The following is a 112,854-nucleotide window of genomic DNA, read 5'->3' on the forward strand; positions in this document are numbered from 1 at the left end:
GAAGTCACTGAACATCATGGTCGAGAAGCTCCGGCAGATCGTCGCCGAGGCGCTCACCGCCGCCCAGAACGTCTCCGCCGGCAGCCAGGAGCTCTCGGCCAGCGCCGAGCAGCTCTCGCAGGGTGCGACCGAGCAGGCCTCGTCCGCCGAAGAGGCTTCCTCGTCGATGGAAGAGATGGCCTCGAACGTGAAGCAGAACGCCGACAACGCCAACCAGACCGAGAAGATCGCGGCGCAGTCGGCCAAGGATGCCGAGGCCAGCGGCGTCGCCGTCGGTCGCGCCGTCCAGGCGATGCAGACCATCGCTGAGAAGATCACGATCGTGCAGGAGATCGCGCGTCAGACCGACCTGCTTGCCCTGAACGCCGCGGTCGAAGCTGCCCGCGCCGGCGAGCACGGCAAGGGCTTTGCGGTGGTTGCCTCCGAGGTGCGCAAGCTTGCGGAGCGCAGCCAGGCTGCCGCGGCCGACATCGGCACGCTCTCGAGCGAGACCGTGAAGGTTGCGCAGGAAGCCGGCGACATGCTGTCGAAGCTCGTGCCCGACATCAAGAAGACCGCCGAGCTGGTGCAGGAAATCACAGCCGCTTGCCGCGAGCAGGACGTCGGCTCCTCGCAGATCAACCAGGCGATCCAGCAGCTCGACAAGGTCGGCCAGCAGAACGCGAGCGCCTCCGAACAGGTGTCATCGACCTCGGAAGAGCTGGCCTCCCAGGCCGAGCAGCTGCAGTCGACCATCTCCTTCTTCCGCATCGAGCATGCCGGACGCGGCGAAAGCGCCGCGCCCGCGCCGATCGACCGCGCGGTCACCCAGCTCCGCAGCAAGGCGGGGCAGATGCAGGCGGCGGATCGCGGCGCGAAGAAGCCCGTGCCCGCTCGCAAACCGGCGCGCGCGGTGAAGGTCGCCAATAGCGGAGGTTTCGCCTTCGACATGCATGACGGCGGAGACGATCGCGACGCCGAGTTTCAGCGCTGACAACAAGAATCATCTGACCCTGGACTGAGAAATGGCCGCAACCTCGCAATATCTGACGCTCGGGCTCGCCGGCGAGACGTTCGGCATCTCGATCCGCAACGTGCGGGAAATTCTCGACATGCGGCCGATCTCGCGTCTGCCGCATGCGCCGAATTTCCTGCTCGGCATGATCGACGTGCGCGGCGCCGGCTACCCGATCGTGGATCTCCGGACCAAGCTCGGCCTGCCGGCCGTGGTGGCCACTGAAGCGACCCGCATCATCATCCTCGACGTGCCGATGAAGGAGCGCCTCGTCGGCGTCGGCTTCGTCGCCGACTGCGTGTTCGAGGTCACCGACATCGACGAGCATGCGATCGAGCCGATCCCCGAGGTGGGCGGCAAATGGCAGTCCGACTATGCCGCCGGCATCGGCCGCAAGGGCGAGAAATTCGTCGTCATCTTCGATCTCGCCAAGCTGATGGCGAATGATGAGCTACCGGGCGAGGCGCCTCGCGCCGCCTGATCCTAGATTTTTGTGCAGCAAGCGTAATCAACATCAATCCGGAACGACGAGATTACATCATGCGATTTACCGTCAAAGCCAAGCTTGCCAGCGCCTTCGGCGTCGTCATCCTGCTGTCCATGATCGCCGGTGCGGTCGGGTATTTGAAGCTGTCGGATATGGTCGGCACCACCGAGCAGCTGGTCGGCCGCGCGGGCCGGATGGAAAAGGCCGCGGAGCTCAAGGAAGGCGTGCTGTTCCTGGTGCGCGCCGAGAAAAACGCGATCCTCGCGGCGAGCGATGCCGAATACGATCAGTTCGTCGCCGACCTCGCCAAGAACCGCGAAGCGCTCGCTAAATCCAAGGACGAGATCACTGCCGCGGCCAGCGAAAGCGGCAAGAAGCTGATGGAGAATTTCGCCGTCGCGTTCGCCAAGCTGAACGCCTATCAGGACGAGACGGTCCGGCTTGCAAAGACCGACAAGCCGAAGGCGCTGGACCGCTCCATGCATGACGGCCGCAAAGTCGTCGCGGACGCGCTGGAGGCCGCCGACGGCTACATCAAGAACGTCAAGAACAACATGGCAGAGCAGGCCGAGCAGTCCAAGCAGGACGGTGCCCGCGCCGAGATGCTGCTGATGAGCTTGGTGATTGCTTCGCTCCTGATCGCCGTTGTTGCGGCCACCTGGATCGCGCTCAATATCAGCCGCGCACTGGCGCAGGCTGTCGGCCTTGCCGATGCGGTCGCGATCGGCGATCTCAGCCAGAAGATCGAGTCCTCGAGCAACGATGAGATCGGTGACCTCATGAAGTCGCTGAACGCGATGACGGTGAACCTGAACGCCACCGCGGCCCTTGCCAACCAGATCGCGCAGGGCGACCTCACCGTCGAAGCCAAGGCGCTGTCGGACAAGGATACGCTCGGCCTCGCGCTCGAGCGCATGGTGGAAAAGCTCCGTCAGATCGTCTCGGAAGCCCTGACCGCGGCGCAGAACGTCTCCGCCGGCAGCCAGGAACTTTCGGCCAGCGCCGAGCAGCTTTCGCAGGGCGCGACCGAACAGGCCTCGTCCGCCGAGGAAGCCTCCTCCTCGATGGAAGAGATGGCTTCGAACGTGAAGCAGAATGCCGACAACGCCAACCAGACCGAGAAGATCGCCGCGCAGTCGGCCAAGGACGCCGAAGCCAGCGGTGCTGCGGTGGGCCGCGCCGTCAACGCGATGCAGACCATCGCCGAGAAGATCACCATCGTGCAGGAGATCGCGCGTCAGACCGACCTGCTCGCGCTCAATGCGGCGGTCGAGGCGGCGCGCGCGGGCGAGCATGGCAAGGGCTTTGCGGTAGTCGCCTCCGAAGTGCGCAAGCTCGCCGAGCGCAGCCAGGCGGCTGCCGCCGAGATCGGCACGCTGTCGGCCGACACCGTCAAGGTCGCGCAGGAAGCGGGCGCCATGCTGTCCAAGCTCGTTCCTGACATCAAGAAGACCGCAGAGCTCGTCGAGGAGATCACCGCGGCCTGCCGCGAGCAGGACGTCGGCTCGGCCCAGATCAACCAGGCGATCCAGCAGCTCGACAAGGTCGGCCAGCAGAACGCCAGCGCTTCCGAGCAGGTGTCCTCGACCTCGGAAGAGCTCGCCTCGCAGGCCGAGCAGCTCCAGTCGACGATCGCCTATTTTCGCATCGAGCATGGCGGCAAGAGCCCGGCACCGGCGCCGATCGACCGGGCGGTCAGTCAGCTCCGCGCCAAGGCCGCGACCATGGCGACGGCCGAGCGTCCCGCCAAGAAGCCGCAGGCCAGGCCGGCGCGCGCCATGAAGGTCGCGGGCAGCGGCGGTTTTGCTTTCGACATGAACGATGGTGAGGATGATCGGGACGCCGATTTTCAGCGCTGAGATTTCCGGGGATAGGTCCGCCCGCCCATTGGGCGGACCTATCCTCTTCTGTTGTGCCTGACTGCGTAGGAATCAAAATGGCCCGGTTGGCCCGACAATCATTGCATGCGGGCCTTCAGGGCCAAGGCTGGCGGCCATGATGCCCGCTTTGCAGGACACGGCCGTGCATCTGTCGGACCGTCATTTCCGGACCATTGCCGAACTGATCGAAGGCCAAGTCGGCATCAAACTGCCGCAGGGCAAGCGGCTAATGCTGGAGGGGCGCCTGCACAAGCGCGTGCGCGCGCTGAATTTCTCCGACCTGAACGAATATGTCGACAACCTGTTCGAGGCCGAGCATTTCGACACCGAGCTCACCCATCTGATCGATGTGGTGACGACCAACAAGACCGACTTCTTCCGTGAGCCGCAGCATTTCACCTTCATGCGGGACATTGCCATCCCGGCGCTGCTCAAGTCGCACGGCCGCAAGAACGCAAACCTGAAATTCTGGAGCTCGGCGAGCTCAACCGGCATGGAAGCCTACACCACCGCGATGGTGCTGGACGACATGACGCGGAACGGATCGCGGTTTCAGTACCGCATCCTCGGAACCGACATCTCGACCGCAGTGTTGCGCCTCGCCAAGACCGCGATCTACACCCGCGACGTGCTGGCGCCGGTGCCGGAGCCCTTTTTGAAGCGATATTTCCTGTCGTCGCGGGATCGCTCCCGTGGCGAGGTTCGCGTGGTGCCGGAGCTTCGGCGCATGACGCATTTCATGCGGATGAATCTCATGGACGCCTCCTACCCCGTGGATCGCGACGTCGACATCATCTTTTGTCGCAATGTGTTGATCTATTTCGACAAGCCGACCCAGCGCAAAGTCGTTCAACAGCTCTGCAGCCATTTGCGGCCTGGGGGATATTTGCTGGTTGGCCATTCGGAATCGATGATTCACAGTTCCGTTCCGGGTTTGAAGCAGGTTCAGCCCACGATTTTTCAGGTCTGATTGGAGCGCTGCCGAATATGCCGAAGGAGAAAGTTCGCGTACTGATCGTGGACGATTCGGCGTCGGTGCGCCAAATCCTTCAGACGATTCTCAACGATGATCCCGACATCGAGGTGATGGCAACGGCGTCCGATCCGTTCGTGGCGGCCCGGCGTCTCCAGGACGAGCTCCCCGACGTCATGATCCTCGACCTCGAGATGCCGCGCATGGACGGCATGACGTTCCTGCGCAAGATCATGGCGCAACGCCCGATCCCGGTGATCATCTGTTCCTCGCTCACCGAGGAAGGCTCGAACGTGATGTTCGAGGCGTTCGAGGCCGGCGCTGTCGATATCGTACCCAAGCCGAAGATCGACACGCGGCAGGCATTGCTGGAGTGCTCCACGCGGCTGCGTGAATCCGTGAAGTCGGCGGCGCGTGCGCGCGTGCGGCCGCGCACGGAGCGGCGTGTGATCGAGAGGAAGCTGACGGCCGACGCCATCATCCCGCCGCCGGTGCAGGGCAAAGTCCGGCCGACGACCGAGCGTATCGTGTGCATCGGTGCCTCGACGGGCGGGACGGAAGCGCTCAACGACGTGCTGGAGATGCTGCCGGCGAACTGTCCTCCCATCCTGATCGTCCAGCACATGCCGGCGGGCTTCACCGCGGCCTTCGCCAGGCGCCTCGACGGCGTCTGCCAGATCCGCGTCAAGGAGGCGGAGGACGGCGAGCCGGTGCTGCCGGGCTGGGCCTATATCGCGCCGGGCGCCCGCCACATGCTGCTCCAGCGCATCGGCCTGCGCTACCAGGTCGCGATCAAGGATGGGCCGCCGGTATCGCGGCATCGTCCCTCGGTCGACGTGCTGTTTCGCTCCGCGGCCCAGCATGCCGGCGCCAACGCGCTCGGTGTCATCATGACCGGCATGGGTGATGACGGCGCACGCGGCATGCTGGAAATGCGCAAGCTCGGCGCCTCGACCCGCGCGCAGGATGAAGAGAGCTGTGTGGTGTTCGGCATGCCCAAGGAAGCGATCGCCCATGGCGGGGTCGAGAAGGTGGTTTCGCTGAATCACATCCCGCGCGAGATCATGCACTGGTACCAGGCCGGGCACGCGGCGGCGGCGGGTTGATCGCGATGTCCGTGCTTCCGGCCAACTCGCTGACTGATGAGATCGCTGCGGTCGAGGACGTCTCGTCGCGCATCGAAGACGTGTTTGCCCGGGTCGGCAACGAGCTAGGTCGTGGCCACATCATCTTCAAGGAACTGAATCAGGGGCTCGCGTCTCTTTCCGAAGAGCTCTCCGGTGCCGAAATCGAGGGCGCCGCGACCGCGTTGCAGGAGATCGCGGCGCGGCTGAGCGAGCTCGCGCGAGCGCTCCCGGCCGAGAGCGCGCTGCTCGCGACGATCGGTGAGAGCACGACCGAGGCGTCTGCGCTGTTGAAGCCGCTGTTCAAGCACATCCAGATGATCACCATCATCGCGCGCAGCGCGAGGATCGAGGCGGCGTCGCTCGATGGCGATCGCGAGGGCTTTCTCGCCTTCACGCAGGAGGCCTACGATCTCGGCAAGGCGGTGCAGGGTTCGATCGAGGGATGCGCGCGAGACCAGCAGCGTCTGTCGGAAGCGGTCGCGACCGCATCAGGCCGGCAGAAGGAGTTCGAGAGAAGCTACGGCGATCAGCTGGTCACGGAGAGCGCCGAACTCGGTGCTGCCTATTCCGGCCTGCGCGATCAACGTAGCAAGAGCAGCGATCTCGCCGATCTCGCCAGCGGCAGCACGCGGAAGATCGCCGAGGCGGTCGGTGGCGCGATCATTTCCTTGCAGGCTGGCGACAGCACGCGGCAGCGCCTCGAACATGTTTGCCAAGGCTTACGCCTCTCGTCCGGCATCGCGCCGAGCCTCGTTCCGGAACCGGTCGCAAGCGATGACGGCGCGCATGCGATCCGCCGGCTGCAGGCGGCCCAGCTCAGGGACGCGCAGCGCGAGTTCGGCGGCGATATCGGCCAGATCATCCGCGCGCTGTCGGCGATCCTGAACGATGCAAGTGGCATCGTCGGTCACGGCCGCTCGCTGTTCGGTGGCGAGAACGGTTCTTCCGCCTCGTTCCTGACCCGCATCAAGCAGACGCTGGCACAGGCCTCGACCCTGATCGGCACTTGCGAGAACGCCGGACGCTCGGTCGACGAGGCGCTCGCGGTCGTCGAGGATACCCTGGCGAAATTCCGCCAGGCCATTGCAGGGCTGGCGGAAGCCACGATCGACATCACGCTGATCGGCATGAACGCGGGTCTCAAAGCGAGCCATCTCGGCAGCCGCGGCAGCGCCTTCGTCGTCATCGCCAACGAGCTCAAGGCGACAGCCGACCAGGTCTCGGCCGGCGCAGGGCGCTTGCGGCCCGTGCTCGACGGCATCGAGCGTTCCGCCAACGAATTGAAGGAGCTCCGCGTTCAGGGCGATCCGACGCAGCTCGCCAATCTGGAGCCGCAGATTCTCCAGGCGCTGCGCGAGGTCGAAGTCGGCAACGAACGGCTCGGCAAGCTGATGAGCCGGCTCGTCGACGAAGGGGCCGAGTTCGAAGGCCTGATGAATTCCGCGCAGCACCTGATGAGCTCGCTCGGCGAGAGCTCTGCGAGGCTGCCCACTGTCGCTGCGCGCCTGGAGACGGCAAGCGCGGGCGCGCACCGGCCGTCGCCGAAGGACGAGGCGCTGCTCGACGATCTCTTCGCGCGCTACACGATGGAGCGCGAGCGCGACGTCCACCGGGAATTTTTGCAAGCCCTCGGGCTGTCGTCGAGCGCCGCCGCCCGCCGGGGCGAGGCGGTCGAGCCTGCGGATGACGGCATCGAACTGTTTTGAGTTGCGGCCGGCGTCGCGCATGCGGCACCGGCAATTTGACGGATTGGTTTTGCAGGGCGTTAACCGTGGCGGAATACGCGCCGTATCGGTCATTGTCGCGCCCCAGAGTTAGTCGCAAATACATTTGATACTACGACGGATGTTTTTCATGCTGAGAGACGGCAAATACGCAGCCTGGTTCAGAACCCCGCGCGGCCAGGGCACAGGCCTTGTTGAATTGATCGAAGGGCGGATCTCGGGCCGCGACAGCTTTTTCACCTATGGCGGCTCCTATCAGGTCGATCAGCAGCGTTTCACGGCTGTCCTGACCGTGAAGCGCCATGCCGAGGGCAGTCCGAGCGTGTTTGGTCCTGATGAGGTCGAGGTCAATCTGACCGGCCTCTGCAGCGGCGCAATGGCGACGTGCTCGGGCACAGCGCGAGAGGCGCCCGAGGTCAGGTTCGAGTGCACGCTGATCTACAGCCAGGAAGAAGCGCTGCCAGCCGACGCCAAATGCGCTGTCCTTAAGCTCAATCCCGACAAATTGCCCAAGGGGCTCGACAACCGGTCGCGGCCGCAGCCGCCGCTTACGCCCTCCAGGCCCCCCGCATCCTGATGTGTGCCTTGCGCCTTAGCTTTGCGTTGACGCTGTTCGCGCGAAAGCGCCTGATGACCGCACCTCGGCAAGAGTGCTTTTAGATGTGAAATCTAGGTTGAGGCCCATAACAAAAGGCGGACAGGGATATGCCTCAGATCTGGATGACTTATGACGAACTCGCGACGCTCAGCGGCTGCAGTGCCACTGAAGCCAGGGTGCTGGCGCTGCATCTGTCGCTCGATCGCCGCAAGAGCCGCGACGGAAACACCCGCGTCAAGCTGGACTTCGCGTTGATGACTCGGTTCTTCGAGACCATTCGCGAGGGCGAATTCGGGCTCGATGACGCGATCACGGCGCTGCGGGAGACCCACCGGCAGATGTCCGGTGGCTTCGACTCCGATCAAGACAGCTTCAGGCACGGCGTGGCGTAAGTCCGCCGCTCCGGCAGCAGTCGGCTCTGTTCGAATCAGGCCAGCCGGAATTTGGCGCGACCTCTGGTGTTTGACACCGGAACAGGTCGAAGCCAACATGGCGGGTGCGCTGGTTTTTGCGCTCCCGCCTCTTCACCCTCACCGAGACACAGGCTGCCGATCTCTTGGCCGGCAAATGGCATGCGAACATCCATACCCGCGGCCAATCCAGGCGGTGAGCTGCGCGGCCAGATGGCAAAATAATCTATCGGAGCAAGCTGCACATCGCGCTCGGGATGCGAACTGGCGCGGCTCGCGTCAGGACGGCGGTCTGGGCAGGAAAGCCAGAATGGTCTGGGCGAGACTGACGCCGAGAATGCCGCCGGCCGCCTTTTGCAGCACGTCGATGAACCGCGGATCGCGGTCCGGCACCATTGCCTGCAAAATCTCGAGCCCGGCGGCGACGGCGATCACGAATGCGCAAGCCAGCCTGAAGCGTCCCGGCAGCAGGAAGGACAGCAGGAAGCCCAGCAGGCAATAGGCGCTGAAGCGCTCGATGACGACGACCCAATAGGCCTCGGCATGGCCGATCAGCACCGGCCTGCCCGCAAGCGTAGCCAGCGTGGCATAGACGATCAGCGCAAGGCAGATGGCCGCGGCTGCGATGAGATGATTTCGGCGCATTGAAGCATCATAGCCGGTTGACCGGCGTGCCGCTCTCGAAAGCGGAAAATATCGTTAAGGGGCGTAAGTCGTCGGCGCGGCATTCAACGCCGATTGTAGGACCAGCCCTTGTCGACATCGGTCGGGTAGCGGGCCGCGAAGTAAGGATTCTTGAGGCAGTTACGCGCGGGATCATAGATCCGATCCGCACATTCGTGGAAATTCAGAAATCGGCAATCGAAGCCAAACGCACACCAGGGGGCCCCCTTCGGGAATCCGAACCCCACGGGAACTTGCGCCGACACCACGGAAGGCAGAGCCAGGAGCAAAGCGATGGCGAGTGCGCGGGACAACATGGTGCAATCCTCCAACAGATGATCGATCGGATGCCGAGGCCGTCGAGCAAATGCCTCGGCGACAAAAAGCCGACGCTTGGTTGGGGAGTCTAACATCCGCGCGCAGAGAGATCGAGAGCGCCGCGGCGTCTGGAATGCGTCGTTTTGCGAGTTGCACTCCGCCGGAGCCGACGGCAATGGCCCGCATCCACGAATTGTCGCTCGCGCGGCATACGCCCGCTAGCTCTTCTTGGCGGCCTTTGACTTGAGTGCCAGGCCGAGACGCAAGGCCATGCGCTTGATCGCGTCGGGCGATCGCCCGAGCTGCCTCGCTGCCTCCTCCAACGACGTCGAAGATTTGGCCAGCTCCATGAGCCGGCGGTCTTCCTTGAACGACCAGGGCTTCCGCGCCATAACCGAAATCATCCTCTTGCATCGACAGAACGACAAAGCCGCCAAGCGGACCCATGACGCTCGACGGCTTTGCTTGGGTGGGGCCGGGCTCTTGGGGGAAGCCCGGTGCGAAAATGGATATGCGATCGGTGAGACTTCGCAACAAACAACGGGGATTAAGCTAACCCCTCAACCTTACCGCGCGAAAATCGGCGCCTGGCGCTCCGTACAACTCCGGGGTTTTCCTCGTCTGGCGCCGATCAGCGACGGTCGCACCCATCCGGCCTGACGTCCCGCGACCACGTCCGGTTGCCGCCGGACCGGTCTCTGCTCTGCCCACAAGGCCGCGCTCTGCCCACAAGGTCGCCTGCGAAGTTTTCACATGCAGCCGGACGATCTCGCGTGAAAGTTGCAAATCCTTGATTCGCTCAAATTCTACCCAGACGAGCCATCGAAAAATTGTTCCGTCGCTCGATGCTGCGCGCCGTATCGATTCAAAATTCGTTGAAGATCGATGTCGTGCAGGAGTCCACGCGCGCATCAACTGCTTCTGTCCGCATCCGTCACGAGATCGTCGAATTCGTTCGGCTATGATCGTGCGAGCGATACAAATAAAAAGAAGATCGAGATGATTCAAAAAACGCTATCCGCGAAGCCTCTAGCGAAGATGAGAGAGCGAGCATTCGAAGGTGCCTTTCTCGGCATTGCGCTGATCGCAATGGCGGGGTGGACCTATTTCATCGTCCTGCTCTCGGTGAAATTCTTCTTCTGGCTGGTTGGTTGATGCGAACGGCGAGGAAGCAAGCACGCTGCTGCCCAAAAATTCCCGCCTGTGACGACAAAATCAGCGACAGTGATCACGATCTCGACACAACTCGAAGATGAGAATGTTCCATCGCCGAATAGAGGCGGCGGACCTGCGGCTAAAGTGAGAGACCTCCGGATGAGCTGGGTTTCGATTCTGATTTCGACCTTCGTTGGCTTCTGCGTCGGCTATGCGATGCGCGCGCGGCGGGCGCACAGGGAACATCGACCGGTCCATGCTGCCTGGGAGCGCCAGCAGGTGTCGTTTGCCAGGGCGCGCCGTGCGTTCTGAGTGGATTCGGCCGAAACCACTCCGCGCGAAGCTAACCATGCGAGGCATGTGACCAAGTTTGGGAAGCCGGCACGGATGGTCCGGCAATTTGCCCTTGCGCGTTCGGACTTGCGGGCATTGTCCTGTTGGTCTGAGCGGCCCGTGGATCGCGAAAGAGGTGCGCCATGACGAGCGTCAGGAACAGCAATGCGCCGCGGCGATATTTTGTCGATGCGGTCGGCAGGCGCGTTCTGATCGGGCTGACGCTCGAGGAGACTTTTGAGTTCGAGCGGCTCGACAGCGAGCCGGATGGCGGTCGAACCGGAGCAATCTGGATCGAGCGGAGCTCTCAGCCTGCTCCCGGCGAGCAGCGCTGGCTGGAGCTCTATGCCAAGCATGAAGACGCATGGAAGGTCTGGATGGCGCAGAGCCGCGTCGATCGGGCTTACGTCTAGTCTCACAGGCCAGAATTCAGGTCGCAGTCAGCCTGCCGTTACATCTTGCGCGACGGCAGCTGCCACGAAGGGGGGCGATCCGCTAGCCGAGGCCGATGCGCTTCTGCTGATAGCCGCGATCGAGAATGGCCTGCCACCAGATGCGGTTGTCGAAGAACCAGCGAACCGTCTTGGCAAGGCCGCTTTCGAAATTCTCGTCAGCGCGCCATCCGAGCTCGCGCTCGAGCTTCGAAGCATCGATCGCGTAGCGGCGGTCGTGACCGGGGCGGTCGGCGACGAACGAAATGAGGCCGCGCCGGGGGCCTGCTGTGCGCGGCGACATTTCGTCCAGCATGTCGCAAATGCTTTCCACGACGTGCAAATTGGTGCGCTCGTTTCGGCCGCCGACATTGTAGGTCTCGCCGACCGCGCCGCGCTCGAGCACGAGCGTGAGCGCCTTGGCGTGATCCTCGACGTAGAGCCAGTCGCGAATGTTCTGTCCGTCGCCGTAAACCGGCAGCGGCTCGCCGGCGAGCCCCTTGATGATGATGTGGGGAATGAGCTTCTCGGGGAAGTGATACGGCCCGTAATTGTTCGAGCAGTTCGTCACCATCGTCGGAAGGTCGTAGGTTTCGCGCCAGGCGCGAACCAGATGGTCGGAGGATGCCTTGCTCGCCGAGTAGGGCGAGTTGGGTGAATAGGACGTGGTCTCGGTGAAATAGCCGTCCTTGCCGAGCGATCCGAACACCTCGTCGGTGGAGATATGGAGAAAGCGGAACTGCGAGCGGCGGTCCGGGCTCAGCCCCCTCCAGTATCGCAGCGCCTCCTGCAGCAGCGTGAAGGTGCCGACGATGTTGGTCTGGATGAATTCGCCGGGGCCGTCGATCGAACGATCGACATGGCTCTCGGCCGCCAGGTTCATCACCGCGACGGGTTGGTACTTCTCGAACAGCTTGCGAAGCGAGGCAGCCTCGCAAATGCATTGCTGCTCGAATGCATAGCGCGGATTTGCTTCGGCGTCAGGAATCGACTCGAGGTTGGCCGCATAAGTCAGCTTGTCGATGTTGACGACGCGCGCGTGCGTGTCGCGGAGGAGATGACGGACGACTGCAGAGCCGATGAAACCTGCACCGCCCGTGACGAAAATCGTGGAGCCTTCGAAACGCATATGTGATCTGCCTCAGTCTTGAGCGGCGAAGGAATGGGCAACCGATTGCAGATACTCGCCGTAGCTGCTCTTGGCGGTCCTCTCTGCAACCTTCTTGAAGGCTTCGAGAGAAATGTAACCGCGCCGCAAGGCGATTTCCTCGGGGCAAGCGATGCGCAGGCCCTGACGCTGTTCCAGGATCTGAACGAAGTGGCTGGCTTCGACCAGCGAGGCGTGCGTGCCGGTGTCGAGCCAGGCAAACCCGCGCCCGAGCACTTCGACGAACAAGTCGCCACGCGCGAGGTAGGCATTGTTCACGTCGGTGATCTCGATCTCGCCCCGCGCCGAAGGTTTGATCCCCGCAGCGATGTCGACCACGCTGTTGTCGTAGAAATAGAGGCCGGTGACGGCCACATTCGACTTCGGCTGCTTGGGCTTTTCTTCGATCGAGCGCGCACGTCCGTCACTATCGAGCTCGACCACGCCATATTGCTCGGGTGAGTTGACAACGTAGCCGAAGATGGTGGCGCCGCTCTTGCGAGTTGCCGCCCTGGCCAGCATCTCCGGAAGTCCGTGGCCGTAGAAGATATTGTCGCCGAGAACCAGGGCGACGGAATCCGATCCCACGAATTCGCGGCCGACGATGAAGGCGTCGGCAAGACCGCGCGGAGTGTCCTGCGTGGCGTAGGAGAAGTTGACGCCGATCTCCGATCCATCGCCGAGCAAGCGCTGGAACAGCGGTTTGTCCTGCGGCGTCGAGATGATGAGAATGTCGCGGATCCCAGCGAGCATCAATGTCGACAGCGGATAGTAGATCATCGGCTTGTCGAAAACCGGAAGCAGCTGCTTCGATACCACTGTCGTGACGGGAAAAAGGCGCGAGCCTGTTCCGCCAGCGAGTATAATTCCCTTCATAGGTCCCTCTGGTTTACCAATTCGAAAATATCAGATAGTGTGCGCTGCACAAGATTGTTGTACGTGCGGAGCTGAAGTCGCCGGAATGAACGTTATCAAGACAGATCTGCCTGAGGTTTTGATCATCGAGCCGAAGCTATTCGGCGATCAACGCGGCTTTTTCTTGGAGACCTACCAATTCGAGCGCTACGCGCAGAGCGGGGTTGCGCAGCCGTTCGTTCAGGACAATCTGTCACGCTCGCGTCATGGAGTGTTGCGCGGGCTGCACCTACAAAATCCGGGCGCGCAGGGCAAGCTGGTCACGGCGCTCCGCGGCCGCGTCCTGGATGTTGCGGTAGACGTTCGCGTCGGTAGCCCAAATTTTGGGCGTCATGTTGCTGTCGAGCTGAATGAGGAGAATCGGCGGCAATTGTGGGTTCCTCGCGGCTTCGCGCATGGCTTTGCCGTTCTCTCCGAGACGGCCGATTTCTTCTACAAATGCGACGCGCTCTACAGCCCGAAGGATGAGATCTCGATTCGATGGAACGATCCGGCGATCGGCATCGACTGGGGCCTCGCAGATCCCTCGCTGTCGCCCAAGGATGCCGATGCGCCCTTGCTCGCTGATGTGAAGAATCTCCCGCGTTACGGAGAGATCTGACATGAGGATCTTGCTGACGGGCTCAGCGGGGCAGGTGGGCGGAGCTTTGCTTCCGCTGCTTCGGGAGCGAGCTGATATCGTTGCGCCGCTGCGGGAACAGTTCGACCTGTCGCGGCCAGACGAGCTTGCCAGCAAGTTGGATTCGATCAAGCCGGATCTGATCATCAACCCAGCCGCTTATACCGCTGTCGATCGTGCGGAAGACGAGCGCGAACTCGCGTTTCGGATCAACGCGGAATCTCCTAGGGCCATCGCCCAGTGGGCGGCGCCCCGCGGCGTGCCGGTCGTGCACTTTTCGACGGACTATGTCTTCGACGGCTCCGGCGAACGTCCCTGGCGCGAGGACAGCACGCCGGCGCCGCTCTCGGTGTACGGTCAAAGCAAGCTTGCCGGCGACCAGGCCATTGCCGAGGCGGGTGCTTTGCATGTGATCGCGCGCACGTCCTGGGTGTATGCTGCCACCGGTGCGAATTTCCTCAAGACGATTGTCCGGCTTGCCGGAGAACGCGAGCAGCTACGCATCGTCGGCGACCAGATCGGCGCGCCGACGACAGCCAATGCGATTTCGCAGGCGGTGGTTGCGATGCTGCCGCGGAGCGACGATGACCTTCGCAAGACGTTCGAGCAGCGAGGCGGCGTGGTCAATCTGGTCTGCACGGGCGAGACCAGCTGGCACGGCTTTGCGACTGCGATCGTTGCCGGGTTGCAATCGAGGGGCGCCAAATTCGCAGTGAAGGAAATCGTTCCAATCCGTTCGGACGAATTTCTGGTCAAGGCGAAGCGGCCCTCCAATTCCCGCCTTGATCTCACGCGGCTGCGCGAGCGCTTCGGCATTACGCCGCCGAGCTGGCAGCAGGCGCTCGACCGCGAGCTGGATGCGCTCAAGGCGACGATCTGAACGCCGGTTCACAGGGCCGCATCGGAGCACGACGTTCCGCGGCCTTTAAGCTTTGTTAACCATCCAGGGCCCATTTTCCGGTTTGGCGCCTCGAACCGGAAAGTGCACGCATGTTTCAGCTCTTCTTGCGGGCCCGCACTCACAATTTCCTGAAGGACCGCTTCGGCGGAGAGCAGACGTTCCGTGCCCGCTCGCCCGAGCGCGACGCCGACACCGATCGCACACGCATCGATGCCATCATGGTCGCGATCGAGGACGCGTTGCATGCGGCGGAGCGCGAGCAATCAGGCCTGAATCGCCGGGTGGAAGACGTGCTGGCGCGCGCGGCCGTGACCATCGGCAACGGCAATGACGAATATCTCGAGCGCGAGGCGCTGGACAATCACCACCAGGATCTGTTCGACAAGGAAATCCTGAACGGCCAGCGCAGGCTTAAGGAACTCAGCGCCTCGATCGCCCATTTCAAATTCCTGAAGGCCGCGATGCTCAGCCGGTTCCCGGAATACCGGCCGTCGGCAAGCCAGACCAATTGACGCTTCGCGCCGAGCACATGCGCCGCTAGATCGCGAGCATGCTGTTGCCCTGAATCGACAGCAGGGTCAGGTTGCCGGTGGCATACGCTCCGGTGTCGATGTTGGCCCGGTTCTCGAGCAGCTCGGCCTGGCGCACCGGCGTATGGCCGTGCACGACGTATTTGCCGAAACGCTTCTTGCTCTGGAGAAATTCGTCCCTGATCCACAGCAGATCCTGCTCGCGCTGCTCCGACAGCGGGATTCCCGGGCGGACGCCGGCATGCACGAAGAAGAAGTCGCCGCATGTGAATGTCGGCCGCAACTGGCGCAGGAACGCGATGTGCTGCGGCGGCATCGCGGAGATGAGCTCGCGCACGAGATCGGACTGTTCGTCCTTGCCGAGATCGGGCGTTGCCGAGATCCCGTAGGACATCAGGGTCTGGAGCCCGCCGAACTGAAACCAGTCGGCGGTGCGTGAGGGATCGTCTAGCACTGAGGTGAAATAGGCCTCGTGATTGCCCTTGAGAAAGACCGTGTTGCGGCGGCGGCTGCGGTCGATCAGCAGATCGAGAGTGTGACGCGAGTCCGGTCCGCGATCGATGTAGTCGCCGAGAAAGACCTCGATCGCGCGATAGGGCCGGCTGTTCGCCATGTCCGCATCGATGACGGCAAACATCTGTTCGAGCAGATGCGCGCAGCCGTGGATGTCGCTGAGAGCGTAGATCCGCACGCCGTTCGGCAGCTTCGGCCGGGGCGAGTTCTGAGTCGGGGTCATGACCATGGGGCCCAACTCTTTCAGAGAGCTTCGCCCGAGATGTCAATACGCTATCGACGAATTCGGGTCAGCACGAGCCGCTTTTTTCGTCCACGCCACGTGAACGCCGGTTCGTGCGGGCTGTCGTGTTACCCCCGCGATCTGATGAAGCGTCGATTTGCCGCGCTTGGTGCGTTCAGCCGATGCTGCGGCTGTCGAACGACGCTGCAGCCTTGGCGCGATACGTTGCCGCACGCGTGCGGACCAGAAGCGCGCCGCAGAGATAGCCAAGCTGAAGCATTCCCGCAAAGACAACGATCATAACGACAATGTGAGCCGCGCCTTGTCCCTGCCAGGCCGAGACGGTGCCAATCATCGCTCCACCCAGCACGATCGCCGGAGGCAGAATGAAAATCCGGAATCGGCCTCCAAGCAACGATCCGATCAGCAGGCTGAAAATGGCGACGGCACTCACGGCACAACTCCCTCGAAACTGCCACGAGTGTTAATGGCGCCGGCCTAAGGTCGGCTTAAGCAACAGGGTTGAACAACCGTTCAAATGCGTACGCAATAATGGATAAAATCAGAATGATTTGATGCGAAACGCGGCGCGATGCTCAGCAAAATGTCAGACTCGTGACAACACTTTGAGCATGCACGTATGCAGGCGTCGCATTGCAGAAAATAGATTTGATTTTTTAGGTGCAGTGCCGCATTGTCGCTTTGTTTAGTTAAGACATTGTCGAAGACGCACCGTACATTTGGATCGACTGCTTGCAATTCGGCGGTTGCGAGTGCGTGACGAGGCAGCGAGGTTCGGATGGCTGTAGCAACTTATGGTTCGGAAAACTATTATTCTGTTGTATCGAACCGTCATGGTGCCCTCCAACGTCCGCTCCAGATCGCTCTGATCGCTGGTGACTTTCTTGCGCTCCTGCTGAGCTATTTCGCCGCGAGTGGTCTGTACCGCCTGCTCGTTGCCGAGCAGGATTCGTCGGTCGGTGCAGGTCTTGTGGTCGCCGCCGTGTTCGTGACGATCTCCTACTTCCAGGGCGTCTACGATCATCATCGTCTTCTCAACACGCTCTGGCAGCTTCGCAAGACGCTTGCGATCTGGGTCATCTCGCTGACCATTCTCGCGGTCGAGGCGTTTCTGCTCAAATCGTCGGCGGATCTGTCGCGCGGAACCACGCTGCTGTTTGCTGCGACCGGTGGTGTCGCCCTGGGCGGGCTGCGGGTGCTGTGGCGCATCGCTCTGAACTCGAGCTATGCCAGAGGCCGCCTGGTCGACCGCAAGGTCGTGCTGCTCAGCCTGAAGCCGCTCGATTTCACGTCGAGCCGTTTCAAGGACCTGCGCAAGCACGGCTTCAATGTCGTGCGTCATTTCGTTCTCGGGCCGTCGGAAGATGGCTCGGGCTGGGATGACGAGATTCGCGACGTCGTCCGTCAGGCGCGCGCGGCCGATGTCGAGGAATATCTCCTGGTCATCGACTGGGACGAGATGCCGCTGCTCCAGAAGCTAAGCCAGCACCTGCGCGTGGTTCCCCAGCCGATTCGCCTGTTGCCGGACTTTCCGATTGCCGATCTCGTTTCGCGGCCATTCCAGCCGGTCAGCGGCACGGTTGCCATCGAGATCCAGCGTGCGCCGCTCACCGTCTTCGAGCGGGCGCAGAAGCGCTGCCTGGATATCGGCCTTGCCTCGTTTGCCCTGCTGCTGCTGGCACCGCTGCTGATGACGGCAGCGATCATGATCAAGCTCGACTCGATGGGGCATGTGATCTTCAAGCAGGCCCGGCGCGGGTTCAACGGCAAGCCGTTCCAGATCTGGAAGTTTCGTTCCATGACGGTGGCAGAGAACGGCCACACTGTGACGCAGGCGACGAAGTCTGACGCACGGGTCACCCGCGTCGGTCGCGTGCTGCGACGGACCAGCATCGACGAGTTGCCGCAGCTCTGGAACGTCCTGCGCGGTGAGATGTCGCTGGTCGGACCGCGGCCGCATGCGCTGGCGCACGATAATTATTACGACCAGCTCATCAGCAACTACGTGTATCGGCACCACATGAAGCCGGGCCTGACCGGCTGGGCCCAGGTCAACGGTTTCCGCGGCGAGACGCCGACCATCGACCTGATGGAGAAGCGGGTCGAGTACGATGTCTGGTACGTCAGCAATTGGAGCATCTGGCTGGACATCAGGATCATCCTGAAGACCGCTCTGGCCCTGATCCACCAGGAAGCCTACTGAGAAGCGCTGGCCTCTGTCCGTTGGCGGCAGAGACGTTCTCCACGGCATCGATCATCAGCTGACGCGGCGCTCCGGTCCGCGCGCTATCGGTTCAGCCGGGAGCAGCCGGCTAATTATCGAGCAAGTAGCGCGGACGGTCGTCTGCCGGATAGCACCGATGCTGGATCTTTCCTCCGGCGTCCCGGACGAGATACCAGAAAGCCAATTTCTCCCGTTCGGACACGTCGCAGGTCAGGTCGAGAAGTCTGCCGCGTGCCGATGCCGGGGATCTCACGTAGAGCGCGGCGGCGCTGGGATACAGCCGGTCGTGGAAGACGTCGTTGAAATCCTGTACCGCAGCGTCCGTCACCGCCATGGGCAGCGCGTCGAATGCCCGAAAGGCGAGGGGCACGCGCATCATCTGCAGCCAGACCTCATGCGGTGCCAGGCGGTAGGATTGGCCGAGAAGCGCGACGGTCCTGGCCGTTAGCCCGTCCTGGCGAGAGCCAGCCCAGAACGCTCCCAGCCATCCGAGCGACTCGGTCGGAGCGCATTCCAGCAGGATCCTGCTCATCCGCTGGACGGCATCAACATCCGCATCCGCCTGTGTCAGGTCGGTGCCGCGGACGGTCATGTCGGCGGTCGACAATTGGAGGACGAGCAACTCCCGAAGGGCCTTTGGTTCGCACTGGTGCTGAGCCGCGGGCAGGTTCGCCGCCACGATGCGCCTCAGCAATGGCGCGTCGTAGCTCTCGCCCGCGGCGATTTGCCGGGCAACCCGCGATACCGTGGGATCGGTCAGATTGGGAAGGGTCGATACTGCCCACGCCAGGGCGGAGGCCGCCAGCAAGCCATTCGCGCCGCGTGCGAGCCAGCGCGGGCGGCGCGATGCGCCGGCCTCGGCCTTAGGCTCCCTCGACATAGTACGCGTTGTAGTGCGAGCCTTTGTAGCCCTCGATGCGCTTCAGCATCTTCGGGTTGGCACCGTTGAGAACGGCGCCCAGCACCTTCTTCTGAATGCCTTCGGAGCTCGACATCGATTCCTGCAGGGCCGTACGCGTGGTGCGGCCCCATTCGATGACATAGACATAGGCGTCGATGAGGTGGCTGATGGCCTTGGCGTCGGTGACCGGCATCACCGGCGCCAGATCGATGACGATGTAGTCGTATTCGTTACGCAGCAGCGCCAGCAAATCGGCCATCGCCTTCGAGGCCATGATGTCTGCGGAGTTCACCATGCGCGTGACGGCAAAGGAGGGCAGGAAATCCAGGCCGGTCTCCGCGCTGCGCCGGATGTGATGTCCAACCGACTGCGGATTCTTGAGAGCCTCGAGCAACCCGCTCTTGGCGGTCGGGTCGAGCTCCTTGGTCAGCGAGCGCGTATGAAGGTCGCCGTCGATCAGCAGCACGCGCTTGCCGGTGAATGCGGTGAGGTGCGCGAAGTTGGCGGAAACCGTGGTTTTGCCTTCCTTCGGAAGCGACGACACGATGCCGATGACCTTCACCTCCCGGGACAGGCTGGCGAGATCGATCGAGACCTTGATGTTGCGCATGGTCTCGGCATAGCGCGAGAAGGGATGGTCGATGACGTAGCGGGAGAGCGGGCCGCTGGCGTCAACCCCGCCATCGGGCGATCGCGATCCGCGTACCCTGGGCAAGCCCATCGCCTTGGCGCCGATGGCCGGAAGCACCCCGAGACATTTGACGCCGATCTCGTCCTCGACATCACCCGGAGAGCGCAGCACGTCGCTCAGCATCTCCCGGGCAAAAGCGGCGCCCAGGCCGAAGCAGAGACCACCGAACAGGGCTCCGACCAGAGAGAGCACCGTCTTCGGGGAGCTCTTGCGGTCCGGCTTGACGGCAGTGCTGATGATGCGGGATTCGCTGATCGGGAAGCTCTGGTTCTGCAATGCCTGCTGCTGCTTCTCCAGGAAGCTGTTGTACAGGTTGCGATAGGTGTCGGCCGCGCTCTCGAGGTCGCGCAGCTTCACCTGCGCCTGTCCGGTATTGCCGGCCTGGCTGACCAGATTCTTGAGATTTTCCTCGAGCGACGTCTCGCGGCTCTTGGCGATTTCGTACTCGCTGCGATAGGCATCGCCGATACGCTTGACTTCATCTGCGATCGACTTGCGCAGCTCGTCCATGCGATTGGCAAGATTGACCGATGCCTGATGGGTCTTGCCATACCGAGTCGACCAATCCGAATACTGCGCCGAGAGATCGAGATATTGCGCGCGCAGACGCGTGATCACGGGATTGTTCAGCGCGTCGGTGACCGTCGGCTGGGCAAGATCCTTGTCGCTGATCGCATCGATGCGGTCCAGCCGTGCCTTGGCCTCGGAGGTGGCCGCGCGGGCCTGAATGAGCTGTGTGTTCACGTCGGTCAGTTGCTGCTCGTTCATCAAGCCGCGGCTGGTGCCAACGATGTTGTTCTGGCTCTTGAAGGTCTGCACGGCGCGGTCGCTGGCGGTGGCCTGCTCGCGCAGCTCGGCGCTGCGCTGCTGCAACCATTCGCTAGCGCGCTTGGTGGATTGATATTTCGCGTCGAGGGCGCCGACGATGTAGGCATCCGCGATCTCGTTGGTGATCTGGGCTGCCTTCTCGGGGTCTCGCGAACGAAAGCTTGCCGACAACACGTATGTCGTCAGCAGGCGCTCGACCTTCAGGTTGGCCTGCACCGCGGCAACCGTTCCACGCTCGATGCGCTCTTTGGATGCGGGTCCATCTGATCCGAAGAGTCCAATCACCCTGCCGATGATCGCCGGAATGAGGCCCGGATCCGAGCCGTTGAACTCGGGATCTTCCGTCAGCTTCATGCGCCGGACAACATATCGGATCAGATCGTCCGAGGTGATGATCTCGACCTGGCTGTCGACGAAGCCGGGATCGATCAGCGCATTGGAGACGCCGGTATCCTTGTCGAGTACCTGGGTTTGGCGGGTATCCATCAGGATTCGCGTATTCGCCGTGTACATTGGCGTCGCGGTCAGCAGGTAAACGAGGACGAGCGCGAAGGCGCCGCCGACGATCGCTGCGATCAGCGGCCACTGCCGCCGCAGGATGCCCAGTATCCGCTCGATGCTCAGCGTCGCTCCCGCCAGATCTAGAGCGGACCTCTCTTGCAGGTGAAACTGCTCTCTGGGCTGGTACATTTGAATATTCATCGACCTGACGTGAGGTTACTGGGGAGGTGGTGTAGGGGCAAACGGATCGGCGATGTCCGTACTCCACTCGCCGGTCATCAAACTGCTCGCGGCATCAGAAGGTTTTTTTGTTGATGACGACCGCGCACTTCCGACCGACTGGGAAGCCACTGCATTCGGATTGAATTCCACGGCCTCAAGCTCCGCCGAGTACCCGGAACTCACGGCCGAATCTGCCAGCTTTCGTACAAACTCACTGATCTTCTGGGCGGTTTCAGGCTTGCTGGAAATACAGATCAGCTGCGCTCGACGCAACGCTGCGCCGATTGTGTTGCGATCGACGTTGGCGGATTCACTGATGAGGTCCCGCACCGTGGGCAGGACGGAGATATCGGTCACGATATAGGCAGCAAGCCGGCCGGCGAGCTTGCTTCGATCATTGCGGACCTCGCGCAATATCGAAGCAGGCTCAAGCTGAAAGGCCTGCAGGACGACAGCAGGCACGCGGTTCGCTTGCTCGACACATTGGGCTTCGCAGCGGCCGGCGGCGCACGCGGCAATCATCAGCGTCAACGCGATCGCCAAGCGGTTACCGCCTGTATCGCGATCGGCAAATTGTCGTCGTCGAGGCAGGGCCAAACCATTCATCGCGTTCATTCAAACAAACCGGCGCAAGACTTCGCTCAAACCGAGTGTCGCGCTTAACTATGTCAAATTCTTGTGCGGTGCAAAATATAGACTGGAACCTCGGTAATTCATAGCAAATTTCATAATTTGCCGACGACCTGTTGCGAACAGGGTGTACGACAACGCCCGCGGCGCGAGCCACGGGCGTTGATATATACGATCCGCTTAAGAAGTGGGATCCGAAGGCGCAACGATCAGAGCGACGAACCCGAAAGCGATGCGAAGCGCTTCTCGCGAAGCTTGCGTCCATGATCGCCGATGTTCACCCAGAAGTGCGGGTTGGCACCGGACTGCATCGAGATCCATTCGTAGCCGAGCGAATTCCAGGGGCGAACGCTCGAGGACAGATTGTCCAGCACCACGTCGCCATCCGAAAGCCGTGCCACCAGCACCAGGTGGCCCTGTCCGCCGTCGATCCGCACAACTGCAAGACGCAGGGCGGCCTGCGGCCATCCCATCGCGATCAATTGGTGTCGCTTGGTGACAGCGTAGTCGTTGCAGTCACCCGCTGACGGCGAGACCGTCCAGTTCGCGGTCATCGGATCCGTTGGCTTGCGCATTGGCGCAATGGATTCGTTGACCGTGAGATTCACCTTACGAAGCATCGCCATTGCGGTGTCGGCAGGCGGCAATGTGCGCTCGCTGACATCGGGGCCGCATTCCGCATCGTTCTTCATGCAGAACTTGACGAAGTTCATCGGCGCAAGTGCGTTGTCGAATTCTTCGATGAACGAAGCTCCGGCCGGACGCTGTGCGTTATCCGATTCGGCCTTCGCGGTGTTGCCGGCGCAGGCGATGAGGGCTGCGAGCAACGGCGCGTACAACAGTTTCATGTCATCCCCCGTTATCCGTCTTTCTTGACGCAACAGGTCTCGCACAAAGCTTTTAGAGCGAGGTTCCCCGAACCTCTAAAATTGAATGCAAACGCGCGGCCACGTGTGCGCGTGGCCGGCTTGGTTAATCAATACGCTGAGTTTGAATTCGTTCCGGGACTAGCGCGATGGGCTAGTGGCCGTGAGCGACGATGTCCCCGTCGACGCCGCGAACAGGGTGGTCGGGGTTGTCTGGGCGGCCGGGGTTGCGCCGGAGGAAGGCCGGTCCGTGGGGGTCGAATTGGCCGCTCCACCAGCGCGCTGGTCCGGCGTCGTCCCCTGCCCACCGCCTGCGGTTGTATCGCCATTGGCGTCCGCGCCCGTGATCGCCTCGGTCGGGATGTCGCCGGTGATGCTCGTGAAGGATTGGATCAGCCCGGGCTTTTCCGTCTTCAGCGCAGCGGCCTGGATCTGCTGGGCGAACTGGGGCTGCGTCAGCACGCAGACCGCGGCGGCAGTGCCCATTCCGGCGCCAATTGCGCGGCCTTGGTCATCCGAGCTCGCCTTGGCGAGTGAGCCAATGCCTTCCAGCGTCTCCGGCCGATTGGTCAGCATATCGCGGACCTGAGAGGCGAGGCCGCCCTGACCATCCTTGAACTTGTCGAGAAGAGCCTCGGGATTGTCGAGGAATTGAATTGCCCGCTCAGAGGTCACTGAGTCGGGATTTGGAACGCAACCGTTCTGTGCTGCAAACGTCGACGTCGCTGCTGTCATCGCGAGCAAGGCAGCCGCGAGCCCCACGGATTTACGCATTCGACTCCCCAGCCCATGCAATCGAGTAAGTTTGACTAAACATATTGCCAAAACCGCAATTACGCTACTTTTTTTGCTCGGATGAGGGCCTGCTTTGTGCCAGCCCGCAGCCGGTGATCGCCGCAAAAAACACGCCGAAGCCTGGAATCTGCAACGAGAAATCGATGCTCGTATGCAGGAGGCCAAGCGTCGCCACACTTGCACCGATAATCGGTATGTAGCGGTCACGCCGCCGATGCAAGCTTCCATTTAACAAATGGTAAAGATACCAGAGACATGTGACTATAATCAAACAAGCTGTAGGAAGGCCGAGCTCGACTGCAAGCTCGAGCGGCGTGCTGTGCGCGCGGTCCCAAACTCCGAGACTGCCGAGTGAATCCGGCCTGTAGGCCGGAAATGCGCTTTCGAAGTTTCCGTAGCCGATCCCAAGCAGCGGATGCTCCTGGATCATGGTCAGTACGGTTCGATACATCGTGAACCGCTGTTCATCCACGAGGCCGTAAGTCAGGATTCGCCCCGCCACTGCGCCGCCGACGAGCTGAAACAGCAACAGCGCTGCCACTGCGATTCCTGCGAGCCAGCCCCAGCGGCGAAGCTTGCCGATGCGCAGCGGTGCGAAGAAAAGGGCGGTCGCCATAAAGACGGTCAGGATCAGCAGCAGGAGCCCCGCGCGCGAGCCCGTCATCGCCGTTGCAGCCATGCAGACGACAAAGCCGCCTCCCAGTGCCACGGGGGAGGACAGATGATATGCGATCAGTGCGGTCATTTGTCGCGAAGGCGGCCGACTTGGCCGATCCTGGCGATAGATGAAGCGCAGCAATGGCAAAAGAAAGAGCAGTGCGCAGCTCGCGAAAAAGGTCGCGGCCGTGTTTCTGTTGACGAATGTGCCCGTGACGAAACCGATATAGGCCTCCTTGCGGCGGAACAGGAGCGAGGTCGGATCGCCGATCCCCGCGAGGATTCCGTAGAGAGCATAGGCAAACCCGGTCCAGGCGAGGATGCGCAGCAGCTGCCGCGCATCCTCCGCGTCGGTGGCGATGTAGACGGCGCGCGTGAAGGCAAGCACAAACAACAGCGGATAGCCGAACGCGAGCCATGGGCCGTTGGCGGTGATCGAGACGCGGCCGGGCATATCTGCGCCCACCACGCCTCGCGCCGCCGCCCATGCTGCGTCGACCTCGTGAAGGGATGAGTTCGGCCATAACTGAACCGTGATCACGGCCGCGACGACGACGAGAACGGCGAATAGCGGCAGCAACAAATAGAAGTCATCGAGCGTCGCACTGCGCAGGTCCGCGGTGGCGAGGCTGAACGCGAGCAGCATCGTCCATATGCAGATCCAGACCGTCTCGGCGGAGCCGAATGGCAGCGGGGCCAGCATGAACACCCCGATCGCCGCAAACCGCGAAGCCTTGTACAAGATCAACTCCCGAGAGCCGCACCGCGGCTCCGCGTTTTCAATTCCCCAATCTCGGTGCCCTTTTGCCACATTCGTGCCGAATGAATAGGCTATTTGCACGGTTTCGCGAGCAAGCGAGACGGACAACATTAACGCGAACCGTGCGTCGCACGGGAAGTCCCGCGTCTTCTGCAGCTCGCTGCTCATCTTCGATGCAGACAGCCGTTCATCACGCGTCAGGCGGGTCGCCTGCGGCGAATTAATTGTCGCGCTGTTTCATCCGACGGACACAACTCCTTCAACGGAAATGCATGCGACGACTGCTGGGCCGGACATTGTATTCGCCTCGAATGCCCAGTAGAAATGCTGCACTGCAAAGTGCAAGGGAATTGCCGTGACGGTGACCGTTCATCGCGAGAAAGCGCATGTCCTCACTCTGGACAGCATTCGGGGAATTGCCGCGGTCACCGTGGTGATTCACCATGTGATCCTGATGCCGACATTTCTTGCGGCGTTTCCGAATCGTGCGTGGATCGACTGTGCGTTCTTCCGCAGCGGCGGATTTCTCGTCGACCTGTTTTTCGTACTCAGCGGCATGGTGATGTCGTTGAGCTACGTGCGGTCGGATTTCGGTCATTTTTCCTTGCGCGACTTCATGGTCCGGCGCTTCGCGCGTGTTTATCCGCTGCATATCGTGATGCTTTTCGTCACGCTTCTGTTTCGGCTGGTCCGGATCGGGCTCGTCATGGCCGGGGTTATCGTCGCGGTCCCGACGGTGTTCGAAGTCAATAATGCATATTCGTTCTTCCTGAACGTCTTCCTGCTACATTCGTTGGGTTTCGTTCACTACTTGAATTGGAATGCGCCGAGCTGGAGCATCAGCGTCGAGTTTTACACCTATCTGGTTTTCGGTGTCGTCGTGCTGATTGCGCAGAGGCTCGGTTCGCTTCGCTGGCTGTATGTTTCAGCGTTTCTTCTTGCTGCCGCGAGCTGGTTCACGCTTGCGGTGATCCTCGACAAGCGTGATCTTGGAGCACAGTACGATTTTGGTCTATTGCGCTGCTTCACGAGCTTCTTCCTCGGCGTGCTCACGGTGAAGGTCGTCTCGCTGTTGCCGAGCAGTATCCGTGGCGCCAACGTGTATCTGCTTGGCGCGATTCAGTTGGCGTCGATGGTCGCGACCGTCGCGAATGTCTGGCTTGTGGAGGCCTATCCCTGGATCTCCTTCGCCGCGCCCCTGACCTTTGCGGTGTTCCTTGGCTCCCTTCTCGCATTTCCCAATGCTGCCGTTGTGCCTCCGATGCTTGTTGCCAGGCCGCTGGTTTGGCTCGGCGCGCGGTCATATTCGATCTATATGGTTCATGCCTTCGTCGTTCTGCTCGCGGAGTATTTCGTCCGGGCGTTGGGGGCGCGGCCGGTAGCGGCTCTTGATGCCGTGTATCCCGGCTTGTCCACGACCCTGAACCTGGTTGCCGTTCTCGCCGCCGTTCTGGTCCTGTCGAACCTGACTTATCTCTACATCGAGCTTCCAGGCGGCAGGTGGACCAGGAATATCCTCGGCAGGATTCCCAATATGTCGTCGTCTACCGCCGTGCCGTCCGCACGGCCATCGAATTAGGGAGTTCGGTGCAGATGATGGCCCACACGGTCGCGCCCCAACAAAAGTTAAAGTTTGATTTCGGTTTCAATCTCGAAGCCGTGGCGCTCACGCTTTACATATTCCGCGATGCTTTTGGCGGCGCGGCGCGATATTATACGAGTATCCTTCACGTCGGCGCACTCTGGTTTCTGCCGGATGTTGTTGCGATGCTGTGCATTGGCCTGTTTGTTCAGCGCTGCATCATACGAAACAGAAGTATCGCCGCCGCGCTCGTTCTGCTCCAGATCGTGCTCTCGCTCGGCATCGGGTATTTTTTTCTGGGCACGATCAACGCTCTTTCATCATCCTTCAAGATGATGCTTCCTGTGTTCGTCGGCTTCTCCTTCTGCGATAGCAATTTTGGTTCCTACAAGAAATTGCTGATGATCTTCACGGGCGTATTCTACGTCTCCATCATTGGCGTGTTCCTGTCCAAATATACGACCATGCCGTGGACCGGCTTCAAATATGAATCGTTCGGCGCGGTTCGAGAGGCGGGGCGGTTGTGGTGGGCCGCCGCGGAGCAGCGTCTCTCGGGCTTTGCAGCCGACAACACGATGGCGGCGTTCTTCATCCTGATCACCTTTGTCGTGACTTCGATCCGGAAAAGCACTTTGTGGTGCCTCATATTCGGTTCGATAGCTGTCTACGCGATCAAGCTGACGACGAGCAAGACGACGATGCTCGTGCTGCTGCTTTACATGGTGCTGATGTTGGTTGTCCGGAGCCTGCCGGAACGCATGAAGTTCGGGGCGGTGCGGACGATCGCATTGTGGTCGTTCGCCTCGATGTTCGCGCCATTGATTCTCATCCTGCTTGCCTCGGGGGCGTCGGTTGGCAACAAGGATCTGCTGTTCAGTATGATGGACCGGATCAACAACAGCTGGCAGCTGCCTTTCGTGTACATGAGCGAGCTGATGCCGGTTGGCTTCATCACCGGGTGTGGCGCCGGTTGTTTCAACTACCCGCAGCAATTGTTCTCGAATCTGGTTTCGTATTGGGTGCCGGTCGATAACTTCTATATCGGTACGTACCTGATGTTCGGATTGCCGTTCGTCGTCTTCATGTGGATGGTGTTCCGGACGACTTTTCTGGTCACCGATATCTACAAACTGTCACTGATATTCACGGTCAATCTCTTCACGATCACGGTTCTGAACTATGGTCCCTCGACGGGGCTGCTGATGATCGCGCTGAGCTTCAGTGAGGTGTTCTCGCGTCACGCGTCTGTTGCTCTGCAAGTGCCTTCCCGACGGCCGGATTCGGGACGCGCGAGTCTGTCGGAAGAAGAACGTTCTACCATCGGAGCGAACGTGCCGCGGCCCGCTTCGTAGGTCGAGCCAGGGAAGAATTGTGATGCATAAACGATTGGCTTTCGTCGACACGCTTCGCGGCATCGCCGTGCTGGCGGTCGTGCTCCAGCACGCGCTGGAGCAGATTGTGCTCAACCAGCAGACCGGAAGCTACTATCGGGTGTTTCACCATGCGCTCGGAGAGTATTTCAACTTCGGCCGCTTTGGCGTGGTGCTGTTCTTCTTCGTCAGCGGCTTCGTGATTCCCTACAGCTTTCCGAAGAGTGCCGCGCCGGTTCGGGATTTCGCCGTCAGTCGCTTTTTTCGCCTTTATCCGGCGTACTGGCTATCGATCGTCGTCCTGCTGGTTCTGTCCCCGACCATCGAGGGAAAGACCTTTCCGCTGTCGCACGTTGCAGCCAACGCGACCATGTTTCAGATGTTCATGGGCATTCCCAATATCCGGATTGCCTATTGGACGCTTGCGGTCGAGCTCATGTTCTACGTCAGCTGTATTGGCTTGTTCGCGACCGGCTTTCTCACGCGCCGCTTGACTGCGTTCCAGATTGTCATCGCGACGTGCGTCGTCGGCATCATCGCTTTCCCGTTCGTCAAAATTCACGCCGTGTGGGGCGTGCTTGAACTGGCTCTTGACCTGACGGCGATGTTCTTTGGCAAGGTGATCCGCGACACCGTCATGGAAGGCAAGCTCAGCTGGCGCCACGTCGGGATCTGCGCCGTTTTGTATGTAATCTTTGCCGCGGGCGTTGCGTACAGGCGTTACGGCGTCGACTATCAGGATAATTTCTTCTGTGCTTACGGGATGGGCGCCGCCTATATTCTCGCTGCCTTCGTGTTCATTGGTTTCGCAGCCCTTGGTGAGAAGGCTGCTTGGCGCTTCATGTCCTTCGTCGGGACGATCAGTTATTCCATCTACCTGATGGGGTCGTTCGCCATGATCGTCATCTTCTACTTTTTTGGCGGCGGCACAGACCCCCTGCAGTGGCTCCTCTTCACTGCCGCCGTGGTCGCCGCTTCCATTCTCGTCAGCTGGCTGACTTATCTGACGATCGAGAAGCCTTCCATCACCTTCGGGCATCGATTCCGGTCCCCGCGCGCGTTTGCTTCGGTGCCGCTCCAGACGTCCCTGCGAAGCCAGGGGGCAGAGTGACGATGCCGGCGCACGCGTCCTATGCCGAGGCCGGCGGCGGTTTCGTGCCGTCCATTCAGGGCCTTCGCGGCGTCGCGGCGCTGAGCGTGCTGCTTGACCATTTTTGTGACATGCCGAAGGGCGGCGTCTACGACATCCCCAATCCCGGCTTTCTGCCGCCGATCTGGCCGTGGCTGCAATCGGTGATCAACTCCGGCGGGCATGGCGTCGAGCTGTTCTTCATGATCAGCGGCTTTCTGATCCCCGCCAGCCTGGTGCGGCACGGGTCGATCGGAAAGTTCATGTATGATCGTATCCTGCGCATCATGCCGGTGTTCGTCGTGCTGCATCTGGCGTTGTTCGTGGCCGGCCCTGTCGTTGGATACAAGTTCTTCCGGGGCATCGATCTGCCGACCTATCTCCAGGTGTTCTTCGCCAACCTGATCTTCGTGCAGGACGCGATCGGGCTTCCGATCGCCCAGCAAAACGCCTGGACGCTGACCTACGAATGGGCGTTCTATATCCTGTTCGCGTTGTGCTTCGGTGCCGTCGTACGGCTGAAGAACTGGTGGCTTGCTGCGCCGCTGATCCTTCTCGGATTCCTCTGCATCCTGTATTGGCCGATTACTGCCTTCTTCGCGATCGGTATGCTCTTCAGCGCGAGCAATTTGCGCTTTCGGATTGCGGGGGCAGGGGGCGTCGTTGCCGGGCTCGGCTGTTTTGCCGCCATGTATGCTGCACTCGACGTGCTGCATCCGTTTGCCGCGCTGATCCCGGGCTTTCTGCTGTTCGGAATGGTGCTGGCGACGGGATCGGGGACGGCCGGTCTGTTGAGTTTGGCGCCGCTGCAATACATCGGCAAGATCAGTTACAGCCTCTATCTCGTTCACCCCTTCGTGCTGTTCCCGTTGCAGATCATCGGGTTGAAGCTGGTCGATCGCGGCGTCGATCGCTGGCTACTGTGGAGCGGCTTCGTGATTTTCGGGCTGGTGCTCGCCTTGATTGCGAGCGCGCTGAGCTATGAGATCATCGAGGTGCGCCTGCGCCGGTTCATCGATGGGACGCTGCGGCATATCTTCGCGCGGAAAATGGCGCAGAGCCCGGCGGCCTGATCGCGTCAGGCCGGCCTCTGGTAGAACCGTCGCAGCCGCAGCGCGGGCTTTTCAATGAAATTCCAGGAGAAGGCGGCAAAGCCGAGCGTCAGCACGATGACAATCGGCAGGATCATCGCCAGCGAGAGGCGGTGATCCGGCCCCAGCACGCGCTGGAAGATGTCGATCGTCGCTTGCGTGATCGGGAAGCCGTAGAGGTAGATGCCGTAGGAGAGATCCTGGCTGAACAGCCGATCGAATGCCTTGAAGCTCTGCATGCCGATGTAGACCGTGCAATAGGTCAGGAAGATCCCGGCAAGCGGCAGCAGGACGTTGAACCACATGATCGCCGCGTAGCAGAGCGCCGAGGCCGCAAAGATCGCCCAGTGGATCGGCACGTATTTCGCGTGCAGGCGGAACACCATGCCGAAGAAGAACATGAAGACGAGGTACCAGCCGGCCAGCCTCGTCGAATCGGACCGGACGTTGAAGGTCGCGGGATCGACGAAGTAAGCGACCAGTTCGACGAGGAGCGCGGCGCCCACCAGCAGCGTGATCCAATGGATCTTTCGCGGCTCATTCGAGATCATGCGCACGAGCAGGAGCGCGAAGGCGAAGACGTAGCACCAGAGCTCCCAGGGCAAGGTCCAGAGATTGGCATTGACCATCTCCGGCCAGGGATTGTGCAGGAACAGGCCCGGCAGCTCGAAGGTGACGTGGCCGACGATGTTGCCGAAATAGCGGTAGAACTGGTACTCGGACAAATATTGCGACAGCGGAAATTGCGTCAGCAGGGGGCCGACCACGAGCGCGCAGAGTGTCACCTCGACGCTGAGCGCCGGGACGATCCGCAGCACGCGGTTGATGAAGAACGTCTTGAGATCCGGGTTCTTGATGGCGCTGCCGGTGACCAGGAAGCCGCTGAGCGCGAAGAACATCCCGACCAGCGCGATCAGCCCGGGCCGCAGCAGTTCCTGGATGATTTCGGACGCATGGAGGTGGCTGAGGGACAACGCGGTCAGTCCTCCCATCTTGTCAAACGCGGCGGCGCCGGGATCCCTGAGGACATAGACGGCCATGCCCGGTTCATCGAGCTTCTTGACGAAGGCGGCGCCGGCGAACAGGCCGGCAACGGCGACACGGCAGTGATGCGACACGATGACCAGCGACAGCAGGTGCCGCATCATGTTGAAGCCCGGTCCGAGGCCCCCGTTCTTCGCCAAAATGCTTTCCGCGGTTTCCTGCCGCGCCAGGCCAGACTGGATGGTGTCGGGCAGCCGCCAGAGGCGCAATGGTGCCGAGGGGCGCTCGCGGCCGAGGGCGCCCGGCAACGAAACGGTTGCGAGCTCTGCGTCTCGATCCGGTTGCGACATTCTCGTCAGCCTTTCATGCGCCTGTTTTGGCGGCATCAGCGGATGCCATGGAGTTGAAGCCAATTCGTGACCGTGCGGCCGGCTTGACATGGGCTTGGCATAGCATCGAATTGCGGCGTTCGGCCAATCGATCGCCGCTATGCGACAACCGACCGGCGACGTCCGAGCCTGCGGCAATAGGCAATGAGGGGTTGCTCGACATACCAATGGATCAGGATCCCGGCGAGGACCGATGCGACCACCGCTGCAAGGACGAATAGTACGGACGGCAATGGATTGTGGAGACGGGCGGATATCTGAATCAGCACGACCGCGGTCGCGGCGTGGGTGAGGTAGATTGAATAGGAGGCGTCGCCGAGCAGCATGCCAAGGGAATGCAACGGTCCGGGCTTCTCGATCGAGACGATGCCCAGCCAAACGACGATGGTCGCGAACAGTGTCCACCACACGGCGCGGAGCCCGTTGTCTTCCGACAGTGTCGCCCCGACAAGGGCCGTTGCCAGGATGGTCGCAGCGAGTGTGAGCAGGAATGCTGCAGGATACCGGCTCCGCACGATGGGATGCCCCTTCAGCCACAGCAGGCCCAACGCAAAACCCATGCCGAACTGAAGGTTGGGCATCATGATGTTGCCGTAACCGACCACGGTCGCAAGCGCGAGCCCGGAACTCTCGGGCTGCAGCAGTTCCGGCCACGCCAGCAGGTGAGACGCCGCGTACCACGCCAGCGGCGCAAGGAACCAGGCGGCCAGCACATATGAAAGAGGGCGCGGCCGCAACATGGTGACTGCGAACAGGATGTAGAAAATGAATTCGTGCCTGAGCGTCCAGACCACGTGGGGCCGCAGCTCTCCGATCGGCCAGAGCGCCATGGCGCGCAGGCCGGGCAGAAGATCGATCTTCGCCGTGCCGGCCATCGACAGCAGGTTGTATGCGATCACGCATACCCACATGAAGGGAATGATGCGCACGAAGCGTCGGACGAAGAATTCCGCGCGCGTGCTGCGGATCGTCCCGAATGAAACAATCGTGATGATAAAGCCGCTGATGACGAAGAAGATTGCGACACCGAACAAGCCGGTTTCGGCGAGCGCAAACGGGCTCTCGCCATAAGACGGCGGCAGGCTGACCAGCCAGTTGACGTGCCAGATCACCACCAGAATGGCTGCAAAGCCGCGCAGGTATTGAATTCCCGGTACGATCCCGCCTTTGGGGGACCGCGCACCCTCGATATCCGTCAATGTCGCCTCAATGCCGCGCTGGTTCGCGATTTTACCGATCGCTTCAGGGATCGGTCAAATCCTAGTTTTTGGGCGCGATGATGATGGATGAGGCAATTTTGCAGCGGTCAAAGCGAGCTCATGCGAGCGCGCCATGTCCAGGACGACTTGATGCGTGCGGCGAAACGGGATTCCGCCGCACGCATTTTTGGTCGATCAGACGAACACGAAGTCGTTGCTGGTCAGGTTCGCGGCGACGACATTCTTCAGCAGGATCGAGTCGTTCGCTGTGACGTGGACCAGGGTGTCGGCACCGGACTGAGTGACCTGGAGGTGGCTGTAGTCGGCGGCCATCAGCTTGGCGATCGCGACCGTGTCGTAGCCGGCCGCCGATCCGGCATGGAAGCCGTTCACCGTGTCGTTGCCGCCGCCGAAGGAGATCGTGGTCGATCCGGCGCCGGCCACCGTAAAGGTGTCGTTTCCGGTGCCGCCGGCGAGCGTGATGCCTGCGACCTTGGCCGACTCGTTGTGCGTGCCGTCCGAGTTCAGGATGTCGACATAGGCCAGATTGCCAGCGGTGTTGTAGGAGTCGTGTTCGGTGTTGGTGGCATTGAAGTAGAAATTGTCGTGTGATCCGTCGGCGTTGTTGACGTACATCTTCGTCTTGACGCCGCTCGCGTAAACGGTCGTCGAGGACGAGCCGTCGGTGTGCTGGGCGAAGTCGCTGGCGATCGTGCCGTTCGAGTACGTCTGGGTGTCCTTCGAGCCGTCGGCGTTCGTGATGTAGACCGAGGTCTTGACGCCGTTGCTGAAGTTGGTCGTCGTGGTGTTGCCGCTGGCCTTCGCCACCGTCTGGGTCACGCTGCCGGTCGTGTCGAACGTGGAGGTCAGGGTCGAGCCGTCGGTGTAGTTCTGCACCTCGGTCATCTTGTGCCCGGTGGTGTCGTACTGGTCCGTCGTGACGCTGCCGTCCGAATTGATGACCTTGGTGTATTGCAGCGTGCCGTCGGCGTGCAGATCGGTGATCGATGTGATCGTGCCGTCTGCCTTGGTCTGCTGGATCTCGGTGGTGTAGGCCTTGCCGGTGACGTTGAAGAACGTGTTGGTGTGCGTGCCGTCGGCATTCGTTGCATACGTCGCGGTCTTGATATCGTTGCTGTAGACCGTGGTCGACGACGAGCCGTCGGTTTTCTGGATCGCCACGCTGGTCAGATGACCGGCCGTGTAAATGTCCGATTCCTTCGAGCCGTCGGCGTTGACGATGTAGACCGAAGCCTCGACGCCGCTGCTGTAGTTGGTCGTCGTGGTGTTGCCGCTGGCCTTCGCCACCGTCTGAGTGACATTGCCGGAGGTGTCATAGGCGGTCGTCAGCGTCGAGCCGTCGGTGTTGGTCTGGACCTCGGTCGTCTTGTGGCCGGTGCTGTCATATTGGTCGACCGTGATGCTGCCATCGGTGTTGACAACCCTCGTGTACTGCAAGGTGCCGTCGGCGTGCAGATCGGTGACAGCGGTGATCGTGCCGTCGGCCTTGGTCTTCTGAATCTCGGTCGTGTAGGCCTGGCCGGTGATGTTGTAGAACGTGTTCGTGTGTGTTCCGTCGGCGTTGGTGACGTACACCTTGGATTTGACGCCGTTGGCGAAGACCGTCATCGTCGATGAGCCGTCGGTCTTCTGGACGAGGTCGCTGGCGAGCTGCCCACTGGTGAACAGCTCGGTCTCCTTGGTGCCGTCGGGGCTGGTGATGTAGATCGAGGTCTGCACGCCGGCGCTGAGGTTGGTGGTCGTGATGGTGCCGTCGGCTGCCTTGGCCACGGTCTGGGTCACGACGCCCGAGGTGTTGTAGTTCGTCGTGAGACTCGACCCGTCAGTGTAGTTGCGCACCTCCGAGGTCTTCTGGCCGGCGGTGTTGTAGAGGCCGGTGACGGTGCTGCCGTCGGCGTTCACGACCTTGGTATATTGCGTCGTGCCGTCGGCATGCAGGTCGGTGATGGCGATCACCGTTCCGTCGGCCTTGGTCGTCAGGATCTGCGTCGTATAGGCCTGACCGGTGATGTTGTAGAATGTGTTGGTGTGGGTGCCGTCGGCGTTGGTGACATACACCTTGGATTGGACGCCGTTCGCATAGACCGTCGTCGTCGACGTTCCGTCGGTCTTCTGGACGAGATCGCTGCTGATCACGCCGGCTGCGTACAGCTTGGTCTCCTTGGTGCCGTCGGCACCGGTGATGTAGATCGAGGTCGGAACGCCGCCGCTGAGATTGGTCGTCGTAATGGTGCCGTCGACGGCCTTGGCAACGGTCTGTGTGGCCACCCCGGACGTGTTGTAATTCGTGGTGAGGCTCGAGCTGTCCGTGTAGTTTTGGACGACGGAGGTCTTCTGTCCGGCACTGTTGTAGAGGCCGGTGGTGGTGCTGCCGTCGGCGTTCGTGACCTTGGTGTACTGCGTCGTGCCGTCGGCATGCAGATTGGTGAGGGCGATCACCGTTCCGTCCGCCTTGGTGGTCTGGATCTGCGTCGTGTAGGCTTGGCCGGTGATGTTGTAGAATGTGTTGGTGTGGGTGCCGTCGGCGTTGGTGACATACACCTTGGATTGGACGCCGTTCGCATAGACCGTCGTCGTCGACGTTCCGTCGGTCTTCTGGACGAAATCGCTGCTGATCACGCCGGCTGCGTACAGTTTGGTTTCCTTGGTGCCGTCGGCGTTGGTGATGTAGATCGAGGCCAGCACGCCCGCGCCGTAGTTGGTGGTGGTCACGCCGCCGGTGGCGGTCTTGGCGATGGTCTGCGTCACGGCGCCGGACGTGTCGTAGTTCGTGGTCAGGCTCGAGCCGTCGGCATAGTTGCGCACCTCCGACGTCATCTGTCCGGCACTGTTGTAGAGGCCGGTGATGGTGCTGCCGTCGGCGTTGATCACCTTCGTGTACTGCGTCGTGCCGTCGGCGTGCAGGTTGGTGATGGTCGTGACCGTTCCGTCCGCCTTTGTCGTCAGGATCTGGGTGGCATATGCCTGCCCGGTGATGCCGTAGAACGTATTGGTATGCGTTCCATCAGTGTTGGTGACATATATCTTCGACTTCAGGCCGTTTGCGTAAACGGCGGTCGAAAGGGAGCCGTCCGTATTCTTGATGGTCTCGCTTGCGATGCTGCCGTCCGAATTGTAGTTGGTGGTCTGCTGCACGCCGTTTGCACTGACGATAGTTTCCTGCGTTTTCACGCCGGCCGAGTACAGAATCGTGTCGCTGGTCCCGTCGACATTGACGAGCGATTTGCTGGTGATGACGCCGTTGGTGAAGTTCGACGTCTGTGTTCCCGTCTGCGTACCGGTCGCGCTGAAGAACTTCGTCTCGCTCCAGCTCGTCGTGGAAGTCGTCACGGAGAACGTGTAGCCGCCCTGAATGGCCGCAAGGGCATTTCCGTAGTGCGAGATGATGTAGGTCATCGTCGATACGGACGCGACGGCGAGCACGTGAGTGTCCGTGAGCGTGATCGAATGCAGGGTAGTCGAGGCGGAGAGGTCGGCGAGTTCCGCGACAATTTCGGCGGCCGTGCCGGTGACGTCGGTGGCCTGGGTCGGGTTCGAGGGCACGCTGGACGCCCCGTCGATCTCGACGATAACGGGGTGGTCGCTTACGGGAATCGTGAACGAGCTGACATTGGTGTAGGTTGCGATCGGTTCCGTTCCGCCGGTGGGATCGTAGACCTTGATGGACTGATGCACGGCGTCGAGCTGAACCGTGACGGTCTGGCTGGGATTGCTGATCTCGGTGTTTGTCGTCGGGTCCCAGACCTTCGGTTCCGCCCAGACGACGAGATCGTAGGCGCCGTTGCTCTTGCCGAGCACCATGCTGTTGCCCGAGCCTGGCATGTTGCTGAGCGTATAGTTCAGCGGGCTCGTCGGCTGGCTGGTGCCCGTTCCATCGTCGTGGAGGATCGTCGTCAGATTATGGACCGCGGTGGCAGCCAGCTTGGGCGTTCCGTCGTCGTAGAACAGACCGAAATGGCTCTGCGCATTGGTGTCGCTGCTCGATGAGTTGCGATCGAGCAACTCGTAGAGATAGGTCTTGCCGACGCCATCCTTGAAAGCGTCCATCAAGGTGTTGAGGATCGATTTCGCCTGAACCGCCTCGTCCACGCCGAGGAACGGCGTCGTGCTCAGCGTCGTGTAGCCGGTCTCAGTGATGACCGAGGGATCGCCGGGAGACACCGAGCTCGCCAGATTCAGCGCCGCTGCCACCGCGGCCCCCGGCGTGGTGCCGGTGCTGACATAGGCGTGGGAGTTGGCGTAATCCGAGGACGAGCTGAGATTGCCCAGCCTGGCGAAATCCGTGGGATCGTCGTAGCCGAGAGTCAGATTGTAGACGGGAAGTTTTGCGAGCGACGCATCTGCCTTGATCGCACTGTAATACGCTTGCTGAAATTGCGCCGCAGCCTCGATCGTCGAACTGCCGTTGTAGCTGAACGCCTGGAGATTGACTTCGTTCAGGCCTTCGAGCGCGATGATGCTGCCCGGGTGCTTCGCCTGGAACGCGTCGAGCGCGTCGATATATTGCTGGAGGCCCGCTGCGCCCGTCGCCGGGATCGACGATGAAACGCCGAGATCGAACTTGTACCCATCGTTCGCCAAACCGTCGAGCACCGGCTGTGCTGCCGGGATATTGGTCAGACTGTCACGAAGCGTAGTGACGCCGAGATATTTGAGATCCGCTTCGACGAGCGCGAGATTGTTGTAGCTGCCCCACGCATATGACACGTGCGTGTTGACGCCGATTGAACTTGTGAACGCGCTTGCTGAGAGAACAGTTTGACCGCTGCTGGTGATTGTCGCCATGACCCACTCTGGTGATGCCCGCTGTGTTGCTCAATGCGTAGCGGTAGAGTTTGTCAGTGACGTTAGAAAGAAGGCTAAAGATGTAGGTATCCGCGGCTTTTCGCGGAACGAACTGCAAGTATTTTCAGCACATTGCGCGACACTTCTTGTTCCTCATCGGAACTCGCCGCGATTGCCTAATTACGATTCACGATTGGCCCGTTGTTCTACGGAATGTTCCATGACGGCCGCGTGAATCGTTTGCGCAAGCGAAAATGATTCGTCGCGCGCTAATGCGCGGACGCCGTGCTCGATGGTGATGCGCCGGGCAATTGATACTCGGTTCTCCACCCGAGTCGCTGTGCATCGCCGTCGGCGATGGCTTCGAGCAGCGGACGAAGCGCCTTTCGGGCGCCATTAAGACTCCGATAAGCCAGGATTGCTTCGATCGCGAGCAGGCCGACGTAGCTCGTTCGGTTGATACGATAGACAATCGGGGAGGTTGTATACCGTTTCTCAATCAAGATCCGGTTCCGGCAGGCATAATAGAGACGCCACGCCGGTGCGTCGGGGCTGACGAGCGCGCTGCGCGCGCTGGCGCTCGGCTTCTTGTCCCAGGATTCTTCCGCGTCGTTGATGCAGCCGACATCCGTCAGATAGATGGCAACGCCGGCGTCCATCAGGCGCAGCGAGTAGTCGTGGTCGTCACTATAGAGGACGAACTCCTTGTTCGGAGGCGAAACCTTCCGGACGGCGTCAATCGGCAGCAGGAGCCCGCCATAGGGGGCGGTCTCGATCCGGCGGAGGTGAAACTCCCCGCAATTGTCGGGGGCACGCCGCGCGGATCGCGCGAACCGTCGCCATAGTTTCGACGGAAGCGAGGCGAGATGAAAGTTCAGGAACGAGTTGGCGCGGATGGCCACGGCGTTCTGATCGGCGAGGAGCGTCGGATAGATGCCCCGATGCCTGCGCAATGCGCACAGCCCGATATCGTCCGTCGCGCCGAGCGCTGTATGCAGCGCGAGCAAACGGTCCAGGAAGCCGTCCTCGCCGACGTTATCGTCGTCCAGAATGAGGACGAACCCCAAATCGTCGTCCGCGAGCCGCTGGGCAGCGGTGATCCCGGCGTGAAAGCCGCCGGCCGATCCCAGATTTGAAGCGAGCCTGATAACGTCGACGGGAGGGTTGGTTGCGAAATCGTCAACCATCACCGGCCGGTTGCATCCGTTGTCGACCACGATCACGCGTTTGACTGCGGGGCTGGCCTGAACGGCGGCAACGGTTCGCCGCACCAGCTGCTCGCGTCGCCCGTAAGTCACGATGACACATGCGACCGAGCGCCCCGCTTCGGTCGAGCGATTGATGACGATCGGTGGCTTCGATTCGAGGGGAGCGTTCGACAATTTACTCTCGCTTGGCATTAGGTCGTTCCATTCGGGCGACATTATAGATACTCAGTCGAATTGGAACGGCAATTCCTCCGGCAATTTTCGCCACAAAAGCGTGCAAACGTGTTGTTCGCTCCGACAGCGGCTACGCTTTGCCGGTGAGAGCCTATTGTGATCATATTGTGAAGGTCGGTCGCGCAGATGCAGGTGATGGTGGATCGTAAACGGATGCATGCAGTTTCTCGGGCGCACGGAGGCGCAATGTTCCTCACGATGAAGAGAGTGTTTCTGGCGGCGCTGTTGCTGGCACTCGGTCTGGTGGCATCCGTCGAGAATGCCAGTGCAGGTCCGCTCACTTGGGGGGTCGATGGCCCGGACGGACGGCGCGCAGACCTGAAGGCGATCTTCGAGGTCATGCGAGCCCGCGGCCTCACGCAGTATAGGGTCGCTGCAAATCTCGCGCGGGACACCGATCCCTACGAGGTCCAGATGTACCGGGACATGCTGGCGCTGGCCAAAACCTACGGCATCATGCTCAAGCCGATATTGGCGACCCCGTTTGCCTGGGGCGATCGCACCGATGGCGGCAAGTATCCGGCTGGGGACTGGAATGCGCTGTATCAGCAGGCCTATTCGAGAACCTACACCTTCGTGATCAATTTTAAGGATCAGATCAACGACTGGGAGATGGGCAACGAGATCAACCTTCTGGCGCTGGATTCCAGCGGCAAGAAGCTCTACGGCCACGGCTGGACCGCCGGGGAATTCGACATGCCGGTCATGAACGACTGGGCCGCGATCCTCAAAGGCATGTCGGATGCGATCGACAAGATCAATCGCGAACACGGGACGCATTTGCGGCGCGTGCTCAATACCACCTCGACGATGTTCGGCTTCCTCGACTTCATGGCGTCGAAGGGCGTTGGATTCGACGTCATCTCCTATCACTACTATGAAGTCCTGAATCAGAATCCGAACCGCGCGTGGGGCGGCAGCAGGCAGCCTTACAGTCTGTTCAAGAAGCTCGCGACGTATGGCAAGCCGATCGTCTTCAATGAGGTCAATTGCGGGGAGATCTACAAGCCGGCTTACGAGAACGAAGCCGGCAAACCTCTCACCGAGGCTTGCTACAAGAGCCTGCACGCCACTTTGAGCTTCATCGCCAATCAGGTCGATGCCGATGTCGAGAGCGTGTTGGTCTACGAGTTATTTGACGAGCCGAAGAAGGCCCCGCCGGAAAACCGCTTCGGCCTGATGTATGACCTCAAAACACCGAAGGTGCCGCTCTACATGCTATCGCGCTTTGCCGGAAAGGAACTCGCGCCGCACGAGGCCGAGGAGCTGAGGAAGCGCGGAATGTAGGCGCGGCAGATGCCGCGCCTGCGGCAACATGAGTTCTAGATCCAGAGCCACGGACAAACGGTGTCCAGTGCAACCCGGATGTAGAACTTCCAGATGTTGTCGGTTGCATATCCCTTGTTGTCGAGGCCGCGGATGCCGCTGACGAGCGGCACCGTCCGGAACCGTGGAACGAATTTTGACGTTCTCGGCGCGGCCTCGAAATCGTCACGCAGCGCCTTTTCGGGGAATGCGGCGGCGGACGTCTCCTCGTAGAGCTTGCACTTGCCCTGGAGATATTGGCGATAGCCGGCTTTGGTCCACGCCATCATGTACATGTCGACCACTCTTTTGGGGTAGTTCCGCATGTTGACGTAGAAGTCGAACTCTTTCGGGCGCTTCTGGATCAGCTTGGCAAGATTCAGGACGATGTAGCGGCCGGTGACCTTCCAGATCGGGGTGTCGGCGCCGCAGTCCCTGATGAAACGCGAATTCGCCATCGCGTGGTCGAGCAGGAACAGCTCGCCGTAGCCGCGGCCGTACATCTGGGGATAGTCGAGGCCCGGAAAGGAAATGAACTCGATCTTGCCGGCGATGTTCAACTGCTCGGCGATGGCCTCGAGACTGGACAAATCGGATTCCGAGTTCTCGACGAAGACGATCTGGTCGATGTACTGGCCGACCAGCCGGCCGTAGAACCAGAGCGCGTCTTCATAATCCTTGCGACGGAGGGCGGGATCTTTCCGGCCGAGGCTGCGCACGTCGGCTTTCGGCGTGATGGTCGCCGTCATGATCAGAATATTCATGGGTCCTTTCGATGTCATCTCATCAATCTCTCGCGGCGGGATGGCTAGGTGGCAGCGACGCGCTCCTTGTTCAGCTCGAGATCGCGCAGGCCGAGCAGGCTCCGTGCCAGCTGGCGATGAAACAGCAGGTAGCTGATCGAGATCGTCAGGACGTATGCGGTCGTGCCAAGCAGCCAAGCCGACTTCGGCGTGGCGGCCATCTCCATGACGCGATTTGCAGCAACGAGGCCGAGCATCGTGGCGATCGTTGCGGGCGCAAGCGCCTTGACCAGATCGAACACCGGCAGCTTGGTTTCCCAGGCGGTGATCAGCATCGTGGCGACGGACACGATGAGCGTCACTGCAAGATAGATCTTGATGATCCCGATCAGCCCAAATCTCAGGCCGATGACGAACGCCACGATGGTCGAGATACTATTCGCGGTCGAAACCCAGAATTGCAGTTGAGCCTTGCCCCGCGACAGCAGCATGGCGCCGCTATAAGCGGTGATCGACTGTGCTGCGCCGGCAATCGACATCAGCCCGACCAGCGGAATGATGCCGGTCCACTTGGCCGGAAAGAACGCGGTGAAAAGATAGTCGGCGCCGAATGTGAGATAGAGCATGCCGGGAAAGACCACGGCCGCCGTCAGCGACAGCACACCGCAAATGATCTCGTTGCGCTCTTGCAGCGATCCTTTTGCGGCCTGACGGCTGAGTGTCGCCATGAGCACGCCGCTGCCGGGCCAGGTGATCACCATCAGCGGAAGGATCATGATCTGGTAAGCCAGACCGTACAGACCGACGGCGGCCGCGCCCACGGCACCGCCGATCAGGACGTTGCCAACCGCGCGACCGGCAAAATTGAGAAGATTGCTCGCGAGCACCCAACCGCCGAAGGTCAGGATCGAACGCACGCGGCCCCATTGAAAGTTGAGCTGCACGTCCTTTCGCGCGATAATGGCGAAGGCGGCGGCGCGAACGATCTGGACGACGACATAGTAGGCGACCAGCGCCCAGACGCCCCAGCCCAGGAATGCGCCCAGCACGCATGTGAGCACCGAAACGATCACGGCGACGATCTCGACGCTCGCCACGACCTGGTAGCGCAGGTGCCGTTCGAGGACGGCACGCGGGCCGAGGGCGGCAATCGAGAGCACCACCGAAATCGACAGCGTGGCGAGCACGCTTCCCAATCCCTCCATCTCGAGACCGGCGGCGAGAGGCGCGGAGATGACCGCCAGGATCACGGCGCAGAGCAAGCCGATGGCGCAGATCAGCGTGATCGCGGCGCCCGCGTCTTCCCGGTCAAGCGTCGGCCGCTGCACCATGGCGCTCGACATGCCCAGATCGGTTAACAGCGCGATGAATCCGACGAACGGCAGTGAAAAGGTGACGAGACCGAATTCGGCCGGCGCCGCGAAATACGTCATCATGACGGTCATCGCGAACTGCAGGCCGGATTTGAGAACGTTCATGCCGGACATCGACAGCAGATTTTTCAGCATTACGTCGATCTCCAGGCGTCACGCGATGACGCCCACTCAGGTTCCATGCGGCCCAGCCCTGCACCCGCGCGTTTATCTCGCACATGCACAACTGGCAAGACAAGCAATCGGGCAGCAGGCATTGCCAAGTTGTTGGGCAGGCCATTTTTCATTCTGAACAGCATCGCGGCGTCACGCTGTCGTTACACGTCCGATCGGGATGCGCCCGCAGCCTCGAGGAAGCGCCCCTTCCACGCGAGAAGTGCGACGATGGCGGTTGCGGCCACGATCTTCGCAACCAGCGCAATCGGCGAGGCCGAGGGCACGGCCGAAAATGCGCCGATGAAGGCCGAACCCGCGACGGATGCCGCGACGAGCCCCCATCGCGGCCTTGCGCCGAACCGCACCATGGGTCCCGCCGCGAGCACGATGACGATCGCGGTTGCGACGATCGCGCCGACTAGGACATAGGTCGGCGCTCCCGTGATCGCTTGCGTCGGCACCGCCACGGCCAGGACGAGCAACAATTGGCACAAGGCGACGACGACCAGACGCGTAGCGGACTTCGTCAAATGGGGTGCGATCGCGAGCGTGGATTGCAGATGGCAATGCACGAAATAGAAGCCCGCTGCGGCCACCGAGGTCTGGAGAAAGCTTGCCAGAATGGACGCCGGAACGAACAATTGTCCCGCGTCCGGCAGAAAGCCGATCAGGCCTCCGAGCATCACCAACGTGGCGCAGATGATGAAATCGAGCAGATGCGCGACGGCCGCGCGGGAGTCGCCGGCACTGCCGCGCTCGTATTGATGGACGACTTCGGGATAGTTGACGGTGTGGATGGCCGCGACCAGCACTGCAAACGGCCGCTGCAGCAGGTCGATCGCCATCGAGAAGCCTGCGGTGACCGCGGGAGCGCCCGCGCCCAGCGCTGAAACGACGACGAAGCGTATCGAGACCGGGACCGAGAGGTGGAGCACCGAGGCGCCGGCGGCGAGCATCCCGTAGCGGGCGAAGCCGCTCCAGTCCTCCAGCAGGGCCGGACGCGTCACCTTCTGAAGTTTGTGGGGATGCAGCAGCTGCCCGGCGATCAGGCTGACGATCTGGGCGCCCAGCATGCCGAGCAGCGCCGCGTGCGCCGTGCCCTGGAGCCACGCGCCGGCCGTCGCGCCGCCCACCATCAGCGTGGCTCTCAGAATGAGGAGAAACGCGGCAGCGCCAAGCCGGTGCGAGACGCGGACAACCATGAAGTGGAGATCGGTCGCGCCCTGAGCCACCGCCAGTGCAAGGCCGACCAGGCCTACGCTCGTGGCGATCGGGCTAGCGATCGAAACGGCGAGGCCCCCGATCACCAGAAGCGCGAGCGCGCTGGCGAGCGCGGCGCCGAACAGGGACGTTCTCAGTCGCGCCGCGTCGTCATGCATGGCGGCGGCCAGAAAGCGCACGCCGGCCAATTGCAGCCATTCGAACATCAGCACGCTGAGCAGCTGACTGGAGGCGAGCGTGAGGGAGAAATTGGCGTAAGCGAGCGGCGAGAGGATACGGCCGAGCAGAAAGATGAGGATGATCGCCGCCGCACTCTGGTAGACGACCCCGACAAGTGCGAACAGACGGGTCATGGCAGCTTCAGGCTGCGGGCAGAAGCGCAGGACGGAACGGGCTTGTTGCGCAAACCGGTCATCCCAGGGCTATTGCTTGTGCCGGCTCAGGAGCTCGAAGGCGTCGCGATAGTCGGCGATGACATTGGTGAATGTCCGATGGTCTTTCTGCTCGGCGAGCTTGTCGACCATCGCCGCCAGCTCCTCGGGATTCGACATGATGCGTAGAATGCTGTCCGCGAGCGACTTCGGATCCGGTGCAGTCAGCCAGCCGACGGCACCGCGCTTCACGGCATCGGGAATCCCGCCGAATTGCGTTCCGAGGAAAGGCTTTCGCGCGGCTTGCGCGTCAGCAACGACGAGCGGACCCGGCTCCTCCCAGATCGGCGGAATCACGACGACGTCGATCTGGCGGTAGAATGTCTCGGGCTCGACGAAGCCAAGAAATTCGATGCTCGCCTTCGGCGCCAGCGCCCTGAGCTCGTGCTGGATATCCGCCTCTGCGACGCCCGCGATGACGAGGCGCACCCGGTCGTGGGGAAGATAGGCCAACGCCCTGACGAGATTGTAGATGCCTTTTTCTTCGGTCACACGGCCGATGAAGCCGAGGGTCAGGACGGGGCTCGCCGAATATTTCGAAGGCGCGGCGACCGGCACCGTTGATGCGTGAGGGATGACCTTGCGCAGCTCTGTATCGGCGAACAAGCCCGTCTCCAGATGGATGTCGAGGATGCGCTGGCTCACGCCAACGACGCCGCGCAGATATCTGGTTGCGCTTCGGCGGTTGATGGTCAGCAGCCTGCAGCTCATGCAGGTATGCTCGCAGGCCTTCCCCTTCGAGAAGCGAGAGCACCGCGGGCAGGTCAGGTAGTAGTCGTGCAGCGTGTGAAGCACCGGCACATTGAGCTCGGCCGCCGTCTTCCATACCGCCGTGGTGAGGCCCGAGAGGTTGTTCGAGTGCAGCACGTCGGGCTTGAATGCCTTGATTCTGCTGGCCACAAGTTCAGCGTTTTGACGCCAGTCCTCCGTCGCGTGCCACAATCCGCGCGCAGGCGCGCTTCGCTGTCCGGTGAAGGGCCGGTAGATGTTCTCGACCGGCGCCGAGTACACGTCGATGCCGTTGCTCGTCTCCATCGCCTGTTCAGGCAGCGAGGCGGCGCGAACGACTTCAACTTCATCGCCATTCTTCAAAAGGCCTTCGGCAACGCGGCGCACGAATATCTCGGCCCCGCCGACCACCTTCGGTGCGCCCGGTGTCGGGTACAGTGACGATGTGATCAATATCCTCATGGGAGGGATCTCATCCAATATACATCTGTGAACGAACCCCGAGAGTCCTTCTCATCTTTCTCCATCGGTGTTCGAGGTGCCTTCCAAATAAACGTCGAGATATTGTCCGGTGACAGCTTCCGGTGTGAAGCTGGCTGCAAAGTCAGGCCGAGGCGGAAAAGTCTGCTTCCATCTTGGTGCTTCACTGATTGCCTGCTTCATCAGTTCGGCGAGTTTGTGGAAGTCACTTGGCTCGTACGAGCCGAGTGTCGTCGAGAAATGAGAGATTTCTGGTATTCCGCCGGCGGTTGAGCAAATGGTCGCACGTCCGGCATTGATGCTTTCTATCAGTGTCCTCGGCAATGGCTCAGGCCAAACCGAGCTAATTAGGCAAACATCCACGGCGGAGTAGAATTCCGCCGACTGTACGAAGCCAAGCCATTTGATCCTCGGATTATCATACCGTCCCTTCAGCTCTCTCACGCAAGCTTCAAGGCCCTTTCCGGCGATTTTGAGTTGCCAGCCCGAATCGGGGAGCAGAGAGACTGCTTTAAGGACGACATCGATGCCTTTTTCGGGCTCAATCCGGCCGATGAAGCCGAAAGTCAAGTCGGCGTCCGGAGACGGCGGGGCAAGTCCGGCGCTGGCGTCCGCGATGTTGTAGATCACCTTGTGAGGTACGCCCGGGAAGAAGCCGGGTTTCAGGTGCCGGTCCAGCACGTACTGGCTGTTGGAGACGACCGCATCGACCATGCGCGAGGCGTAGAGATATGGCACGGTCATCGTCTTGCATGCCAGGCACCGCTCCTTGCACGTGTCGCCCTTGCTGAACAGCGTCGAGCGTTTGCAGATGAGCGAGTAGTCGCGCAGCGTATGGACGACACGGATATTGCGACGCTTGGCCTCCGCCCACAGCGACACGGAGAATCCGGTCAGATTGTTCGTGTGGACGACGTCAGGCTTCTCGGTGTCGAGAATCGCGGCAAAGCGCTTGGCTGCACGCCTGTTCCAGGTATCCCGTAGGTGCCATCGCAGTCGGTCGAGCCGCGGCGGCTTTCGCGTCTGTCCAAACGGCCAGTACATATTGTCGATCTGCACCCGGTAGGTGCGGATGCCGTTGCGATCTCCGACCGAGATATCGCCCGCCTTCTGCAGGCAGACGACGGCGACCTGGTGGCCGTTGCGCATGAAGGCTTCTGCGAGCAGCGATACTGATACCTCTGCCCCGCCCATGATGTCGGGAGGATAGAGGGTGTTCACGATAAGTATCTTCAACGATCGCCTCATGCGTTGATCGTAGACGGGGGTGCACCTCGCTTGCCACGCAATAGCTGGCTCTGCAATCGCATTCGATCCCAAAACGGCGTGAACGATCACGTCGGAATGAGGCCGAAATAGTCACACGATATTCAAGAAGCGGGCCATGACATCCTGCCCGGACCTTCGCGAGTGGCGAGATCCGGGCAAGAGAGAGTCTCGAGCGTGGCCGTTACTTGGAGTTGACCACGACGCTGGAGATGTTCGACGCGTTCGTTGAAGCTGCGTCCAGCGGCGCCATGAGCTTGATAAATTCGGTCGATGGCGATTCAGCGACCGAGATCACGTCGTGATCGCGCATCCTGAACGAGTCAGCCTGGAACCAGCCGTCCGGCTTGCTCATGTCGAACTTGTAGACGGCCGGAACGGTCTTGGTCGGGAACTGCGACACGTCGATGCCGATCTGCTGCAGCAGCGGCTTCGGCTCGAAACGATAGACGTAGATGGACTTGGAATCCGCCCGCACGCCGTCGAGACCGCCGGCCTTCGCGAGTGCCTCCGCGAGCGACATGTTGTCGTTTTCGAAGGTAAAGCGCCGGTTGTTGGTGCCGCCGATCGAACCCGGCGACGGCGTCGAGCCGAACGCCATGTAGACTCTCGGAATGCGGGTGAGGAAGACGACGTCGCCCGGCGCGAGCAGCACGTCCTCGTTCGGATGGTGCACGACCGCGGACATCGACTCGTTATAGGTGCGACCCTCGCGCTTGATCGTGATCGTGCTCTCGTACGACGGATATTTGGGGCCGCCGGCGCGCGCGATCGCGCCCATCAGGCGGATGCCGCCCGGATCGACCGGGAAGCGCTGCGGCGAGTTGACTTCGCCGAGCACGCTGATCTGGTTGCCGCGCTGTTCTGCGACGCTGACGACCGCCTGCGGATCGATGGCGCGATCCTTGAGGCGTTCGCGGATGATGTTCGAGACGGCGCGCGGCGTCAGGCCGGAGACCTTGACCGATCCGGCGTAGGGGATGTTGATGTTGCCGGACTGGTCGACCTGCTGGCGCGGGATGTCGACGAAGTTGCCCGGCCTCACGCCGGCTTCGCGCGGAATGAACAGGCCGCCGGCCTGAGCTTCGTAGACGGTGACGGTGACGATGTCGCCGACGCCGATGGTGACGTCGCGGTAATTGCCGCCGGGGAGGCGCGAAAAGACCAGTCCGTTGCTGTCCGTAAAACCGTTGGTCGCCTGCAGCACTGCCGGATTGGCCGGCATCAGGGCATAGGCGAGCGGCGCGGTCGGCTCGGTGACGAGCGCGGCATTTGTTTGCGTGGACACGGCATCGGGAGCGTCTAACGGAATGAAGCCCGCGCAGCCAGTGAGGGAGACGCTGATCGCAGCAACAGCCAGAATCCGGCTAATCCCGAAATCCGAATGAGTTTGTTCGGTATTAGCCAATGTCATTCCCTCGCACACACGTAAAATCTGAATCACCGTAGCAACTGTCCAGCTACTGAGTCACTGCTGCGTCTTCGCGAATATGGTAAAGCACTCATGGCTGTGACCTTCTTGCAACTTGTGAACATACGTACACGTGCAATCGAGTGGTCAAATCTTGTGCGAGATGTGCTCTTTTCAAAGCAACTCGCAAAATAGACATGCCAGTGTCAGATCGATGTCACGATTGAGACCTCGGTTCCTCCAGTGAGCAGCGCGCGAGCTCGACCGGTGCATTCGACGGCATCTCCGCGCAGCGGCAGCGCCGTAAACTTCAGATCTCGAATTCGAAGCAGAGCGTGCCCTGCGTTGTGTTTTCGCGGGTCTTGCGGTGGGCTTGGCTGTGGCCCGGCGGGATCTGCATTGATTTTTCTGTGACGGGATTCCACCTCCGTTAACCCCTAGATTTGGAAGCTGGCGTCACGCTGGCGTCCGTAAGGTCTTCCTAATCCCGATCCGGCTAGGTGTCGGGCGAACGAAAGGGAAGGCGAAGACAATGTTGCAAACCGGGCTGTTCGCGGCCGGCTTTCTCATCTGTGCGATGGCCGTCATGTTCGCGATCGCGTGGTCGTTCTCCGATCAACGCGTCATCGATGCGGATCTGGCGCAGGGCGACGCCCGCCGGATCGCCTGATCGACAGGTCTCTACGGTCGCAGATTGTTCGAGAAATCGGACTGCAGCTTCGCCTCGCCGGCCTCGCTTTCGTCCAGTTGCAGGACGTCGGCATAGACCTGGCTCAGGTTGCGATGGGTCTGCTCGATGTCGTAGAGACGGGTGAAACGCTCATAACCGGCCCGGCCGACCGCAGGCAGATCGAGCCTGGTTGCGCGCTTGAATCCTTCGACCAGCTGTTCGGGCGAGACTTCGTCGCATAGCACGCCCGTGGTGCCGTCTTCGACGATTTCCGGCAGGGCGCCGATGCGGAATGCGATGATCGGCTTGCCAGCCCGCATCGCTTCGATGGCGACGAGCCCGAATGCCTCCCAGCGCGACGGAATCGCCACCATGTCTGCCTGATCCAGTTCGGCCTCGATCTGGTTGCGGTCCATCCAGCCCAGCAGCGAGACGTTGGAGGGCAGGTCGCTTCTCTGGAATTTGCTGACGACCGAGGCGCCGATGAGGCGCACATCCAGCGTGTCTCCGAGCGCGCGCGCCGCCTCGATCAGGAGGTCATATCCCTTCTGGCGGTCGAGGCGTCCGATGAACAGGATCTTGATCTTCCCCGACTGCCACGGCGCCTCACCGCGCGTGTCGAGCGCGGGTCGCTGCCTGGAAATCCCGTTGTGCACGAGGACGAGGCGTTTTGCCGCAATTCCGACCCGCTTTGCATCGACCCGTTCGCTCTCCGAGATGCAGATGATGCGATGGGCCAGCTTCGACAGCAGAAGTTCGGTAAACTCGGTGACGGCGCGGCTGAGACGGCCGGTCTCGCGGCCGAAGGCCCATCCGTGCGGGCAATAGACAATGCGCGAGCGCCGGTAGGTCAGCCACAGCACCGGCCGCACCACGAGCCCGGCGAACGACGAATGCAGGTGAATGATGTCTGGCCGCTGCTGCCGGACCGCGCGCATGGTTGCGGACAACATGGCAAACAGGCCGACAGCGTTGCGGCCGTCGCGCGGGAAGGTGGTGACGGCCTCATCCTCGATGTTGACCAGGTCGTCGCGATGGTCGGACGGAACGACATAGCTGACGTTGCCGCGTCCGAAGCTCGCGCTCTGATGCGGATGAAGCTCGTTGAGGTAGGTTGCGATGCCGCCTCTCACCGTTTCGGCGACATGCAGAACCTTCAGGCCGCTGGACAACCGTCGATCCTTCCTTGTCTTGTTGAGACCAAGCGTGGCGTCTCCAAGCAGCAATATTTGGGCCGCGTCATTGTGCCGCTCCGCCGGATGTGGCCCGCGGAGCCGATTTGGCGAGCACATCGAGCATGGCGGCGGCCGATTTGGTCCACGAATATGTCGCGAGCCGCTCCCGCTGCTTCTCTTGTTCCGCCGGTGAAATCCTGCCGAGATCGATTCTTTCGTGCATCCGTGCCGATAGCTCGCCGGGGTTGAGCGGGTCGAAATAGACGGCGGCGTCAGCACAAGTCTCGCGAACGGCTTCGGCGGAACTCGCAATGACCGGGCAGGCGAAGTACATCGCCTCCAGGGGCGGGATGCCGAAGCCCTCGTAGAGGCTCGGAAAGACGAAAGCTGCAGCCCGGGCGAACAGCGCGGCGACTTCTTCGTCCTTGAGGCGGCCGGCGATGACGATTCCGGCTTTCGGCTCGGTCGCACCGCCGCCAAAGACCTTGCTGTTGTCGCCTCCGACCACGATCAGCGGAACATCCGTGCGGCCGAGCCGCTCGGCCGCACGAATGGCGGTGTCCACATTCTTGTTCTTCGTCATCGAGCCGACAAAGAGGAAGAAGCGGTAGGGTTCGAGGCGCAGGGACTCGATAATCGAGAAATCGGGCTCGACCGACGCGTAGTGCTCTGCACTGTTTGGAACGATGGGGATCGATCCGGGATCCAGCGAGAGCACGTCGGCAAGTTCGTTGCGTGAAAACGTCGAAACCGTTGCAATGGTTGCCGTGCGTGCCAGCAAATGGCCGAGCGATCGATGCAAGGCGAGATATCGCCAGCCGAAGAAGTCCGGCCGCTTGAACACTTGCGCATCATGAATCACGACGAGATGGTCGCGGTGGAGCACTGGACCGGAATTGGCGAGGCTGACGAGGCGCGTGCCGGCGGCCGCGCGCGCCAGATCGATCTGATCCCACGCGTGCCCGCGCAAAGTTCCGACTTGCCTGACCTTGATGCGGCCAAGACCGGCGAGCGTTTGTGCATCCGGCGGAACCAGAATCTGCCACTCCGCATCCAGGAGTTGCTGTGCCGCCTTGCCGCTCGTGAGCAGGCGGTCCATCGCTTTGACGATCTCGGCGGCATAGCGTTGCACGCCCGTCAGCGATTGTGTCAGGAACCTGCCGTTGATGGAGAGTTTCAAAGCCGATCTTTTTCTTTGCGCGTGTCTTGCGCGAACAATGCCTCAAGACTGGGCATCCGCGCGGAATGTACGGTCGATATAATCTCTAGCACATGCAGCGCTATCGTCCGAGCATCCTCGCAGGCGGATAGCATGCGTAGATGCATGATGCCATCATGTTTCCTACACATTTCGATGCGCTTACATGGACAAGCCTCAATCGATGATGTCGTCATCGTCAACCTTGCCTCTCATGTCCTGGTCTGGCATTGCATTCGCGGAATGAACGAGATGACAACTTTGCGACCAGTGATCGTGACCGGCGCTGCCGGCTTTATCGGAATGCATGTCTGTGAACGGCTGTTGGCGCGTGGCGAACAGGTCGTTGGTATCGATGCGTTCACGCCTTACTACGATCCTGCGCTGAAGCGTGCGCGCCTCGAAAAGCTCAGGCACCTTCCGGGTTTCAGCTTCCACGAGATCGACCTTGCCGATTTTGCCGCGGTGATCCGCGTATTCGATGGCGTCGCGCCCGATCGGGTGGTCCACCTTGCGGCGCAGCCGGGCGTCCGCGCCTCGATCGACGATCCCATCACCAGCATCCGTGCCAATTGTGACGGCTTTGTCACCGTGCTCGAGGCCGGCCGGCGCCATGGTCTGACGCACCTCGTCTACGCCTCGTCGAGCTCGGTCTATGGCGCCAATCGCACCCTGCCGTATTCGACCGAGCAATCGGTGAATCATCCGGTCAGCCTCTACGCTGCGAGCAAGAAGGCCAACGAGTTGATGGCGCACACCTTTGCGCATGTTCACAAGCTGCCGGTGACCGGTCTTCGCTTCTTCACCGTCTACGGTCCGTGGGGCCGGCCGGACATGGCCGCCTATCTGTTCACGCGCGCGATCTTCGCGAATGAGCCGATCAAGATTTTCAATCATGGCGACATGTGGCGCGACTTCACCTATGTTGACGACATCGTCGAGGGCGTGATCCGCACCCTCGATCGGCCCGCAGTTCCGAATCCCGCGTGGAACGCGGAGCGGCCTGAAAATTCGTCGAGCTATGCGCCGTATCGCGTCTACAACATCGGCAACAACAGGTCGGTCAAGCTGCTCGAGTTCGTCGAGACGCTCGAGAAAATCATCGGCAAGCCTGCGATCCGCAAGCTGCTGCCGATGCAGGCCGGCGACGTCCTGGAGACGCGCGCCGACATTTCCGCTCTCCAGCGCGACGTCGGTTTCGCGCCGTCGACGCCAATTGCGGAAGGCCTCGCGCGGTTCGTCGAATGGTATCGAATGTACCATGGCGTGTGATCGCCGAAGCGATCGGCAAGACACGAGAAAAATTCGGGTGGCGACGGTTAAGGTTTGTTCGGCTTGCGAAGCAGCTTGCCCTAATGTTGGGCGTGCGGCCGGATAGAGAAATGGTCTAGGGTGTTCAGTGGAACATCCGTCGTCAACGGAAAGAGTTTTTCATGCGAATCGCGATGATCGGCACGGGTTATGTGGGACTGGTGTCCGGAGCCTGCTTTGCTGATTTCGGTCACGACGTCATTTGTGTCGACAAGGACGAGAAGAAGATCGCGGCGCTTCATCGCGGCGAGATTCCGATCTACGAGCCAGGGCTCGACGAGCTGGTCGCGACCAACGTCAAGGCCAAGCGCCTGAGTTTCGCCACCGACTTGTCAAAGCCGGTCGCGGATGCTGATGCCGTGTTCATCGCCGTCGGCACGCCTTCGCGTCGCGGCGATGGCCATGCCGATCTCTCCTACGTCTACGCCGCCGCCAAGGAGATCGCGCAGTCGCTGTCCGGCTTCACCGTCGTCGTGACGAAGTCGACCGTGCCGGTCGGCACCGGTGACGAGGTCGAGCGCATCATCCGCGAAGCCAATCCCAAGGCCGACGTCGTCGTCGCTTCCAATCCGGAATTCCTGCGCGAGGGCGCGGCGATCCGCGACTTCAAGTTCCCCGATCGCGTCGTCGTCGGTACGTCTGACGAGCGTGGCCGCAAGGTGATGGGCGACATCTACCGTCCGTTGTCGCTGAACCAGGCGCCGCTGATGTTCACCGCGCGCCGCACCGCCGAGATGATCAAATACGCCGCGAACGCGTTCCTCGCGACCAAGATCACCTTCATCAATGAGATCGCGGACCTCTCCGAAAAGGTCGGCGCCAATGTCCAGGAGGTCGCGCGCGGCATTGGCCTGGACAACCGCATCGGCACCAAATTCCTGCACGCCGGTCCGGGCTTCGGCGGCTCCTGCTTTCCGAAGGACACCAAGGCGCTGATCAAGATCGCGCAGGACTACGATGTCTCCTTGCGCATCGTCGAATCCGTGCTCGCGGTCAACGAGAACCGCAAGCGCGCGATGGCGCGGAAGGTGAGCCAGGCGCTCGGCGGTAGCTTGCGCGGCAAGACCATCGCCGTGCTCGGTCTCACCTTCAAGCCCGACACCGACGACATGCGCGATGCGCCGTCGATTCCGCTGGTGACAGGCCTCCTCGACATGGGCGCGAAGGTGAAGGCGTTCGATCCGGTCGGCATGGAGCAGGCCAAGGGCGAGCTGCCCAACATCGCCTATTGCGAGGACGCCTATTCCTGCGCGCAAGGCGCCGATGCGCTGGTCATCGTCACCGAATGGGTGCAGTTCCGCGCGCTCGATCTCGACCGGCTGAAGGCGATCATGGCGCAGCCCATCGTCGTCGACCTCCGCAATATCTACCGCCCCGAAGAGATGGCCGCGGCCGGCTTTGTTTATGAAAGCGTGGGACGGTCGTCCCAGGCTTAGGGTCCCAAGCCTGACGGATCATACCGAGCTGATCATCGCCCGCCTCATCGTGAGGCGGGCGAAATCGTTTCTGATACGATATGATCCAGGCGCACCTGCCGTGATGGAGACTGCCATGACCGACGACACCCACACGATCCGTTTCGGCTCGGTCACCGCGACCATCAAGGCGCACGGCGCCGAGATGTGCTCGCTCAAGCATAAGGACGGCACCGAATTCGTCTGGCAGGCAGGTCCCGCCTGGGCGCGCCATGCGCCGCTGCTGTTTCCGATCGTCGGGCGTCTCGCCAATGACGAAATGCGGTACGGGGGCAAGACCTACCGGATGACCCAGCACGGCTTTGCGCGCGACAGCCGTTTTGTCTGGGCGGAGCGTGGCGAGAGCCGTTGCACGCTCGTGCTCGAGGACAGCGAGGCGACGCGCGCGCTCTATCCGTTCGCGTTTCGGCTGACGGCGGCCTACGCGCTCGACGAGTCCGGTCTCGATCTCTCGCTCACGGTCACCAACACCGGAAATGAGACATTGCCCGCGTCGCTCGGAGGCCATCCCGCGTTCAACTGGCCGCTTCAGGCTGGCGTGCCGAAGCAGAGCTACGCGCTGACGTTCACGAACGAGGAGCCGTCTCCGGTTCGCCGTGTCGAGGGCGGACTCCTGCTCGCAGCAACGGATCCGAGCCCTGTCCGAGGCACAGTGCTTCCTCTGTCGGAAACCCTGTTCAGCAACGACGCCGTCATCCTCGATCCCGTCAACAGCCATGGGGTCCGCTATGCCGCCACGGATGGCACCGGGCCCTGGCTGAAAATGTCCTGGCGCGGCTTTCGCGAGCTCGGTGTCTGGTCGAAACCCACAGGCGCGCCGTTCCTCTGCATCGAACCCTGGCGCGGCTACGCCAGCCCCAAGGACTTCGACGGCGAATTCGGCGACAAGCCGGGCCTGATGCACATCGCACCCGGGTCAGAGGAGCAGTTGTCGTTCCGGATCGAGGTGGGAACGTCCTGAAGCCGTTCACGCGCCGGCGCTGCGGCCGTCCAGTGCCACGCGTGCGGCGGTGACGGGCTCTGCGCGTGCCGCCTTGGTCGCCGAAGCGGTCAGGCGATGGGCCAGATCCTGCGCGTGCCGCTCGACCAGGTGCCAGGTCGCGCGCGCGACCAGATAGCTCAGCGCTGCGGTGACGACATAGGCGAGCAGCAGCGATGCCAGCCCGTCTGCGAACGGCCAGATCTGGCGCAGGCCGAAGATCACCGCGAAATGCGACAGGTACATCGAATAGGAGTTGCGGCCGAGCGCCTCGATCGGTTGCAGGCGGATCGCAAGGCGGATGCACCAGAACACCATCCCGCCGAGCACGAGGTTGATCACGAGATAGTTGAACTCGTGCGATCCGGTCGCGCGGTTGGCGACAAAGGACAGCGCGATGAAGCCTGCGAGGATCGCAGCGTCAGACTTCGCAAAGCCGTCGCGCAGCGCAAAGAACAGCGCGCAGCCGACCAGGAAGACCGGCAACTGGTTCAGGAAGCTGATGTGCAGCGCGTTCCAGACGAACGCCTCGTGGCCGGGCCCGTAATAGGCCGAGAACAGCGCGAACGCCCACGGCTTGAACAGGCAGACATTGACGAGGTGCAGTACGATCGCGAGTGCGAGGTAGAGATGACGGCGCGATCCGAATGCGGTGATCACGAACGGGAAGACGAGATAGAACATCATCTCGGCCGCGATCGACCAGTCGCCCGGCACGACGCTGTTGACGCTGTCGGGCCAGAAGCCGTGCAGGAACGTCGCAGTCAGGATCACCTGGAGCGGCTCGATTCCGTTCGGTGCGTTGGTGCTCGGTCCCGTGCCGTTGATGGCGAGGTAAACCGGGATCGCGAGCCAGAACAGCGGCGCGATGCGCAAGGCACGGCGGATGTAGAATTTGCGCGTCGGGTTCGCTTCGGTGCGCTGCGTCCACATCAGGCACATCGTCATGGCGCTGACGAAGTAGAACACGTTGACGCCGGTCCAGCCGCACATGAAGGCGTAGTCGACGACGTGAATATTTGATGGAAAAGATTGCGAGACGTGGATCGCCATCACGCCGACGATGGCGAGGCCGCGCAGGAAGTCGAGGCTATGCGAGCGACCGAAGGGCGTTGCGCCTCCGTCGGCCCGACCGGCAGCCAACCGGGCCTGCCCCTGCATCACGCCTGCTCCGTGGTCTCGTGTTTCTCTCGCGCTTGCGATGCGAAAGCATAGAGGCGGTGCCGGACAAACCGAAGCGGAAGCCTTTCTTTACGTTAACCAGCGGTTGAATCCGGTTTCGGACCAGCGGGATTGTTGGGGCCGGGCGCGGCCGAAGCGGGTCGCGCGCGCCAGGTCCGCACATCGATGCGCTCAGTGAGAAGTGTGGGGCAATTCATAGTTAATGCTTCAATACCGTGACCTATATTGTTTGGGCGACACAAGACGCCTAGTATTCCGGCAGGCAATTTCGGGGGCTCGAATAAGCCGTGAATGTTCGTTCACAAGACAACGCATCACGCAGCGACTCGAATTTTCGAGCCGGGTCGCAGGCACACAGGACATCCAACATCGTGGCTGATTCCGCACTTCAGGAATTGCGTCCTATTGGGCGCGAGCGATTGATCGTGGTCGAAGACGATCCCGTGACCCGGACGATGCTGGTCGGTTACTTCAGCGAGAACAATTTCGACGTGGTCGGCGCCGGTACCTGCGCGGAATGTCGCCAGGCGTTGCGCGCGCGCACCGACCTCGTCTTCCTCGACGTGCAGTTGCCCGACGGCGACGGCTTCGAGCTCGCCAAGGAGATCCAGGCGACCAGCAATGCGGGCATCATCTTCGTGACCCGCCGCGACACCGACGTCGACCGCATCCTCGGTCTCGAGATCGCCGGCGACCATTACGTCACCAAGCCGATTAATCTGCGCGAGCTGCTGGCGCGTGCGCGCAGCGTGCTGCGGCGCCGCTCGATCGACCGCAAGGCGGCGCGCAACCACAATTCGATCGCTTTCGGCGACTGGATCATCGACCTGACGCGGCGCGAGCTGCTCGGCAGCGACGGCAAGCCGGTGGCGCTGACGCGCGCCGAGTTCGATCTTCTCGCCGCGCTCGTCGGTGCGGACGGACGGCCGCTCAGCCGCGACTATCTGATCGAGGTCGTCAGCAACCGCCAGGCCGAGGTCGACATCCGCACGGTCGATGCGCTGGTGGCGCGGTTGCGCCGCAAGCTCGTCGGCAGCGGCACGCCTGTCATCGCCACCGTCACCGGTGTCGGCTACAAGCTCGCGCTCAGCGAGCGGCTCTGATCTCAGCTCTCGAAAGACCTGATCGCCCGCGCACCTATCGTGTGCGGGCGCTTTGATCCGTGGTGATTTGTCGCGTCGTCCCCGCGAGCTGATCGTCGACCGCGTAGAGCGTGCAGGTCGGCGACCATTTCATGCAGGCCGCGAGCGAATCGCGTTGCGCATCGTCCACCGTGTTGCGCCCCGAGCGCCAGCCGTAACCGCCATTGGGCGACACCGCAAAAGCCTTGTGCGGCGCGGTGCTGGCGAGATAGCGCGCGAACTCGGCTTTCGCCGCGTCACTGAAATGGCTCGGCGGCGGCAGCGGATCGGGCGGGCTCAGAATGTCGTGGGCGAGCCCGCGCTCGCGCAGGAAGCCGTCGAGATAAGGCGTCCATTGCGGGCGGCCCGCGACGGAATAGAGATAGTGACCGTCGTCGCCGTAAGGCGGCGCCGAGACGAATTTCGCGCTGCCGCCGCCGGCGCGAAAGGCGGCATGGAGGCGGCCCGCCAGATCAGGGCCAAAATACAGATCGTTGGTCGCGTAGACCCACAGCATCGGCACCCGCGAGGTCTTGCCGAAGCTGGCGAAGGCCTGCACCAGCCCATCCTCGTTGCAGACGTCTTCGTCATCGTCACGCGAGCCGCGGCCGCCGGCGAAGCTGATCGCGGCGACGAGGCCGGGCGGCGGCTGCGCGGTCAGCGCGACAGTGGCGAGCCCGCCGGCGGAATGGCCGGCTGCGATCATGCCTGTCGTGGTGACGTCGGCCCGGCGCGACATCGCATCGATCGCCGCGCGTAAATCCGCGACCGCAATCGCGGCCGCCGGCAGATAGGCGGCGCTGACGCAGCCGCCGACGCTGTCGATACGCCCGCCGGGCGAGGTGCCGTAGCCGCGCCGCATCACGATCAGAGCGGCAAAACCGCGCCGGGCATATTCCAGCGCGATGCCGTAGTATGTGTGGGCCGACATCGCCGCGCGGTCGGCAAAGCTGCGCGGCGTGCCATGGCTGAGCAGCGCGAGCGGATAGCGCTTGCTCTCGGCCGGGCGGACCAGAAACGCCTCCAGCCCCCGCGGCCCGGCTTCCGCCATCGGGATGCGCAGATCCTCGGTGTAGAACTGCGCGGCGCGCGCCGGCGCATAGGCCAGGGCAAGGCCCACGGCGAGGCAGGCGATCAGAATGAACGAGAGCCAGTGAAGCCGTGTCATGCGCCGACTCGAAAAGGTCTGATTAAAGGAAGACCATAGCACGATCTCAGGAACGGCCACCCCGTCGCGCGTGTTGTGGTTTGGCGCGGGGCCAGCCGATGCTATGGTATCCCGCAATCTCTGTACGACAGGACGAGGATATTCCCAGTGGCTGATGTTCATCCCGCGGCGGGCAAGCTGGTTTCGCCGGACGCGCTCGCCAACATTCCGCGGCTCGTGACGGCCTATTTCGCGGGCAAGCCGGACGCGGCGGACCCGGCGCAGCGGGTTGCGTTCGGCACCTCCGGCCATCGCGGCACCTCGCTGAAGAACTCCTTCAACGAGGGCCACATCCTCGCGACCACGCAGGCCATCTGTGACTACAGAAAAGAGAAGGGGCTGACCGGGCCGCTCTTCATCGGCATCGACACCCATGCCTTGGCCGAGCCGGCGCTCGCCAGCGCGGTGGAGGTGTTCGCGGCCAACGGCGTCGATGTCATGATCGACAAGGACGGCGGCTATACGCCGACGCCTGTGATCTCGCACGCGATCCTGACCTACAACAAGGGCCGCACGTCAGGGCTCGCCGACGGCGTCGTCGTCACGCCCTCGCACAATCCGCCGGAGGACGGCGGCTACAAATACAATCCGCCGCACGGCGGCCCGGCCGACACCGACGCGACCTCCGTCATCGAGAAGCGCGCCAACGCCTATCTCGCCGACGGCCTGAGGAGCGTGAAGCGCATCGACTATGCCAGGGCGTTGAAGTCGTCGACCGTTCACGCCTACGACTACATCACGCCTTATGTTGCCGATCTCGGCAATGTCGTCGATCTCGAGCTGGTCAAATCCGCCGGCATCAATATCGGCATCGACCCGCTCGGCGGCGCCGCCGTGCATTACTGGCATCCGATCATCGAGCGCTATGGCCTGAAGGCCACCGTCGTGAACGAGGCGATCGACCCGACCTTCCGTTTCATGACCGTCGACTGGGACGGCAAGATCCGCATGGACTGCTCCTCTCCTTACGCGATGGCGAGCCTGATCGCGATGCGCGATCGCTTCGACGTCGCCTTCGCCAACGACACCGACGCCGATCGCCACGGCATCGTGACGCGCACCGGCGGGTTGATGAATCCGAACCATTATCTGGCGACCGCGATCTCCTATCTGTTCGCGCACCGGCCGAACTGGGGCAAGGACGCCGCGATCGGCAAGACCGTGGTGTCGAGCTCGATCATCGACCGTGTCGCCAAGAAGCTCGGCCGCAAGCTGGTCGAGACCCCCGTCGGTTTCAAATGGTTTGTCGACGGGCTCCTCACGGGCAGCTTTGGCTTCGGCGGCGAGGAGAGTGCAGGGGCCTCGTTCCTGCGCCGCGACGGCACGGTGTGGACCACCGACAAGGACGGCATCATCCTCGGCCTGCTCGCCGCCGAGATCATGGCCAAGACCGGCCGCGATCCGAGCCAGCTGTTTAATGATCTCACCGCCGAGCTCGGCGTGCCGCACTATGCGCGTATCGACGTCGCCGCCACGACGCCGCAGAAGAACATTTTGAAATCCGTCACGCCCGAGCAGCTTGGCCTCAAGGACCTCGCCGGCGATCCCGTCCGCGCGACGCTGAGCAAGGCGCCCGGCAACGGCCAGCCGTTCGGCGGCATCAAAGTCGAGACCGATTTCGGCTGGTTCGCGGCGAGGCCGTCAGGGACGGAGGACGTCTACAAGATCTACGCCGAGAGTTTTCGCAGCACCGAGCACCTGAAGCGGATTCAGCAGGAAGCACAGGCGGGGCTGGCGAAGGTGTTCGGGGCGTAAGCGGCCGAGCCGAGCGCCGCTGTCACTGCCTCTCCAGGCTCGCCGCATCAATAGGTGTCATCACCCGCGAAAGCGGGTGATCCAGTACGCCGCGGCGGAAGTGTGTGAACCCAATGTCTGCCGCGGAGTACTGGATTCCCCGCTTTCGCGGGGAATGACCGCGATTAGATATGTATACATGATCTCCAGAAATGGTATTTAAGTACGGCATTTTTGACCTTGAATGATTCCGCCCCTCCGCTATTGTATACATAACGCATACATAAGCCCTGGGAGATCGCCGGTGACAAAACCCTTCCCCTTCAACGCCTGGTACGCCGCCGCCTGGGACGCGGAGGTGAAGCCGGCGCTGTTGCCGCGGACGATCTGCGGCAAGCACATCGTGATGTACCGCAAGGCCGATGGCGCGGTGACTGCGCTGGAGGACGCCTGCTGGCACCGCCTGGTGCCGCTGTCCAAGGGCAGGCTCGAAGGCGACACCGTCGTCTGCGGCTATCACGGCCTGAAATACAACGCGCAAGGCCGCTGCACCTTCATGCCCTCGCAGGAGACCATCAACCCCTCGGCCTGCGTGCGCGCCTATCCCGTGGTCGAGCGTCACCGCTACATCTGGCTCTGGATGGGCGACCCTGCGCTGGCCGATCCCGCGCTCGTGCCCGACATGCACTGGAATCACGATCCGGCCTGGGCCGGCGACGGCAAGACCATCCGCGTCAATTGCGACTACCGCCTCGTGCTCGACAATCTCATGGATCTCACCCACGAGACGTTTGTGCACGGCTCCTCCATCGGCAATGATGCGGTTGCGGAAGCGCCGTTCGATGTCACCCATGGCGAGAAGACGGTAACGGTGACGCGCTGGATGCGCGGCATCGAGGCGCCGCCGTTCTGGGCCAAGCAACTCGGCAAGCCCGGCCTCGTTGACCGCTGGCAGATCATCCGCTTCGAAGCCCCGTGCACCATCGCGATCGACGTCGGCGTGGCGCCGACAGGCACCGGCGCGCCCGAAGGCGACCGCTCGCAGGGCGTCAACGGTTTTGTGCTCAACACCATCACGCCCGAGACCGAGAAGACCTGCCACTATTTCTGGGCGTTCGTGCGCAACTATCAGCTCGGCGAGCAGCGCATCACCAGCGAGATCCGCGAAGGCGTTTCCGGCATCTTCCGCGAGGACGAGTTGATCCTCGAAGCGCAGCAGCGCGCGATGGACGAGAACCCCGATCGCATCTTCTACAATCTCAACATCGACGCCGGCGCGATGTGGACGCGCAAGCTGATCGACAAGATGGTCGCGAAGGAAAACGCGCCAACACACCTCCAGGCCGCGGAGTAATCCAGGTGAAAGCAGCGCCCGAGCGTGAGGTCGACCGCTCCGTCTCGCAGACCGTGAAGGCGCAGCTCGCGTTGCGCGACCAGATCCTGTCGGGCGCGCTGCGCCCGGGCGAGCGTATCTCCGAGCTTCAGGCGGTGGAGACCACCGGCGCCTCGCGCACCCCGGTGCGCATGGCGCTGGTGCGGCTGGAGGAGGAGGGCCTTCTGGAGGCGATCCCCTCCGGCGGCTTCATGGTCAAGGCGTTCTCCGAGCGCGACATCTCCGATTCCATCGAGCTGCGCGGCACACTGGAAGGCCTCGCCGCGCGCTTTGCCGCCGAGCGCGGCGTCTCCGCGCGCGAGCTCGATCCGCTGAAAGAGTGCCTTGCCGCGATCGACGAATTGCTGCGACAGGTACCGATCTCGATCGAGGCTTTCTCGTCCTATGTCGCGCTGAACGCGCGCTTCCACGCGCTGCTCACCGAATTGTCGCGCAGCCCGCCGCTGGTCCGCCAGATCGACCGTGCCTCGGCGTTACCGTTTGCCTCGCCCAGCGGTTTTGTGATGGCGCAGTCAGCTCTGCCAGAGGCGCAGCAGATCCTGATCATCGGCCAGGAGCACCACCGCGTCGTGATCGACGCCATCGAGAACCGCGAGGGTGCGCGCGCGGAGGCCGTGATGCGCGAGCACGCGCGGCTCGCCGTGCGAAACCTGCGGCTTGCGTTGCGCAACCGCACCCATCTCGACCTCTTGCCGGCGCTCGCGCTGATCAAGACCGCAACCGATTGAGGGCACCATGCGCTTCATCGAAACCTGGATTCCGGCCGCGCTCGTCTCGACGCGCGATCTTGTCCCCGGCATCCGCGAATTCCTGATCCGGCCGGACCAATTCGACGGCGCCGCCTATCCGGTCGGCAGCCACATCAATGTCAGCGTCACCATCGACGGGCAGCCCGAGACGCGGTCCTATTCGCTGGTTGGCGAGGCCTCCTCGCGGGGCCTGCGCATCGCGGTGCGCCGCGCCGATGATTCCCGCGGCGGCTCGCGCTACATGTGGCAGCTCGCACCGGGCGCGCGGCTCGACATCACACGGCCGTCGTCACTGCTCGCGGTCGACTGGACGCGCGAAAACTATTGCCTGATTGCCGGCGGCATCGGCATCACCCCGATTCTCGGCGCCGCGCAGGCGCTGGCGCGCCGCGGCGCCGATGTCACGCTGCACTATGCCGTGCGAGGGCGCGCCGATGCCGCCTATCTCGATGATCTCTCGAGCCTGCTCGGTGACCGCCTGGTCGTCCATGCCAGCGATGAAGGCCAGCGGCTCGACCTCGACACGCTGTTTGCCTCATTGCCGAAGAGCACGTTGACGCTATTCTGCGGCCCGATGCGGATGCTCGATGCCGCACGCCACGCCTGGATCGGTGCCGGCCATGCGCTCCCCGATCTCCGCTACGAGACCTTTGGCTCCAGCGGCACGCTGCCGACCGAGACCTTTCGCGTGCGCCTGAAAGGCTCCAATGTCGAGCTCGAAATCCCGCGCGAGCGTTCGATGCTTGATGTCCTCAACGCCAGCGGTCACGAGGTGATGTACGACTGCAAGCGCGGCGAATGCGGCCTCTGCGCCATCGACGTCGTCGAAGTCGACGGCGAGATCGACCATCGCGACGTCTTCTTCAGCGACCACCAGAAGCAAAGCAACGAGAAGATCTGCGCCTGCGTCTCCCGCGCGCGTGGCACGATCACGGTGGACACGCTGCTGCGGGCGGATGCGGTTTGAGGCGAGGGCCGGGGGCGTCTATTCATGCGATAGGCCTATGAAGGGCAGCCTCGTCTGCTCTGCCCTCGGGGGCGGACGGGTTTAGTTCGGCCGACCGAGTCGGCTAGGGGGCCACGAGCGGTCATTTGATGGTGCCGCTTGAGTTGCTACGAAACAGGACCTCAATGGACGCTTCTCGCAAAAAGCTGCCGCCGGGCACAGCCTCAGACTGCAAGACGATCCAAAGGAACCGAAACCCTCAACCTGAGCCCGCTCGGCAGCCAATCATGCTCAACCTTGCCGCCGAGCTGATCAGCAATGCTGCGCTCTGCAAGCACGCTACCAAACCCTTTAGCTGACGGTGGGGCGACAATCGCGGGGCCGCCTGTCTCCTCCCATTCAAGATGGAAATCCCCTCCATGCATCTCCCATGTGATGCTGACCGAACCAGTCGGCTCCGATAGCGCGCCGTATTTGGCCGCATTCGTCGTTGTTTCATGCAGGGCGAGAGCGAGACTTGTCACTGCCATCGCACCCACGGGCACATTAGGTCCTCTCAAAACGATGCGTTCGCGAGACGCATCATCTTCGTACGGCCGCAATACCGTTTGCACGACGTCTCCCACCGTCGTTCGCTCGCTATGCGCCTCCGTACCCATAATCCCGGGACGGATGAGATCCTTGGCCTGCATGAGAGCGTTCAGGCGGCCTCGTAGCGATTGAGCCATTTCCTGCGGCGTTCGCGCTGATCGAGCACTCAGATTTATGATGCCGTGGAAGACGGCGAACATGTTCTTCACGCGGTGGTTAGCTTCCCGCGCGAGCAATCGTTGGCGCTCTTGCGCAACTACACGCTCGGTTGTCTCACTGACGATGCAAAGAACACCGCCAATTTCACCTAATTCGTCCTGTATCGGAGAATAGGAAATGTCGAAGTAAACAGTCTCCGGGTAACCGTGGCGCTCGATATAAAAGGGACGATCCTTGGCGAAGACAGTTTCGCCGGTATTGAGGACGCCTCTAAGTAGCGGTTCTAAATCATCCCACAGCTCGGCCCAATTCTCGCGTGCAGGCCGTCCAAGAGCCGTTGGGTGCTTCTGACCGATCGTTGGTGCATAGGCGTCATTGTATAGCGCCACAAACTCCGGCCCCCAGAACAGCACTATCTGTGCTTTGGCCGGCAGCATAAGGCTGACTGCGCTCTTGAGGTGCGCAGGCCAGTCCGCGATTGGCCCCAAGCTGGTGGCAGACCAGTCAAGAGACCTAATGAGTGCGGCAGCTTCGCCCCCACCTTGGGGAAAATCGCCCTCGACGTTGCGAACGGTGCCCATGGCGTTCAACAAGCAGGTTTTACCGTCGGGAACAAGGCGCTCGACACCAGCTTGTGTCAAGTCCGTTGCGGGTCAAAAGGGAAGTGTCGGGGTTGCCGGCGTAAGTCGGCTTCACCGCCAAAAGCCGACCTCCCCACATTTACGAGTATTGGCCCCTAGGCCGCGCAGGTCGCCCGATGCTCCGGGTCGAGCAGCTTCAGCGCGTCACCGCCCCAACTGCTTCGGATCGTAATAGAACCGCTCCTCGACCAGCTTGTCGCCTTGCCAGGTCTGCCATGCGATCTCGTCCAGCGTCCGCGTGACGCCCTCAGCGTTGGTAAAGCTGAAGCTCCAGCGCGTCGCGACGTGGTCGCCGTCGATTAGGCTCGGGCCGACGCGGACCGCCTTGACCTCCTTGCTCGCCGCCAGCACGGCGCGCTCCTTGGCGACGAGCTTGTCGCGGCCGATCGTTGGCGCGGTGTTGTTCTCGTAGGTCACGGCATCGGGCGTGCAGAATTGCTCGATCGCGCCGATAAAGTCTCCGTCCTCCAGGTGCTTCGCGAAAGCTTCGACGATGTCACGGCTCGGCATGGTGGTCCTCACAATTAAAACCGACTGTTAGTCGGTAAATACCGACCGGTAGTCGAAAAGTCAACTGGCCGCGTGAGGCGAATTGGATTAGACGAGATTGACGAGATGAGGCTCTGCTAGCGCGCCGACGGAGGTGCGTTCCCTCCCCCCGCAGGGGAGAGGGAACGGAAAGAGCGCGGCTGGTGGCCCCACTCGCTTCAACCCATCACGCGATAGACCAGACCCATGGCGAAACAGGCAGAGCGGCGAGCGGCGACGACGGAGGCGATCCTGACGGCGGCGCGCCGGTTGTTCGGGGCGCAAGGCTTTGCCGCGACGACGATGGACGAGATCGCCGAAGGGGCCCGCATCGCCAAGGGCGCGGTCTATCATCACTTCAAGACCAAGGAGGCGGTATTCGAAGCGGTGTTCGACCTCGTCTCGCGCGATCTCGTGGTCGAGATCGACAGCGCCGCGCGGGCCGAGAAGGACGTGCTGGCTGCGATGGTCGCCGGCACCCAGCATTATTTTGCCGCGACCGCCAAAGGCCCGACCGGGCAGATCATCCTGCGCGACGGCCCGGCCGTGCTCGGCTGGGAGCGCTGGCGCGAGATCGATGCGCAGCATTTTGGCGGCAAGATGCCGCGCGCGCTCGCGGTGGCGATGGAGGCTGGCCTGATCGCAAAGCAGCCGGTCGAGCCGCTGGCGCGCCTGCTGCTCGGCGCCGTGACGGAGGCGGCGGTCGCCTGCGCCGGACGCGCCGATATCGCAAGGGCAGGCGCGGAATATGCCCGTGCGTTCAAGTCGCTGGTCGAAGCGCTGCGTGTGCGCGCATGATTGTGCTAATCACGACACGGAAACGCCCACACCAACAAGAAGAACAGTAGCGAATGAACGCAAATTCCGCCCTCACACCGTCAGATCCTGAGTTCGACTACATCATCGTCGGTGCCGGCTCCGCCGGCTGCGTGCTCGCCAACCGCCTGTCGGCGAGCGGCAAGCACAGCGTGCTGCTGCTCGAGGCCGGCCCGAAAGACTCCAATATCTGGATCCACGTGCCGCTCGGCTACGGAAAGCTGTTCAAGGAAAAGACCGTCAACTGGATGTACCAGACCGAACCTGAGCCGGAGCTGAAGGGCCGTCAGGTATTCCAGCCGCGTGGAAAAACGCTGGGTGGATCGAGCTCGATCAACGGCCTGCTCTATGTCCGCGGCCAGCACGAGGATTACGACCGCTGGCGCCAGCACGGCAATGCCGGCTGGGGCTATGACGACGTGCTGCCCTATTTCAAGAAGGCGGAGAACCAGACGCGCGGCGCCGATCAATATCACGGCACCGGCGGTCCGCTGCCGGTCTCCAACATGGTCGTGACCGATCCGCTGTCGAAGGCCTTTATCGACGCCGCGGTCGAGACCGGTCTGCCGTATAACCCCGATTTCAATGGCGCCACACAGGAGGGCGTCGGCCTGTTCCAGACCACCACGCGCAACGGCCGCCGCGCCTCGACCGCGGTGGCCTATCTCGGCCCCGCGAAAACGCGCAGCAATCTCAAGGTCGAGACCGAGGCGCTCGGACAGCGCGTGCTGTTCGAGGGACGCCGCGCGGTCGGCGTCGAATACCGGCAAGGCGCGCACGTGCGTCGCGCGCGGGCGCGGAAAGAGGTCGTGCTGTCGAGCGGCGCCTACAACTCGCCGCAGCTCTTGCAGCTCTCGGGCGTTGGCCCCGCCGATCTCCTGCGCAAGCATGGCATCGAAATCGTGCTGGACGCAGCTGGCGTCGGCCACGATCTCCAGGACCACATGCAGGTCCGCATCGTGATGCGCTGCGCGCAGAAGATCACGCTGAACGACACCGTCAACAATCCGCTCCGCCGCACGCTCGCCGGCGCGCGCTATGCGCTGTTCCGGAAAGGCTGGCTGACGATCGCGGCCGGCACCGCGGGCGCGTTCTTCAAGACCAATCCGCGGCTGGCATCGCCCGATATTCAAGTGCACTTCCTGCCGTTCTCGACCGACAAGATGGGCGAGAAGCTGCATGATTTTTCCGGTTTTACCGCGTCGGTGTGCCAGCTCCGGCCCGAGAGCCGCGGCTCCTTGCGCATCCGGAGCGCGGACCCGACCGTGCCGCCGGAAATCCGCATCAACTACATGTCGACCGAGACCGACCGCACCACCAATGTCGAAGGCCTCAAGATCCTGCGCAAGATCTTGCACTCCCCGGCGCTGAAGCCGTTTGTGGTCAGCGAGTACGATCCCGGCGCGAAGGTATCCACGGACGCCGAGCTTTTGGATTATTGCCGTGAGCGTGGCAGCACCATCTACCATCCGACCTCGACCTGTCGTATGGGCAATGATGCGCTCGCGGTGGTGGACCAGCGGCTGAAGGTGAGGGGGCTCGAAGGCCTTCGCGTCGTCGATGGTTCGATCATGCCCGACCTCGTGTCGGGGAACACCAACGCGCCGATTATCATGATCGCCGAGAAGGCCTCAGACATGATATTGCAGGATGCGCGCTAACCCGCGCATCGTGAAAGGACAAGAGCTTGGCGACGCGATTCAAGATCGGCACCCGCAAGAGCGCGATGGCGCTGGCACAGACGGAAGAGATCGCGCGCCGTCTGACCGCCGCCATGCCCGGTCTCGACGTCGAGATCGTCAAGTTCGACACCACGGGCGATCTCGACCAGACCAGCAAGCTGTTGCCTCATGGCGGCAAGGGCGGCGCCTTCGTCGCGCAGATCCGTGCCGCGGTGCTGTCGGGCGAACTCCAGGCCGCGATGCATTCGCTGAAGGACATGCCCGGGAATGAGGACACGCCGGGCCTCGTCATCGGCGCCACACTGTCGCGTGATCCGCCGAGCGATGCGCTGGTGCTGCGCGACGGCGTCACGCTGGAAGCGCTACGCCACTCGCGCGGCAAGGGTTTCAAGATCGGCACCAACGCCGTGCGCCGCGCGGCCTATGCGCGGCGGCTGTTTCCCGAGATCGAGGTTATTCACTTCCGCGGCGCGGCCGACACCCGCGTGCGAAAGCTCGACAATGGCGAGATGCAGCGTCTGCCGGATGGCGGCGCGGTGGGGCCCGCGGACGCGCTGATCATGGCGCGCTCGGGTCTCGATCGCGTTGGTCTTTCCAACCGTATCGCCTACGAATTCACCGCGGCGGAGATGCTGCCCGCGGCGGGGCAGGGCATCGTCGCCGTCGAGTGCGCCGCGCAGGACTGGCAAACGCGGCAAATCCTGTCGTCGATCGACGACGCTGCCGCGCATGCCTCTGCCGATGCCGAGCGCGAAGTGCTGTGGCTGCTCAACGGCCACTGCAATTCACCGGTCGCGGGTTTTTCGACCATCGCCGGCGATCAGATGTCGCTGACCGCGTCCGTGCTCGACCTCTCCGGCAACACCATCATCGAAGCCGCGCGCTCAGGCCCCGCCAATCGCCCGCGTGAGCTCGGTCGTAGCGTCGGACTGGATCTGCTGGACAAGGGCGCCGCCGAGATCATCGAGCGCAGCCGGCCGCGGTCCGATGGCCGATCTCAAATCTGATCCGGCGATCGCGTCAGCGTCTCCGTGAGAAACGTCACACAGCGCGGAGGCGCGGCACAGAGCGCTCGCCAATACGTGCAGAGAATCCGCGCGTTTTGAACCGTCGGCGGAACAAGTGTGACCAACGTCGCAGAGCCAGGTGAAGGGTTCCAATATCTGCAACGGGATTGTTTCATGGATCGGAAGCACTCCCGTGAAAAGCCATTTTGCACTGCTGGATCCGCTGCGCTTCGCCACCGCTCTCGGAGTCGCGATTTTTCACCAGATGTTCTGGTCATGGGCCTGGGTTTCGATTGGCGTTTCAGGCTTTGAGCGTTACGTCGCCGCCGAAGTCATCTATCCGTCCGCCGCGCCCTACACCTGGTTCGGCTGGGTGGGCGTCGAGATCTTCTTCGTCATTTCAGGCTTCGTCATCGCGAATTCCGCGTGCAAGTCTTCGCCGGGCGAGTTTTTGCTCGGTCGCGCACTCAGGCTTTATCCGGCGGTTTGGGTTTGCGCCACCACGACCCTCCTTGTTCTGCTCATCTTTGGAAGTGGACCGGCCTCCGAATTCATCCTGCCCTACATCCACGCCATGCTGATGGTCCCCAAGGGTGTCACAGGTCAGTGGCTTGATGGCGTCTACTGGACGCTGGCCGCCGAGACCGCGTTTTACGGACTCGTGTACTGCGCGATGCTCACGAAGAAGGTCACGCTGAGGCACCTGGCTTGGGGCCTCACCATCTACAGCGCGATATTCAATGCCTTCTCGTTACTGGTGCTGTCGTGCACGACGCCGTCCGATTTGCTCTATCTCATCATTCTGATGTTTCGGGTTCCGGCCGCAGCATACTTGTTGAATCATGGCTGCTTCTTTGCGCTGGGCATCTGGCTCTTCATTTCCGCAAACAGGGAATTGACGAAGCTCGAACGGATCGCCGTCGCCGTCACCTGTCTCTCGGGGGCTGCAGAGATCTACTATTTTGCGTCTTTCTTCCTGACGAGCATTCCCGCCATCGCAGACCAGTCAGCCCTCGTGCCGATCATGGTTTGGGCTGCCGCGGTGCTCCTCATCGCCATGGCCGCGAACCGGAACAGGAACAGGCGCGCTGCTGGTATCATTTCTCCTGAGGCGCCGGCCTATTGGAGAACGCTCGGACTGATCACCTACCCGCTCTATCTCAGCCACAACGTGGTCGGCACCGCGATCATTCGTGCCATGGTCGATGCCGGCCTGGATGCCACCACGGCCGTGTGGGTCCAACTGAGCATTCTTGTCCTGATCTGCTGGTTCATTTGCGCGAAGGTCGAGCCAGCCATCAGGGGGGCGATGACCGGAACGATTAGATATTTTGGACAGCTTCCCGAAAGACTGCCGACATCGAAGCGCCCGAAGTTTTCGCGGGGGCTGGGCCTTCGGCCGCCCGTCCCGGCAAAGATGATCGTCACGCTGCAATAGAAGATGGCCTGCTGGACCCTTCGCGCCTTAGACTAGCTTCCTGAGCTCGTCGCATCTGCCTTGTGTCAAAAGCGGCCTTCGGCCGACACCTTCGGATGGCGCAAGTTCCTCGAGCGAAAGCAGGACGTGTCGGATGAAAGTCACCAGAGAGATGGTGGATGAAGATCTGCGCGGCCGATATGCCTTTGGGCGGATCATCGCGAGCTTTGTTCACACGAGCTGGTTCTCTCTGCTCGTGTTCCGCTTCTCTGCGGCTGTCTTGCGGGGACGCAACATCAGGGGACTTGTCAACGAAGAGCGATACATTCCAAGCATGAATGGCGGGGCGCCTGTTCGTGTGAGAATCTATCGGCCAAGCGCGGAAGTTGGACCGCTGCCGATCATGCTCTACTTGCATGGTGGCGGTTACGTTCACGGGGTGCCCGAGCAATTCGGCTCAATCCTCAAGGATTTCATCGATACGGAGCCGTGCATCATCGTCGCGCCGGACTATCGAAAGGCCGTTGAATCGCCGTACCCGGCCGCGTTCAATGACTGCTACGACACCTTGCTATGGATAAGGGATAATGCGGCGTCTCTCGGCGGAAGAACCGACAAATTCATCGTGGCGGGCCATAGCGCGGGCGGAGGACTTGCGGCCGCCGTCTCGCTCAAGGCGACCGATACGGACGACGCAAAAATAGCGTTTCAAATGCCGGTATATCCAATGATCGATGACCGGCAGACTAGCGCATCTGTCGTTGGAAACGACGCACCCGTTTGGGATGAAAGAGCCAACAGGCTGGCATGGTCCCGCTATCTCGACGGCGTGAAGAACGTTACGCCTTACGCGGCTGCGGCACGCTGCACGGACTATACGAAATTGCCGCCGACGATCACATTTGTCGGCAGTCTCGAGCCATTCCGGGATGAAACGAAAATCTACGTTGAGAACCTTCGTCGGGCCAACATTCCGGCTGAGTTCGAAATGTTCGACGGCGCGTATCATGGTTTTGATATGATGGTGCCAGACGCTCCAATCAGCAGGCGCGCAAATCGGTTCTTGATGGAAAACTTCCAGAAGTTTGCTCAGCGGTATTTCAATTAGGCTTCAAAACAGTCTGGACGGTCGCTTCGGATGCGGCAGCGGGATCATGCCATCGTGCTCCTGTTTTGCCCGACGTGTCAAACTTTCCTCGCCAGAGGGCGGCAAGCCGCGTGGGCGAAATTCTTCAATGATTTGTACTGTGCATGGGGTTGTTTTCGCGATTCTGTTTCCGCCCGCTGAGGGACGGAATTTTTTCACCCGCGCACCCGCTTGAGCATCTGCTCGACATGTGCAATCGGCGTCTCCGGCTGGATGCCGTGGCCGAGATTGAAGATGAAGCGCCCTTGCGCAAAATTCGCCAGCACATTGTCGACCGCGCGATCGAGCGCCGCGCCGCCCGTGATCAGCACCAGCGGATCGAGGTTGCCCTGCACCGCGACGCGGCTCTGCACCCGCTCGCGGATGAAGGCGGGCTCCGCGGTCCAGTCGATGCTGACGGCGTTGACGCCGGTCGCCTCGACGTAACCAGGCAATTGCGCGCCGGCGCCGCGGGGGAAGCCGATGATCTTCGCATCCGGCGCTTTTGCACGTACGCCTTCGATGATGCGCCGCGTCGGCTCGACCGACCAGCGCGCGAATTCGGCCGGCGGCAGCACGCCGGCCCAGGTGTCGAAGATCTGCAAGGCGTTGGCGCCGGCTTGGAGCTGCGCCAGCAGATATTGGATCGAGTTGTCGACCAGCACGTCGATGATTTTCGCGAACGCCTCCGGATGCCGGTAGGCCATCATCCGCGCCGGCGCCTGGTCCGGCGTGCCGTGGCCCGCGACCATGTAGGTCGCAACCGTCCACGGCGCGCCGCAGAAGCCGATCAGCGCAATCTTCGGATCGAGCGCGCCGCGTACGAGCTTGAGCGCCTCGAACACCGGCGCGAGCTTGCCGAAGTCGGCCTGCGCGGCGAGCGCTCCGACCTTGGCCGGATCATCCAGCGGCTCGAGCCGCGGGCCTTCGCCGATCTCGAACCGCACAGAGCGGCCAAGCGCGTACGGGATCACAAGGATGTCGGAGAAGATGATCGCCGCATCGAAGCCGAACCGGCGGATCGGCTGCAGCGTGACCTCGGCGGCAAGCTCCGGGTTGAAGCAGAGATCGAGGAAGCCGCCGGCCTTGGCGCGGACCTCGCGGTACTCCGGCAAATAGCGGCCGGCCTGCCGCATCATCCACATGGGCGGGACGGCTTGCCGCTGGCCGGAGAGCACGTCGATGAAGGGCTTTGTCGCAAACTGGGGCACGAACGTTCCTGATGCAGAGTTGAGGTTCCTGATACACCGGGCGTGGCCCGAGCGGAACAGGGGACCCAGGGCAAATGCGCCGCGTTGACACCTCAAGCCGATCTTCAGCTAGGGGCCGCCGCCGGTTTCCGATAGGCTTGCTAAGACCTTGTTAGTGATCTGCGGAAGCCCCGGTCCGTAGGAGTACGGGAAAACCCATAGATGAATGCGAATCCCGGCAGGCGCTTCAGGGTTCAATAACAGAAGCGGCAGAGTTTCCCTCTATTGGAGAATCCTGCCGCATGAACGTCGCCTCACAGAGAGCCGGATGGAGCCGCTTGCCCTTGCGCGCGGCGGCGTTCGTCGTGCTCACTTGCGTGGCGATCCTCGGCGTCAGCGGCTGGCGTGAATGGGCGGCGCGGGACGCGGTGCTCAAGGGCGCCGAAACCGAGATGGCGAACGTCGCCCGCTCGTTGACGCAGCATGCCGAGGACAGCCTTGATCTGCTGGATTCCGGCGTTGTCGGCGTCGTCAGCCGGCTGGAGATGGATGGCGCCGATCCCGCCACGATCGCGAAGCTGCGTACCCTCCTCGAGGCGCGCAAGAAGGCGATGGAGCGGGTCCACAGCCTCGCCATCATCGATGACCAGGGCAACTTGCTGACCTCGCCCGGCACCATCGCCTCGACGCTCAGCGACGACGCGTTCTTCCGCCACCACCAGCTCTCGCCCAAGCGCGAGGCCTATGTCGGCCGTCCCGTGAAGAGCCTCGTCGACGGCGAGTGGGTCGTCACCCTGTCGCGCCGCTTCAACAAGCCCGACGGCAGCTTCGGCGGCGTGGTGCTCGCGGCGATCAGCTCCAGATACCTGTCGCATTTCTACGAGCAGTTCGAGATCGGCCGCAACAGCTCCGTGACGCTGATGTATGGCGACGGCATGATCATCGCGCGCAACCCGAGCAACGATAAGTTCGTCGGCCGCAGCGTCGCCGACACCGCGCTGTTCCGCGACGCCAGCCTGCAAGGTCCGAGCGGCGCCTATCACTTCAAGTCGCCGCTGGATGGCGCCGAGCGCGTCAGCTTCTTCAAGCGCTCTGGCCGTTACCCGCTGGTGCTGCTCGCAACCGTCGACAAGGATGAGCTGCTGGCGCCGTGGCGGGCTGCTGCGATCTCTCGGATGCTCTACGTGGTCGCGCTGGTGATGCTGATCGCGGTGATCGGCGCGGTGCTGGTGCGGCAGTTGCAGCGCGGCCAGCGCATGGCCGCGGCCCTGATCGAGAAGGAGGCGCATTTCCGCCTGCTCGCGGAAGGCTCCAGCGACATGGTCACCCGCATCGGGCTCGACGAGCGGCTGCGCTACGTTTCGCCGTCGTCCAACCGCGTCGTCGGCTGGCGTCCCAATCAGCTGATCGGCACCGACGCGCTCGCGGGAATCCATCCGGAGGACCGGCCGCAGGTGCAGGCCATCGTCGACGCCATGAAACGCGGCGATACGGACGAAGCGCGCGTCACCTACCGCAACGTGCACCGGCAGAAGTCCGAGGTCTGGCTCGAATCGACCATGCGAGTGACGCGTAAGGACAACGGCAATGTCGAAGGCGTGGTCGCGATCTCGCGCGACATCACCGAGCAGAAGAAGCTGGAGACCCGGCTCGAGACGCTCGCGATCGAGGACAGCCTCACCGGGCTTGCCAACCGCCGCCGTTTCGACGAGCGGCTCAAGGAGGAATGGGCGCGCGCCTATCGCGACCGCTCCAGCCTCGGCCTGCTGATGATCGACGTCGATCACTTCAAGGCCTACAACGACGAATACGGCCATCCCGCCGGCGACGCCTGCTTGCACGTGGTCGCAAAGATCATCGCGGCCGAGATGCAGCGGGTCGGCGATCTCGCGGCGCGTTATGGCGGCGAGGAGTTCGCCATGCTGCTGCCGAACACCGATGCCGCCGGCTGCGCCCGAATCGGCGAGCGGATCCGCAGCGCCGTCCACGATGCAGGCCTTATCCACGCCTCCAGTGCGGTGGCGCCATGCGTCACCGTCTCGATCGGCGGCGCGGCCTGCCGGCCGTCATTCGAACGCACCGCGGGCGCGGGATCGCTGGTGGAGTCCGCCGATCGCGCGCTCTACGCCGCCAAGGACGCTGGCCGCGGCCGCCTGATGATGTCGGGCGAGGTCATGAGCCTGCTGAAGGCATCTGGTCAGTAAGACCACTCAATAGTGCGGCGGGCGCTCGTTGGTGGGTCCCGGCGAATTCGTCTCGGCTTCCTGAAGCCGCTCGCCGAGTTCTGCGATCTTCCGCGTCAGCGTGTCGATCTGCTTCCACTGCGCGGTGATGGTCTGGTTCAGCGTCTCGATGGTGTCGTCCTGATAGGCGAGGCGCATCTCCAGCGCGTCGATGCGCTCGGCGAGCGTTTTGATGTCAATCGTCACGTGCGTGCCCCAATTCTTGTTCGAGCAAGCCCCGTTCGCGCAGGCCGTGGCCGAGGGCGACGCGCTCGTCGAACACAAAACATTCGCCGCGCCAGCGGCTCTGCGCCTCCGGCACCTCTTCCAGATATTTCAAAATGCCGCCCTTGAGGTGGTAGACCTCGGCAAAGCCGCGGGCCAGCAGATGCGCGCTCGCCTTCTCGCAGCGGATGCCGCCGGTGCAGAACATCGCGATCTTGCGATGCTTCGCGGGGTCGAGCTTCTCAGCGGCGAAATCCTTGAACTGGCCAAAGCTCTTGATGTCAGGATCGACCGCGCCCTCGAACGTTCCCATCGCCACCTCGAAGGCATTGCGGGTGTCGAGCACCAGCGTGTCGGGCGCGGCGATCAGCGCGTTCCACTCAGCTGCGTCGACATAGGTGCCGACCTGCAGGGTCGGATCGGCGGCCGCATCGCCGAGCGTGACGATCTCCTTCTTCAGCCGCACCTTGAGCCGACCGAACGGCATCGCTTCCGCGGTCGAGCATTTCAGCTCGAGATTGTTCAGCCGGCCGCCGAACATCGTCCCGTGCGCGAGCTCGTGGGCGAAGGCGTCGACCGCCGCAGGTGTGCCCGCGATCGTGCCGTTGATGCCCTCCTGGGCCAGCAGCACGCTGCCCTGCAGGGATAGGCCGTCACAGAACGCGCGCAGCGGCTCGCGCAGCTCGCGGTAATCGGGCAGGGCGGCGAATTGGTAGAAGGCGCAGACCTTGTAAATCATGCGCCCGTTTAGCAGGCGGCCGGCGCCCGGAAAACCCGCAACCGATAGCTCTAATCCCAGCGAATGGCAGCCATTTCTCTGGTATGCCAGCATTGCCCGGGCACCCCGGAATGTGTCATGAAGGCCCGGTTTTTCCGAGATGGCGCCGCACGCGCCCCCAAGACTTCGCCTAGACGCCCCTGAGAGAGCAAAACTTCGATGAGAAACTTCCATTTCCCCGGCAGGTCCACGGTTCACGCCACTAGTGCCATGGTCGCGACCTCGCATCCGCAGGCGTCGCTCGCCGCGATCGAGGTGCTGCGCGAGGGCGGCACGGCGGTGGACGCGGCGGTGGCGGGTTCGGCGCTGCTCGGCGTGATCGAGCCGCAATCGACCGGCATCGGCGGCGACTGCTTTGCGCTGATCCAGCCGCGCGGCGAGGGCAAGATCATCGCCTATAACGGCTCCGGCCGGGCGCCGAAGGCGGCCAACGCCGAGTGGTATCTCGAGCGCAAGATCAACTCCGTGCCGCTGACTTCGGCGCACGCGGTCTCGATCCCCGGCGTGATCGACGCCTTTGCGACCGTGCTGCGCGATCACGGTAAGTTCGGCTTCGACCGGCTGCTCCAGCCCGCGATCAAGGCGGCCGAGGAAGGCTATGTCGTCGCCCCCCGCATCGCCTTCGACTGGAAGAACCAATTCGAGAAACTGAAGGGCGGCACCAACACCGTGCGCTACCTGCTGCCGGGCGGCAAGCCGCCGGTCGCCGGCGACGTCATCCACCAGGCCGAGCTCGGCAAGACGCTGCGCGCCATCGCCAAGGACGGCCGCGACGCCTTCTACAAGGGCGCGATCGCGGAGGATATGGTCGAGACCCTGCGCGGCATCGGCGGCCTGCACACGCTCGACGATTTCGCCGCGCACACCACGGAAGTCACGACGCCGATCGGCACCACGTACAAGGGCCACGACGTCTGGCAGTGCCCGCCGAACGGCCCGGGCGTCACCGCGCTCTTGATGCTCAACATCCTGTCGCGCTTCGACCTGACCAGGTACGCGCCGCTCAGCGTCGAGCGCTTCCATCTCGAAGCCGAAGCCGCGCGCATCGCCTACATGAACCGCGAGATGCATGTCGCCTCTCCCGAGCACATGAAGATCAATGTCGCCGAGATGCTCGAAAAGGGCTTTGCCGACGAATACATCAGCAAGATCCGCATGGACGGCATGCTCGACCTGCCGAACGTCGCGCCGCCGATGAATCCTTCGACCATCTACATCACCGTGGTGGACAAGGACCGCAACGTCTGCTCGTTCATCAACTCGGTCGCGCATTCCTTCGGCTCGGCAATCGTGTCGAACAAGACCGGCGTGCTGCTGCAGAACCGTGCGGGCGGCTTCCGCATCCAGCCGGGTCACCCCAATTGCATCGAAGGCGGCAAGCGCCCGCTGCACACGATCATGCCGGGGCTGCTCACCAAGGGCGGCCGTTCCACGATGTCGTTCGCGGTGATGGGCGGCCAGTACCAGCCGACCGGCCAGACTCATCTGCTGACCAACATCCTCGACTATGGCTGCGACGTGCAGGAAGCCATCGATATGCCGCGCGGCCTGCACTACGAGGGTCAGTATCAGCTCGAGGACAGCGTGCCGGCCGATATCGTCGAGGGTCTCAAGAAGCTCGGCCACAAGACCACCAGCGTGGTCGGCCCGCTCGGCGGCGCTCAGGCGATCTGGATCGACTGGGACAAGGGCACGCTCACCGGCGGTTCCGACCCGCGCAAGGACGGCTGCGCGCTCGGCTATTGATCGAAGAGCCCCGAGGGCTGGAAACGACCACCGCATTGCGCTAGACACCTTCCGCCTCAAACGGAAGGTATTCTATGCAGCGTTTTCAGCGCGCACTCCTCGCCATCATGTCGGCCCTCGCGATCACTGTGATCGCCGGCGTGTCGACATTCGTTTCCACCACGGCCTCGGCCCAGACCGCAGGAAAACCCATGACCACAGCTTCAGGCTTGCAGACTATCGACAGCGTCGTCGGCACCGGCGCTTCGCCGAAGCCCGGCCAGATTTGCGTGATGCACTACACCGGCTGGCTCTATGAGAATGGCCAGAAGGGCAAGAAGTTCGACTCGTCCGTCGATCGCAACGAGCCGTTCGAATTCCCGATCGGCAAGGGCCGCGTCATCGCCGGCTGGGACGAGGGCGTCTCCACGATGAAGGTCGGCGGCAAGCGCACGCTGATCATCCCGCCGCAGCTCGGCTACGGCGCACGCGGCGCCGGCGGCGTGATCCCGCCGAATGCGACGCTGATGTTCGATGTAGAATTGCTCGCGGTGAAGTGAGCGCACAAACAAAAAGACCGGCCTTTCGGCCGGTCTTTTCAGTTCTCCGTTGCGCGCGCTACTCCGCCGCGCGACGTGCGGCCGCAGCGGCGCGATCGATCGCTTCCTTTGCCGCGTCCTTGGCATCGCCCATGGCCTTCTGGCCCTTGCCCTTCACCTCCTGGACCACGCCTTCGCCCTGCAGGCGTTCGGAACCGGTGGCTTCACCGATGCCCTGCTTGGCCTTGCCGATGGCTTCGTTGGCGGTGCCCTTGATCTTGTCGCTCGTGCTACCCATGAAACTCTCCTTCCAGATTGCTCGGAATAACAATGCAGGGCAGCTGGGAGAGTTCCTTTTTTGGTATGGCTTGCCGCCGTAGCTTTGGTTAGTTTCGCTCGCACGGAACCAACAGAAAGCAAGACCCATGACCGGCCATGACCACAGCCATTCCCACCATGACCACGATCATCATGACGATCGCTGGAAACATGACGGCGTGCGCGTCATTCCGGGCAATCAGCTCGATACCAACGTGCCGTCGACGGCCGGCATGGACCGCGCCGCCGCGATCAATTTCGCGCGCGTCGGCGCGCAGAAATTGTGGGCGGGCACGGTCAGCATCAAACCGGATGCGAAGACCGGCGCGCATCATCACGGACATCTCGAAAGCGTGATCTATGTAGTGAAGGGCAAGGCGCGGATGCGCTGGGGCGAGAGCTTGCAATTCACGGCCGAGGCCGGCCCCGGTGATTTCATTTTCGTGCCGCCCTACGTACCGCACCAGGAGATCAACGCCAGCCGCGACGAAGTGCTGGAATGCGTGCTGGTGCGAAGCGACGGCGAGGCGGTCGCGATCAATCTCGACATCGAGCCGGTCGAAAAGCCCGAGACCGTGCTGTGGATCGATCCGGTTCACCGGGATCCGAACGAGAAGAAGTGAGGCCGAACACCGCGCGGGGTTCGGTGCGACAGAACCCCGCAGCCGGCGGTCGAAAAAATATTCCGGACACCGTGTCGGTCGGCGATTCAGTCATCCGTCCTTGGGCAGAACCCGCCCAAGGAGCCTCCGATGCCCAGGATGATTTTCCTCAATCTGCCGGTGACCGACCTCAGGCGCGCGACCGCCTTTTATGAGGCGATCGGCGCGACCAGGAACCCGCAATTCAGTGACGACACGGCGAGCTGCATGGTCTTTTCCGAGACCATCTACGCGATGCTGACGACGCACGACAAATTCCGTCAGTTCACGCCGAAGCCGATCGCTGATGCAAAGACCTCGAACCAGGCGCTGTTCTGCCTGTCCGCCGACAGCCGGAACGAGGTCGACGAGATCGTCGGCAAGGCCGAGGCTGCGGGCGGGGTGGCCGATCCCAGCCCGAAAGACGAATACAGCTTCATGTACGGCCGCAGCTTTGAGGATCCGGATGGTCACATGTGGGGTGTGAACTGGCTGGACATGGCAGCGGTCCCCCCGAAGCCCGCCATGGCGACCGCCTGATCGAAACCTGAAGAGGAGCATTTGCAAATGTCCAAGCTCGTGCCCTGCATGTGGTTCAACGGCGATGCCGAGGAAGCCGCGAAGTTCTATGTCTCGCTGGTGCCGAACTCCGAGATCACGCACGTTCAGCAGAACGTTTCGGACGGCCCGTCGGGCAAGGCGGGCTCCGTGCTCGTCGTCGAGTTCACGGTGGCCGGACAGCCGCTGGTCGCGCTCAACGGCGGCATGAAGGTGGAGTACACGCACGCGATCTCGCTGATGATCCATTGCGATGACCAAGCGCAGGTCGACAGCGTCTGGAGCGCATTCCTCGCCCATGGCGGCAAGGAAGAGCAGTGCGGTTGGCTGAGGGATCGCTGGGGCGTTGCCTGGCAGGTGGTGCCGAAGGCGATGTTCGACTTCCTGACGAGCCCCGACAAGGCCGCCGCTGCACGCGCGATGCAGGCCATGATGAAGATGGTGAAGCTCGATGTCGAGGTCTTGCGGCGCGCGTTCGAAGGCAAGTCGGCGGCGTGAGGCGATGTCCGTGCGGTAATCTCGCTGTCATCGCCCGGCTCGACCGGGCGATCCAGTACTCCGAGGCGGTGGTGGCCAATTGATAAGCCGCGGCGTACTGGATGCCCCGCCTGCCGCCTACGCTAAAGCTTCGGCGCCCCTGGACTTAAACCCCGGCGAAGCCTTGGCGTAGCCGGGTCGCGGGGCATGACAGCGGAATTCGAGGCGACTCCGCTAATAATTGATCCTCAGCCCCACGCCGCCGTGGATTGTGTTGCCGACCGGCTGCGGGCCCAGCGTGCCGTTGGCGAAGAGGTCCACAACCCAGCCCTTCTGCACGCGGAAGCCGAGGCGGCCGCCATATTCGAACCATCCCTGGTTGCCCATCGTCGGCACCACCATGCCGTCGCCGGTCACGGTGGCGACGATGCCGCTATGGCTGGCGAACGACTGCACCCAGCCGCCATTGATGTTGGTTTCGATGTTGCCGGCGAAGAGATGGGTCCACTGGCCGCCGATCTTGACCAGGCTGGTGCGGTCGGTGCCGGTCGCAATGCTGGCGTCGAACGGATTGAACGCGACCGCGTTGTCCGCATAGCCCGATACGCGCTGCCAGAGCTGCCAGACCTCGACCGAGGCTGCGACCTCGTCGCGCGGTGACAGCCGGCTCATCCAGCCGGCGCGACCGTAAACCGCGTAGTTCGCCGCATTGGTCGAGCTGGTCACGCTCACCGGGCCGAGGCTGGTGTTGTAGTTGCGGGTATAGCGCGCTTTCTCCCACGGTGTCAGGATCGTGCCGACGTCGAAGAACGGGCGCGACGAGCCCCAATCGGTGAAGTCATAGCGCAGCGCGAAGGCGCCGATCGGCGCGCTGGTGATGTTGTAGCCGCCCTCGCTGTATTGCGTGTAGGCGAGGCCGGCGAGCAGCGACAGATTGGGCGTCAGCTCCTTGCGGCCGTGGATGCCGGCCGAGAACGAGCCGGCCGAGCCGAACGCGCTGACGCAGTCGCTGCAATTGACCTGTTCGTTGACGCCGAGCAGCACCGTACCGAGCACGCGGTTGGTGATCATCTGGTTGAAGCGCTGGTTGGCGAGGCCGCCGATCGAGTTGCCGCTGGAGTCCGCGCCTGTCGGGCTTGTCGGCGGAGGCGGACCTGGCGGCGGAGGCGGGCTGGACGTCGGATACGGGCTCGGCGACGAATAAGGGCTGGGCGAGGGGGAGGGCGCCGTCGAGGACGGGTATGTGGGCGATGGGGCCGGCGAATATGACGGTGACGGTGAAGGCGTCGGTTCGCTGCAGTTGAATTCGCAGGTCACCTGCGCCGAGGCCGAACGCGCATCGATCCCGGCCAGCGCAAGCGCTGCGGTTGCCGTCAGTGCGATGGCGAGAATAAAGCGCCCGACGTTGAACTTCGCCATCATCAGCGCCCGCACAGCATGCCGTCGTCATGGACAGCGGGCGTGATGGTCGGCGAAGCGTCGGCATATTGGTTGACGGAGCACAGCCCCGCATTCGCGGCGCAGTTGGCGGCGAAAGTCCAGGGCGGCGTGTTGGTCTTGGTGATGGAGACCTTGCCGCCGGTCGAAGTAATGACCGCGGTGTCGCCCGGCTGGGTGAGCTGGATGCACTGGAAGTTCAACGTGCAGACGCTGGCCGCGCCTTCCTGAAGCACGACGACCGAGCGGCCGCGCTGGGACAGGATGTCGAGCGTGGTGCCGCGAACGCCGATGGTCGCGAGCGGCGTCGTGATCTTGTAGGCGGTCTTCGCCGAATGTCCGGTGACGAAGCGGAAGGCGCCGGTGGCCATGCGGATCGCGACGTCGCGATAGCTGTGCTCGTCGTTGAAGACGGTGCGGTCGAGTTTCAGCGTGGCGCTCGGTCCAAGCGACAGATTGGTGCTGTCGGCCATGACGAAGCGCGCTGCGCTGTCGGCGCCGGTGCGCACGGTCTCGTCACGCAGCATGCTGTCGCCGACGCTGATCGGCGACGTGGTCGCGGCGACGCGCACCACTTCGTTCTGAACCAGGACGGCTTCGCCGACGCGCGTTTGGGCCTGCGCGCAAGTTGCAGCGCACAGTGCGGCCGACAGCAGGGTGGGGAAAAGCAGAAAACGCAAATTCATATCGTACCCGATTGAAGTCCCTGAACGCGCACGCCCGTGTTGTGGCAGAATTATCACAAGCGGCGCGAGACGAGCGTTAGCTTAGTGACAGTTGCGGCAGAATGCGTTCAATGGATCGGCCGAGTTATTTTTTATTCGCGGTGACGCAGATTTGCCACGCAAAATAGTCCTACAGCAGTCGCGTGAAGCACAGGCGGCTCCGAACTTGTCGCGAAGCGCAGTGATCGCTGTCGCGATCTTCCTAGCTGCGCATCTCGTGCTGCTGATCGGGCTAGCGACGCCGGATAAATTCGTGTTCGACGAGGTGCATTATGTGCCGGCGGCGCGGCAGATGCTGGGCTCCGGGACGTCGCAGCCGATGCTCAATCCGATGCATCCGCCGCTGGCGAAAGAGCTGATCGCAGCATCGATCGCAGCATTCGGCGACAACGCGTTTGGCTGGCGCTATCCGGCGACGCTGTTCGGTGCGCTCGCGATCGCCGCGATCTATCTCTGCGGTCTCGCGCTGTTCGGATCGCAAGGGCCCGCGATCGCAGCAGCGCTGATCGCGGCGTTCAACCAGATGCTCTATGTGCAGGCGCGCATTGCGATGCTCGACATCTTCGCACTCGGCTTCGGTCTGCTCGCCATCGCCGCTTTCATGCACGGCTTCCGACGAGAGCGACCGCAGGCGCTGTTCGCACTCGCGGGTGCGTTGTTCGGTCTCGCGGCCGCCTGCAAATGGAGTGGCCTGTTTCCGCTCGGTGTCTGCATCGCCATTGTGGCGGTGATCCGCCTGATGCAGGGCTGGCACACATTGTTTGCCGACGCGAAACCAGCCGACTGGTATCGCCCCGATCTCTGGCCCGCCTTCAGGGCGCATCATGCCGTGCTCTGTTTTGCGCTGCTGCCCGCCGTGACCTATCTCGCCGCTTTTGTCCCGCTCTACGGAGTGTCGTTGCCGGATCTGATCGAGGCGCAGCGCCGCATCTTTGCCGACAACACGACCACCGCGATCGCCGGCCACACTTATATGAGCTCGTGGCCGTCCTGGCCGCTGCTCGCGCGGCCCGTGTGGTTCCTATTCGACAAGACCTCGGACGACAACGTCGCGGCGGTCGTTTTCCTCGGCAATCCGCTGGTAGCATGGCCGGCGCTGCTCGCGCTCGTCGTGGTGTTGCGCGACTTCGTCGTCACGCGTCGCTGGGATGCCTTCCTGATCGCGGCGTTCTATTTCGGCCCCTGGCTCGCCTGGGCGTTGCTGCCGCGTACGCTGGGCTTCATCTATTATTATCTGCCGGCCGCAACCGCGGCCTCGCTCGCGCTGGTCTATGTGCTGCGCAGAGAGGGCCTGCCGCGCTGGCTGTTGTGGGCCTATGTCGGCGTTGCCGCGATCGGCTTTGTGGTGATGCTGCCGATCTCAGCCGCCTTCATCGGCACGTCGATGCAGACGTTCAACCGGCTCATACTGTTCCAGAGCTGGATCTGACAACGTAAAACCGCCTGCTGTTTTCGCGGCAGGCGGTTTGTCGATTGCTGCAATTGCGTCTCAGATCACATTCCTCAGATCATTTGGACGCGGTCTTGGTGTCCATGTTCACGACCTGGACGCGACGGTTGATCGGGTCGGCGCCGTTGGCGGCATCCTTCAGCTTGGTCTTGCCATAGCCGACGGTGACGAGATCGTTGCCGCTGAGGCCGTAGTTCTGCACCAGGTACTTCTTGATGGTGTCGGCGCGGCGTTCCGACAGGCCCTGATTGAATTCTTCGCCGCCGATCGCATCGGTGTGGCCGGCGACGACGAAGGTCGAGCCCTTCAGCGACGGGTCAGACAGCGCCTTGCCGAGCGCCTGCACCGATGGCACCGAGGTCTTGGCGATGTCGGCCGAGTTGTAGTCGAACTGGATCTCCAGATCGATGTTCGGCTTGGTCGATGCGAGCTCGGCGATCTGCTCGCGCTCACCCATCGAGAGCGAACGGGTCTGCCGGTTGCGCACGGTATTGAGGAAGGTCGCTTCCTTGGCTTGCGCCGTCGGATCGGCCTGTGGACCGGCGGACAGGCCGCGGGTGATCGGCTTGGGCTTCAACGCATCCAGGATCTGGTTGGTGGAGACGTTGGTATCGCCGGCGAAAGCCAGGCCCGCCGTCAACGACAGCGCGGCCGTGAGCGTGATCGCCTTCAGTCCAAAAAACTTATTGAAATGGGTCATTGTCGTATCCTCGCTGTGACGCCTGATGGCGATTTGATGCTGCGAGCATAGGGAAGGTTCAAAGGCTCGGATGTGATCCTCGTCACGTTGGTAACGGGGGGGCCGGGCTCATTTTAGCGCGTTTGGCGGTGTTTGGGGCAGGCGCTTCGGTTTCAAGGCTGGCGCGCCGACGACCAGCGAACAGCAGTCGTCCCGCGCCAGTTCGAGCCGCCGTAGCCCCTGCGTGATCTATGTCACATTCAGATCCAGCCGAAGAGCTCACAGTCTTCCCATCGATGGTTCTGGATCTGGGGAAAAGACCATGCGCATTCTGATCGCGGCAATGTCCCTCGCGGCTCTCGTCTTCTCCGGCAACGTAGCGCTCGCCGACGCTGCCGCTCCAGCGTCCGTCGCCCAGGCCGGCGAGGTCGAGCTCGAGTTCTGGCACTCGATCAGGGACAATAACGTCGAGGAGCTCAACGCCTATCTGGCCAGCTATCCGAACGGCGCCTTCAAGTCGCTGGCCCTGGCGCGCATTGCCGCGATCCAGAATGGGTCCTCGACGACGACGCGCAATCTTACGACCGGCGTCGATCCCTCGACCTTCAAGGACGCCGCCGATCAGGTCTCCGAGGACCAGATCGGTCTGGACAAGGACCAGCGCCGCGACGTGCAGCGCCGCCTCACCGGCCTCGGCTTCGACATCAAGGCGACCGGCAAGTTCGACGACGAGACACGCTCGGCGATCAAGCGCTGGCAGGCCGCGCGTGGTTATCCCGCCACCGGCTATCTCAACAAGCTCCAGCACAGGGCCATGCAGTCGGAGATCGTTTCCACCCGCGTCGCCTCGGCGGACGACGACGAGCCGGCGCGTCATCGCTCCTCGGCTGGCGGTGGCCGCCGCTATCACAGAAGTGGCGGAGGCGGCGGCATGGACGGCACCGGCGCTCTCTTCGGTCACGTGGTGGGCGGGCTGTTCGGGCGCTGATAAGGGCCAGCCGCGAGATGTGAAAGCGGCCCGATCCGGGCCGCTTCTGCTTTGGAAACCCGCGCACATCTATCGTCGCAAAGCCGTCGCCGCATGGCCTGCTCGCGAACAAGAAATCGGCCAGATGCGCGCCTAGCAGACACGCTTCATCAGATATCGCAGGCGAGGGAGCCGAGTTCCATCCAGTGCCGAGGCCAAGTGACTATCAATCCTATCGCAGCGGCCCGCCGGATCGGACTGTGTCTCTGAACGCCATGCCCATCTATATCGGCGCGGCGATGATTGCGGTGGCGATCCTGCTGTCGACGCTGATCACGGGACTGACCTCCCGCTATGTCGGCCTCGAAGCTCCGACCGACGAGAACATGTGGCTGGTCGACCGCCTCACCGGCAGCGTCTACCGCTGCCAGGCGGAGGGCCGGGGCAGGGCCGCATGCGAGCCCGATATCGCCACCGGAAGCGTGGGGGAGCGCCCAAAAGCCGCACGCTAGATCGAGCGAAACTCTCTTCCTCCGCGAGGCGCTATCCCGGAAAGATAGCTGTCGCGTAGGCCGGCATCACGCTGGTTTCGTTTTCCGGAGGAGGAAATTTGATGAAGACCCTGCTGCTCGCGGCGGCATTCGCTGCACTTGCTCTGTCTCCCGCATCGGCTGCCAAGATGGCCTGCACCAGCGCCAACATGGCCAAGCTCGTTGTCGGGATGGGCGGTGAAGACACGGCCGGCAAGATCGCGGCTCGGAAGTCGATGGCTTCGGCCAATTCCGACATGAGCAAAGGCAACATGCGCGGCGCCTGCAAGCACTACATGAACGCCGAGAAGGCGATGGCGATGAAGTAAGCTTCGCGCCAATCCGGCGTGACCGGGCCGCGCTGGCAGCAGATGGCAGCGCGGCTTTTCTTTGCGGCGCTCCGGCACCTGTTCTTTTTCCTGGCGCGAATCTCGCTACATTGCCTCCCGCAATGTCCCGCGCACCCAACCCCCTTCCGCTTCCGACCACACAGGCCCGGCAGATCTGGCTGCGCGCCCAGCGGCTCGATACGCGCGAACCGTTCGGGCAGGGCGCGCAGGCCGTGGCTGATGCGGTCTTCCATCTTGGCTATGTGCAGATCGACACGATCAATGTGATCGAGCGCTGCCATCACCACATCCTCTTCAGCCGCATCCCGTCCTACAGCCGGGCCGATCTGCGTCATGCCCAGAGCGTGGACAGAAGCGTGTTCGAATACTGGACCCATGCGTTGGCCTACGTGCCGTCGAACGATTTTCGCTTCTTCCTGCCGGCGATGCGCGAGCACAAGCGCGAGGGGCACAGATGGTATGCCTCGGTGACGCCGGCCGACACGCGCAAGGTGATGCGGTTGTTGCGGTCCGGCCCGCTGACGATCCGCGACATCGAGGACGACGTGCTCACCGAGAAGGAGCATCTGTGGCAGAGCCGCAAACCCTCGAAGCGGGCGCTTCAGCTTGCCTTCTACACCGGCGTCGCGACCATCAGCGCGCGCCAGGGCATGCTCAAGACCTATGATCTGATGACGCGGCATTTCGGCTGGGACAAGCTGCCGAAGCCAGCCTCGGCCAAGGAGATCACGGCCTATCTGCTCGACCGCGCGTTGCGCTCGCAAGGCGTGGTCAGTCTCGATTCGATCTGCCATCTCGATGCGCCGAGCAAGAAGGCGGTCGCTCACCTGATCGCCTCGCGCGTCCGCCGCGGCGAGCTCGTGCCGGTCGCGATCGAGGGCGCCGGCAAGCAGGAGCATTGGGCCACGCCTGCGGCGCTGGAGCCGCATGATGTGTCACCCGATCTCGTCCACATCCTGTCGCCGTTCGATCCGCTGATCATCCAGCGCAAGCGCACCAATCTCATCTTCGGCTACAATCATCTGTTCGAGGCCTATGTGCCGAAGGCCAAGCGTAAGCTCGGCTATTTCGCGCTGCCCGTGCTGGTCGGCGACGAGATCGTCGCCGCGCTCGATCTCAAGACCGACCGGCAGGCCAAGAAGCTCTTGATGCAGAAATGGACCTGGCTCGGGCAGGGCAAGAAGACGACCGGGCGCAAGGAGTTGAAGCAGAAGATCGAGGATGAGCTCGATCGCTTCGAGCGGTTTCAGCTGGCGGAGTGAAGCCGCGGCACCAGTCTCGTAGGGTAGGCAAAGCGACTTGTCCGCCGTAGCTCAAAGAGCGAAGGCGGAAGCGTGCCCACCACTGTCACGGCCTAAAGGAAAATGGTGGGCACGGCGCTAACGCGCCTTTGCCCACCCTTGTCTTAGCGCATCGCGGCGAGCCGATCGATCCAAACGCCGAACGCAATCCCCACCGCATACGCCACCAGATTCCACAGCGAAAAGATCCGCCCCAACAGCAGCGCGCCGGCGGTGGTGAGCCGGAATGCATCGAGCCATGGCACGTGCACCAGCCGGGAGAACTCGACGACGATCGCAATCGCCACCGCGATGGCCGCAAGCTGGCTCCGTGTCAGCCACGGCAGCAAAATCCCCACCAGCAGAAACACCATCGTCGCCCACAGCAGCGAGCCGCCGTACTTCACCACGAAGGCGGAAAGCCCGAGTGGAAAGCCGTACCAGCGTAAGGAAAGCCCGCAGGCGATCACGACCAGCGCCAGGGCGACGCGGATCAGCATCCGCTGTTGCAGCGCTATGGTGTTGACCGGCTGCGCTCCGTGCATGGCTTCCATTGACTCTTTGCCCGTGATGCTGAAAACCGCCATTTAGCTCACAAAAGCAACAAATCGGGGGAAGCCATGAGCCAGACCACACCCTATACCGGTTCCGCGGGAGCCAGGAATACCAACAAGTCGGAGATCGAGACGTCGACCATCCGCGCCATTTCCTGGCGCCTGATCCCGTTTCTGGTGCTGGCCTATTTCTTCTCCTATCTCGACCGCGTCAATCTCGGCTTCGCCGCGCTAACCATGAACGCCGAGTTGAAGTTCACGCCGCTGATCTTCTCCTGGGGCGCCGGCATCTTCTTCATCGGCTATTTCATCTTCGAGGTGCCGAGCAATCTGGCGCTGGAGAAATTCGGCGCCAGCCGCTGGATCGCCCGCATCATGGTGACCTGGGGCATCATCTCGGCGCTGATGGCGCTGGTGAACGGCGTGACCAGCTTCTACGTGTTGCGCTTCCTGCTCGGCGTGGCCGAGGCCGGCTTCTTCCCTGGCATCATCCTCTATCTCACCTATTGGTACCCGGCCGAATATCGCGGCCGCTTCCTCGCGGCCTTCGCCATCGCCGTGCCGGTCTCGACCGTGATCGGCGCGCCGATCTCGGGCCTCTTGCTCGGTCTCGACGGCGCGATGGGGCTGAAGGGCTGGCAGTGGCTGTTCGTTCTCGAGGGCATTCCCTCGGTGCTGCTCGGCATCGTCACCTGGTTCTATCTCACCGACAAGCCGGAGAAGGCGGACTGGCTCTCGGCCGAGCAGAAGGCCTGGCTGAAGGGGCGGCTCGATTCCGAGATCGCGGTCAAGCAGGCGGCGAAGCATATGACGCTTGGCGAAGCCTTGTCGTCGCCGAAGGTGATCACGCTGAGCCTGATCTATTTCGGCTTCGTCGCCGCGCTCTATGGCATGCAGTTCTGGCTGCCGCAGATCGTCAAGGCGTTCGGGCTCACGAACGCCCAGACCGGCTTCGTGACCGCGATCCCCTATGTGTTCGGCACCATCGCCATGATCCTGTGGGCGCGGCATTCGGACGCCACCCGCGAACGCGTGATGCATGTCGGTGCCCCCATGATCCTGATCGCGGTCGCGCTCGCCATCTCCAGCTACATCACCGATCCCACCATGACGATGGTGGCGCTGACCTTCGCCGCAATCGGCGTGTTCTGCGTCTTCGGCGTGTTCTGGACCTTGCCGACGTCCTGGCTGTCGGGGACCGCCGCCGCCGGCGCTATCGCGCTGATCAACTCGATCGGCAATCTCGCCGGCTTCGGCGGCCCGTATCTGATCGGCTGGGTCAAGGAAGCCACCGGCCAGACTTCGACAGGTTTGCTGGTGCTCGCCGTCCTGCCGCTGCTCGCCGGCATTCTGGTCTTCGTCGGCGGCCACGAGACCAAGCACGAGTTCGCCGAACAGGGGCGGTGAACCTACGTCGCCCTGGCGAAAGCCAGGGCCCACACCCCGCGGCTCCTCTTGGGGCGCGCGGGGAGACATATTCTTCCAGCAACCGACTTCACGGGTAATGGGCCCTGGCTTTCGCCAGGGCGACGGGGAGGGTTACCACCCTTTAACGATCACGCTTTCCTGATGACTGACGAATATTGACTTTTATCAGTGATTAATCGACACTCCTCTCATTGCAGACGCAGGAGTGTCCTCCGATGTTCGTTCGGTCCGTTTTGTCCAGCTATTCCAGGCTCTTGGCGGGTGTGTCGCTGGCCCTGATGGCCGCCGCGCTGGCCGGGTGCAATGATACCGTGGCGCAAAAGGCTGAGCCGCCGCGGCCGGTCCTGGTCGCAACCGCCCATTATGATGCCGAGACGCCGGAGCGCAGCTTCGTTGGCACCGTCCGGCCCCGGATCGAGAGCGACCTCGGCTTTCGCGTCGCCGGCAAGGTTGCCAAGCGCCTGGTCGAAGTCGGCCAGACCGTCGAGATCGGCCAGCCGCTCGCCACCCTCGATGAGGTCGACCTGAAGCTCCAGGCTGAGCAGGCCGTGGCCGAGCAGACCGCGTCGACCGGCGTGCTGGCGCAGGCCGCCGCTGCCGAACAGCGCGCCAAGGATTTGAAGGCCAAGGGCTGGACCACGGACGCTGCGATGGATTCGAGCCGCGCCGCTGCCGACGAAGCGCGCGCGCGTCTTGACCGCGCGGTCCGCTCGGTCGAGCTGACGAAGAATTCCCTTTCCTACGCGACGCTCAACGCCGACGCCCGTGGTGTCGTCACCGCAACGCTGATCGAGCCCGGCCAGGTGGTTGCCGCAGGCCAGACCTCGATCCGTGTCGCCCGCTTTGCCGAAAAGGAAGCGGTCGTCGCGATCCCTGAGACGCTGGTCGGACGTGCCAAGTCGGGCGCCGCCAGCGTCACCCTTTGGTCGGAGCCGAACAAGAAATATACGGCGAAGCTGCGCGAGATTGCGCCCACCGCGGATTCCGCGACGCGCACCTATCTCGCAAAGTTCTCGCTGCCCGAGGCCGACGACAAGGTTTCGCTCGGCATGACCGCGACGCTGACGCTTTCGGACGCTGCCACCGAGCGCGTCGCGCGGCTGCCGCTGTCGGCGCTGTTCAACGAAGGCGGCAAGCCGTCCTTCTACGTCGTCGACGACAATGGCGCGGTCACGCTGAAGCCGGTGGCGGTGAAGTCCTACGACAGCAACGATGTCGTCATCACCAGCGGTGTCGACGAGGGCGCCAAGATCGTCACGCTCGGCGTCCAGAAGCTCGATCCCGGCCAGAAGGTGCGGGTCGTGTCGTCACTGTCTTTCTGAGCGTTACTACCAGTTACGTCGTGTGAGGTGAGTTTCGGCCTTTGTCCTACGCAAAGGCTGAAGCGGCGAAGCGATCCAGAATCTGCCCAGCCCCCTGGATTGCTTCGCTGCCTCGCGACGACGCCTTGAACAGAGCGGCTGTCGTTTTTGGCAATTGGATCGTTTTTTCCGGAGAGTGCGATGAAGCGCTTCAACCTTTCGGCCTGGGCCGTCAGCCATCCGACGCTGGTCCTGTTCCTGATGCTCGTGCTCGGCGTCGCCGGCTTCTTCTCCTATCAGAAGCTCGGCCGCGCCGAAGATCCGTTCTTCACGGTGAAGGTGGTCAACGTCTCAGTGCTGTGGCCGGGCGCGACCGCGCAGGAAATGCAGGCCCAGGTCGCCGACCCCATCGAGAAGAAGATCCAGGAGCTGCCCTATTTTGAGAAGGTGCAGACCTATTCCAAGCCCGGCTTCACCGCGCTCCAGGTCACCTTCCGCGACTCCACGCCGCCGAAGGACGTGCCTTATCTTTTCTATCTGCTGCGCAAGAAGCTGGTCGACGTGCAGGGTCAGTTGCCCTCGGGCATTCTGGGACCGGTCGTCAACGACGAATTCTCTGACGTCGATTCCATCCTCTACATGATGACTGGCGACGGCGTCGACTACGCCCAGCTCAAGAAGGTCTCGGAAGGTTTCCGTCAGCGCCTGCTCAAGGTGCCCGGCGTGACCAAGGTCGACGTCTACGGCAATCAGGACGAGCGCATCTTCGTTGAGTTCAGCCACGCGAAGCTCGCGACCCTCGGCATCACGCCGCAGGCGCTGTTCGATTCGCTCGCCAAGCAGAACAACGTCACGCCGGCCGGTACGGTCGAGACTTCGTCGCAGCGTGTGCCGCTGCGCGTCACCGGTGCGCTCGACGGCGCCAAGGCCGTGGCCGAAACCCCGGTCGAGAGCAACGGCCGCGTGTTCCGCCTCGGCGACATTGCCACCGTCACCCACGGCTATGTCGATCCGCCGAGCTTCGTCGTGCGCCAGGAAGGCAAGCCCGCGATCGGCATCGGCGTCGTCACCGCCAAGGGCGCCAACATTCTCGATCTCGGCAAGGAGGTCGAGAAGGCGACCGCGGAGTTCATGAAGGCCGTGCCGCAGGGCGTCGACGTCGCGCTGATCGCCGATCAGCCCAAGGTGGTCGAGCACGCCGTCGGCGAGTTCGTGCACTCCTTCATGGAGGCGCTCGCGATCGTGCTGTTCGTCTCGTTCCTCGCACTCGGCTGGCGGACCGGCATCGTGGTCGCGCTCTCGGTGCCGCTGGTGCTCGGCATCGTCTTCATCGTCATGAACTCGATGTCGCTCGACCTGCACCGTATCTCGCTCGGCGCGCTGATCATCGCGCTCGGCCTGCTCGTCGACGACGCCATCATCGCGGTCGAGATGATGGTGGTGAAGATGGAGCAGGGCTGGGACCGCATGCGCGCGGCGTCCTTTGCCTGGGAATCCACCGCGTTTCCGATGCTCACGGGAACGCTGGTCACGGCCGCTGGCTTCCTCCCCATCGGCTTTGCCAATTCCGCGGTCGGCGAATATGCCGGCAGCATCTTCTGGATCGTGGCGATCGCGCTGGTCGCCTCCTGGTTCGTGGCGGTGATCTTCACGCCCTATATCGGCGTCATGCTGCTGCCCAACATCAAGGTGCACCAAAATCACGATCCGCACGCGGTCTACGAGACCCGCATGTACCGCGGCCTGCGCGCCATTGTGCAGTGGTGCGTCAATCACCGCATCACCGTGGTGGCGGCGACCGTCGGCGTCTTCATTGCTTCCATCGTCGGATTCGGCCATGTCCAGCAGCAGTTCTTCCCGCTGTCGGAGCGGCCTGAGCTGTTCCTGCAGCTGCGCCTGCCCGAAGGCACCGCCTTCAACGTCACCGAGAAGGCGGTCAAGAAGGCCGAGACGCTGCTGAAGGACGACAAGGACATCGAGACCTACACGTCTTATGTCGGCCAGGGTTCGCCGCGCTTCTGGCTCGGCCTCAATCCGCAGCTGCCGAACGAGGCCTTTGCCGAGATCGTCATCGTCGCCAAGGGCGTCGAGGCACGCGAGCGGGTCAAGGCCAAGATCGAGGGCGCCGTCGCCGATGGCATGCTGACCGAAGCGCGCGTGCGCGTCGACCGTTTCAATTTCGGTCCGCCGGTCGGCTTCCCCGTTCAGTTCCGCGTGATCGGCCCCGACGCCAACAAGGTGCGCGAGATCGCCTACCAGGTTCGCGACGTCATGCGGCAGAACAAGAACGTCAAGGACGTCCAGCTCGACTGGAACGAGCAGTCTCCGTACCTCAAGCTCGTCGTCGATCAGGACCGCGCCCGCGCCATGGGTCTCACCCCGCAGGACGTCTCGCAGGCGCTGTCCATGCTGATCTCGGGCGCGCAGGTCACGACCGTGCGTGACGGCATCGAGAAGGTTGGCGTGGTTGCACGAGCGATCCCGTCCGAACGTCTCGACCTCGGCGGCGTCGGCGACCTCACCATCACCTCGCGTAACGGCGTCGCCGTGCCGCTGCAGCAGATCGCCAAGATCGAGTATGCCCACGAGGAGCCGATCATGTGGCGGCGCAACCGCGACATGGCGATCACCGTGCGCTCCGACGTCGTCGACGGCGTGCAGGCGCCCGACGTCACCAACCAGATAACGCCGAAGCTGCAGCAGATCAGGGATTACCTCGAGCCGGCCTACCGCATCGAGCCGGGTGGCGCGTTCGAGGAATCCGCCAAGGGCAATGCCTCGATCTTCATCCTCTTCCCGGTGATGGTCATGGTGATGCTGACGCTGCTGATGATCCAGCTGCAGAGCTTCTCGCGGCTGTTCCTGGTGTTCCTGACCGCACCGCTCGGCATCGTCGGCGCCTCCTTCGGCCTCAACGTCGCCAACGCTCCGTTCGGCTTCGTGGCGCTGCTCGGCCTGATCGCGCTCGCCGGCATGATCATGCGCAACGCGGTGATCCTGGTCGACCAGATCGAGACCGACGTCTCCCACGGCCTGACCCGGCGCGAGGCGATCGTCGAGGCGACCGTCCGCCGTGCCCGTCCGGTGGTGCTGACGGCGCTCGCCGCCATCCTCGCCATGATCCCGCTGTCGCGCTCCGCCTTCTGGGGCCCGATGGCGATCACCATCATGGGCGGCTTGTTCGTCGCGACCTTCCTGACGCTGCTGTACCTGCCGGGCCTCTATGCCCTGTGGTTCCGCAAGAGCCTCGATGAGGCAGGCATTCCCGAGCAGCCTGCCGCGCCGCAGCATGGGAGCAATGACCAGCACGCAATTCCGCTTGCTGAAGCGGCTGAATAAATGAGAAGACTATCGACGAACGAGTCCTGAAAAATGACACTGGTTGCGGAACATATCGAAAGCGACACCCGGGATCGTATTCTCGAGGTGGCCGAGCGGCTGTTCCGCGTGATCGGCTACCAGAAGACCACGGTCGGGGACATCGCCAAAGAGCTCCGGATGAGCCCCGCCAACGTCTATCGCTTCTTCGAATCGAAGAAGGCGATCCATCAGTCGGTGGCCCGTTCGCTGATGGGCGAGGTCGAGCTCGAGGCGCAGCGGATTGTGGCGAGGCCCGGTCCAGTGCTCGAGCGCTTCCGCGAGCTGCTCACCACCGTCAACCGCATGAACACCGAGCGCTATGTCGGTGATTCCAAGCTGCATGAGATGGTCGAGATCGCCATGCAGGAGGACTGGGACGTCTGCGTCACCCATATGGAGCGCATCGCTGGTTTCATCGGTCAGATGATCGCCCAGGGCGCCGCCACCGGCGAGTTCGAGGCACCGGACCTGCAACTGGCTTCGTTGTGCGCCTGCACCGCCATGATGCGCTTCTTCCACCCCCAGATGATCGCCCAGTGCGCCACCAAGCCGGGCCCGACCATCGACCAGATGATCGATTTCGTCATCGCCGGTCTGTCGCCGCGCCACTGACGGGTTGGGGTATTTCGCCCTATAAGCGAGCTGATGTAGCCCGGATGGAGCGAAGCGCAATCCGGGATGGTTCAGCGTTGCGCTGGCGGACCGGATTACGCTTCGCTCCATCCGGGCTACCAGGATCAGGGAAGACCTCGCGTGACCGACAAAGACCTGTACTTCTACGAGCCCTCCAAGGGCCATGGCCTCAAGCACGATCCCTTCAACGCCATCATCGCACCGCGGCCGATCGGCTGGATCTCCTCGCGCGATGCCAAGGGCCACGTCAACCTCGCGCCGTACAGCTTCTTCAACGCCTTCGCTTACGTGCCACCGATCATTGGCTTCTCCTCCACCAACTGGAAGGACTCGGTGGAGAACATCCAGCAGACCGGCGAGTTCGTCTGGAATCTCGCAACGATGGATCTCGCCAAGCAAATGAACGCGACCGCCGCGCATGTTGGCCCTGAGGTTGACGAGTTCGAGATCGCGGGCCTCACTGCCGTGCCGGGCAAGCTCGTCAACGTGCCGCGCGTGGCTGAGAGCCCCGTCGCCTTCGAGTGCAAGGTGTCCGACATCGTCCGCCTCAAGGGCGCCGACGGCAAGGAGGCCGATGCCTGGCTGACGCTGGGCGAGGTCGTCGCCGTCCACATCGACAGGGCCATGATCAAGGACGGCGTCTACCAGACCGCAGCCGCCCGTCCGATCGTGCGCGCGGGGCGCCGCGGCGACTACTTTGAGATCAAGCCGGAAAACATGTTCGAGATGGTCCGGCCGGATTAGAGCGTTCTTGAGCGAAGTGGATGCCGGTTCGCGTAGCGAAAGCGCGTCGAAAAGAAATCCAGAGCACCGTTCCAATTCGATCGGAGCGGGAGCGCCTCACCACTGGTAGCGCACCACGCCCTTGCCGCCGTAGCTGCGCGTCACGTTGGAGAATTCGCCCTCGAATGTTGCACCGGCCGACCAGCCGTTCATCCACTTCATCTCGGCCGAGGCGGTCGTCAGCGCCGAGTCGGCGGCTTGCATTGCGCCGTTGACCACGAATGAGGCGCCGGGCAGCGACTGGAACGTCGGTGCGATCGAACGATCCGTGCTGAAGTCGTGAGCCCAGGCAAGCCGTCCGCGCAGCGTCAGGACGCCATTCTGCACGGCGAATGATTTGTCGGTCCGCAGACCGAACTCGCTGCGGGTGTCGGTGGCCGTCTTGGCAGCATAAGCGAGCCCGAACGCGCCTGAGCCCTGGATGGCCGTTTCGGCATAGGCCGGCAGATCAAAAGTCGTGAATTGCGCAGCCGCATAAGGCGTGATGCCAAACCCGCCATTCCAGGGCGCGACGAAGCGGTAGCCACCTTCGAGGCGACCGGAATAGGCGTTCGCGTTGAATTCGGCCTGCAAACGATCCAGGCCCGCGACCTTCACGATCCGGTTGGTGGTGATGTCCTGCCAGCCATAGGCAAGCGCAGCGGAGATGTAGGCTGGCCCGTCATTGTGGCGCAGATAGGCGCCGGCCTGGAACAGGTCGGACCGACCCCAGCCGCTTCCCGTCACGTTGAAACCGGTCCCGCCACCGGCCAACGCGAAACCGGCCAGTGTGTTCGGTGAGAACAGGTAGTCGGCGCCGACAGCCGTGCCGAACACGCTGCTCGTCGTGCTGTTCGAGCCCACGATCGCATTGCCGTCGGTGGTCTGGGTCCCGCCAAATCCCGACGCCCACACGTCCCAGCGCTCCACGAACGGAGCCGGCCGCGCCTTGGCGAACATCGCATAGGCGTCGCGCTCTGCCGCATTCCGCTTCGTCGCCGCATAGGCGCTTGCGCCTTCATCCGCGTAGCCGGGCGCGCCTGTCATCGCATTGACGCTGTTGCCGCGTCCCATGAAGGGATCTGTGAGCAGGCCCATGAACTGCGTCATGGCCTGGAATGTCGTCTGCTGCGACGCCGTGCCCGTCTCACCCGTGAGCTGATTGAGGGCAGCACCAAGCGCGGCTCCCGAAAGCCCGAACAGGGGCGTGAAGGTCGGCGATAGCGTACCGCCGGAATTGAAGAAATTGTTGATCGAGGATGCGACGTTCTGCTGGTTGTTGCTCAACCCGCCGCCGGCACCGAGCTGGGCGGTGAGATTGAGAAAGACGTCGGTGGCGCTGTAGCTCAACGTGCCGCTGACTTGGCTTCCGAACGCGGCGGACGAAAGGCCCGAGAACGTGGTGCCGTTCAGGCCCGCCGAATGCAGGATATCGTACTGCTTCTTGAAAGCGACACTCGAGAGTACCGGCAGCACGGTGCCGGCGAGCGTCGCGTTCCCCGTGACATTGGCAAATGTTGCGGTCGTCTGGTTGAGCGTCACGAGATAGGTCGCGCCGGAGGCAAAGGCGAGACTGCCCGCGATCGTCAGCGAGGTGCCGGGCGTCGCGGATCCCGGAGCGAGCACGCCGCCGCTGTTGACGATGGTGTTGCCGACCGAGCCCGTGCCGGACAGCATGCCGGAGGCGACATTCGCCGCACTCGTGATCGAGCCGTTCACGATCAGCGTGCCGCCGTTGATGTTGGTGGGGCCGTTGTAATTGCTCGCGCCGCTGAGCGTTTCGGCACCGCCGGTGATCGCTAGGCCGCCGTTGCCGGCGATGCTGCCCCCAAAGGTGCCGGACGCGTTGGTCAACGTCAGCGTCTTGTTGCCGAGAGTTACGGTGCCGGTGCCGTCGAGGCTCTTCAGGCTTGCTCCAGAGGCCGTCGCGGAGATATCGAACGTGCCGTTGTCGACTAACCTTGAGGAGGCTGCGATGCTGCCCGCACCGGAGAGGTTCAGTGTCGCGCCGGAGTTGATGGTCGTGGAGCCGGTATAGGTGTTCGCCGCGGCGAACGTCACCGAGCCGCCGACGCCGCTATTGGCGATGGTGAGATTGCCGCCTGTGGTCGCGTCGGAAAACACGCCGGTGAAGGTTGCCGCATGGCCGGTCTGGTCGATCGTGTTTGTCGTGGAGTTATTGAGCGTGAAGGCTTGGTTGTAAGTCGCACCGGGCTGGTCGAGCGCCAGCGTGCCGCCGGTGAATATGGGATTGAGGAAGGTCGCGAGCAGGCTGGCATTGTAGCTCGGGTTCAGCGTGTCGATGTTGGTCATGACGGTGACCGTGTCGAAGATCTGGCCGCTGGCCAGCGCCCGTTATCCGTCCGTATTCACGCCCAGAGCGTAATAGCTGAAGGTGTCCGTGCCGTAGTATCCGGCCGTCGGCGTGTACGTCAGTCCCGTGGTGCCGGTGCGCGTGAGCGTCCCGTGCGATGGCTGCTGGGAGAGCGGGATACCCAGCGGCGGCAAGTCCGAGACGGCGGTGGTACAGCCGGTGACCGCGCCCGCGGGCGGCCCCGAGCCGGGCGAGCCGAGATTGCCGCATCCGCTGATGCTGCCGACGGGGACCGGCACGGCAATCGCTGTGTTCTTCAGCGCCGTCAAACTCGAGGTCGCGTTGAGCACGTTGAGCTGGATCGCATTGACACCGGTGAAGGTGTACGGGGCGCCGGGACGTGAATTGTTACTCGGGCCTCCCGACCCCGATCCGCCGGCGCTATTCCATTCCGTGGTCACCGTGAAGTCAAAGGTGTCGACGCCCACGAAGCTGGCCGATGGTGGCGTGTAGACGTAGTTGCCGCCGCTTGGCGTCACGGTCAGGGTCAGCGTTCCGCCGGCGCTCGTCGTAATCGTTGACTGGCTCGTGAGCGCGGCGGGGACGCTCGGGCTGAAATTGCCGAAGCAGTCCGGATCGACGGTCCAGACGTCGCTGCCGCTGTTGGTGATCAGGTAGCCGACGCCCTCCTGCGGCTGGCAGTACAGCGGATCGCCGCCGTTATTGGCAAGAGCCGGGCTGGTGGACATCCCGAACAGGGGCAAGGCTAAACCAAGCGGGGCCAATGCCAGAGAGCGACGTGCAAGGCGAGCCAATATGATGCGATTTGACATTATTACCAGTCAGAAAAACCAAGAAACCAATGGGCAACAATTGCCAAGATCGGGGGAGTGGCGTCAATGCGAATGGGGCGGCTCGGTCGGGTCGCGCGCGGTTTAAGCTCGATCTGTGATAGACCAGCCACAGCGGCAGGTTGAGCCAGCGTGCGAGGGTCTTGGCGGTGCGCGGGTTGATAAGCCCGCAGCCAGGATGCAGCGCAGCGAAGTCCGGAATTCTCTCGTCGGCGGATAAGTCGGTGGATTTCGCTTCGCTCCATCCGGGCTACGGCTCCCGCAACCGATTCTCCTTCCGGAACCGCCCGCACGCCCCCGCCGTTATGGTCCCCGGGGGCGGCCGCCCGGCCGCGTCAATTCGCTGCTTTTTGCGCGCGAAGTGTTCACTTCTGCCAGCCAGTTTCCGCTAAAATACCTTGTAACCGCGCCGTTGCATGAGGTCCGCCATGAGCTTCCGCCGCGACACCATCACAAAGCCGATCTTCTCCTGGGCGCGCGGCGTGCTGCCGGCAATGTCCGACACCGAGCGCGAGGCGCTGGAGGCTGGCGACGTCTGGTGGGACGCCGATCTCTTCACCGGCAATCCCGATTGGTCGAAGCTCCTCAAGATCCCGCAGGCAACGCTGACGGACGAGGAGCGGGCCTTCCTCAACGGTCCCGTCGACGAGCTCTGCGCCCTGCTCGACGAGTGGAAGATCTTTTGGGAATGGCGCGATCTTCCCCAGGACGTCTGGACCTTCATCAAGCGCGGAAAATTCTTCGGCATGATCATCCCGAAGGAGTTTGGCGGCCTCGGCTTCTCGCCTTATGCCCATTCGGAGGTGGTGCGGAAAATCTCGACCCGCTCGATTGCGGCCGCCGTCACGGTGATGGTGCCGAACTCGCTCGGTCCCGGCGAGCTCCTGATGCGCTTCGGCACCAAAGAGCAGCAGGAGCGCTGGCTGCCGCGGCTTGCCGACGGCCGCGACATTCCCTGCTTCGGTCTCACCAGCCCGGAGGCTGGATCCGATGCCGCCTCGATGGTCGACACCGGCATCATCTGCAAAGGCGTCTTCGAGGGGCGCGAGGTCACAGGGCTCAGGCTGAACTGGCACAAGCGCTACATCACGCTCGGTCCCGTTGCGACGCTGTTGGGTCTCGCCTTCAAGGCCCATGATCCCGATCATCTCGTCGGCGATCAGGAAGAGCTCGGCATCACCGTCGCGCTGATCCCGACCAATCTGCCCGGCGTCGAGATCGGCCACCGCCATCTGCCGTCGATGCAGGTGTTCCAGAACGGCCCGAACTGGGGCCGGGATGTCTTCATCCCGCTCGATTATGTCATCGGCGGCCAGGAGCGGCTGGGTCAGGGCTGGAAGATGCTGATGACCGCGCTCGCCGCCGGCCGCGGCATTTCGCTGCCGTCGCTTTCCGCTGCCGGCGCCGCCTATGCCGCGCGCACCACCGGCGCCTATGCCCGCATCCGCGAGCAGTTCGGCATCTCCATCTCCAAGTTCGAAGGCGTCGAAGAGCCGCTCGCGCGCATCGTGGCGACTGCCTATCAACTCGACGCGGCGCGCCGGCTGACTTGCGCGGCGCTGAATGACGGCGTTCATCCGGCCGTGATCTCCGGCATCATGAAACTGCACGCGACCGAGCGGATGCGCGTCGCAGTCGACGACGCCATGGACATCCATGGCGGCAAAGCGGTGATCGACGGTCCGCAGAACTATATTGGCAATCTTCACCGCGCCGTCCCCGTCGGCATCACGGTTGAGGGAGCCAACATCCTCACACGCAGTTTCATCGTGTTCGGGCAGGGCGCCATTCGCGCGCACCCCTATCTTCTCGACGAGATGACCGCCCTTGCGGACACCGATCGCGAGCGCGGTCTCACCGCGTTCGACAAGGCGTTCTGGAAGCATGTCGGCCATAGCTTTCGGACGCTGTACCGCGCCTTCGGCCGAAGCTGGACTTTTGGCGCCTTTGCGCTTGCGCCGGACGCAGGCGACGCCACGCCGTTCTATCGCCAGCTTTCGCGCTACTCCGCGGCGTTCGCGCTTTGCGCCGACATGGCGCTGCTGACGCTCGGCGGGGCGCTCAAGCGCAAGGAGATGCTGTCGGCGCGCTTTGGCGACATCCTCTCCGAGCTGTACCTGCTCTCTGCCGCGTTAAAGCGCTGGCAGGACGAGGGCCGGCAGAAGGAGGATTTTGCCGCGCTGGAATGGTGCATGGCGACCGGCTTCAAAACCATCGAGATCAGGCTCGCCGAGATCCTCGCCAACCTGCCGAACCGCTTCGTTGCCGTGATCCTCAAGCTCGTGGTCCAGCCGTTCGGTGCCCGCGTGCTCGGCCCGTCCGACCGCGTCGTGCACCAATGCGCAAGCCTCGTGTTGGAGCCCACAGCCGCACGCGAGCGCCTCACGCCGGATCTCGCCCATGTCGACGACGACAGCGGCTTCGCCCGGCTGGAGCGCGCGTTCAAGCTGGTCACAGGGAGCGACGCGATCGCCAAGCGCATGCGCGCCGCGCATATCCGCGACTGGAAGGACGCCGTCACCAAGGGCGTGATCACGCAGGCCGAAGGCGAGCAGCTCGCGGCCGCTCACGAAGCCGTCACAAAAGTCATCGAGGTCGACGATTTTGCGCCAGAGGCGCTGTCGCCGATTTACAAGAAAACCGGCGACGTGCATCAGTTCTTCCAGGAACTCGGTGAACAGAGGGCGGCGAGCTGATGGCACGACCGGTATTCATCGTCGACGGCAGCCGGACGCCGTTTCTGAAAGCACGCTCCGGACCGGGGCCGTTCACGCCGGTCGATCTCGCCGTGCAATGCGGCCGGCCGCTGCTGGCGCGCCAGCCGTTCTCGCCAACCGACTTCGATCAGGTCATCCTCGGCTGCGTCAACGTCATCGCCGACGAGATGAACCCGGCCCGCGTCGCGGCGCTCCGGCTCGGCATGGGCGAGGACATGGTCGCCTTCACCGTGCAGATCAATTGCGGCTCCGGCATGCAGTCGATCGACACCGCCTATCGCTACATCCGCGAAGGCCATGCCGACATGATCCTGGCCGGCGGCACAGAAGCGCTCAGCCACGCGCCGTTGGTCTGGCCGAATTCCGGCGTGCGCTGGTTCGCCGGGCTTGCGACCGCCAAGGGCGTGGCCGCGAAGCTCGCCGCCGCCTTCAAGCTGCGGCCGCGCGATCTCAAGCCGATCATCGGCCTTGAGCGCGGGCTGACCGATCCCATCACCGAATTGAACATGGGCCAGACTGCCGAAGTTGTCGGCCATCTCTTCGGCATTACGCGCACCCAGTCGGATGCCTATGCGGCCGAGAGCCATCGACGCCTTGCGCACGCGCAGGCCGAGGGTTTTCTGAAAGGCGAGGTCGAGACCGCGTTCTCCCGCGACGGAAAATTCTTCGACCATGATGACGGCGTGCGTCCGGACTCGACAGCCGAGACACTGGCAAAACTCCGGCCGGTGTTCGAGCGTCCCTGGGGCCAGGTCACTGCGGGCAATTCCTCGCAGATCACCGATGGCGCGTCCTGGGTGATCCTCGCCTCCGACGCGGCGGTCGCAAAGCACAGACTGACGCCCAAAGCCGTGATCGTCGACAGCAACTGGGCCGCGCTCGATCCGAGCATCATGGGCCTTGGCCCGGTGATGTCGGCCACGCCGCTCCTGACCCGTAACAATCTCAGCCTCCAGGACGTCGAGACCTGGGAGCTGAACGAGGCCTTCGCCACGCAGGTGCTCGGCTGTCTCGCCGCCTGGAACGACGACAAATTCTGCCGCGAGATTCTCAGGCTCGACGGTGCAGCCGGCGAGATCGACCGCGAAAAACTCAACGTCGACGGCGGCGCGATTTCGCTCGGCCATCCCGTCGGCACGTCCGGCAACCGCATCGTGCTGCATCTCGTCAATGCGATGAAGCGGCTCGGCACGCGGCGCGGGATTGCCACCGAATGCATCGGCGGCGGGCTCGGCGGTGCCATGCTGATCGAGGCGGTGTGACCATGGATTCAGAGATCATGACCGCGCTCGGCGACCGCGTGCTCGAGCTCGGGCCCAAGCCTGCCGCCGACGGTCCGTACAAGAACTTCAAGCTGACGCGCGATGCCGACGGCGTCGCGTGGCTGCTGTTCGATCGCGCCGAGACAAGCGCCAACACGCTGTCCGCTGACGTGATGGAAGAGTTCGACGCCGTGCTCGCGGCAATCGAGACCGAGCGTCCCGCAGGCCTCGTGATCCGCTCGGCAAAACCGTCCGGCTTCATCGCCGGCGCCGATGTCAACGAATTCCGTGGCGCTACCGATCCCGCAATGGTGGAGACCCGCATCCGCGCCGCGCATGCGGTGGTCGATCATCTGGAAGCGCTCAAGCTGCCGACGGTCGCGGTGATCCACGGCTTCTGTCTGGGCGGTGGGCTCGAGGTTGCGCTCGCCTGCCAGTCGCGCATTGCCATCGACGGCGCGCGCTTCGGCTTCCCGGAGGTGATGCTCGGCCTGCATCCCGGCCTCGGCGGCACCGCGCGCTTCACTGCGCTGGTCAATCCGACCCAGTCGATGGCGCTGATGCTGACCGGCCGCACCATCGACGCGCGCCGCGCCAAATCGCTCGGCCTCGTCGACACCGTGACGCAGGAGCGCCATGTCCGCAACGCCGTGAAGGATGTGCTGTTCGGCCGCCTGAAGCGAGCCAAGCCCGGCCTGCTCACCCGCGCGGCCAATCTCGGCCCCGTGCGCGGACTGCTTGCCAGGCGGATGCGCGCGGAGGCGGCGAAGGCCGCGCCGCGCGAGCATTATCCCGCGCCTTACGCGCTGATCGATCTCTGGGAGACGCATGGCGGCAACAAGTCCGCGATGATGAAGGCGGAGCAGGCGTCCTTCGCCAAGTTGATGGTGACGCCGACCGCGCAGAATCTGATCCGCGTGTTCTTCCTGCGCGAGCAGATGAAGAAGGCCGCGGGCTCCGGCAACATGGTGAAGCACGTCCATGTCATCGGCGCCGGCGCCATGGGCGGCGACATCGCGGCCTGGTGTGCCGGGCAGGGGCTGCGCGTCTCGCTCGCCGACATGAAGGCCGAGCCGATCGCGGGCGCGGTGAAGCGCGCGGCCGAGCTCTACGGCAAGATCATCCGCAAGCCGACCGAGGTGCGCGATGCGCTCGATCGCCTGATCCCCGATATGGACGGGGAGGGCGTCCGCAACGCCGATCTCATCATCGAGGCGGTGCCGGAGAAGCTCGAGCTCAAGCAGAAGGTCTATGCAGGCCTCGAGCCGAAGATGAAGCCGGGCGCGATCCTTGCGACCAACACGTCGAGCATTCCGCTGCAAGATCTGCGCACGACGCTGGCGCGGCCGGAGCGCCTCGTCGGCCTGCACTTCTTCAATCCGGTGTCGCGGCTGCAGCTGGTCGAGGTCGTCAGCCACGACGGCAACGACGCGCAAGTGCTGAAGGAAGCGCTCGCCTTCGTCGGCGCGATCGACCGTCTGCCGCTGGCGGTGAAGAGCTCGCCCGGCTTCCTCGTCAACCGCGCGCTGACGCCCTACATGTTGGAAGCCATGGTGATGCTGGACGAGAAAGTCGACCAGCGCCTGATCGATGCTGCGGCGGAACAATTCGGCATGCCGATGGGGCCGATCGAGCTGGCCGATCAGGTCGGGCTCGATATATGTCTGGCCGTCGGCGATATGCTGCGCACGAAGTTCGGCGATCTGCTGCCGCCAACGCCGGCCTGGTTGCGCGACAAGGTTGCGAAGGGCGAGCTCGGCCGCAAGACCGGCAAGGGGTTCTACACCTGGAAGGACGGCAAGGCCGAGAAGGCGCCATTGCCCGAGACCGGGCCGCGCGTCACCGACCAGATGATCGACCGCCTGGTGCTGCCGATGTCCAATGTCTGCGTCGCGTGCCTGCGCGAAGGCATCGTCGACGATCCTGATGCGGTCGACGGCGCGATGATCTTCGGCACCGGCTACGCGCCGTTCCGCGGTGGGCCGCTGAACTATGCGCGTGCACGCGGTGTGGAGAATGTCGTATCGACCATGCGCGCGCTGGCCGATCGATTCGGCGGGCGCTTCGCGCCCGACCCGGGCTGGGACAATTTCAAATGAGAGGCGCATGAGCGAACAGGAGACTACCGAGCCGAGCGGCGATCTCTGCATCCGCACGCTGGCGATGCCCGCCGACACCAATGCCAATGGCGACATTTTCGGTGGCTGGCTGCTCAGCCAGATGGACGTCGGTGGCGGCGTGTTTGCATCGAAGGTCGCGAAGTCGCGCACGGTGACAGTTGCGATCGAGGCGATGAATTTTCGCAAAGCGGTCTATGTCGGTGATCTCGTCTCCGTCCATGCCAATCTCGTGCGCGTCGGGCGCACGTCAATGACTGTGCATCTGGAAGCCTGGGCGCTCCGCCGCAGGGAAGAGCATCCGTTTCTCGTCACCGACGGCAATTTCACCTACGTCTCGATCGACGATCATGGCCGCCCGCAGCCGATCAGTCGCATCGATCCGCCGATCGCGCCGTAACTTCGCGCGGCCTTGCGCCTCATCTCACGAAGACGTGCAGCACCGTGAAACGAGGCGGGCGCGGGTCAACGCGCCGCAGCTTTGCCAACAACCAGTCATAAAATGGATGAGGTCCCGGCGTACTCAGGTGCGCGTCGATTCGGGGTGGAAACGGCCGATTTGCCCTCAGGAACCTTTGGGCAGAGTCGTCGTTATTTGCCCGCACTGAGGAATCTACGGGCCATGCCGGACAGCTACATCATCGAAGTGAATTCAGAGACCGCGGGCATCGTCGTTCGCGGTCATGGAGGCTACTGCTTCTTCGCCTCGTCCCACCAATTCAATCGCCTCGAAGGCCAGCTCTTCCGCAACGCACGCGAAGCCGAGCGCGCTGCGCGCAAGCTGGTTAACGGTGATTTGAGGGAGGCGGCGTAGCCTCCGCCGATCATTCCGGGGACGCGCAGGGCAGGCCGGAATCTTTTGCCGCGTGCGCGGCTGCTCTTCCTTCTGCCCTTGCGGGAGAAGGTGGCGCGAAGCGCCGGATGAGGGGTTCTATCCGCAGATGCAGGCGAGAGAGGTGTTCGCAGAAGCACACCCCTCACCCGTCTCGCCGCTACGCGGCGAGCCACCCTTTTCCACAAGGGGAGAGGGAACGAAAGGATCACAATTTTGTCGCGGAGCGGGACAAGAGCTTCCACTCGTTGCCCTGCTTTAGCCAGTTCATCAGGATGTGAAGGCTGTTTGCCACCTTCTTTCCGTCGGTCATCATCTCGGCCATCCAGTGGAAGCGTACGATCGCAGCGGGGCCGACGATCTTGATGGTCGGATCCTTGTACGCGATTGACAGGAATTCCGTTTTGCCGTCGGTGGCGTTGGTGATGAAGGCTGCCTTGTCCTCGAGGAAGCCACTGGAATGGCTGTAGCTCAGATCGTCCGAGCACAGCACGCTGAGCGCCTTCGGATCGGCCGCGATCTGGGCGAGGCGAAATGCCTCGACATTTCTTGCCACTGCCTCATGGTCCGTCGCGGCAGCTTGATCGCGATTAATCGTCATCATTTCCTCCTTCTTGATCTTGTAGGGAGTGTTACAGTGGTGCGCTGCTTTGTCGAGTGGTGCTGGTCGCCACGCGCGTGCGTCGTTGCGCGCGCACCGCGAGCCCGGAATCTATCTTGCCATAGAAATGCTGGTTAATGGTCTCCGGGTCCGCGCTGCGCGCGTCTCGGAATGACGTCGTCGATCACAATTTCGTCGCTGCGCGCGACAGGAGCTTCCACTCGTCGCCCTGCTTCTGCCAGTTCATCAGGATGTGAAGGTTGGTCGGCACTTTTTTCCCATCGGCCGCCATCTCCTGTTCCGCGACCCAATGGAAGCGCACGATCGCGGCGGGGCCGACGACCTTGATGGTCGGATCCTGATAGGCGATCGAGAGAAACTTCGATTTGCCGTCGGTGGCGTTGGTGATGAAGGTCGCCTTGTCCTCGACCTTGCCGCTGGAATGGCTGTAGCTGAGCTCGTCCCAGCACAGCGCGCCGAGCGCCTTCGGGTCGGCCGCGATCTGGGCGAGGCGGAAGGCCTCGACCTTCTTCGCCACAGCTTCTTCGTCCGCCGAAGCAGCCAGCGCCGGTGTCGAGAGCGCAAGCGCGGAGACGGCAAGAGTCGAGAGAGCCAGATCGCGTCGGTTGATCGTCATCGTTTCCTCCTTTTTGATCTTGTATGGAGTGTTACAGCCGCGCGTGGCTTTGTCGAGTGGCGCGTGGTCGTCATGCGCGTGCGTCATTGCGCGCGCGAGGCTCTATTGATACGTCTTCGGCATCGATGCGCCGCGCATTTTGGAAAGTACAGACATGATCGAGACTCTCGGCAGGGCATTGCTGTTCGATATCGACGGCACGCTTGCCAACACCGACCCGCTGCATCTGAAGGCGTTCAACCAGGTGCTTGGTCCTCACGGTCATGTTTTTGACCACGCGCGCTTCTCCAGGGAGCTGCAAGGCTTCGCCAATGTGTCGATCGGCGAGCGCTTTTTGCCCGACGAAACATTGGAGCGGCGCGCCGCGATTCTCGGTGAGAAGGAAGAAGTCTTCCGCACGCTGGTGGCGGGACAGATCGAACCGCTGCCGGGCCTGAAGGCGCTGCTCGATCGCGCGGATGACGCTGGCATTCCCATGGTAGCGGTGACCAATGCACCGCGTCTCAACGCCGAGCTGCTGTTGTCCGGCCTCGGCATCACGCAGCGTTTCAAGACGCTGGTGATCGGCGACGAGTTGCCGCACGGCAAGCCGCATCCGCTGCCCTATCAGGAGGGGCTGCGTTTCGTCGGCGCCAGCGCGGCCGCCTCGATCGCCTTCGAGGATTCCCGCTCCGGCGTGCAGTCGGCCACCGCCGCCGGCATTCCGACCATCGGCATCCGGACCAGCCTCAGCGATGCTGACCTTGTTGGCGCCGGCGCGGTTGCCTCCGCGAGCGCCTTCGACGATCCCGAGCTGCTCGCGCGGCTCGCTGCTGCGATGGCGTGGTGAGGATTTCATCCATTAACCGTGATCGGCACGCGCATTGACCGCGCGCGCGAACCGCCGCACCATGCATCGTTCTGATTTGAGGCCATTGCCGTGACCGGATTGACCCATCGCCAAGCCGAAATCCTCAACATCGCCCGCGCCTCCGGCCGCGTCATGGTGGAGGAGCTGGCGCGCCGGTTCGAAGTCTCGGCGCAGACCATTCGCAAGGACCTCAACGATCTCTGCGAGCGCCGTTCGCTGACCCGCGTCCATGGCGGCGCGATCATCGCCTCGGGTGTCGAAAATCTCGCTTACGAGGCGCGCCGCTTCGTTGCTGCCGACGAGAAGAAGGCGATCGGCGCTGCGGCCGCCTCGCTGATCCCGAACGGCTGCTCGCTCTTCATCAACATCGGCACCACGACGGAGGAGGTCGCGAGCGCGCTGACCTCGCATGAGGATCTCCTCGTCATCACCAACAACCTCAATGTCGCCATGCTGCTCTATCGCCATCCCCGCATCGAGGTGGTGGTGGCCGGCGGCACGGTGCGGCGTGCCGACGGCGCCGTGGTCGGCTCGACCGCGACGCAGCTGATCGGCCAGTTCAAGGTCGACTACGCCATCATCGGTGCGTCCGCGATCGACGAGGAGGGCGCGCTGCTCGACTTCGACTATCGCGAGGTGCAGGTGGCGCAGGCCATCATCGCCAACGCCCGCAGCGTCATGCTGGTGGCCGATTCCACAAAACTCCGCCGCAGCGCGCCGGTCCGCATCGCCCATATCAGCCAGATCCAGACCTTCGTCACCGATCAGGAACTGCCCGAGCGCCTCTCCACCATCTGCCACGGCAAGGGCATCGAGGTGGTGGAAGCGATGCCGAAGGGGGCGGGGGATCTCGATGATGCTCAGGCCGAAGCGCAGGACGCCGCGCCCGAAGCCGCACCGGTGGTGCGGCTGCGCTAGCGCCTCAGGCGGCGTCCCATGGATTGAGCAGCGGCACGCCGAAAGCGGAAAAATCCTTCACGTTGCGTGTGACGAGCGTGAGAGTGTTGGCAAGCGCGGTTGCCGCGAAGAACCCGTCCATCACGGACAACGCAACACCGCTGCGGCGGCTCTGCGCCATCAGATCGCCCCAGTGCTCGGCGACCGCATGGTCGATCGGCAGGATGCGCCCTGCAAACCGAGCCGGCAGATCATGGGTGAGCCAGGCGGTCAGCGCCGCGCGCCGACGGCCATCATCTAGCAATGCGATGCCGCGGCGAAGCTCCGCAATCGACGCAACGCTCATGAACGCGCGATCCTCATCGACCGTATCAAGCCACGCCAGAACTTTTGGGGAAGGCGCCGGCCGCTGAACCTCCGACAGCACATTGGTGTCGAGGAGCAGGTTCACGGCATTTCGTCGCGCGGTTCATCCTGCACGCGCTCAAGCTCGAGGTCGGCGCCGCGTAGGGGCGAAGCCAGCAGGAATTCGGCGAGCGTCCCTTTGCGCGCGGTCTTTCGCGCCCATTCTTCGGCGGAAACGATTACGGCATTGGGCCTGCCGTGACGGGTGATGATCTGGGGACCAGTTTGGGCGCGATCGATCACTTCGGACAGGCGTGCCTTGGCATTGGCAAGCGTCCAAGTGTCGGTTGGTGGCGAATCGGGAGCGGTGCTGTGGTCTGTCATGTCGAATAGAACCAATATGACTATTGTGACTATATAAACTCCGGATGATTATTCAAGCGCTGCATTGCGCCCTGAATCACCATCCGGGGTGCGCATTTCGAGGGCGAATTGCCCACCAAAAAAGTTCCGCTTTCGCTTCTCTTCGTCTCTCTTTCATCTTGCTTTCGTTTTTTGGTGTGATCTAATCAAAAGCGAAAGTAGCCACTCGACGGAACGAGTGGTCGCCGGGGGATGCGTCTGTTGGAGCGTATTTTCGACCTCGCCATCATTGGAGGCGGTGTTAACGGTTGCGGTATCGCGCGCGATGCCGTGGGCCGCGGTAACACTGTTTTCCTGTGCGAAATGAACGATCTGGCGAGCGGGACGTCGTCCTGGTCGACCAAGCTGGTGCATGGCGGCCTGCGTTACCTCGAATATTACGAGTTCCGGCTGGTCCGCGAAGCGCTGATCGAGCGCGAGATTCTCTGGGGCATCGCGCCCCACATCATCCGTCCCCTGCGTTTCGTCTTGCCGCACCATGCAGGGCTTCGCCCGGCCTGGCTGCTGCGCCTTGGCCTGTTCCTGTACGATCACATCGGCGGCCGTCATTTGCTGCCGGCCACCCGCTCGCTCGATCTCAGGCGCGACGAGGTCGGCCGTCCGCTGATCCCGAATCGCTATAGCCGCGCGTTCGAATATTCCGACTGCTTCGTCGATGACGCCCGCCTGGTCGTGCTCAATGCGCGCGACGCCGCCGACAAGGGCGCCGAGATTCGCACCCGTACCCGTGCGACCGATATCAAGCAGTCCGACGGCATCTGGACCGTCAGCATGGTCGACACGCTGACCGGCGCACGCTCGCAGGTCCAGGCCCGCGCGCTGGTCAATGCCGGCGGCCCCTGGGTCGAGGACGTGCTCGGCCGCGGCGCCGGCGTCAACGCGAAAGCAAAGGTGCGCCTCGTGCAGGGCTCGCACATCGTGGTCAAGAAGCTCTACGACCACGACCGCGCCTACATGTTCCAGAACGCCGATGGACGCATCATCTTCGTCATCCCCTATCAGGACGACTTCACACTGATCGGCACCACCGACCGCGACTATGACGGCGATCCCGCCAAGGTGAAGGCCACAGCGGAGGAGATCCAATATCTCTGCGCCGCCGCAAGCGAATATCTCGCCAAGCCGGTGACATCAGAGGACGTGGTCTGGACCTATTCCGGCGTGCGGCCGCTTTATGACGACGGCGCCAGCGAAGCCAAGGCCGCGACCCGGGATTACGTGTTCGAGCTCGACACGCCCGGCGGCTCACCGTTGCTGTCGATCTATGGCGGCAAGATCACGACCTATCGCCGCCTCGCCGAAGAGGCGCTGGAACGGCTTGCGCCCTATCTTCGCAGTGCGAAAGCGCGCGAGGGCTGGACCGGCAAATGGCCGCTGCCCGGCGGCGACATGGACGTGTCGGCCGTCGACGGCTTGATCGGCGAGCTGCAGCGCGGCTATCCCTTCCTGAGCCATGAGCATGCGCGACGTCTCGCGCGCGCCTATGGCACCCGCGCCATCAAATTGCTCGGCGACGCCAAATCGGCCGCCGATCTCGGCCAGGCCTTTGGCGCAACTCTGACCGAACGCGAGGTTCGCTACCTGATGACTAACGAATGGGCGGTGACCGCCGAGGATATCGTCTGGCGCCGCTCCAAGCTCGGCCTGCGGCTATCTGCCGACGAAATTGCCGCTCTGGACGACTGGATCAGGACCCACGTTGTATCGCAAAGTCCTCTGCTGGAAGCAGGAGGGCGCTCATGAGCGTGACACTCGATCATGTGACCCGGACCGTCGACGGGGTTCCGCACATTCGCGACGTCTCGCTGACGCTCGAGAGCGGCACGCTCAACGTGCTGCTCGGGCCGACGCTGTCGGGCAAGACGTCGATCATGCGGCTGCTCGCCGGCCTCGACAAGCCGACCACGGGCAAGGTGCTGGTCAACGGCAAGGACGTCACTGGCGTCGATGTGCGCCAGCGTTCGGTCGCGATGGTCTATCAGCAGTTCATCAACTACCCCTCGCTCACGGTCTATGAGAACATTGCCTCGCCCCTGCGTGTGCAGGGCAAGCCGCGCGAGGAAATCGAGACGCGCGTTGCGGAAGCCGCAAGGCTGCTCCGGCTCGAGCCGTTCCTGAAGCGCACGCCGCTCCAGCTTTCCGGCGGCCAGCAGCAGCGCACCGCGATGGCGCGCGCGCTGGTCAAGGGCGCCGACCTCGTGCTGCTCGACGAGCCGCTCGCCAATCTCGACTACAAGCTGCGCGAGGAGCTGCGCGCCGAATTGCCGCGCATCTTCGAGGCGTCCGGCGCGATCTTCGTCTATGCCACGACCGAGCCGACCGAGGCGCTGCTGCTCGGCGGCAACACGGTGTGCATGTGGGAGGGCCGGGCCCTCCAGATCGGCGAGACGCCCGGCGTCTACCGCCGGCCGCAGACCCTGCGCGTCGCGCAGGTATTCTCCGATCCGCCGCTCAACCTCGTCGGTATCGAGAAGAAGAACGGCTCCGTGCAATATGCCGGCGGCATCGCTGCGCCGGCGTCCGGTCTCTATTCCTCGCTCGCTGACGGCGCCTATCGCGTCGGCTTTCGCGCACATCAGCTTGCGCTCGCCAACGGCCAGGCCGATCGCCACGCCTTCCATGCCACGGTGACGGTGACCGAGATCACCGGTTCGGAGAGTTTCGTGCATTTGACCCGTGACGGATCGAACTGGGTTGCGGTGATGCACGGCGTGCACGAGTTTGAGCCCGGCCAGACCATCGATGCCGTGCTCGATCCCAATGATGTCTTCGTCTTCGATGCGGCCGACCGTCTGGTCGCCGCGCCGAGCTCTTGAGGGAGGTGCGCCATGGCTCGCATTGACCTCGTCGATCTCGCACACTCCTACGGCGGCAATGATGCGCCGCAGGAAACCTTTGCGCTGAAGCCGGTGACCATGACCTGGCGGCAGGGCGGCGCCTATGCGCTGCTCGGCCCGTCCGGCTGCGGCAAGACCACGCTGCTCAACGTCATCTCCGGCATCATCACGCCGTCGCGGGGGAAGATCCTGTTCGACGGCGAGGACATCACGCCGCTGTCAACCCAGAAGCGCAACATCGCCCAAGTGTTCCAGTTTCCGGTGATCTACGACACCATGACGGTGGGGCAGAACCTGGCGTTTCCGCTGAAGAACCGCGGCGTGCCGAAGGCCGAGATCGACAAGCGCGTCGCCGAGATCGGCCGCCTGCTCGACCTCGAGCCCTATCTGAACCGCAAGGCGACGCGGCTGACGGCTGACGCCAAGCAAAAGATCTCGCTTGGCCGCGGCCTCGTCCGCTCCGACGTTGCCGCCGTGCTGTTCGACGAGCCGCTGACGGTGATCGATCCGGAGCTGAAATGGCAGCTCCGCTCCAAGCTGAAGGCGCTGCATCGCGAGCTCGACCTCACGATGATCTACGTCACCCACGACCAAACCGAGGCGCTGACCTTCGCCGACACTGTCGTCGTCATGCATGACGGCCGCGTGGTGCAGAGCGGCACGCCGGCCGAGCTGTTCGACAAGCCGGCGCACACGTTTGTCGGCTATTTTATCGGCTCGCCCGGCATGAACATCATTCCGGCCGAGGTCAGGGGACGCGAGGCGCGGATCGACGGCCATGTCATCGCGCT

Annotated in this window: 101 protein-coding genes and 2 pseudogenes (2 of these 103 cut by a window edge); 61 read left to right on the top strand and 42 right to left on the bottom strand. The window is 62.8% G+C overall.

Features of this window, described 5'->3' with window-relative positions; all coding sequences use genetic code 11:
• The 9 genes and pseudogenes from ACLFLU_RS10570 to ACLFLU_RS10610 form a co-directional block, all read left to right on the top strand.
• Nucleotides 1-973: the 3' portion of a methyl-accepting chemotaxis protein gene (locus ACLFLU_RS10570; RefSeq protein WP_426412128.1), read on the top strand. It extends 725 nt beyond the left edge of the window; 973 of the gene's 1,698 nt are visible here — the last part of the coding sequence; its start codon lies beyond the left edge, outside the window; the stop codon is at nt 971-973.
• 31 nt (nt 974-1,004) lie between these two features.
• A complete protein-coding gene (locus ACLFLU_RS10575) occupies nt 1,005-1,475 on the top strand; it encodes a chemotaxis protein CheW (RefSeq protein WP_426412129.1) in 471 nt (156 codons plus the stop codon).
• Nucleotides 1,476-1,534: 59 nt separating this feature from the next.
• A complete protein-coding gene (locus ACLFLU_RS10580; RefSeq protein WP_426412130.1) occupies nt 1,535-3,340 on the top strand; it encodes a methyl-accepting chemotaxis protein in 1,806 nt (601 codons plus the stop codon).
• Between the two features lie 136 nt (nt 3,341-3,476).
• On the top strand, nt 3,477-4,331 hold the full coding sequence (locus ACLFLU_RS10585) for a CheR family methyltransferase (RefSeq protein ID WP_426412131.1): 855 nt from the start codon (nt 3,477-3,479) through the stop codon (nt 4,329-4,331).
• Between the two features lie 17 nt (nt 4,332-4,348).
• Nucleotides 4,349-5,440: a protein-glutamate methylesterase/protein-glutamine glutaminase gene (locus tag ACLFLU_RS10590; RefSeq protein WP_426412132.1), complete on the top strand. Its 1,092-nt coding sequence runs from the start codon at nt 4,349-4,351 to the stop codon at nt 5,438-5,440.
• A 5-nt stretch (nt 5,441-5,445) separates the two neighbouring features.
• Entirely contained in the window at nt 5,446-7,167 is a 1,722-nt protein-coding gene (locus tag ACLFLU_RS10595; RefSeq protein ID WP_426412133.1) for a chemotaxis protein, read from the top strand.
• Nucleotides 7,168-7,315: 148 nt separating this feature from the next.
• Nucleotides 7,316-7,762, top strand: a complete 447-nt coding sequence (locus ACLFLU_RS10600; protein WP_426412134.1) for a hypothetical protein — start codon at nt 7,316-7,318, stop codon at nt 7,760-7,762.
• Between the two features lie 128 nt (nt 7,763-7,890).
• Nucleotides 7,891-8,175: a hypothetical protein gene (locus ACLFLU_RS10605; protein ID WP_426412135.1), complete on the top strand. Its 285-nt coding sequence runs from the start codon at nt 7,891-7,893 to the stop codon at nt 8,173-8,175.
• A gap of 134 nt (nt 8,176-8,309) precedes the next feature.
• Nucleotides 8,310-8,418, top strand: a pseudogene (locus ACLFLU_RS10610) (CHRD domain-containing protein); the annotation flags it as partial.
• 54 nt (nt 8,419-8,472) lie between these two features.
• Here ACLFLU_RS10610 and ACLFLU_RS10615 read toward each other — a convergent pair.
• Nucleotides 8,473-8,838: a VanZ family protein gene (locus tag ACLFLU_RS10615; protein WP_426412136.1), complete on the bottom strand. Its 366-nt coding sequence runs from the start codon at nt 8,836-8,838 to the stop codon at nt 8,473-8,475.
• 554 nt (nt 8,839-9,392) lie between these two features.
• Nucleotides 9,393-9,566: a hypothetical protein gene (locus ACLFLU_RS10620; protein ID WP_354034658.1), complete on the bottom strand. Its 174-nt coding sequence runs from the start codon at nt 9,564-9,566 to the stop codon at nt 9,393-9,395.
• Between the two features lie 607 nt (nt 9,567-10,173).
• Here ACLFLU_RS10620 and ACLFLU_RS10625 point away from each other — a divergent pair.
• The 3 genes from ACLFLU_RS10625 to ACLFLU_RS10635 all read left to right on the top strand — a co-directional run bounded on the left by ACLFLU_RS10625 (nt 10,174) and on the right by ACLFLU_RS10635 (nt 11,075).
• The gene (locus ACLFLU_RS10625; RefSeq protein WP_426412137.1) at nt 10,174-10,329 is read left to right on the top strand and encodes a hypothetical protein; all 156 of its coding nucleotides are present in this window, start codon (nt 10,174-10,176) and stop codon (nt 10,327-10,329) included.
• Nucleotides 10,330-10,488: 159 nt separating this feature from the next.
• Nucleotides 10,489-10,641 carry a hypothetical protein gene (locus tag ACLFLU_RS10630; protein WP_426412138.1) on the top strand — a complete coding sequence of 51 codons (153 nt, stop codon included), beginning with the start codon at nt 10,489-10,491 and terminating at the stop codon, nt 10,639-10,641.
• 164 nt (nt 10,642-10,805) lie between these two features.
• On the top strand, nt 10,806-11,075 hold the full coding sequence (locus ACLFLU_RS10635; protein ID WP_426412139.1) for a hypothetical protein: 270 nt from the start codon (nt 10,806-10,808) through the stop codon (nt 11,073-11,075).
• A gap of 82 nt (nt 11,076-11,157) precedes the next feature.
• On the opposite strand, the gene rfbB is transcribed toward ACLFLU_RS10635, so the two are convergent.
• Entirely contained in the window at nt 11,158-12,222 is a 1,065-nt protein-coding gene (gene rfbB / locus ACLFLU_RS10640; protein ID WP_426412140.1) for a dTDP-glucose 4,6-dehydratase, read from the bottom strand.
• Nucleotides 12,223-12,234: 12 nt separating this feature from the next.
• Nucleotides 12,235-13,116: a glucose-1-phosphate thymidylyltransferase RfbA gene (rfbA, locus tag ACLFLU_RS10645; RefSeq protein ID WP_426412141.1), complete on the bottom strand. Its 882-nt coding sequence runs from the start codon at nt 13,114-13,116 to the stop codon at nt 12,235-12,237.
• Between the two features lie 85 nt (nt 13,117-13,201).
• On the opposite strand from rfbA, the gene rfbC reads away from it, so the two are divergent.
• The 3 genes from rfbC to ACLFLU_RS10660 all read left to right on the top strand — a co-directional run bounded on the left by rfbC (nt 13,202) and on the right by ACLFLU_RS10660 (nt 15,187).
• Nucleotides 13,202-13,756 carry a dTDP-4-dehydrorhamnose 3,5-epimerase gene (gene rfbC, locus ACLFLU_RS10650; RefSeq protein WP_426412142.1) on the top strand — a complete coding sequence of 185 codons (555 nt, stop codon included), beginning with the start codon at nt 13,202-13,204 and terminating at the stop codon, nt 13,754-13,756.
• 1 nt (nt 13,757) lies between these two features.
• Complete coding sequence (gene rfbD, locus ACLFLU_RS10655) at nt 13,758-14,654, top strand: dTDP-4-dehydrorhamnose reductase (protein WP_426412143.1); 897 nt, start codon at nt 13,758-13,760, stop codon at nt 14,652-14,654.
• Nucleotides 14,655-14,764: 110 nt separating this feature from the next.
• Complete coding sequence (locus ACLFLU_RS10660) at nt 14,765-15,187, top strand: hypothetical protein (protein WP_426412144.1); 423 nt, start codon at nt 14,765-14,767, stop codon at nt 15,185-15,187.
• A gap of 25 nt (nt 15,188-15,212) precedes the next feature.
• Here ACLFLU_RS10660 and ACLFLU_RS10665 read toward each other — a convergent pair whose 3' ends face one another.
• Nucleotides 15,213-15,941 carry a metallophosphoesterase family protein gene (locus ACLFLU_RS10665; RefSeq protein ID WP_426413964.1) on the bottom strand — a complete coding sequence of 243 codons (729 nt, stop codon included), beginning with the start codon at nt 15,939-15,941 and terminating at the stop codon, nt 15,213-15,215.
• 175 nt (nt 15,942-16,116) lie between these two features.
• Nucleotides 16,117-16,395 carry a hypothetical protein gene (locus ACLFLU_RS10670; protein ID WP_426412145.1) on the bottom strand — a complete coding sequence of 93 codons (279 nt, stop codon included), beginning with the start codon at nt 16,393-16,395 and terminating at the stop codon, nt 16,117-16,119.
• Between the two features lie 345 nt (nt 16,396-16,740).
• On the opposite strand from ACLFLU_RS10670, the gene ACLFLU_RS10675 reads away from it, so the two are divergent.
• Entirely contained in the window at nt 16,741-18,165 is a 1,425-nt protein-coding gene (locus ACLFLU_RS10675; RefSeq protein ID WP_426412146.1) for an undecaprenyl-phosphate glucose phosphotransferase, read from the top strand.
• A gap of 109 nt (nt 18,166-18,274) precedes the next feature.
• Here the strand turns inward: ACLFLU_RS10675 and ACLFLU_RS10680 are convergent, their stop codons facing one another.
• The 6 genes from ACLFLU_RS10680 to ACLFLU_RS10705 form a co-directional block, all read right to left on the bottom strand.
• On the bottom strand, nt 18,275-18,994 hold the full coding sequence (locus tag ACLFLU_RS10680) for a hypothetical protein (RefSeq protein ID WP_426412147.1): 720 nt from the start codon (nt 18,992-18,994) through the stop codon (nt 18,275-18,277).
• 55 nt (nt 18,995-19,049) lie between these two features.
• On the bottom strand, nt 19,050-21,296 hold the full coding sequence (locus tag ACLFLU_RS10685; RefSeq protein ID WP_426412148.1) for a polysaccharide biosynthesis tyrosine autokinase: 2,247 nt from the start codon (nt 21,294-21,296) through the stop codon (nt 19,050-19,052).
• A gap of 27 nt (nt 21,297-21,323) precedes the next feature.
• On the bottom strand, nt 21,324-21,944 hold the full coding sequence (locus ACLFLU_RS10690) for a hypothetical protein (RefSeq protein WP_426412149.1): 621 nt from the start codon (nt 21,942-21,944) through the stop codon (nt 21,324-21,326).
• A gap of 224 nt (nt 21,945-22,168) precedes the next feature.
• Entirely contained in the window at nt 22,169-22,852 is a 684-nt protein-coding gene (locus ACLFLU_RS10695; RefSeq protein WP_426412150.1) for a transglutaminase-like cysteine peptidase, read from the bottom strand.
• Between the two features lie 114 nt (nt 22,853-22,966).
• Entirely contained in the window at nt 22,967-23,599 is a 633-nt protein-coding gene (locus ACLFLU_RS10700; RefSeq protein ID WP_426412151.1) for a hypothetical protein, read from the bottom strand.
• A gap of 64 nt (nt 23,600-23,663) precedes the next feature.
• On the bottom strand, nt 23,664-25,019 hold the full coding sequence (locus tag ACLFLU_RS10705; protein ID WP_426412152.1) for an O-antigen ligase family protein: 1,356 nt from the start codon (nt 25,017-25,019) through the stop codon (nt 23,664-23,666).
• A gap of 373 nt (nt 25,020-25,392) precedes the next feature.
• Between ACLFLU_RS10705 and ACLFLU_RS10710 the strand changes: the two genes are divergently transcribed.
• Genes ACLFLU_RS10710 through ACLFLU_RS10725 form a run of 4 tightly spaced genes read left to right on the top strand, consistent with a single transcriptional unit; the run spans nt 25,393 to nt 30,191 of the window.
• A complete protein-coding gene (locus tag ACLFLU_RS10710) occupies nt 25,393-26,616 on the top strand; it encodes an acyltransferase family protein (RefSeq protein WP_426412153.1) in 1,224 nt (407 codons plus the stop codon).
• A gap of 14 nt (nt 26,617-26,630) precedes the next feature.
• Nucleotides 26,631-27,971 (top strand): hypothetical protein, encoded by a 1,341-nt coding sequence (locus tag ACLFLU_RS10715; protein WP_426412154.1) that lies wholly within the window; start codon nt 26,631-26,633, stop codon nt 27,969-27,971.
• Between the two features lie 22 nt (nt 27,972-27,993).
• Nucleotides 27,994-29,100, top strand: coding sequence for an acyltransferase family protein (locus ACLFLU_RS10720; RefSeq protein ID WP_426412155.1), 1,107 nt, complete (start codon nt 27,994-27,996; stop codon nt 29,098-29,100).
• A 2-nt stretch (nt 29,101-29,102) separates the two neighbouring features.
• Nucleotides 29,103-30,191 (top strand): acyltransferase family protein, encoded by a 1,089-nt coding sequence (locus tag ACLFLU_RS10725; protein WP_426412156.1) that lies wholly within the window; start codon nt 29,103-29,105, stop codon nt 30,189-30,191.
• Between the two features lie 5 nt (nt 30,192-30,196).
• On the opposite strand, the gene ACLFLU_RS10730 is transcribed toward ACLFLU_RS10725, so the two are convergent.
• From ACLFLU_RS10730 to ACLFLU_RS10745, 4 genes are all read right to left on the bottom strand, one after another.
• Nucleotides 30,197-31,543, bottom strand: a complete 1,347-nt coding sequence (locus tag ACLFLU_RS10730; RefSeq protein WP_426412157.1) for an acyltransferase family protein — start codon at nt 31,541-31,543, stop codon at nt 30,197-30,199.
• Nucleotides 31,544-31,680: 137 nt separating this feature from the next.
• Nucleotides 31,681-32,781, bottom strand: coding sequence for an acyltransferase family protein (locus ACLFLU_RS10735; protein WP_426412158.1), 1,101 nt, complete (start codon nt 32,779-32,781; stop codon nt 31,681-31,683).
• A gap of 195 nt (nt 32,782-32,976) precedes the next feature.
• The gene (locus ACLFLU_RS10740; protein ID WP_426412159.1) at nt 32,977-37,587 is read right to left on the bottom strand and encodes a beta strand repeat-containing protein; all 4,611 of its coding nucleotides are present in this window, start codon (nt 37,585-37,587) and stop codon (nt 32,977-32,979) included.
• 269 nt (nt 37,588-37,856) lie between these two features.
• Nucleotides 37,857-39,011, bottom strand: coding sequence for a glycosyltransferase (locus ACLFLU_RS10745; RefSeq protein WP_426412160.1), 1,155 nt, complete (start codon nt 39,009-39,011; stop codon nt 37,857-37,859).
• A gap of 204 nt (nt 39,012-39,215) precedes the next feature.
• Here ACLFLU_RS10745 and ACLFLU_RS10750 point away from each other — a divergent pair, with 204 nt between their 5' ends.
• Complete coding sequence (locus ACLFLU_RS10750) at nt 39,216-40,316, top strand: hypothetical protein (RefSeq protein WP_426412161.1); 1,101 nt, start codon at nt 39,216-39,218, stop codon at nt 40,314-40,316.
• A gap of 35 nt (nt 40,317-40,351) precedes the next feature.
• Here the strand turns inward: ACLFLU_RS10750 and ACLFLU_RS10755 are convergent, their stop codons facing one another.
• The 6 genes from ACLFLU_RS10755 to ACLFLU_RS10780 form a co-directional block, all read right to left on the bottom strand.
• Nucleotides 40,352-41,098, bottom strand: coding sequence for a hypothetical protein (locus ACLFLU_RS10755; RefSeq protein WP_426412162.1), 747 nt, complete (start codon nt 41,096-41,098; stop codon nt 40,352-40,354).
• Nucleotides 41,099-41,142: 44 nt separating this feature from the next.
• Nucleotides 41,143-42,585, bottom strand: coding sequence for an oligosaccharide flippase family protein (locus tag ACLFLU_RS10760; protein WP_426412163.1), 1,443 nt, complete (start codon nt 42,583-42,585; stop codon nt 41,143-41,145).
• A gap of 182 nt (nt 42,586-42,767) precedes the next feature.
• Complete coding sequence (locus tag ACLFLU_RS10765; protein ID WP_426412164.1) at nt 42,768-44,180, bottom strand: hypothetical protein; 1,413 nt, start codon at nt 44,178-44,180, stop codon at nt 42,768-42,770.
• 69 nt (nt 44,181-44,249) lie between these two features.
• Nucleotides 44,250-45,449: a glycosyltransferase family 4 protein gene (locus ACLFLU_RS10770; protein WP_426412165.1), complete on the bottom strand. Its 1,200-nt coding sequence runs from the start codon at nt 45,447-45,449 to the stop codon at nt 44,250-44,252.
• A 51-nt stretch (nt 45,450-45,500) separates the two neighbouring features.
• On the bottom strand, nt 45,501-46,688 hold the full coding sequence (locus ACLFLU_RS10775; RefSeq protein ID WP_426412166.1) for a glycosyltransferase family 4 protein: 1,188 nt from the start codon (nt 46,686-46,688) through the stop codon (nt 45,501-45,503).
• Nucleotides 46,689-46,917: 229 nt separating this feature from the next.
• Nucleotides 46,918-48,021, bottom strand: coding sequence for a polysaccharide biosynthesis/export family protein (locus ACLFLU_RS10780; RefSeq protein WP_426412167.1), 1,104 nt, complete (start codon nt 48,019-48,021; stop codon nt 46,918-46,920).
• A gap of 655 nt (nt 48,022-48,676) precedes the next feature.
• Here ACLFLU_RS10780 and ACLFLU_RS10785 point away from each other — a divergent pair.
• A complete protein-coding gene (locus ACLFLU_RS10785; protein ID WP_426412168.1) occupies nt 48,677-48,814 on the top strand; it encodes a hypothetical protein in 138 nt (45 codons plus the stop codon).
• 11 nt (nt 48,815-48,825) lie between these two features.
• Here the strand turns inward: ACLFLU_RS10785 and ACLFLU_RS10790 are convergent, their stop codons facing one another.
• A complete protein-coding gene (locus ACLFLU_RS10790; protein WP_426412169.1) occupies nt 48,826-49,986 on the bottom strand; it encodes a glycosyltransferase family 4 protein in 1,161 nt (386 codons plus the stop codon).
• 67 nt (nt 49,987-50,053) lie between these two features.
• On the bottom strand, nt 50,054-51,169 hold the full coding sequence (locus ACLFLU_RS10795; protein ID WP_426412170.1) for a glycosyltransferase family 4 protein: 1,116 nt from the start codon (nt 51,167-51,169) through the stop codon (nt 50,054-50,056).
• 270 nt (nt 51,170-51,439) lie between these two features.
• Here ACLFLU_RS10795 and ACLFLU_RS10800 point away from each other — a divergent pair, with 270 nt between their 5' ends.
• From ACLFLU_RS10800 to ACLFLU_RS10810, 3 genes are all read left to right on the top strand, one after another.
• On the top strand, nt 51,440-52,459 hold the full coding sequence (locus tag ACLFLU_RS10800; RefSeq protein ID WP_426412171.1) for an NAD-dependent epimerase/dehydratase family protein: 1,020 nt from the start codon (nt 51,440-51,442) through the stop codon (nt 52,457-52,459).
• 161 nt (nt 52,460-52,620) lie between these two features.
• Nucleotides 52,621-53,934, top strand: coding sequence for a UDP-glucose dehydrogenase family protein (locus ACLFLU_RS10805; RefSeq protein ID WP_426412172.1), 1,314 nt, complete (start codon nt 52,621-52,623; stop codon nt 53,932-53,934).
• Nucleotides 53,935-54,049: 115 nt separating this feature from the next.
• The gene (locus tag ACLFLU_RS10810) at nt 54,050-54,934 is read left to right on the top strand and encodes an aldose 1-epimerase family protein (RefSeq protein ID WP_426412173.1); all 885 of its coding nucleotides are present in this window, start codon (nt 54,050-54,052) and stop codon (nt 54,932-54,934) included.
• A gap of 6 nt (nt 54,935-54,940) precedes the next feature.
• Here ACLFLU_RS10810 and ACLFLU_RS10815 read toward each other — a convergent pair whose 3' ends face one another.
• The gene (locus tag ACLFLU_RS10815) at nt 54,941-56,113 is read right to left on the bottom strand and encodes an acyltransferase family protein (RefSeq protein WP_426412174.1); all 1,173 of its coding nucleotides are present in this window, start codon (nt 56,111-56,113) and stop codon (nt 54,941-54,943) included.
• Nucleotides 56,114-56,421: 308 nt separating this feature from the next.
• Here ACLFLU_RS10815 and ACLFLU_RS10820 point away from each other — a divergent pair, with 308 nt between their 5' ends.
• On the top strand, nt 56,422-57,237 hold the full coding sequence (locus ACLFLU_RS10820; protein ID WP_426412175.1) for a response regulator: 816 nt from the start codon (nt 56,422-56,424) through the stop codon (nt 57,235-57,237).
• Between the two features lie 34 nt (nt 57,238-57,271).
• Here the strand turns inward: ACLFLU_RS10820 and ACLFLU_RS10825 are convergent, their stop codons facing one another.
• On the bottom strand, nt 57,272-58,423 hold the full coding sequence (locus ACLFLU_RS10825) for an alpha/beta hydrolase family protein (RefSeq protein WP_426412176.1): 1,152 nt from the start codon (nt 58,421-58,423) through the stop codon (nt 57,272-57,274).
• 147 nt (nt 58,424-58,570) lie between these two features.
• Here ACLFLU_RS10825 and pgm point away from each other — a divergent pair, with 147 nt between their 5' ends.
• The 4 genes from pgm (at nt 58,571) to ACLFLU_RS10845 (ending at nt 63,305) form a co-directional block, all read left to right on the top strand.
• On the top strand, nt 58,571-60,217 hold the full coding sequence (gene pgm / locus ACLFLU_RS10830; protein ID WP_426412177.1) for a phosphoglucomutase (alpha-D-glucose-1,6-bisphosphate-dependent): 1,647 nt from the start codon (nt 58,571-58,573) through the stop codon (nt 60,215-60,217).
• Nucleotides 60,218-60,500: 283 nt separating this feature from the next.
• Complete coding sequence (locus ACLFLU_RS10835) at nt 60,501-61,550, top strand: Rieske 2Fe-2S domain-containing protein (protein WP_426412178.1); 1,050 nt, start codon at nt 60,501-60,503, stop codon at nt 61,548-61,550.
• Between the two features lie 5 nt (nt 61,551-61,555).
• Entirely contained in the window at nt 61,556-62,317 is a 762-nt protein-coding gene (locus ACLFLU_RS10840; protein WP_426412179.1) for a GntR family transcriptional regulator, read from the top strand.
• 7 nt (nt 62,318-62,324) lie between these two features.
• The gene (locus tag ACLFLU_RS10845) at nt 62,325-63,305 is read left to right on the top strand and encodes a PDR/VanB family oxidoreductase (protein WP_426412180.1); all 981 of its coding nucleotides are present in this window, start codon (nt 62,325-62,327) and stop codon (nt 63,303-63,305) included.
• A gap of 203 nt (nt 63,306-63,508) precedes the next feature.
• On the opposite strand, the gene ACLFLU_RS10850 is transcribed toward ACLFLU_RS10845, so the two are convergent.
• Nucleotides 63,509-64,675, bottom strand: a complete 1,167-nt coding sequence (locus ACLFLU_RS10850; RefSeq protein WP_426412181.1) for an HWE histidine kinase domain-containing protein — start codon at nt 64,673-64,675, stop codon at nt 63,509-63,511.
• Nucleotides 64,676-64,819: 144 nt separating this feature from the next.
• Nucleotides 64,820-65,185 carry a nuclear transport factor 2 family protein gene (locus ACLFLU_RS10855; protein WP_426412182.1) on the bottom strand — a complete coding sequence of 122 codons (366 nt, stop codon included), beginning with the start codon at nt 65,183-65,185 and terminating at the stop codon, nt 64,820-64,822.
• Nucleotides 65,186-65,410: 225 nt separating this feature from the next.
• Between ACLFLU_RS10855 and ACLFLU_RS10860 the strand changes: the two genes are divergently transcribed.
• The 5 genes from ACLFLU_RS10860 to ACLFLU_RS10880 all read left to right on the top strand — a co-directional run bounded on the left by ACLFLU_RS10860 (nt 65,411) and on the right by ACLFLU_RS10880 (nt 71,233).
• Entirely contained in the window at nt 65,411-66,001 is a 591-nt protein-coding gene (locus ACLFLU_RS10860; RefSeq protein ID WP_426412183.1) for a TetR/AcrR family transcriptional regulator, read from the top strand.
• A 53-nt stretch (nt 66,002-66,054) separates the two neighbouring features.
• Complete coding sequence (locus ACLFLU_RS10865; protein WP_426412184.1) at nt 66,055-67,680, top strand: GMC family oxidoreductase; 1,626 nt, start codon at nt 66,055-66,057, stop codon at nt 67,678-67,680.
• Nucleotides 67,681-67,706: 26 nt separating this feature from the next.
• Entirely contained in the window at nt 67,707-68,708 is a 1,002-nt protein-coding gene (hemC, locus tag ACLFLU_RS10870) for a hydroxymethylbilane synthase (RefSeq protein WP_426412185.1), read from the top strand.
• Between the two features lie 193 nt (nt 68,709-68,901).
• Nucleotides 68,902-70,146, top strand: a complete 1,245-nt coding sequence (locus ACLFLU_RS10875) for an acyltransferase family protein (protein WP_426412186.1) — start codon at nt 68,902-68,904, stop codon at nt 70,144-70,146.
• A 133-nt stretch (nt 70,147-70,279) separates the two neighbouring features.
• The gene (locus tag ACLFLU_RS10880) at nt 70,280-71,233 is read left to right on the top strand and encodes an alpha/beta hydrolase (protein WP_426412187.1); all 954 of its coding nucleotides are present in this window, start codon (nt 70,280-70,282) and stop codon (nt 71,231-71,233) included.
• A gap of 194 nt (nt 71,234-71,427) precedes the next feature.
• Here the strand turns inward: ACLFLU_RS10880 and hemE are convergent, their stop codons facing one another.
• A complete protein-coding gene (hemE, locus tag ACLFLU_RS10885; protein WP_426412188.1) occupies nt 71,428-72,462 on the bottom strand; it encodes a uroporphyrinogen decarboxylase in 1,035 nt (344 codons plus the stop codon).
• A 281-nt stretch (nt 72,463-72,743) separates the two neighbouring features.
• Here hemE and ACLFLU_RS10890 point away from each other — a divergent pair, with 281 nt between their 5' ends.
• Nucleotides 72,744-74,645, top strand: a complete 1,902-nt coding sequence (locus tag ACLFLU_RS10890; protein ID WP_426412189.1) for a diguanylate cyclase — start codon at nt 72,744-72,746, stop codon at nt 74,643-74,645.
• A gap of 6 nt (nt 74,646-74,651) precedes the next feature.
• Here ACLFLU_RS10890 and ACLFLU_RS10895 read toward each other — a convergent pair whose 3' ends face one another.
• Together ACLFLU_RS10895 and ACLFLU_RS10900 are read right to left on the bottom strand one after the other, a co-directional pair.
• Complete coding sequence (locus ACLFLU_RS10895; RefSeq protein ID WP_426412190.1) at nt 74,652-74,870, bottom strand: SlyX family protein; 219 nt, start codon at nt 74,868-74,870, stop codon at nt 74,652-74,654.
• A complete protein-coding gene (locus tag ACLFLU_RS10900) occupies nt 74,860-75,627 on the bottom strand; it encodes a rhodanese-related sulfurtransferase (RefSeq protein WP_426412191.1) in 768 nt (255 codons plus the stop codon). Before ACLFLU_RS10900 ends, ACLFLU_RS10895 begins: the two co-directional genes overlap by 11 nt.
• A gap of 198 nt (nt 75,628-75,825) precedes the next feature.
• On the opposite strand from ACLFLU_RS10900, the gene ggt reads away from it, so the two are divergent.
• Together ggt and ACLFLU_RS10910 are read left to right on the top strand one after the other, a co-directional pair.
• Nucleotides 75,826-77,412, top strand: coding sequence for a gamma-glutamyltransferase (gene ggt, locus ACLFLU_RS10905; RefSeq protein WP_426412192.1), 1,587 nt, complete (start codon nt 75,826-75,828; stop codon nt 77,410-77,412).
• Nucleotides 77,413-77,486: 74 nt separating this feature from the next.
• Nucleotides 77,487-77,951, top strand: coding sequence for an FKBP-type peptidyl-prolyl cis-trans isomerase (locus ACLFLU_RS10910; RefSeq protein WP_426412193.1), 465 nt, complete (start codon nt 77,487-77,489; stop codon nt 77,949-77,951).
• A 58-nt stretch (nt 77,952-78,009) separates the two neighbouring features.
• Here ACLFLU_RS10910 and ACLFLU_RS10915 read toward each other — a convergent pair whose 3' ends face one another.
• Nucleotides 78,010-78,228, bottom strand: coding sequence for a CsbD family protein (locus ACLFLU_RS10915; protein ID WP_254129232.1), 219 nt, complete (start codon nt 78,226-78,228; stop codon nt 78,010-78,012).
• Between the two features lie 127 nt (nt 78,229-78,355).
• On the opposite strand from ACLFLU_RS10915, the gene ACLFLU_RS10920 reads away from it, so the two are divergent.
• The 3 genes from ACLFLU_RS10920 to ACLFLU_RS10930 all read left to right on the top strand — a co-directional run bounded on the left by ACLFLU_RS10920 (nt 78,356) and on the right by ACLFLU_RS10930 (nt 79,945).
• On the top strand, nt 78,356-78,871 hold the full coding sequence (locus ACLFLU_RS10920) for a cupin domain-containing protein (protein ID WP_234681915.1): 516 nt from the start codon (nt 78,356-78,358) through the stop codon (nt 78,869-78,871).
• A gap of 129 nt (nt 78,872-79,000) precedes the next feature.
• A complete protein-coding gene (locus ACLFLU_RS10925; RefSeq protein WP_426412194.1) occupies nt 79,001-79,429 on the top strand; it encodes a VOC family protein in 429 nt (142 codons plus the stop codon).
• 27 nt (nt 79,430-79,456) lie between these two features.
• On the top strand, nt 79,457-79,945 hold the full coding sequence (locus ACLFLU_RS10930; RefSeq protein WP_426412195.1) for a VOC family protein: 489 nt from the start codon (nt 79,457-79,459) through the stop codon (nt 79,943-79,945).
• A 213-nt stretch (nt 79,946-80,158) separates the two neighbouring features.
• Here ACLFLU_RS10930 and ACLFLU_RS10935 read toward each other — a convergent pair whose 3' ends face one another.
• Both ACLFLU_RS10935 and ACLFLU_RS10940 read right to left on the bottom strand, forming a co-directional pair.
• The gene (locus ACLFLU_RS10935) at nt 80,159-81,343 is read right to left on the bottom strand and encodes a hypothetical protein (RefSeq protein ID WP_426412196.1); all 1,185 of its coding nucleotides are present in this window, start codon (nt 81,341-81,343) and stop codon (nt 80,159-80,161) included.
• 2 nt (nt 81,344-81,345) lie between these two features.
• On the bottom strand, nt 81,346-82,047 hold the full coding sequence (locus ACLFLU_RS10940; protein ID WP_426412197.1) for a FecR family protein: 702 nt from the start codon (nt 82,045-82,047) through the stop codon (nt 81,346-81,348).
• A 205-nt stretch (nt 82,048-82,252) separates the two neighbouring features.
• Between ACLFLU_RS10940 and ACLFLU_RS10945 the strand changes: the two genes are divergently transcribed.
• Entirely contained in the window at nt 82,253-83,515 is a 1,263-nt protein-coding gene (locus ACLFLU_RS10945; RefSeq protein ID WP_426412198.1) for a phospholipid carrier-dependent glycosyltransferase, read from the top strand.
• Between the two features lie 79 nt (nt 83,516-83,594).
• Here ACLFLU_RS10945 and ACLFLU_RS10950 read toward each other — a convergent pair whose 3' ends face one another.
• Nucleotides 83,595-84,236 carry an OmpA family protein gene (locus tag ACLFLU_RS10950; protein ID WP_426412199.1) on the bottom strand — a complete coding sequence of 214 codons (642 nt, stop codon included), beginning with the start codon at nt 84,234-84,236 and terminating at the stop codon, nt 83,595-83,597.
• 364 nt (nt 84,237-84,600) lie between these two features.
• Between ACLFLU_RS10950 and ACLFLU_RS10955 the strand changes: the two are divergent.
• The 4 genes and pseudogenes from ACLFLU_RS10955 to ACLFLU_RS10970 form a co-directional block, all read left to right on the top strand.
• A pseudogene (locus ACLFLU_RS10955) lies at nt 84,601-85,203 on the top strand (peptidoglycan-binding domain-containing protein); the annotation flags it as partial.
• Nucleotides 85,204-85,457: 254 nt separating this feature from the next.
• On the top strand, nt 85,458-85,694 hold the full coding sequence (locus ACLFLU_RS10960) for a hypothetical protein (protein WP_426412200.1): 237 nt from the start codon (nt 85,458-85,460) through the stop codon (nt 85,692-85,694).
• 101 nt (nt 85,695-85,795) lie between these two features.
• Entirely contained in the window at nt 85,796-86,041 is a 246-nt protein-coding gene (locus tag ACLFLU_RS10965; RefSeq protein WP_426412201.1) for a hypothetical protein, read from the top strand.
• A gap of 122 nt (nt 86,042-86,163) precedes the next feature.
• Complete coding sequence (locus ACLFLU_RS10970) at nt 86,164-87,324, top strand: winged helix-turn-helix domain-containing protein (protein WP_426412202.1); 1,161 nt, start codon at nt 86,164-86,166, stop codon at nt 87,322-87,324.
• Nucleotides 87,325-87,467: 143 nt separating this feature from the next.
• Here the strand turns inward: ACLFLU_RS10970 and ACLFLU_RS10975 are convergent, their stop codons facing one another.
• Nucleotides 87,468-87,887 (bottom strand): DUF2809 domain-containing protein, encoded by a 420-nt coding sequence (locus ACLFLU_RS10975; RefSeq protein ID WP_426413965.1) that lies wholly within the window; start codon nt 87,885-87,887, stop codon nt 87,468-87,470.
• A 75-nt stretch (nt 87,888-87,962) separates the two neighbouring features.
• On the opposite strand from ACLFLU_RS10975, the gene ACLFLU_RS10980 reads away from it, so the two are divergent.
• The 5 genes from ACLFLU_RS10980 (at nt 87,963) to ACLFLU_RS11000 (ending at nt 95,362) form a co-directional block, all read left to right on the top strand.
• Nucleotides 87,963-89,303: an MFS transporter gene (locus tag ACLFLU_RS10980; RefSeq protein ID WP_426412203.1), complete on the top strand. Its 1,341-nt coding sequence runs from the start codon at nt 87,963-87,965 to the stop codon at nt 89,301-89,303.
• Between the two features lie 236 nt (nt 89,304-89,539).
• Nucleotides 89,540-90,646 (top strand): efflux RND transporter periplasmic adaptor subunit, encoded by a 1,107-nt coding sequence (locus ACLFLU_RS10985; RefSeq protein WP_426412204.1) that lies wholly within the window; start codon nt 89,540-89,542, stop codon nt 90,644-90,646.
• Between the two features lie 180 nt (nt 90,647-90,826).
• Nucleotides 90,827-93,964: an efflux RND transporter permease subunit gene (locus tag ACLFLU_RS10990; RefSeq protein ID WP_426412205.1), complete on the top strand. Its 3,138-nt coding sequence runs from the start codon at nt 90,827-90,829 to the stop codon at nt 93,962-93,964.
• 33 nt (nt 93,965-93,997) lie between these two features.
• Nucleotides 93,998-94,597, top strand: coding sequence for a TetR/AcrR family transcriptional regulator (locus ACLFLU_RS10995; RefSeq protein WP_426412206.1), 600 nt, complete (start codon nt 93,998-94,000; stop codon nt 94,595-94,597).
• 141 nt (nt 94,598-94,738) lie between these two features.
• Nucleotides 94,739-95,362, top strand: a complete 624-nt coding sequence (locus ACLFLU_RS11000; RefSeq protein ID WP_426412207.1) for a flavin reductase family protein — start codon at nt 94,739-94,741, stop codon at nt 95,360-95,362.
• 96 nt (nt 95,363-95,458) lie between these two features.
• Here ACLFLU_RS11000 and ACLFLU_RS11005 read toward each other — a convergent pair whose 3' ends face one another.
• A complete protein-coding gene (locus ACLFLU_RS11005; protein ID WP_426412208.1) occupies nt 95,459-97,693 on the bottom strand; it encodes an autotransporter domain-containing protein in 2,235 nt (744 codons plus the stop codon).
• Nucleotides 97,694-97,735: 42 nt separating this feature from the next.
• On the bottom strand, nt 97,736-98,527 hold the full coding sequence (locus ACLFLU_RS11010; RefSeq protein ID WP_426412209.1) for an Ig-like domain-containing protein: 792 nt from the start codon (nt 98,525-98,527) through the stop codon (nt 97,736-97,738).
• Nucleotides 98,528-98,973: 446 nt separating this feature from the next.
• Between ACLFLU_RS11010 and ACLFLU_RS11015 the strand changes: the two genes are divergently transcribed.
• The 5 genes from ACLFLU_RS11015 to ACLFLU_RS11035 all read left to right on the top strand — a co-directional run bounded on the left by ACLFLU_RS11015 (nt 98,974) and on the right by ACLFLU_RS11035 (nt 105,455).
• Entirely contained in the window at nt 98,974-101,241 is a 2,268-nt protein-coding gene (locus ACLFLU_RS11015; protein WP_426412210.1) for an acyl-CoA dehydrogenase, read from the top strand.
• The gene (locus tag ACLFLU_RS11020) at nt 101,241-102,524 is read left to right on the top strand and encodes an acetyl-CoA C-acetyltransferase (RefSeq protein ID WP_426412211.1); all 1,284 of its coding nucleotides are present in this window, start codon (nt 101,241-101,243) and stop codon (nt 102,522-102,524) included. Before ACLFLU_RS11015 ends, ACLFLU_RS11020 begins: the two co-directional genes overlap by 1 nt.
• A gap of 2 nt (nt 102,525-102,526) precedes the next feature.
• Nucleotides 102,527-104,623, top strand: a complete 2,097-nt coding sequence (locus tag ACLFLU_RS11025) for a 3-hydroxyacyl-CoA dehydrogenase NAD-binding domain-containing protein (RefSeq protein ID WP_426412212.1) — start codon at nt 102,527-102,529, stop codon at nt 104,621-104,623.
• Nucleotides 104,624-104,630: 7 nt separating this feature from the next.
• Nucleotides 104,631-105,041, top strand: a complete 411-nt coding sequence (locus ACLFLU_RS11030; protein WP_426412213.1) for an acyl-CoA thioesterase — start codon at nt 104,631-104,633, stop codon at nt 105,039-105,041.
• A 222-nt stretch (nt 105,042-105,263) separates the two neighbouring features.
• Complete coding sequence (locus tag ACLFLU_RS11035; protein WP_426412214.1) at nt 105,264-105,455, top strand: hypothetical protein; 192 nt, start codon at nt 105,264-105,266, stop codon at nt 105,453-105,455.
• Nucleotides 105,456-105,681: 226 nt separating this feature from the next.
• Here ACLFLU_RS11035 and ACLFLU_RS11040 read toward each other — a convergent pair whose 3' ends face one another.
• Both ACLFLU_RS11040 and ACLFLU_RS11045 read right to left on the bottom strand, forming a co-directional pair.
• Nucleotides 105,682-106,077 (bottom strand): nuclear transport factor 2 family protein, encoded by a 396-nt coding sequence (locus ACLFLU_RS11040; RefSeq protein ID WP_426412215.1) that lies wholly within the window; start codon nt 106,075-106,077, stop codon nt 105,682-105,684.
• Nucleotides 106,078-106,258: 181 nt separating this feature from the next.
• On the bottom strand, nt 106,259-106,711 hold the full coding sequence (locus tag ACLFLU_RS11045; protein WP_426412216.1) for a nuclear transport factor 2 family protein: 453 nt from the start codon (nt 106,709-106,711) through the stop codon (nt 106,259-106,261).
• Nucleotides 106,712-106,865: 154 nt separating this feature from the next.
• On the opposite strand from ACLFLU_RS11045, the gene ACLFLU_RS11050 reads away from it, so the two are divergent.
• Both ACLFLU_RS11050 and ACLFLU_RS11055 read left to right on the top strand, forming a co-directional pair.
• Complete coding sequence (locus ACLFLU_RS11050) at nt 106,866-107,540, top strand: HAD family hydrolase (RefSeq protein ID WP_426412217.1); 675 nt, start codon at nt 106,866-106,868, stop codon at nt 107,538-107,540.
• Between the two features lie 90 nt (nt 107,541-107,630).
• The gene (locus ACLFLU_RS11055; RefSeq protein ID WP_426412218.1) at nt 107,631-108,479 is read left to right on the top strand and encodes a DeoR/GlpR family DNA-binding transcription regulator; all 849 of its coding nucleotides are present in this window, start codon (nt 107,631-107,633) and stop codon (nt 108,477-108,479) included.
• Between the two features lie 4 nt (nt 108,480-108,483).
• On the opposite strand, the gene ACLFLU_RS11060 is transcribed toward ACLFLU_RS11055, so the two are convergent.
• Complete coding sequence (locus ACLFLU_RS11060) at nt 108,484-108,909, bottom strand: type II toxin-antitoxin system VapC family toxin (protein WP_426412219.1); 426 nt, start codon at nt 108,907-108,909, stop codon at nt 108,484-108,486.
• Complete coding sequence (locus ACLFLU_RS11065; protein ID WP_426413966.1) at nt 108,906-109,187, bottom strand: type II toxin-antitoxin system Phd/YefM family antitoxin; 282 nt, start codon at nt 109,185-109,187, stop codon at nt 108,906-108,908. The genes ACLFLU_RS11060 and ACLFLU_RS11065 overlap by 4 nt, the downstream gene beginning before the upstream one ends.
• Before the next feature lie 231 nt (nt 109,188-109,418).
• Between ACLFLU_RS11065 and glpD the strand changes: the two genes are divergently transcribed.
• The 3 genes in view from glpD to ACLFLU_RS11080 are tightly spaced (at most 12 nt apart) and all read left to right on the top strand, a layout consistent with a single transcriptional unit that may run on beyond the window.
• Complete coding sequence (gene glpD / locus ACLFLU_RS11070) at nt 109,419-110,969, top strand: glycerol-3-phosphate dehydrogenase (RefSeq protein WP_426412220.1); 1,551 nt, start codon at nt 109,419-109,421, stop codon at nt 110,967-110,969.
• Nucleotides 110,966-112,042, top strand: coding sequence for an ABC transporter ATP-binding protein (locus ACLFLU_RS11075; protein ID WP_426412221.1), 1,077 nt, complete (start codon nt 110,966-110,968; stop codon nt 112,040-112,042). Before glpD ends, ACLFLU_RS11075 begins: the two co-directional genes overlap by 4 nt.
• Nucleotides 112,043-112,054: 12 nt before the next feature.
• Nucleotides 112,055-112,854 carry the 5' portion of an ABC transporter ATP-binding protein gene (locus tag ACLFLU_RS11080; RefSeq protein WP_426412222.1) on the top strand. It continues 286 nt past the right edge of the window, so the window shows 800 of its 1,086 coding nt (coding positions 1-800); it begins with the start codon at nt 112,055-112,057; the stop codon falls past the right edge of the window.

The sequence above is a fragment of the Bradyrhizobium ganzhouense genome (genome assembly GCF_049949285.1).
Taxonomy (GTDB): domain Bacteria; phylum Pseudomonadota; class Alphaproteobacteria; order Rhizobiales; family Xanthobacteraceae; genus Bradyrhizobium; species Bradyrhizobium ganzhouense.

What these genes read in the sequence shown, in the direction of transcription:
- ACLFLU_RS10575 (WP_426412129.1), top strand. Translation starts at nt 1,005, where the DNA reads ATGGCCGCAACCTCGCAATATCTGACGCTCGGGCTCGCCGGCGAGACG.
- ACLFLU_RS10580 (WP_426412130.1), top strand. Translation starts at nt 1,535, where the DNA reads ATGCGATTTACCGTCAAAGCCAAGCTTGCCAGCGCCTTCGGCGTCGTC.
- ACLFLU_RS10585 (WP_426412131.1), top strand. Translation starts at nt 3,477, where the DNA reads ATGATGCCCGCTTTGCAGGACACGGCCGTGCATCTGTCGGACCGTCAT.
- ACLFLU_RS10590 (WP_426412132.1), top strand. Translation starts at nt 4,349, where the DNA reads ATGCCGAAGGAGAAAGTTCGCGTACTGATCGTGGACGATTCGGCGTCG.
- ACLFLU_RS10595 (WP_426412133.1), top strand. Translation starts at nt 5,446, where the DNA reads ATGTCCGTGCTTCCGGCCAACTCGCTGACTGATGAGATCGCTGCGGTC.
- ACLFLU_RS10600 (WP_426412134.1), top strand. Translation starts at nt 7,316, where the DNA reads ATGCTGAGAGACGGCAAATACGCAGCCTGGTTCAGAACCCCGCGCGGC.
- ACLFLU_RS10605 (WP_426412135.1), top strand. Translation starts at nt 7,891, where the DNA reads ATGCCTCAGATCTGGATGACTTATGACGAACTCGCGACGCTCAGCGGC.
- ACLFLU_RS10615 (WP_426412136.1), bottom strand. Translation starts at nt 8,838, where the DNA reads ATGCGCCGAAATCATCTCATCGCAGCCGCGGCCATCTGCCTTGCGCTG.
- ACLFLU_RS10620 (WP_354034658.1), bottom strand. Translation starts at nt 9,566, where the DNA reads ATGGCGCGGAAGCCCTGGTCGTTCAAGGAAGACCGCCGGCTCATGGAG.
- ACLFLU_RS10625 (WP_426412137.1), top strand. Translation starts at nt 10,174, where the DNA reads ATGATTCAAAAAACGCTATCCGCGAAGCCTCTAGCGAAGATGAGAGAG.
- ACLFLU_RS10630 (WP_426412138.1), top strand. Translation starts at nt 10,489, where the DNA reads ATGAGCTGGGTTTCGATTCTGATTTCGACCTTCGTTGGCTTCTGCGTC.
- ACLFLU_RS10635 (WP_426412139.1), top strand. Translation starts at nt 10,806, where the DNA reads ATGACGAGCGTCAGGAACAGCAATGCGCCGCGGCGATATTTTGTCGAT.
- rfbB (WP_426412140.1), bottom strand. Translation starts at nt 12,222, where the DNA reads ATGCGTTTCGAAGGCTCCACGATTTTCGTCACGGGCGGTGCAGGTTTC.
- rfbA (WP_426412141.1), bottom strand. Translation starts at nt 13,116, where the DNA reads ATGAAGGGAATTATACTCGCTGGCGGAACAGGCTCGCGCCTTTTTCCC.
- rfbC (WP_426412142.1), top strand. Translation starts at nt 13,202, where the DNA reads ATGAACGTTATCAAGACAGATCTGCCTGAGGTTTTGATCATCGAGCCG.
- rfbD (WP_426412143.1), top strand. Translation starts at nt 13,758, where the DNA reads ATGAGGATCTTGCTGACGGGCTCAGCGGGGCAGGTGGGCGGAGCTTTG.
- ACLFLU_RS10660 (WP_426412144.1), top strand. Translation starts at nt 14,765, where the DNA reads ATGTTTCAGCTCTTCTTGCGGGCCCGCACTCACAATTTCCTGAAGGAC.
- ACLFLU_RS10665 (WP_426413964.1), bottom strand. Translation starts at nt 15,941, where the DNA reads ATGACCCCGACTCAGAACTCGCCCCGGCCGAAGCTGCCGAACGGCGTG.
- ACLFLU_RS10675 (WP_426412146.1), top strand. Translation starts at nt 16,741, where the DNA reads ATGGCTGTAGCAACTTATGGTTCGGAAAACTATTATTCTGTTGTATCG.
- ACLFLU_RS10685 (WP_426412148.1), bottom strand. Translation starts at nt 21,296, where the DNA reads ATGTACCAGCCCAGAGAGCAGTTTCACCTGCAAGAGAGGTCCGCTCTA.
- ACLFLU_RS10690 (WP_426412149.1), bottom strand. Translation starts at nt 21,944, where the DNA reads ATGAACGCGATGAATGGTTTGGCCCTGCCTCGACGACGACAATTTGCC.
- ACLFLU_RS10700 (WP_426412151.1), bottom strand. Translation starts at nt 23,599, where the DNA reads ATGCGTAAATCCGTGGGGCTCGCGGCTGCCTTGCTCGCGATGACAGCA.
- ACLFLU_RS10715 (WP_426412154.1), top strand. Translation starts at nt 26,631, where the DNA reads ATGATGGCCCACACGGTCGCGCCCCAACAAAAGTTAAAGTTTGATTTC.
- ACLFLU_RS10720 (WP_426412155.1), top strand. Translation starts at nt 27,994, where the DNA reads ATGCATAAACGATTGGCTTTCGTCGACACGCTTCGCGGCATCGCCGTG.
- ACLFLU_RS10725 (WP_426412156.1), top strand. Translation starts at nt 29,103, where the DNA reads ATGCCGGCGCACGCGTCCTATGCCGAGGCCGGCGGCGGTTTCGTGCCG.
- ACLFLU_RS10730 (WP_426412157.1), bottom strand. Translation starts at nt 31,543, where the DNA reads ATGTCGCAACCGGATCGAGACGCAGAGCTCGCAACCGTTTCGTTGCCG.
- ACLFLU_RS10740 (WP_426412159.1), bottom strand. Translation starts at nt 37,587, where the DNA reads ATGGCGACAATCACCAGCAGCGGTCAAACTGTTCTCTCAGCAAGCGCG.
- ACLFLU_RS10745 (WP_426412160.1), bottom strand. Translation starts at nt 39,011, where the DNA reads ATGTCGCCCGAATGGAACGACCTAATGCCAAGCGAGAGTAAATTGTCG.
- ACLFLU_RS10750 (WP_426412161.1), top strand. Translation starts at nt 39,216, where the DNA reads ATGTTCCTCACGATGAAGAGAGTGTTTCTGGCGGCGCTGTTGCTGGCA.
- ACLFLU_RS10755 (WP_426412162.1), bottom strand. Translation starts at nt 41,098, where the DNA reads ATGAATATTCTGATCATGACGGCGACCATCACGCCGAAAGCCGACGTG.
- ACLFLU_RS10760 (WP_426412163.1), bottom strand. Translation starts at nt 42,585, where the DNA reads ATGCTGAAAAATCTGCTGTCGATGTCCGGCATGAACGTTCTCAAATCC.
- ACLFLU_RS10765 (WP_426412164.1), bottom strand. Translation starts at nt 44,180, where the DNA reads ATGACCCGTCTGTTCGCACTTGTCGGGGTCGTCTACCAGAGTGCGGCG.
- ACLFLU_RS10770 (WP_426412165.1), bottom strand. Translation starts at nt 45,449, where the DNA reads ATGAGGATATTGATCACATCGTCACTGTACCCGACACCGGGCGCACCG.
- ACLFLU_RS10785 (WP_426412168.1), top strand. Translation starts at nt 48,677, where the DNA reads ATGTTGCAAACCGGGCTGTTCGCGGCCGGCTTTCTCATCTGTGCGATG.
- ACLFLU_RS10800 (WP_426412171.1), top strand. Translation starts at nt 51,440, where the DNA reads ATGACAACTTTGCGACCAGTGATCGTGACCGGCGCTGCCGGCTTTATC.
- ACLFLU_RS10805 (WP_426412172.1), top strand. Translation starts at nt 52,621, where the DNA reads ATGCGAATCGCGATGATCGGCACGGGTTATGTGGGACTGGTGTCCGGA.
- ACLFLU_RS10810 (WP_426412173.1), top strand. Translation starts at nt 54,050, where the DNA reads ATGACCGACGACACCCACACGATCCGTTTCGGCTCGGTCACCGCGACC.
- ACLFLU_RS10815 (WP_426412174.1), bottom strand. Translation starts at nt 56,113, where the DNA reads ATGCAGGGGCAGGCCCGGTTGGCTGCCGGTCGGGCCGACGGAGGCGCA.
- ACLFLU_RS10825 (WP_426412176.1), bottom strand. Translation starts at nt 58,423, where the DNA reads ATGACACGGCTTCACTGGCTCTCGTTCATTCTGATCGCCTGCCTCGCC.
- ACLFLU_RS10845 (WP_426412180.1), top strand. Translation starts at nt 62,325, where the DNA reads ATGCGCTTCATCGAAACCTGGATTCCGGCCGCGCTCGTCTCGACGCGC.
- ACLFLU_RS10855 (WP_426412182.1), bottom strand. Translation starts at nt 65,185, where the DNA reads ATGCCGAGCCGTGACATCGTCGAAGCTTTCGCGAAGCACCTGGAGGAC.
- ACLFLU_RS10860 (WP_426412183.1), top strand. Translation starts at nt 65,411, where the DNA reads ATGGCGAAACAGGCAGAGCGGCGAGCGGCGACGACGGAGGCGATCCTG.
- ACLFLU_RS10865 (WP_426412184.1), top strand. Translation starts at nt 66,055, where the DNA reads ATGAACGCAAATTCCGCCCTCACACCGTCAGATCCTGAGTTCGACTAC.
- ACLFLU_RS10880 (WP_426412187.1), top strand. Translation starts at nt 70,280, where the DNA reads ATGAAAGTCACCAGAGAGATGGTGGATGAAGATCTGCGCGGCCGATAT.
- ACLFLU_RS10890 (WP_426412189.1), top strand. Translation starts at nt 72,744, where the DNA reads ATGAACGTCGCCTCACAGAGAGCCGGATGGAGCCGCTTGCCCTTGCGC.
- ACLFLU_RS10900 (WP_426412191.1), bottom strand. Translation starts at nt 75,627, where the DNA reads ATGATTTACAAGGTCTGCGCCTTCTACCAATTCGCCGCCCTGCCCGAT.
- ggt (WP_426412192.1), top strand. Translation starts at nt 75,826, where the DNA reads ATGAGAAACTTCCATTTCCCCGGCAGGTCCACGGTTCACGCCACTAGT.
- ACLFLU_RS10910 (WP_426412193.1), top strand. Translation starts at nt 77,487, where the DNA reads ATGCAGCGTTTTCAGCGCGCACTCCTCGCCATCATGTCGGCCCTCGCG.
- ACLFLU_RS10915 (WP_254129232.1), bottom strand. Translation starts at nt 78,228, where the DNA reads ATGGGTAGCACGAGCGACAAGATCAAGGGCACCGCCAACGAAGCCATC.
- ACLFLU_RS10920 (WP_234681915.1), top strand. Translation starts at nt 78,356, where the DNA reads ATGACCGGCCATGACCACAGCCATTCCCACCATGACCACGATCATCAT.
- ACLFLU_RS10925 (WP_426412194.1), top strand. Translation starts at nt 79,001, where the DNA reads ATGCCCAGGATGATTTTCCTCAATCTGCCGGTGACCGACCTCAGGCGC.
- ACLFLU_RS10930 (WP_426412195.1), top strand. Translation starts at nt 79,457, where the DNA reads ATGTCCAAGCTCGTGCCCTGCATGTGGTTCAACGGCGATGCCGAGGAA.
- ACLFLU_RS10935 (WP_426412196.1), bottom strand. Translation starts at nt 81,343, where the DNA reads ATGGCGAAGTTCAACGTCGGGCGCTTTATTCTCGCCATCGCACTGACG.
- ACLFLU_RS10940 (WP_426412197.1), bottom strand. Translation starts at nt 82,047, where the DNA reads ATGAATTTGCGTTTTCTGCTTTTCCCCACCCTGCTGTCGGCCGCACTG.
- ACLFLU_RS10950 (WP_426412199.1), bottom strand. Translation starts at nt 84,236, where the DNA reads ATGACCCATTTCAATAAGTTTTTTGGACTGAAGGCGATCACGCTCACG.
- ACLFLU_RS10960 (WP_426412200.1), top strand. Translation starts at nt 85,458, where the DNA reads ATGCCCATCTATATCGGCGCGGCGATGATTGCGGTGGCGATCCTGCTG.
- ACLFLU_RS10965 (WP_426412201.1), top strand. Translation starts at nt 85,796, where the DNA reads ATGAAGACCCTGCTGCTCGCGGCGGCATTCGCTGCACTTGCTCTGTCT.
- ACLFLU_RS10970 (WP_426412202.1), top strand. Translation starts at nt 86,164, where the DNA reads ATGTCCCGCGCACCCAACCCCCTTCCGCTTCCGACCACACAGGCCCGG.
- ACLFLU_RS10975 (WP_426413965.1), bottom strand. Translation starts at nt 87,887, where the DNA reads ATGCACGGAGCGCAGCCGGTCAACACCATAGCGCTGCAACAGCGGATG.
- ACLFLU_RS10980 (WP_426412203.1), top strand. Translation starts at nt 87,963, where the DNA reads ATGAGCCAGACCACACCCTATACCGGTTCCGCGGGAGCCAGGAATACC.
- ACLFLU_RS10985 (WP_426412204.1), top strand. Translation starts at nt 89,540, where the DNA reads ATGTTCGTTCGGTCCGTTTTGTCCAGCTATTCCAGGCTCTTGGCGGGT.
- ACLFLU_RS10990 (WP_426412205.1), top strand. Translation starts at nt 90,827, where the DNA reads ATGAAGCGCTTCAACCTTTCGGCCTGGGCCGTCAGCCATCCGACGCTG.
- ACLFLU_RS10995 (WP_426412206.1), top strand. Translation starts at nt 93,998, where the DNA reads ATGACACTGGTTGCGGAACATATCGAAAGCGACACCCGGGATCGTATT.
- ACLFLU_RS11005 (WP_426412208.1), bottom strand. Translation starts at nt 97,693, where the DNA reads ATGACCAACATCGACACGCTGAACCCGAGCTACAATGCCAGCCTGCTC.
- ACLFLU_RS11010 (WP_426412209.1), bottom strand. Translation starts at nt 98,527, where the DNA reads ATGTCAAATCGCATCATATTGGCTCGCCTTGCACGTCGCTCTCTGGCA.
- ACLFLU_RS11015 (WP_426412210.1), top strand. Translation starts at nt 98,974, where the DNA reads ATGAGCTTCCGCCGCGACACCATCACAAAGCCGATCTTCTCCTGGGCG.
- ACLFLU_RS11020 (WP_426412211.1), top strand. Translation starts at nt 101,241, where the DNA reads ATGGCACGACCGGTATTCATCGTCGACGGCAGCCGGACGCCGTTTCTG.
- ACLFLU_RS11025 (WP_426412212.1), top strand. Translation starts at nt 102,527, where the DNA reads ATGGATTCAGAGATCATGACCGCGCTCGGCGACCGCGTGCTCGAGCTC.
- ACLFLU_RS11030 (WP_426412213.1), top strand. Translation starts at nt 104,631, where the DNA reads ATGAGCGAACAGGAGACTACCGAGCCGAGCGGCGATCTCTGCATCCGC.
- ACLFLU_RS11035 (WP_426412214.1), top strand. Translation starts at nt 105,264, where the DNA reads ATGCCGGACAGCTACATCATCGAAGTGAATTCAGAGACCGCGGGCATC.
- ACLFLU_RS11040 (WP_426412215.1), bottom strand. Translation starts at nt 106,077, where the DNA reads ATGATGACGATTAATCGCGATCAAGCTGCCGCGACGGACCATGAGGCA.
- ACLFLU_RS11045 (WP_426412216.1), bottom strand. Translation starts at nt 106,711, where the DNA reads ATGACGATCAACCGACGCGATCTGGCTCTCTCGACTCTTGCCGTCTCC.
- ACLFLU_RS11050 (WP_426412217.1), top strand. Translation starts at nt 106,866, where the DNA reads ATGATCGAGACTCTCGGCAGGGCATTGCTGTTCGATATCGACGGCACG.
- ACLFLU_RS11065 (WP_426413966.1), bottom strand. Translation starts at nt 109,187, where the DNA reads ATGACAGACCACAGCACCGCTCCCGATTCGCCACCAACCGACACTTGG.
- glpD (WP_426412220.1), top strand. Translation starts at nt 109,419, where the DNA reads ATGCGTCTGTTGGAGCGTATTTTCGACCTCGCCATCATTGGAGGCGGT.
- ACLFLU_RS11075 (WP_426412221.1), top strand. Translation starts at nt 110,966, where the DNA reads ATGAGCGTGACACTCGATCATGTGACCCGGACCGTCGACGGGGTTCCG.